We start from the raw sequence: 115,343 nt of genomic DNA on the forward strand, positions 1-115,343 counted from the left end.
TACGGCTCCTACACGGTGGTCGTCTCCGCCGGCGGCTGCGCGGCGGCTCCCTCGGCTGCTCTCGTCGTAAGCTCCAGTGTCAAGCCCCTGGCCGGTACTTCGCTGTCCATCTTCCCCAACCCCACCAGCCAGAACACGGTGACGGTGGAGCTGAGCGGCTACACCAAGGCTACCGAGCTGAGCATCTTCAACAGCCTAGGGCAGCTGGTGTACACCACCACGGCCCAGGGCAGCGCTGGCACCCGCCAGGTAACCCTGGAGTTCAACCATCAGCCGGCCGGCGTGTATACGCTGCGCGCCAAGACGGACGGTGGCCTCGATGTTCGTCGTATCATCAAGGAATAAGCTCCTTGCTTACCATTTAGAAAAGCCCCGCGGCCGTGCCGCGGGGCTTTTTTTATGCGCTGGTCCGGACCGGCCTACTACTGGCTCCGCAACGGCCCCGATGAGCAATTACCGCCCCGACTTGCGTAGCTTTACCGTATGTCCGTCTTCCAGACTTACCTGCAGCTCGGGTTTTTTCATATTTTCAACCTGCAGGCCTACGACCACCTGGTGTTTCTGCTGGCCTTGTGCACCCCCTACGCCGCGGCCGAGTGGCGCCGCGTGGTGGCCCTGGTGACGAGCTTTACCATTGGGCACTCCATTACGCTGGCCCTGGCCACGCTGGGTTTCGTGCAGTATAATCCCAAGCTGATTGAGGTGCTAATTCCCGTCACTATTCTTGTTACCAGCCTGCTCAACCTGCGCCGGGCCAGCCAGAATACCCGCCGTCAGCCCCTGCTCTGGGCCGTGCCCAACCTGCTGGCCGCCGGCTTCGGCCTGATTCACGGCCTGGGCTTTTCCAGCTACCTGCGCCAGCTACTGGGCCAAAGCAGCCGCCCCCTGGCCGAGCTGCTGGCTTTTAATATCGGCGTCGAACTGGGTCAGCTCCTGATTGTGGCTATTATCCTGCTCATAGGCTTCGTGGTGCTGCGGGCGGCGCGGGTAGCCCGGCGCGACTGGATTTTGGTGGTCAGTGGGGCGGCGGGTGGTATTGCGCTGGTCCTGTTGCTGCAAAACCTTACGGGTTAAGAAACTATGCCCGGCTGATGCAGCGTTTGGCTGCCGCGGCTGTCTTTGACTTTCCGAGTGCCGTGCGCTAGCCCGTCCGGTACCATTTTCCTGATTTTTCGCTTCTATATGCTTGTTTCTATGCTCAGAAACGTACTGCTGGCCGCGGGCCTGGCCACGCTGACGGCGGCCCCGCTGCTGGCCCAAAACACCAACTCCGGCACTGATAAGTTTCAGCAGCTCGACCAGCTGCTGCCCACGCCCAACTCCTTCCGTACGGCCTCCGGGGCCCCGGGCGCCGACTACTGGCAGCAGCGCGCCGACTACAACATCCGGGTGACGCTGGATGACAACAAGCAGGCTATTACGGGCGCCGAGGACATTACTTACACCAACCTCTCGCCCGACGTGCTGACCTACCTCTGGGTGCAGCTCGACCAGAACATCCTCGACAAGAACTCCATTACCACCGCCACCCAGGTAGGTGAGGTGAAGGACAAAATGTCGTTTCAGGCCATGGAGTATTTGATGCGCTCCGACTTCGACGGCGGCTTCAAGATTGAGTCGGTGAAGCTCAAGGGCGGCAAAGCCCTGAAGCACACCATCAACCACACCATGATGCGCATCGACCTGCCCACGCCCCTGCGGCCCAAGCAGGCCGTGACCTTCAGCGTGGCCTGGCACTACAACATCAACGACCAGCTCAAAATCAGTGAGCGGAGCGGCTACGAGTTCTTCCCCGAAGACAAGAACTACCTCTACGAAATTGCCCAGTTCTACCCCCGCATGGCCGTCTACAACGACGTGCGCGGCTGGCAGCACAAGCAGTTTCTGGGCAACGGCGAATTCACGTTGCCCTTCGGCGACTACCGCGTGAGCATCACCGCCCCCGCCGACCACGTGGTGGGGGCTACCGGCGTGCTGCAGAATCCCGATCAGGTGCTGACGGCCACCCAGCGCAAGCGCCTGGCCCAGGCCGCCGACTCGAAGAAGCCCGTGCTCATCGTGACGCAGATGGAAGCCGAGCAGGCTGAGCAGAAGCGCGTGAAAGGCACCAAAACCTGGACCTACGCCGCCAAAAACGTGCGTGACTTCGCCTGGGCCTCGTCCCGTAAGTTTATCTGGGACGCCATGGAAATCGAGCAGGCCGGCAAGCCCGTGCTGTGCATGAGCTACTACCCCAAGGAAGGCAACCCGCTGTGGGGCAAGTACTCGACCGAAGTCGTGGCCCACACCATCAAAACCTACTCCAAGCACACCATCGACTACGAATACCCCGTAGCCATTTCGGTGCACGGCCCGGTGGGCGGCATGGAATACCCGATGATCTGCTTTAACGGCGGCCGGCCCGAGAAGGACGGCACCTACTCGGCCGACCGGAAATACGGGATGATTTCGGTGATTATCCACGAAGTAGGCCACAATTTCTTTCCCATGATTATCAACTCCGACGAGCGGCAGTGGACGTGGATGGACGAGGGCCTGAACACCTTCGTGCAGTACCTGACCGAGCAGGAGTGGGAACGAAACTACCCCTCGCGCCGCGGGGAGCCCAAGAACATTGTGGAGTACATGCGCACCGACAAGAGCCTGCAAACCCCGATTATGACCAACTCGGAGTCGGTGCTGCAGTTTGGGCCCAACGCCTACGCCAAGCCTGCCACAGGCCTGAACATCCTGCGCGAAACGGTGATGGGCCGGGAGCTGTTCGACCACGCCTTCAAAACCTACGCCCAGCGCTGGGCCTACAAGCACCCCGAGCCGGCCGACTTCTTCCGCACCATGGAAGACGCTTCGGGCACCGACCTCGACTGGTTCTGGCGCGGCTGGTTCTACACCACCGACCACACCGACCTCAGCATCGAGGGCGTGAAGTGGTACACCGTGGACTCGAAGAACCCTGAAATCGAGAATGCCAAGCGCCGCGAAATGCTCAACAGCGCCCCCCAGACCCTGAGCCAGCAGCGCAACCTGCAGGACATTCAGAAAACCCTGGTCGACGAAAAGCCCGAGCTCAAGGACTTCTACAACAACTTCGACCCCACCGCCACCACCGACGCCGATAAGGCCCGCTACCAGCAGTACGTTCAGTCGCTCAGCGAAGAACAGCGCAGCCGCCTCAACGCCGGCCTGCACTTCTACGAGCTGGACCTGCGCAACATCGGTGGTCTGACGATGCCCGTCATTGTGCAGATGACCTACGAGGACGGTAAAACCGAAGTGGTAAACATTCCGGCCGAAATCTGGCGCAAAAACAACGAGCACATCACCAAAGTCTTCATCACGCCCAAGCCTGTGGTGAGCTTCGCCCTGGACCCCTTCCAGGAAACGGCCGACACCGACTTGAGCAACAACAGCTTCCCGCGCAAGCTGGCGCCCTCGCGCTTCGAGCTGTATCAGCAGCAGCAGCAAGCCGCGCCCAACCCGATGCAGCAGCAAAGCACCTCCCAGCAAAACCGGCCCGCCGGGACTGGTAGCAGCACCGGCGGCACCAACTAAGAGCAAACCATTACCGCAGAAAGGCCGGGCAATTTTGCCCGGCCTTTTTTTGTGCTTGCAACCTATTCTGCCCCCGCCGGCTCTTACTCCGGAACCCTTCCCCAACTTCTCCACTATGCGACACTCTCTACTTGCTGCTACCTTCGCGCTACCGCTGCTCACCCTGTCGGGCTGTGACCTCCGTAAGTGCGCTGACCCCGAACCCGCGCCGGCCTGCTACTCCGGCAAGGTAGTGGGGGCCGCCTGCATGGATGGCCTGCTCATTGAAGTCGACGGCCAGTATGCCATTGGCAAGAACTATGGGCAATTCACCAACGTGGTAGCCGCCGTAAACCTGCTGGAACAGGCTACTCCCGAGCTTAAAATCGATGGCCAGGTAGTGCAGCCCGGGCAAACCATCTACTTCACCTACACGACCAGCCCCGGGGCTCGCGAAGCCTTTTGCCCCCAGAACACGGTGCCCCTGCCCATTCCGCACCTGGTGCTGAGCAACGTGGGTACTGCCGGGTGCGGCGTAGCTACCAAGGGTCAGTAGACCACTGAACGACCACAGCACGTCTTTATAGATTCAGTAAAAAAGCGTCTGCCGCGAGTCAGACGCTTTTTTTGCTACTTTTCCCACATGACTACCTCTCCCATCCCCTTCCAGGTTACCGACTGGGCCCGGATTCCCGCCACTGAGCACCCCGGCGAAACCGGCGTGGCCTATTGGCGCACCTTGCAGCTGGGCAGCCTACGGGTGCGTATGGTGGAGTACTCGGCGGGCTACATGGCCGACCATTGGTGCCAGAAAGGCCATCTGCTGTTCGTCACCGAGGGCGAGCTGCTCACCGAGCTGGCCGACGGCCAAACGTTCCGCATGAGTGCGGGTATGTCGTACGAAGTATCGGATGAGCTCAGCTCCCACCGCTCTTCTACCGAGCACGGGGCCAAGCTTATTATCGTGGATGGCAGCTTTCTGAGCAGCTAGGCCCAGCTCACCGATTCCGAAAAAACCGCTTACTTCCGGCCGGTAACTTTTCTGCCTACTTCTGACCACAACCAAAAACGCTATGGGAATTCTCGACGGCCTGCTGGGCAATGCATCCGAAAACGACGCGCAGGAGCTCCAGCAGGAGCTCACCCGCCTGCTGGCCACCGGCGAGCGGGTGGAAAAAGCCTACGCCATCATCCGCGACCAGATTATTTTCACCAACAAGCGCCTGATTCTGGTGGACAAACAAGGCGTGACGGGCAAAAAGCGTGAAATCCTGAGCGTACCTTACCGCAGCATCGAGCGGTTCTCGATGGAAACCACCGGCCACTTCGACCTCGACGCCGAGCTCAAAATCTGGATCCGCGGCCAGGCCGAGCCCCTCACCAAAAACTTCCGCGACGACCAAAGCATCCACGACATCAGCCGCGCCCTGGCCGAGTACGCCTTGTGAGATGGTGAAATGGTGAGTTTTTTGTTCTGACAGCGCAGTCTGTGTCCTTGCGAGGCGCAAGCCGAAGCCATCCGTCCACTGCTAGCGACTACTAACCTTTTACCAAAAACCCTTTCCTACATGCGTAGGAAAGGGTTTTTCACGTTAGAAAACTCGGCACATTTCCGAAAACGGACTGCTTCGCTTTGCTCGCCAGAAGGCGGAACGTTGAGCATCAACTCACCAGTTCACCATCTCACAAGTTCACCGCTACGCCGCCGGCGTCTGAATAGCGGGCGGGGTGGGATTGTATTGCGGGGTGCCGGTGGCGTGTTCGGCTTTTTTCTTGCCCTGGTCGTCTTTCACGTCGCGGCGGCTGAAAGGGCGGATAATGAGGCGCAGGGCCTGGTCGGAGCTGAAGTAGCTAAAGGCCCAGTCGACGAAGGCCACGACTTTGTTGCGGAAGCCCACGAGGGTCATCAAGTGCACGAAAAGCCAGGTAAACCAGCCTAGGATACCGCTGAAATGCACGTCCTTGGGCAAGTCCACCACGGCCTTGTTGCGGCTCACGATGGCCATTACGCCCTTGTTCTTGTAGACGAACGGCACCGGGGCCTGGCCTTTGATGATGCGTTGCAGGTTGTCGCCCAGCAAATCGGCCTGCTGCTGGGCCACGGGGGCCAGCATGGGCAGGCCCTTGGGCATATCTTCCGTTACCATGTTGGCCACGTCGCCGATGGCAAACACGTTGGTCATGCCCTGCACCTGGTTCCACTGGTTCACGTTGATGCGCTTGTTGCGGGCCACGATTTCCTCCGGAATGCCGGGCACGGCCGCCCCGTTGACACCGGCCGCCCAAATCAGGTTTTCGGTCGGAATAAACTCGGTATCGGAGTAGTAGGCCCGGCAGTTTTCGTAGCCCTTGATGTGGGTATTGAGCACCACTTTCACGCCCAATTCCTCCATGTAGCGCATGGCATCCTGCTGCGACTTCACCGACATCGGCCCGAGCAGCTCGGCCCCGGCTTCCACCAGGATGATCTGCATCTTGCTCAAGTCCAGCTCGGGGTAGTCTTTGGGCAGCACGTGCTTGCGCATCTCGGCCAAGGAGCCGCTGATTTCGACGCCCGTCGGGCCGCCGCCCACCACCACGATGTTCATCAGGGCCTGCTTCTCCTCGGGGTTTTCGGTGAGCAGGGCCTTTTCAAAGTTCTGGAAGATAAAGCTGCGCAGGTTCAAGGCATTCGGGATGCTCTTGATCTGCATGGCGTTTTTCTCCAGGCTTTCAATGCCGAAGAAGTTGGTCAACGAGCCCGTGGCCAGCACCAGGTAGTCGTAGTGGATGTCGCCCACGCTGGTGTGGACCACGTTGGCAGCCGTATCCACGCGCTGCACGTCGGCCATGCGGTAGAAGAAATTCTTCTGGCCGGCGAAAATCTTGCGAATCGGGTAGGCAATGCTGTCGGCTTCCAGCGCGCCGGTGGCCACTTGGTAGAGCAGCGGCTGGAAGTTGTGGTAGTTGTTGCGGTCGACCACCACCACCTGCACCGGCGCGTCGCGCAGGGATTTGGCCAGGCGCAGGCCCCCGAAACCACACCCCACAATCACGACGCGGGGCTGAGATGAAACCGGAAGATTCGTATCCATAGGATTTTGCTGAAAGGAACGAGCCAAGGTAACCGCTTTTATATAGCGGCAATGGCATCCTTGGCCTTTACCCCAAAAGCACCGTTCTGGTTACCGTCCAGCTCCTGTATCGGGGCAGGCTAACCGCTTAAAAACCAGAAAGCCCGCGTTTCGGCGGGCTTTCTGGTTTTGTTGGGGCGCGGCAGATTAATAATCGACGCCTTCTTTCTTTTTGAATTCGCCCTGCTTGATCTGGTTGATGAGCTGCAGCCAGCTGAAGGGGTTCAGCAGCGGGTTGTTGGTTTGGGGCGTGGGCGCGGTACCCATGCGCCGGGCCTGGTCGTACTGCTGGTTTTGCATGGTCTGGCGGTAGTTGCCCATGCTGGTTACCGGCGCGTTGTTGAAAATGCGGCGCAGCACCTGCTCGTTGAGGTTGTCGGCCATGGCCGAGCCCCGCTCCTTGGGCAGCTTCAGAGCCAGGAAAGCCCGCTTAAACTCCTTTTCGGTGGCGTAGGGAAAGATGCGCACCTCGGGCAGAATGGTGGCGTCTTCCTTGAGCTGCACGATTACCGAGTAGCTCTGGCGCTGGTAGTCGGGCGGAATCACCACCGTTTGGTTGCGGTAGCCCAGGGAGCGAATCACGATACTGTCGCCGGTGAGCACCGGCAGCGAAAAGTAGCCGTAGGCATTGGTGGCCGTGCCGCGGCCGGCTTTGGGCACAAATACGGTGGCACCGGGCACGCCCAGCAAACTATCACCGGTGGCAATAATGCCGGTAAACTGCACCACGCGGCGCTGCCCCTGGGCCCGGGCCCGCGTGGGGCTCAGCCCCAGCAGCAGGACCACGATGACCAGCACCGCGACTAGCCAAGAAGAAGAAATTCGAACACTACCAGACATACAAGGCATTACAGACTACAATAATACGGCTCTTTCAGAGGCAGAAGCCCGGGTTGGTGTAAATTTGTTCCCACCCGGGCCCCCGGGCCGGCTTCGCCTTTCAGACAAAAGATGCGCCTAAAACACTTCAGCGTTGCATTTGGTCAACAACTATTCAAAGCTTTTGGTGACGACTCGCGGGTGCGCATCCTGCATTTGCTGTGGCGCAACCAGGAAATGTGCATTTCCGACCTGGAACAGGTCTTGGACTTCACCCAAACCAAGACGTCCCGGCAATTATTGTATCTGAAAAATGCAGGTTTGGTGAATTTTCGGCGACTCGACAACTGGGCCTTCTACTTTATCAAGGACGAAGTAACCGATTTGGTGGTGCAGCTGTTGGCCCTGATGGAAAAGGACGCCCAGCTTCTGCACGACCAGCAGATTTACCAGACGCTGTGGTCGAACCGCGAGCTGGCCGCGTACAAGCTCCAAAACCGCCGCTGGACCGGCATGCCCTAGCCTGGTCGGTCGTCGGATTTGTTTCCCTTCGCAACTTTCTCCATGACGCTGGCTTATCACCTGTTTGTGTGCAACAACCAAAAAGACGAAATCGGCAAGGACGTGGCCCGCGCCCTCAAGATTGAAATCAAGAAGCAGGGCCTCAAAAGCCTGCTGCTGGGCGGCGTGAAGCACAAAACCCGGGTCCAGACCTGCAACTGCCTCGACGTGTGTAAGCACTGCAAAAAGGGTCCGGGCGCGGCCGTCATCATTTACCCCGAAGGCACGCTCTACGGCGACGTGCGGCCCAAGGACGCGGCCGACATCGTGCAGAATCATTTGCTCGACGGCCGGGTTGTAAAAAGACTATTGCTGGATTAACCCCTCTTTCCCGTGCCCATCTTCGCCCCCGCCAAGCAGTACCGCCACCTGTTTTTCGACCTGGACCACACGCTCTGGGACTTCGAGAAGAACGCCGACGAAACCCTGCGTACCCTGTTCGAGCGCCACAACCTGGGCCGCTTCGGCACGTTCACCGTCGACCAGTTCATCGACCGGTACCGCGACGTGAACCACGCGCTGTGGCGGCTCTACCAGAACAACAAAATCACCCAGCAGCAGCTGCGCAGCATCCGGTTTGTGCGCACACTCACCAAGCTCGGCGTAGACGAGGCCGACGTGCCCTTCAACATCAGCCAGCAGTTCACCGATTTGCTGCCCCAGAAGTCGGCCGTGTTTCCCTTCACCCACGAGGTGCTGGATTACCTGCAAGGCAAGTACACGATGCACCTGATTACCAACGGCTTCAAGGACATCCAGCACCTCAAGCTGACGTCCTCGAACCTGACCGATTACTTCCAGGAAGTCATTACCTCCGAGTGCAGCGGCTACCTCAAGCCCGACGCCCGCATGTTTCGGCACGCGCTGGCGCGCACCGGCGCCACGGCCGCCGAAAGCCTGATGATAGGCGACAATCTGGAGTGCGATGTGCTGGGCGCCTACAACGCCGGCATCGACCAGGTGTACTTCAACCCCGAGAAGCGGCGCCACTTTGCCAGCACCACCTACGAAATCAGCTGTTTGAGCGAGCTACGCGACATTTTGTAGTAAACGGCCCCGCCCCGGAACCAGAATTCCGGGGCGGGGCATGGGTTTCTCGGCGTGAATTTCCGATTTACTACAGCAGCGCCCGGTCCCAGCCTATTTCCTGCTCACTGATGGCCGAGAGCAGCACTAGGCCCACGCCCACTAGCCCCCGCCGCAGGTCGTGCTCACGGTGTTGGTAGAAGTCGGTATGAAGCTCGTGGGTGAGCCAGCTGCGCGTTTGGGTAAGCCAGTAGGCGTAGCCTTTGCGGTAAGCCTCGTGGCCGCTGAGCTGGTAGAGCTTGCGGTAGAGGTGGGCCACGCCGGCGGCTCCGGAGCCAAACTCGGCCGTGGTAATAGCCGTGGTGCGGACATCGGCGCGGAGCAGGGTGTTGAGGCCGACCAGTTCCGCTAGCCGCACCAGCTCCTGATCCTGCAGCAACTCGTAGCTCTTGTAAAACAGCAGGGCCTGGCCCAGGTCGCTCGTGCGCCAGCTCAGCTCGTTGCTGAACCGGGTTTCCGCCTCCGGACCACTACCAATTTCATCGGGAAAGATGGCGTATTTCTTTTCCGAAAAATCAACCTCGCGCTTCGCCGCCAGAATGGACAGAATACCCTGCCGTACCTGCTCCATGATGCCCGCGCGGAAGATGCCGCGCTCGGCCAGCTGCACTAGCAGCAGCAGCTCCCCGGCTAGCCCGTCGGCCAGCCCCAGGCGGGTAGCCGGTGCCCCAGCCGGGGCGGGATGCACGAAGCCCAGCACTTTTTCGCTCAGGAGCCGCTCAATCAGGTCCGTAACCTGCTCCCACTGACCGGGAGCCAGCTGCTGGGGCAGGCGCAGGCAGAAGTAGCGCACAATTCGCAGCAGGGCGGCCCGGTTGGCGCTGGCGCTGGCAATCAGGTGAGTTGCTCCCGTGAGCAGGCGCAGGTCCCACTCGGCCAGCGGGTCTGGTTTTCCGGGGTCCAGCACCGCGTACTGCACCAGTTCGGCCTGCAGCCACGCCAGCACGACCATATCGTCCAGCCCCGCCGCCGACCAGCCGCCAACCGGTGGATTCCGGGCCAGCAGCAGCAGCAACTGACTAAGCAGCTCTTTGGCCCGGACGGCATCCTGCTCCTGCCCGAAAGCCCGGTACACGGCGTAGTAGTACACGGCGTAGCCCAGCATTTCGGGCACCGCGTCCCTACCGACCCCGCTCTTGTTGGCGAGAATTGTGTGAATGTCGCGCCAGCCCGTTACCAGGCCGTCTTTGTCCTTGTGCGCCGACGATAAATAAGGCTTCACCATTTTACTATTCATGACGGGAGAGTAAACGTCAAGCCCTACCCTGCTACTTAATTCTCTAAAATTTGACTTCTGACACCGTACCGTATTGATATAGAATAGGCTAAGCAGCGCAAACAATCAATGGTATTGCAGCCGGCCTTTTACCCGGCTAGTGGGGGCTAAGCCAGCCCGGAATGCCGGGTTGACTTAGCCCCACCGCCCGGCCCCTGAGCCGGCGTAAGCGTCATTCTACTGGGTATCAATCAACGACGTCGACGTCCACACCGAGGTCAGGGAAGTGTTGCAAATCATCGTCGACATGGGGCTGTCGTCGCTAAAGCTATACTTGCCCTGAGCGGCCGACTGCTTGCTGAAAACGGTGATGGTCGTTTTCTTGAAATCGAATTTCTGGGTTGCGTCGATGTTTTTCATAGTGCTGGTTGGTTGAAGGGTTAGCTAGTGTAATGTAGTGAGTTCCGTTGTGCGTCTGATCTGAAACAAACGTAGCCGATGGGTTTCATCCCCGATAAAATATTACACCAACCGGGCGTTGCGCTACACCAACCCGGCCAAATTCTGCACTTCTGCGGCCCAACTGACTAGTAGCCGGCTTTAGCTTCTATCTTCACCACCCGGCTTCTCTGTTCTTTCCGCTATTCTATGCCCGTTCAGTCTCCGCTGCTCAAGAAAATCCTGGTCCACTTCCTGATCTGGATCTGCTACATAGCCTATGAAGGCGCCTTTCTCACGGTGGTGAACGGCATGCAGTTCAACTACTGGGAAACGGGACTCAACTTCGCGCTGTTTGCCATCCTGTTCTACGCCAACAGCCTGGTGCTGCTGCCCCGCCTGTTTGCCCACCGGCACTACCTGCTCTACGGCCTGAACCTGATTGGGCTGATTATGGTCTTTTGCGGGCTGCGCTACGTGGTGGCCGTGTTTATTCTGCCCCAGCTCACCCAGCACGTACTCTACCCCTATTCTTCTACCAAGCTCTTCTGGGGCATTGCCCTCTATCGGGGCGTTTATTTCCTGCTGCTGAGCTTCGGCTACTGGTTTTCGCGCAATGCCCTCCGGCTCGAGAAGCAGAAGCGCCTCAACGAGGAGCAGCTGCGCTCGGCCGAACGCAGCCTGATGGAGGCCAATCTGGCGTTTCTCAAAAGCCAGATCAATCCGCACTTCCTGTTTAACGCCCTGAATTTCCTGTATGCCCAGGCGTACCCGCACTCCGAGGATACGGCCAAGGGTATTTTGCTGCTGTCGGACATCATGCGTTACGCCCTCAAGGACGACGACAACAACGGCAAGGTGATGCTGGAAAAGGAAGTGCAGCACCTGCAAAACTACATTGCCATCAACCAGCTCCGCTTCAACAACCGCCTGCAGATTCGCTTTGAGGTGCTCGGCAGCTTGCAGTTTCTGATGATTCTGCCCCTGATTCTAATCACCTTCGTCGAGAACTGCTTTAAGCACGGGGAACTCGGCGACCCGGAAGCGCCGCTGCTGATTCAGATTAAAACTGAAAACAACCGGCTGCACTTTTTGACTTCTAACAAGAAAAGGCATGGTCCCAAGGAGAAAACCACGGGCATCGGGCTTGTAAATACTCAGAAAAGATTAGACCTTGTTTATCCGGACCGCTATGCGCTGGTCGTGACCAACGAGCCGGAGTTCTACACCTGCCAACTCACCATTGACCTCTAAGCCCATGATTTCCTGCCTGATAGTGGATGACGAACAGGGTGCAATTGACATTCTGAAGACCTTTATCGAGAAAACTCCTTTCCTGACGCTGGCGGGCAGTACAACGAATCCAATTGAGGCCCTGAGCATCGTGCAGGACCAGGCCATTGACCTGATTTTTCTGGATATCCACATGCCCCAGATTTCGGGGCTGGACTTTATGCGCCTGCTCAAGGGCAAGAGCAAGGTTATTCTGACAACAGCCTACAGCGAGTTTGCCGTGGAAGGCTTCGAGCTCGAAGCCCTCGACTACCTGCTCAAACCCATTGCCTTCGAGCGGTTTCTGAAGGCGGCCCAGAAAGCCCTGAACACCTCCATGGACAGCACGGCCCGCTGGCAGCCCGCCGAAAAAGAGGACGACTACATCTTCGTGAAGACGGAAAGCAAGGGTAAAATGACCAAAGTCAACTTCGACGAAATTGTATTTGTCGAAGGCATGAAGAATTATATCTCCATTAACACGGCCGACGACCGTATCGTTACGCTGCTGAATATCAAGGACCTGGAAGACCGGCTGCCGCCCAAAAATTTTATGCGGGTGCACAAGTCCTACATTGTGTCCTTAAACAAAATCAAGGCCCTGGATGGCAACCAGATTCTGTTTAAGGACATGAAGGCCTACGTGCCGCTGGGCGAAACCTACCGCACCGCCTTTTTTGAGGCGTTGCAGGAAAAGGTCATGGGCGGCAAGAAGTAAAGCGGGCTAGGCCGGTACCTGGCTGCTTTTCTGCTGGGCCTGCTGCGACTGGTACTGCCGGTGCAGGAAGTCGTAGAGTACCATTTCGTGCAGGCGGGCATCCACCGGAATCAGGCGGTTGAGCAGCATGTGAATGTAACTACTGAGCAGGTTGGGCCGCTCCACTTCCAGCTCACCCTGCCGGCCCAGGGCGTTGATTTGCTGGGCAATGCTCCGCACCCGCTGCTTGTGCGTAGTGCCATCGGATAGGGTTTGCTGCCACAGGGCCTGCTGAATGGTGGGCCGGAAGCTGCGGTACTTGGCGTCGAGCTGCAGCTTCAGGTTTTTGTCCATGCCGAACTCCCGGCCGAAGCTTTCCTTGAGAGAATGCAGCAGGGCCAGCTTTTCGGCTAGCGGGCAGTCGAAGGCGTCGAGGAGCTCGTCAATCTGGTGCAGGCCCCACACCCACAGGTTGGCGCTGTCGTCGCCGGCGGTTTCGGCCAGCATGCTCAGCACGGCGCGGCTGTTCTCAAAAAACAAGGATTCGGACAGTTCCATGCTGCTGGAGCCGTAGCGCTCCAGCTCGCGGCGGTACGTATCAATCTGGGTTTTCCAGATGTAGCCGTTACTCACGTAGGGCTGCACGCAGGCGTTGACGAGGTGCACGATGCTGCCGATGCGCTGCACATCGGACAAGTGCAGGCGCAGACGGATGTGGTTGTCGGGGTCGGCGTAGCGAATGAAAAACCATTTATCAATCAGCCCCTGCCGCAGTAGCTCCTCGGTCAGGGGCCGGACGATGTCAATCAGCACCCGGTCGGCCACTTTTTGCCCGCAGTAAAACTTGTAGTAGAGCCACTCCGAGCCCATCGAAAACTCCCGAACTACCTCAGCCTGCCGGCTGGTCTTGGTGCGGCCCAGAGCCGTGTAACAGGGCACTTTACGCAAGAGCAGGCCCACGAACTGATGCACGTAGGCCCGGCCCTGAGCGTCTTGGACGGGGCTGGCGGCGCCGGCAAACAGAAATTCCTTGAGCTTAACCAGCGGGCGGCTCCGAATAGCGGCCAGCCACACGCCCACGCTGGTGGGGTTGTCGGCATCCACGAGCAACTCATTGTCGCCGTCGGCCAAGGTGAAAAAGCGCGGCAGCTGCCAGCGGCGGCGAAACTCGCGCAGGCGGTCCTGCAGTTCGGCGGCCGAAGCCGCCAGCAGGCTCTGCAGATCGGTGCGGTCGAGCTGCCAGGAGGCGGGCTGCAACACCACCTGCCGGAAAGTGAGGCGGGGCAGAAACTTGGCGTAGAGCGACACTGCACTCCACGAAAAGCCCAGCTGGTGCTGCAGGCCCTGGGTTTGCAGGTCGCACAGAAACTCGTACACGGGCAGGGCCTGATGGGTAAAGTTATGGGCCGTGCTCAGGCGGGGCACAATAATCTGGTTGGTCAGGCGGGAGCGAATTATCAGCTGCTGGCCCTGCATGGCCAGGGTCAGGTCCTGGAGCCGAATCTGGCCTTCGGCCGGGCGCCCAGCCTGGGCCAGGTACGGAATTTCGAAGTCCCGGAAGGCGGGGCGCAGCAGAATATTGCCCACCCGGCTCACCGGCAAATGCGCAATTTCGGCGAAGGCGACGCCCGGGTTCTGGTCCTGTTCGTAGCAGGTTACTTCGTGGATAATCTGCTCAATCCGGCTGTCGGCGTGGGCAAAGCGGCCCAGTAGGTTGACGGCGCTGGACCCCCCCGCGTTTTCGAGCAGAATTTGGCCCTCGTCGAGCAGGCGAAACATCACCGGCAGGGAGGGCGGCAGCGGGTTGGCCACGGCCGTGAAGCCCTGCACCTCGGCCCGGGTAATTTCCACGCTGTACTGGTGGTTACGGTCGGCCTCGCGCAGCTTGTGGTACATGAAGTGCTGCACCTCGTTCTGGCGCAGCGAGCGGGCCTTGCTGCCGGGGCCCGCCAGGGCCAAATCGTGCACCAGGGGCGAGTACGTGCTTTTGCCAAAATCGGAGTAGCGCAGGCCGCTTTCGTTGTCCAGGGCTTCGAGCAGGGGCACGGCCTGGCCTTCGTAGCGCGCCTGAAACCGTTCCTTGAAATCCTCCAGCCGCTCGTTGCGGTGGGGCGTCGCCAGGAAGGTCAGCACGTCGAGGGCCTCGAGCAGCTGCTCCTGCACGGCCGTGCTGAGCGTGGCCTCGGGCTGCAGGCCGCGGATGGAATCGGTCTGGAAGAGCTTGTTCTTCTGAATTGGAATGCCCAGGGGCAGCAGCTCGTCCACGATTTGCTCGTAAGCGGCCGCTGAGTTCACCGGGTTTTGATCCAGCGTGTGGAGCAACTGCGCCACCTCGAGCAGGGTAGTTTGCAGGGTGTCGAGCAAGGCATCCGGGGCGCCGGCCTGCAGGCGGGCCAGCACCGTTTGCAGATGGGTGTAAAACTCGGGGCCGGTAACGGTCGGCTCCAACTCACTGACCAGCACCTGGGCCTGAATCAGCTGGTCGACATACGTCTGGGCCGAGGCCAATTCCTGCTCATCATCGGCCAGCTGCTGGGACAGTTCCCGCCGCGTGCAGCCTGCCCGGCTGGCGTCGATAACCTGCAGCAGGGTGGCGGAGGCCGTGGCCGAGCTGATTTGGTGGACTCGTTCTTCCTCCACGTAGCGGTGCTCGATGTAGCGCACCTCCTGCCCAATTTGATAGATACTGGTGTTGGGGAAATACCGGATTCGCTCTTTCACCGCGGCCAGTTCCGAAAGCTGGTAGGCCAGGGCGCAGAGGTAGTGCATGTCGAGGCGGGTATGGCGGGAGTTGTGCTCCGGGGCCAGCGTGATGCGGCTTGCGGAACCCCAGCGCAGCACCGAACACCCGGCAAACAAGCCAAAGGGCGTACTACGGCTGCTCATGCGGGCGTAGTAGCGCGCCACGGTACTTTGCAGCTTCTCAATCTTTTTGGGGTCGGTCAGCTCCCCGCTCAGCCACTTACGGCACTCCTGGCACAAATCGGGGGAGGCCAGGTACAGAGCTTCCATAAACCCCGCATCCTGGAGCCGGCTTTGCAGCGCAGCCTCGTCAAAGCTGCTGTCGAAGGGTGCGGCGGGCGTGCGTAAAACCAGGTTGGGATGAAAATGGTAAAGGTGTTTCATCGGCAGGTAGCGCAATAAGTGAGGTGGCGAAGTAGGTGGAAAAACGGACTGGCTGCTTAACGGCCGTTGCCTTGGATTTCCACAGCATCAAATTGCACAAAACATTCTCCCCGACAAAACGTAGGGCCCCGACTATATTTTATTATTTTCATCAGTCGACCAGCCTGTTTCCGGCCAAAAGCCCCCAGGGCATTGGAAGCCAGCAAAACCCATCGGACCTTGCGGCTTTTTCACCTCCCTCCTCTTCCATGGTTCAGCTCATTGGCCTTTCCGGCAAGCGCGGCAGCGGCAAAGACACGGTGGCCCGCCTGCTGCAGCAGCTACAGCCCGAGCGCCGCTGGCAGATTCTCTCTTTCGGCGACGCCATCAAGGCCGTGTGCGCCACGCTGGCCGGCGAGGAAACGGCGCCCTATTACCAGCAGCGGGGCAAGGCCGAACTGCTGCCCGACTTTGGCCGCACCCGCGGCGAAATGCTCCAGCAGGTAGGCGGCGCGCTGCGGGCCTGGGACTACGAAATCTGGGTAAAGGCCTTCTTTGCCCGCCTGCCGCCCGGCCAGTGCGTGCTCGTGCCCGACGTGCGCTTCCCCAACGAAGCCCAGCCCATTCTGGACCGCGGGGGCATTATGCTGCGCGTGGAGGGTGACCCGCTGAAGCAACAAGGCGACGGCACCCGCGACGACAACCACCCCAGCGAAACGGTAATGGACACCTACGGGCAGTTTACGGCCGTGCTGCACAACGTGGGCAGCCGCGAACAGCTGCGCCGGCAGGTGGAGCAGCTGGTGCTCCCCCTGCTATAAGCCAGGCGGCAAGCCAACGACTACCCCCAGCGTAGGCCTTGCTAACGAGTGCAGGGCAAGGCGATACGCGTAAGCAGCCAGTGCACTCGTGTGCAAGGCCATCTTTCGCCCGTAAGCAAGCCATGCACTCGTGTGCAAGACCATCTTTCACCCGTAAGCAAGCCATGCACTAGTGTGCAGAGCCATCTTTCGCCCGTAAGCAAGCCATGCACTCGTACGCAGGGCAGGGTTTCGTCCGTCAGGGGGCTTTGCCAACGGTAGCGGCGCGGGCGCGCGGGCGGCGCAGAATAGCATTACCAAATAGGAACGGTACCTTTGCCCTACCACCCCTTCGAAACCTAACTACACCCCCTTCTCCGCTATGGCCAACGGCTTTTTCAACGTCCCGACTCCAGTAAACGAACCCGTCAAAGGCTACGCGCCCGGCTCCAAGGAGCGCGCCGAGCTGCAGCAGGCCCTCAAAGACCTCAAAAAGCAGCAAGTCGATATTCCGATGCACATCGGGGGCCAGGAAATCCGGACCGGTAAGACGCAAAACATTACCCCGCCCCACGACCACCAGCACGTACTGGGCCAGTTCCACGAGGGCGACGCGAGCCACGTGCAGCAGGCCATTGAGGCGGCTTTGGCCGCCCGCACCCAGTGGGCCGAGCTGCCCTGGGAGCACCGCGCTTCTATCTTTTTGAAGGCGGCTGAGCTGCTGGCCGGCCCCTACCGGGCCCGTCTCAACGCGGCCACCATGCTGGGCCAGAGCAAGAATGCCTTCCAGGCGGAAATCGACGCAGCCTGCGAGCTGATCGACTTTTTCCGCTTCAACGTGTTCTTCATGCAGGAAATCTACAAGCAGCAGCCCGAAAGCCAGCCCGGCATGTGGAACCGCTTGGAGCAGCGCCCCTTGGAAGGCTTCGTATTTGCCCTCACGCCGTTTAACTTCACCTCCATTGCCGGCAACCTGCCCACTTCGGTAGCCATGATGGGCAACGTGGTGGTGTGGAAGCCCGCCAACACCCAGATTTACTCGGCCCAGGTGCTGATGGAGCTCTTTAAGGAAGCCGGCGTGCCCGACGGCGTCATCAACCTGGTGTTCGTGGACGGCCCCACCGCCGGCGACGTTATCTTCCACCACCCCGACTTTGCCGGCATTCACTTTACCGGCTCCACGGGCGTGTTCCAGAACATCTGGAAAACCATCGGCCAGAACATTCACAAGTACAAGAGCTACCCCCGCATCGTGGGCGAAACCGGCGGCAAGGACTTTATCCTGGCCCACCACTCGGCGCACCCGCGGCAGGTAGCCACGGCCATTACCCGCGGCGCCTTCGAGTTCCAGGGCCAGAAATGCTCGGCCGCCTCGCGCGCTTACATTCCCAGCAACATCTGGGACGAGGTGAAAGGCTACGTGCAGGAAGACCTGAAGTCCATCAAGATGGGCGACGTGGAAGACTTCTCCAACTTCGTCAACGCCGTGATTAGCGAGGCTTCCTTCGACAAGCTGGCCCGCTACATCGACGCCGCCAAAGCCGACGACTCGGTGGAAATTATTGCCGGCGGTGGCCACGACAAGTCCAAGGGCTACTTCATCGAGCCCACGGTGATTGTGACCCGCAACCCGCAGTACGTGACCATGTGCGAGGAGCTGTTCGGCCCCGTGCTGACCCTGCACGTCTACGATTCGCAGGACTTCGAAAAGACCCTGGAGCTAGTGGACGGCACCTCGCCCTACGCCCTGACCGGCGCCATCTTCGCCCAGGACCGCTACGCCATTGATCTGGCCTCGAAGAAGCTGGTGCACGCGGCCGGCAACTTCTACATCAACGACAAGCCCACCGGCGCCGTGGTGGGGCAGCAGCCCTTCGGCGGCGCCCGGGCCTCCGGCACCAACGACAAGGCCGGCTCCATGCTGAACCTGCTGCGCTGGGTGTCGCCGCGCGCCATCAAGGAAACCTTCGTGACGCCCGTCGACTACCGCTACCCCTTCCTGGGCGTCGACAACGGCGAAAACCTGAACGTAACGGGTCAGGGCGGCTTCTAAGCTGAAGTCTTACGTCACAAAAAGGCCGCTCCGGAAATCCGGAGCGGCCTTTTTATTGATTCGCGGCAAGGCCAGTAATGGGGGCTACTCCAAGCAGCCTTTTGATTCGGCGGCTACTATTGCACCAGCGGCAGCAGCCAGTCGAGCAGCAGCACGCCCGCCAGCCCGACTACGGATACGATGGTTTCCATCATCGTCCAGGAGCGCAGGGTGTCGCGCACGGAAAGGTTGAAGTACTCTTTGAAGAGCCAGAAGCCCGCGTCGTTGAAGTGGGACAAGAGCAGGCTGCCGGCCCCAATGGAAAGCACCATCAGGTTGGGGTTGGCGTGGGACTGGGCCATGGTGGGCAGCATCACGCCGGCGGCCGTCAGGCCGGCAATGGTGGCCGAGCCCAGGCTCACCCGGATGGCGGCGGCAATCAGCCAGCCCAGCAGCAGCGGCGGCACCCCGGTATCGAGCAGGCCCCCGGCAATGGCCGCGCTGATGCCGCTGGCCACCAGCACCTGCTTGAAGGCTCCGGCCCCACCGATGATGAGCAGAATCAGGGCCACGTCTTTTACCGAGGCGGAGTACGTCTCCATTACTGCCGCCAAACTCTTGCCTTGCCGGGTGCCCAGGCTAACGGTGGCAACCCCAACCGAGAGCAGCATGGCTACCACCGGCTCACTCAGAAACGTCAGCACCGGGGCCGCGGCAGTATCGGCGGGTAGCACCGCCTGCAAAGCCAGCACGGGCGCCAGCAGCAGCACGGGCAGCAACGACGACAGAAAGCTGTTCAGGCGGCCGGGCAAGGCGCTTTCCGGGCGGGTATCGGCCACAAACCCGGCCAGCGGTACGGCCTCGATATGGCGTAGCGTGTGAGCATACACGGGCCCGGCCAGGATAATGGCCGGCACGGCAATGAGCAGGCCGTAGCAGAACGTCAGGCCCAGACTGGCGTGGAACTGGGCCACCAGGGCCGTGGGCGCCGGGTGGGGCGGCAGAAACCCGTGCATCACCGACAGCGCGGCCAGCATGGGCAGCCCCACAAATACGGCCGGCAGCTTGTACTTGTAGACTACCGAGAAGATGAGCGGTATCATCAGCACGAAGCCCACGTTGTAGAACAGCGGAATGCCGATGATAAAGCCCACCACCATGAGCGTCCACTGAATGTAGCGGGTACCGAAGGCGGCAATCAGGGCGGCGGCAATCTGCTGGGCGGCCCCGCTTTCGGCCACGATTTTGCCCAGCATGGCGCCCAGCACAATGACAATCAGCACCGAGCCCAGCGTGTCGCCCAGGCCCTGCGACACGGCCCCCAGCAGCTTAGACGCCGGCAAACCCAGGGCCAGCCCTACCCCGAGCGACACCAGCAGAAACGCCAGAAACGGGTGCACTTTCGCCCAGCTGATGAGCCCAATCAACGCCAGGACGGCCAGTAGCAGAATCAGAAAGGGCATATAGGAAGCTTGCTGGGCTGAATGGGTGAAGCCTGGTGCGAGGGTCGCGCTAGGAGCATGCTGGGCCGTTAAACCGGCTACTTAAAATGAGCAACTATCTGGCTTACCAGGTAGTCCGGGGCGGCATCGATGGGCAGGCACAGTGCGTAGGCCGGCCGCTCCAGGGTTGCAAACTGCGAGTTCAGCAGCGCCGGGCTCATGTAGTGGTTCTGGCGCTGCTCCAGCCGCTGGCGCACCAGCTCGGGGGGGCCATCCAGAAGCGTCCAGCTGATGGACTCGGTCGTGGCGGCGCTGAGCTGCTGGCGGTACTTTTCTTTCAGGGCGGAGCAGGCCAGCACGGCGCCCGGGCCCCGGCTCCACTGCTGAATGCTGGCCGCTAGGCGGGTGAGCCAGCTTTGCCGGTCGTCGTCGGTGAGTGGGGTGCCGCCCTGCATTTTGGCTACGTTTTCGGGCGAGTGAAAGTCGTCGGCATCGAAGAAAGGTAGCCCCAGCGTTTGCGCCAGCAGGCGGCCCACCGTGGTTTTGCCACTGCCCGATACGCCCATAATGATAAAGACCCGGCTGGCTGACATGCTTGATGGTATGTTGGTATTGGGGTTTGAACAGAAAGGAAGCAGATCTGGCTTCCACCGTGGAAGCCGTTTCCAAGGTACGTACCGGCTGGCATTGGCCGGGAGCGGGAGCGGCAGACGGAGCGGCCCTTGCAGAGGCAACCCCGTCCGCCACTCCTTCACGCCCCAACTACTCACTGCCGGGCAGTCGGCTCGGCCAGCAACCCCACCCTGTATCATCAACCCTCAATTTCATGCCCACTATAACCAGTTATTCTACCGGCACGGTCACGGCCTGCCCGGAGTAGCTGACGGTTTGGCCCGTGGCTTTGGTAAGGTCGGCGGGCACGGGACGGGCTTTGCTGACGGCTACTATTCGGAACGTGCGCAGGGTCGTCATGCCGGGAAAAGCGCCTTGGCGGGCCCCGATGGTCAGGGTTTTGGCCTTTTCATCGTAGCGCAGCGGGATGGTGGCAAAGGCGCCCTGCTCGTAGTTATAGTTCACGTCCTCATCTTCGTAGAGCGTAAACTGCCCGTCGCGGCCGGTGTAGACGTAGAGCGTGAGCGGGTCGGCGGGCTTTTCGGCGGCGTACTGAATTTCGGGGCCGAAGGGCAGAATCGCGCCTTCGGGCACAAAGAGCGGCATTCGTTCCAGCGGGGCAGCCTCCACAATCTGCCGGCCGCCGGCCTGATGCTGGCCGGTGTAGAAGTTGTACCAACCCGTGCCGGCGGGCAGATACAGCGGCTTTTCCCGGGCCTGGTACTCGGTAATGGGGCTCACCAGTAAGCTGGGGCCGCACATAAACTGGCTGCCAATGCTGCGCACGTTGGGGTCGGCGGCGAAGTCCATCTGCAGGCCCCGCATCAGGGTGTAGTTTTCGTGGTGAACTTTGCCGGCCAGGGAGTAGAAATAAGGCATCAGGCGGTAGCGCAGCTGGTCGTAGTAAAGCATGCTTTGGTAGGCCGGATGGGTTTCCGGCGCGATGTTGAACATTTCGCGAAACGGATACTGCCCGTGCACCCGAAACAGCGGACAGAAGGCCCCAAACTGAAACCAGCGGGCCTGTAGCTCCCGCCATTCTTCCAGGTCAGCGGCGTTGGGCTTTTCGTAGCGGCGCTCCACGGCAAAGCCCCCGATGTCGGTGGTCCAGTACGGAATGCCTGACAACGACAAATTCAAACCGGCCGGAATCTGGTTGCGGAAGTCTTCCCAGCGGGAGCCAATGTCGCCGCTCCAGATGGCCGCCGCGTAGCGCTGGGAACCGGCGTAGCCCGAGCGGGTGAGCAGGAACACGCGCTGGTTGGGCGCCGTCTGCCGCTGCCCCTCGTAGATTCCCTTGGCGTTCTGGAGCGGAAAGCCATTGAAATACTGGGTAGCCGAGCCCAGAAACGTCGGTGTCATGAGCTCCTTGCGGGTGGCTACCGAGGTGTTGGAGTAGATATCGGGCTCGGAGGCGTCCATCCACCAGGCGTCGATGCCCTTGGTAAAAAGCTTGGCGTTCATCAGGTCCCAGAACGCCTGCCGGGCCTGAGGGTTGAAGGCGTCGTAGAACGTGGAGGTGTAGCCGGGCGCAATCCAGTCCTTGGTGCGGTTAGCCACGTTGCGCGGGAAAAGGTAGCCCTTGCTTTGAAAGTCGCGGTAGGCCGGAATGCCCTCGTAGAACTTGGCCCACACCGAAATCATGAAGTGCAGGTTGTGTTCCTGGTGCAGGGTTTTAATCAGACCATCCGGATTCGGGAAGCGGCTGGGGTCAAACTCCTGGCTGCCCCACTCGGCCGGTTTCCAGTACGACCAGTCGAGCACGATATTGTCGATGGGAATCCGGCGGCGGCGAAACTCGGCGGCCACGTCCAGCATTTCCTGCTGGGTTTTGTACCGTTCCCGGCTTTGCCACAGCCCCAGCGCCCAGCGCGGCACCATCGGCGCCTTTCCCGTAAGCTGCCGGTAGCCGCTGACGACTTCATCCAGGTTCTGGCCGTGCACGAAGTAGTAATCCAAGCTGATGCCGGCTTCGGAAGCCAGCCCGTACTCGTGCTGATTTTGGCTGGGCAAAGGGCTTAGCCACTTCAGCCCGATATAAGACTCGTCGCCATCCGGGTTCCACTCGATTTTAACCGGGTATTTCCGCCCGGGTTCCAGATTCAGGGCCACCACCGACGTGCCGGGGTTCCAGGCCTGCCGCCACTTATCCACCTGCAGTTTGCCGTCGAGGTAGAACTTCACGTAGCCGGCATTCTTGAGCAGAAAATGATGCAACCCGGCCGTGCCCGACTCAATCGAGCCTTCCCAGGTAACCAGCGTCTGACCGAGCTTCAGGCCGGCCGGGAAGTTCTTCTGGTCTTCCAAATACTCGTAGTTCAGCACCGACTCGGGCCGCTGCACCAGCACTTCCGCTGGCTTGTCCTTGCGCGCGTAAGTAGCCGTGAGCCAGCCCTGCGTGCCTTCCTTGGAATAGAGCTTGAGCGTGGAAAGCGGCTGGTAGTCGCGCGTGTCCCCGACTTTGGTGATGGAGTAGTTGTCCCAGAGCAGGCCGTAGTTGCGGCTCGACACGAGGAAGGGCACGGCCACGTCGGTGTTGTTCTGGGCCAATTCTACCTGCTGGCCCCGGTAGTTCATCGTGCCGTTCTGGTGCTGACCCAGGCCGTAGAGCCCTTCGTCGGCCGGCGAGTCGAAAACCTGCTCGAGCTGGTAGAGCGGCTGCCCGTCGGCCACTACGGACCGGAAGGTTTTGCCCCCGCCGGGCCGCTCCTGCAAAATGACGTGGCCCTGCAAATCGGTGAAGCTAACCTCGCCGGTGCTCAGCGAAACCGTAGCCCGCAGCGCGCCGGTACTGATGGTACCCAGGCCCTTCTTTTCCTGGTACTGCCACTTCACCGCCGGAGCGGGCTGCGCCACCACCATCAGGCTGGGCACGGTGGCAATGCTTTCCAGCGGACTGGCCTGCACGCGGATAATTTGGTCCGACACCACCTGCAGGCGCACCGTGCGCGGGTCGTGGTCGGTACGCGGAACCAGGTGCACCACAATGCCATCTGCCTGCCGTTGCACCGTGGCTTTTTGGGCCAGGACAACGGCAGGCAGCAGGATAGCACCAGTCAGGATAAAAGCACGGAAATAGGATTCGCCCATAGAAAGTGAGTAGGAGGAATTCCCGACAGCCAGCCGTTTTCTTCCGCCGCCCAGCCGGCGCAGTGCTGCCAAGCGGCGGAAGAAAACCGGCGTCAACAGTCGGATTACAGGGTCACGTTGCCGGTCAGGCGGATGTCGCGGGAAGAGCTGCCCACTAGCACGTCGAACTTGCCGGGCTCCAGCACCCACTGCTTTTTACTCTCGTCGTAGTACTGGAAGGCGTTGGTGTCGAGGTTCACGGTCACGGTTTTCGACTCGCCAGGCTTGAGGAAGACCTTGTCGAAGCCCTTGAGCTCCTTCTCGGGGCGCTTCACGGCGGCCTGGTCGTCGTGCACGTACACCTGCACCACTTCGGCCCCGGCGGTTTTGCCGGTGTTGGTCACCGTGAGTTTTACCGTGGCGCTTTGGTTGCCGGGCGTCACGGTCAGCTTGTCGTACTTGAAGGTGGTGTAGCTCAGGCCGTGGCCGAAGGCAAACTGCGGGGCTACTTTGTAGGTGTCGAAGTAACGGTAGCCCACGAAGATGTCATCCTTGTAGAACTGCTTGAGCGGGTCGCCGGGGGTGCTGGGGTATTCACCCAGCTTGTGGGCCGGGGAGTCTTCCAGCTTCACGGGAAACGTCAGCGGGAGCTTGCCCGAGGGGTTCACGTCGCCGAACAGAATGTGGGCCAACGCGTTGCCGCCTTCCATACCCGGGTACCAGGCTTCCACGATGCCCTTGGCCTGTCCGGCCCAGGCCGACACGTCAATCGGGCCGCCACCCATGAGCACAACTACCGTGTTGGGGTTGGCCTTGAGCACGGCTTTTACCAGCTCGTCCTGGCCGAAGGGCATGTGCATGTCGGGCTTGTCCACGCTTTCGGCGTCGTAGGCGTTTTCATCCCAGACGCTGTAGTCGAAGCCGTGAATCCAGCCGCCCACCACGATGGCCACTTCCGCGGCTTTGGCGGCGGCTACGGCCTCGGCAATGAGCTTGGCGTCGGCCTGCTGGCCGCGGGCCACCTTGTAGCCGGGGGCGTAGGTGATTTTGGCTTTGGTGCCCAGGGCATTTTTCAGGCCTTGCAGGGGTGTAATTTCATACTTGGCTTTCACCTGGGCACTGCCGCCGCCCATGGCGTTTTCGCGGGTAGCGTTGGCCCCAATGACGGCCACCGTTTTCACCGTTTTCTTCAGGGGCAGGATGTTGCCGTCGTTTTTGAGCAGCACAATGCCTTCCTCGGCTACTTTCAGGGCCGTGGCCTGGTGCTCCTTGCTGTTGTAGGCGCCGGCTTTGCGCTTGGCCCCGTCGAGCATGTTGGTGGCGTACATCACCCGCAGAATACGCCGCACTTTATCGTCGACCAGCGGCAGCAGGCTGGGGTCTTTCTTTACGGCTTCCAGGGCCGGGTTGGCCAGGTAAAACCGGTCGTACACGGTTTCGCTGAGCTTGTCCTTGTTGATGCTGCCCGAGGTCTGGGACGTGCCCTGGTAGGCCAGTACCAGGTCGGTGCCCATTTCCAGGTCGGTGCCGTTGCGCAGGGCGTTCATCGTGTTGTGCACCGAGCCCCAGTCACTCATCACCACCCCGTTGAAGCCCCACTCCTTTTTCAGAATGTCGTTCATCAGGTAGGCGTTTTCGGTGGCAAAGGTGCCCCGAAACTTGTTGTAGGAACCCATGAGCGTGTTTACCCCGCCTTCCTGCACGGCGGCCTTGAAGCCCGGCAGGTAGATTTCGCGCAGGGCCCTTTCGCTCATGTCCACATCGATGTCGTTGCGGTGAATTTCCTGGTTGTTGGCCGCGTAGTGCTTCACGCAGGCCGACACGCCCTGGTCCTGCACGCCCTTGATGTAGCCCACCACCATGCGGGAAACCAGAAACGGGTCCTCGCTCAGGTACTCGAAATTGCGGCCGTTCAGCGGGGCCCGGATGATGTTGATGCCGGGGCCCAGAATCACGTCTTTGCCGCGGTAGTTGGCCTCCGAGCCCAGCACTGCGCCATAGGCGTAGCCCAGGGCCGGGTTCCAGGTCGAGGCCAGGGTGTTATTGGTGGGCAGGTAGGTGCCCGCGTCGTCCACGCCTTTCTGGGCCGTCCAGCCCCGGCCATGCTCGAAGCGCACCCCGTGGGGCCCGTCGGAGGTTTCCAGTTCGGGAATGCCCAGGCGTTCCACGCCGCCCGAGTTGAACGACGACACGCCGTGGAGCATCTTGATTTTCTCTTCCAGGGTGAGCTTGCTGAGCAGGGCGTTGATCTTGTCGTCGTTGGCCGTGAGGCGGGCCTGCTGGTTTTCCTTGGGCGCAGGCTTCTCAGTCGTCGGGCCCGACTTGCTTTGGGCAACGTAGATGCTCATCATGGCAGAACAGACGGCGGTGCCCAGCAGGGCCGCAAAACGGGGGGATTTGTAGAGCATAGAAGTAAGAGGTAAAAGGGTACGCGGAGTAAATTTTGCCCGGTCGGCGGGGAAAAGCAGCGCCCGTTGCCAGACGCCACTTTTCCCACCAAACGGGACCTCCGGCCGGGAATTAATAGCCGGGGTTCTGGCTCAGGTTCGGATTTACGTTGCGCTCCGACTGCGGAATGGGCAGCAGGTTGTTGAACTCCTGAATGGTTTTGCCCCGGGCCCGCATCGTCGAGACGAGCTTACCGGTGCGCTTCAAATCGTACCACCGGTCCATTTCGAAGGCCAGTTCGTAGCGCCGCTCCCGCAGCACGGCCGCGTCGAAATCGGTGGTGGCAGCCGTCAGGTCTTTGGCTGAAGACGAGCTGATGGGCAGGCCAAAGGCCCGGCGGCGCACCTTGTTGATGGCCTCCAGCCCTTCGGCCGTCGGGCCCACGGCTTCGGCCAGAATCAGGTACATTTCACTGAGGCGCAGCACCGGCACATTCAGCGGCGAGTCCCAGTTGTTCACGTTCACGGTGCCCACGAAGAACTTGCGGATGTTGAAGCCCAGCGGGTCGCCGACCAGCGTGGCGGGCTGCACCTGCCCGTCGGGGTATTTGTCGCCGGGCACGAATACCGTGGGCCCCTTGCGCAGGTCGCCGGGCTCGAAGCCGTCCACAAATTCCTTTTCCGGGATGTTGAAGCCATAGCCGCCCGACGATACCACGTAGGGACTACCGAAGAAGCGGGCCCCCCAGAACTCGTTCATAACTGAGCCGGGCCCGTCGGTGGAGTAGCTACTCAGGCCGTTTTTGAACTGCACTTCGAACAAGGATTCCTGCCCGTTCTCATTTTCCACCTTGAAGTTGTCGCCGAAGTTGGTCCACAGGCTTTTGCCGGAGCCGGCAATAACGGCCCGGGCCTGAGTGGCAGCTTCGGGCATCTTTTTCTCGGTCAGGTACACCTTGGCCAGCAGGCCCGTGGCCGACCATTTGGTGGCCCGCCCGATGTCGTCGCCGGTGTAAGAGGCGGGCAGTTTGGTAATGGCGTCGAGCAGGTCTTTCTCAATCTGGGCGTAGACCTGGGCCGCGGGTGTGCGGCTTAGGCCGGCCGCTTCGGCCGCCGTTTGGGGCGGGGTCAGCACCAGGGGCACGTCGCCGAAGCCACGCACGAGGTAGAAGTAGTACAGGGCGCGCAGAAAGGCGGCTTCCCCCAGGCAGCGGTTCTTCAGGGCGGCGTCCATTTCAATGGCCGGCACGCGGGCCAGCACCTGGTTGGCCTGGCCCACGCCCAGGTAGGCGCGCTGCCAGTGGCTGGTCACGAGCGGGTTGGTGGCCGGAATGGTGAAGTTGTCGAGCTGCTGAAACTCGATGCCGTCGGCGGCTCCCCCCCCACCGAGGTAGGAGTTGTCCGACATAACGTCGCCGATACCCCAGAGCGAGTAGTTGAACATCCCGTTCTGGCTGAGCTGGGAGTAGGCCGCGTTGGTGGCCTGAATGGCGTCGTTGGAGGTTTTGTAGAAGATTTCGGTCGTAACGGCATTGCGGGGCTGCAGGTCCAGAAAGTCTTTGCCGCAACCGCTGAGCAGGGCCAGCGCGGTGAGGCCCAGCACCAGGGTATTTTTGGGAAGCAGAGTAGTGGGTTTTCGTAACATGGTCATCAGGTTTGAGGGAGGAAAAAGGCAACTCGGCCGGCCAAGAGCTTAAAAGCCGATGTTGATGCCGGCCAAAAAGGTGCGGGCCTGCGGGTACACGCCCCGGTCGACGCCGAAGCTACCGCCCTGATTGCCCAGCTCGGGGTCGAAGCCCTTGTACTTGGTGAAGGTCAGCAGGTTCTGGCTGCTCACGTAGACGCGCACCCGCTGGGTGTAGAGCTTTTTGCCCAGCTCCAGGGGCAGGGTGTAGCCCAGCGTGAGCAGCTTCACCCGCAGGTAAGAGCCATCCTCGAGGTAGTGCGAAGAAATGCGCAGGTTCTGGTTGGGGTCCCCGGCCACAGCTCTTGGAATGTCGTTGCTCGTGCCCGCACCGGTCCAGCGGTCCAGGGTAATGGTGCTGGCGTTGGAAGCGCCATACAGGCCGCCCTCGGTGTAGTAACGGTTCAGGTTGTACACGTCGTTGCCCTGGGAGCCTTGCAAAAACACGTTCAAATCAAAGCCCTTAAAGCCCAGCGTGTTGTTCAGGCCGTAAGTAAAGTCCGGGTTGGGGTCGCCGATGAAGGTGCGGTCCTGGTCGTTGATGACGCCGTCGTTGTTGAGGTCCTTAAAGCGGATGTCGCCGGGGGCCGTGCTCTTGGCCGGGTCGGTGCCGGCCACCTGCACGGCGTGGGTTTTCACGTCTTCGTTGTTCTGAAACAGGCCGTCGGCCACGTAGCCGTAGAAGGAGCCGAAGGGCACGCCCGCCTCATAGCGCACCAGGTTGCCCCCGCCCCGGGTGTTTTGCCCGTCGAAGGGCTTGCCGGCACCGAGCGAGGTAATTTCGTTGCGGTAGGCACTGAAGTTGAGCGTCGTCGTCCAGCTCAGGCCACCGGCTTCCCCCACGAAGTTGTTGGAGGTAAGGGCCAGGTCGATACCCCGGTTGGTGGCCGCCGCGGCGTTGGTATTGATGCTCTCACTGGTCCCCGATACGTAGGTCACGGGCACGGCGGCAATCAGGTTGGGCGAGGTGCGGCGGTAGAGGTCAATGGAGCCCGAAAGGCGGTTTTTCCACAGCCCCGCGTCGATGCCCACGTTGATCTGCTCGTTGTTTTCCCAGCGCAGGTCCGAGTTCTGCAACCGGGTGGGGGCGCCGCCAATGACCTGCGACTGGCTGCCAGAACCAAACACGTAGCCCGTGCCGGGCACCCCGTTGTTCGACTGCGGCGTGGAGTTGACGGTGGTCAGGTAGGCAAACGTGCCCGCGTTAAGCGGATTGCCCACCCGGCCGTAGCCCACGCGCAGCTTCAGGTTGCTGATATAGGAGTTGTCTTTCAGGAAATCCTCCTCCGAAATCCGCCAGCCCACCGAGGCCCCCGGGAAGACGCCAAACTGGTTGCCGGGCGCAAAGGCCGAGGAACCATCGTAGCGCAGAATAGCCTGGAACAGGTATTTACCAGCAAACTCGTAGTTGACCCGGCCGAAGTAGCTGGCCAAGCGGGTCCGGCTGTTGCCGCCGTTGTTGCTGAGTTGGGAATTTACCGGCCCCCGGTCCAGAATCGTCAGGTTGTTGGTGCTGTAGCCAATGCGGGTACCACCCAGGTAGAAGTTGTCGAACTGCTGGGCCGACTGCCCCACTAGTATGCTGAACTGGTGGTTGGTACCGATGAGCTTGTCGTAGGTCAGCGTGTTTTCAATCAGGTAGCTCGGGCTGTAGTTGGTGCTGCTGTTGGCCTGCGCCTGGGAAGTGGGGTACTTTGATGAGCCTTTGATAGAGGGGAAGAACTGGTCCCCCTGCAAAAACTGCAGGTCGGTGCCCACGTTGGTGCGCAGGCGCAGGCCGGTCAGCGGCTCCAGCTCGGCGTAGAACGTGGACGTGACCCGGTTGCGGTTATTCTTGATTTGGGGCCGGCGGGCCGCCGTCACCGGGTTTTCCTCGCCGTAGTTGTCGGCGCTGGTAAACTCGTAGTAGCTGCCGTCCGGGTTGAAGGCCGGGGCCGTGGGCGGGGCCTGCAGAGCCAGCTGAATAACGCCCGAAAACTCGTTGTTTTCGTTGTTCAGCGGCTGCTCTTCCTGGTGCGTCAGCCCCAGCGTATTGCCGATTTTGAGCACCTTGCTGAGCTGCACTTCCCCATTAGCCCGTAGCGTAAAGCGCTGGAAGCTGGAATTGATAATGGTGCCGTCCTGCTGGAAATACCCCGCGCTGGCCGCGTACCGAGCCTTTTCACTGCCCCCGGTGGCCGATAGGGCGTAGTTTTGAATCTTGGCCGGCCGGAAAACCTCGTCCAGCCAGTTGGTGCCCGCGCCCAGGGAGCCAGGGTTGGCGTACTTTGGAATGACGTCGAGGCCCCCGTTGCGGCGGGCTTCGTTGTTGAGCTGGGCAAATTCCTGGGCGTTGAGCAGCGGAATCTGCCGCCACACCTGCTGGGTGCCCACGTAGGCGTCCAGGTTGATGCTCGACACCCCGGCTTTGCCGCGCTTGGTGGTAATAATAACGACGCCGTTGGCCGCCCGTACCCCGTAAATGGCCGTGGCCGAGGCATCCTTCAGCACGTCGATGCTTTCAATGTCGTTGGGGTTGATGCTGTTCAGCTCGTTGCCCGTGGCATTGCCGTTGCCATCCACGGCCGAGGGCAGCGGAAAGCCATCCACCACGTAAAGCGGGGAGTTGTTGCCGGCCGAGGTAATGCCCCGCACCCGCACCGAGGTGCCGCCCCCACCGGGCGCCCCGGAGTTGGATACCACCTGTACGCCCGCCGCCCGGCCCTGAATGGCCTGGGCCGCATCGGCCACGGGCTGGGCCGCCACGTCGCGCCCCGACACCGAAGCCACGGCGCCCGTCACGCTCTGCCGTTCCTGGGTGCCGTAGCCCACCACTACTACTTCTTTCAGTGCCTGGGCGTCTTCGCTCAGCGTCACGTTAAAGCTCGTGGTGGCTTCAGTTACCGGCATTTCCCGGCGCGAATAGCCCACGAAGCTGAAGACCAGCACGCTGCCTTCGGGCACTTCCAGGCTGAAATTGCCGGTGGCATCGGTGCTGGTGCCTATTGAGCTGCCCTTCACCACGACTGTAACGCCGGGTAGCCCGTCGCCGTTGGCCTGGGTGACGCGGCCGGCCACTCGCACGTCGGCTTGGCCCCGAGTTGGAGCCGGCTGCTGGCTCGTGCCGGGCACGGGCCGAAGCGGGGCTGCCGAGGCCACAAACGTTTGCAGGCTACTGGCCGTCAGCAGCACCGCCCCTTGTAAAAGGATTTTCCTGTGTGATTGTGAAAGCATAGAGGTGGGATTTTAAATGGGAGTTAGTGGACAAAAGCAGGCAATAAGGTGTCGGTCAAAAGCGGCGGAGCTTTTGAATTTGGACAGAGCGGAGCAGAAATGGATAATAGTATCGCCGGAAAGTTCAATCTTTCGATAAGCACGGGCACACGGAGCCAGGCCGGAAAATTTCAGCCTTTGCATTCGGGCAAATAGGTGCGGAAAAGGCTTTTTCAAGCCTTCAAAGGAAATTACTCAACTACTGCTCCCTTAGCGAGAGGCGGGCTGAGCAGCTGAAAGATGGCGGCATTGCCAGTCAACAAGGCAGCCTCGGAGCGGAAAAAGTACTAGTCGGGACTGGACTCTCACCAAACCCGGTTAGAGTTCGGAGCGGTGAGGCGGCGCTGGAAAAACCAGCGAAGAGTTCTGCATACGATGGGGGTTAGCAGTGGAAATTTCAGCAGGTCGGAAGTAGAGCATAAGCAGGAAAAACGGGAACTTGCGTACCAAGCTCAGGCAAGCCAACGCAGTTCTTCTGCAGTGTCTACGGGCCGAATATAGAAACATTTGCTTACAATGCGTAAATTCTACGCAATAAACTTTCGCTTATGAATACGCGTCAGGAAGTCCTGGATTTTGTGCACCACGGCGCAGAGCGGTTTTTGCCCCATCTTTCAATCGATTGCGCCATTTTCGGCTACCACGACCACGAGCTCAAAACTCTGCTGATTCGTCACCACGGGCAGCAGAACTGGAGCTTGCCAGGTGGCTACATCGGGCGGCACGAAACCTTGACCGAGGCGGCCCACCGCATCCTGGCCGAGAAGACCCAGCTCACGGGCTTGTTCCTGCAGCAGTTCTACACCTTCGGCGACAGCGCCACCCGGATGAACAACATCAAGACTGAGCAGACCCACAACACGACCTACTCCAAAGTGGGCGTGAGCTTGAGCCCCGGCCATTGGCTCTCGGAGCGCACCTTGTCCATTGGCTATTACGCCCTGGTCGACTACCTGCAGGTGGTCGTGACGCCCGAGTTTCTGGTCGATGAGTACTGCTGGTTGAACGTGGCTGACATCCCCAAGGAGTTGGTGTACGACCACAACGAAATCATTCAGAAGGCTCTGTTAACCTTGCGGGCTCATATTTTTCAGCAGCCCATTGGCTACAACCTGCTGCCCGACAAGTTTACTCTGCCCGAAATTCACTCCCTCTACGAAACCATCCTCTGCAAGCAGATTGACCGGCGCAACTTCCGCAAGAAGCTCCTTACCCTGGGCCTCATCCGGCAGCTCGACGAGCAAAAGAAAATCGGCCCCCACCGCTCCCCTTTCCTCTACGAGTTTGACCTGGAGAACTACAGCCGGGCCCTGGAAGACGGCTCGATTCTGACGTTTTAGTCGGCCGTTGTAGTACTCTAGAACGATAAAGGCCAGAGCAGTTGTTAAACTCCCTTAATGAGTCAGCAAAAAGCCGCTTCGGAATCCCGAAGCGGCTTTTTGCTTAATGATATTTAGATGTGCTGGTAAACGACGGAAACAGGACAGCCCAGCTTCTGCTGAAACCTAGTGATAAACTCCTCCGTCAAGTCGGGCCAGTTCCAGAATTTAAAGCCTAAATCACTGAAGCCCCACTCGGGTGTAAAATGAAGCTGGTGAACATCACTTGCAGCCCCACAAACCGGACAGATTATATCATCCGTCTCGCCTTCGCACCAGTTGCCAATAAAGTCCAAGTCCTCGTCTGACAGATTTTGCTGACAGCCCGGGCATAATATTTCCTCTACTCCATTGCCACCCGTATCGAAGACTTGCCTTTCGGTAATAACCTCAAGTCCATTAACCGCCAACTCAAAGACGAGCTCGTTGCTTGAGCAAAGTATCTGCCTTGCGCCATTTGCTATAGCATAGCCCCCGCCATTTCCTAAAAGACAGGCCGAAAGTGTGGGCCTCACGATATTCTCTGCAATCAGCCACTCTACTATTTCTCTTGCCTTATTTTCCTTGTTGGGATAAGCTGCTAGCGCTGGAACAATTGCAATACTATGGTCACTCATCGGTCCTGGTGGTAATTATTCCCCAAGCGGCTGGGGCTGCATCGGCGTAATGCTGATTTCGTCATATCATCACATCCGGGTAGGTATAGTAGCGGTTTTCCTGCACGGCTAGCTGCACGCCTTCGAGAAATACTTGCCAGCCTTTGCTTCTCACCGCTTGGCGCAAGGCGAAAGCACAGTTTTGCGCAATGAGAGTATGCCGGGGCGTAGCTCCCGACATGGCGAAAACCTCACCCTCGCAATACGCGTGGCGCTGCTCCGAAACTTCTTCCAGCGCTTGGTACTCTTCTACGGTATAGCGCCGGGTGGAGGCTTGCGTTTGCGACATATGGCTAAAACCTAATTTGTCCAAATATACGCCATTCCGAACCCGGGCCCGCAGAACCTTTGTTCCCAACCCACCAAGCGCTACCTTTGCCCCTCAATGCCTGTTTATATGGGCCTTTAACTGCTGAATCGTATGCTTCTCGCTGTAACCACTAATTACCAGCCGGTTGATTTTCTGCCCATTGTGGTGCAATTCGGCCTGGCCATTGCCTTCGTGGCCTTCGCCATGATTGTGTCCCACTTGGTGGGACCCAACCGCAAAAGCAAAGTCAAAAACGAAGCCTTTGAGTGCGGTATCGAGTCGGTGGGCAATGCCCGCACTCCGATTTCCATTAAATACTTCCTCACCGCCATCCTCTTCGTGCTCTTCGACGTGGAAGTAATTTTCATGTATCCCTGGGCCGTGAACTTCCGCTCCCTGGGCTGGGATGGCTTCGTGCAGATGATTGTATTCCTGGCCCTGCTGATGGCCGGCTTTGCCTACGTCATCAAAAAGGGCATTCTGAAGTGGACCGGCACTCACGCCTAAGTCCAATTCAACCAAACTTTTGCCGGCTCGCTGGTGTTCGGATAAAGGGCAAAACGCCCCTCCAAACTGACAAATCTCATGAGCGATATTCGTGTTCCTGAAATAAAGATGGTCGAGGCCCCCGAGGGCGTGGAAGGCGCTGGCTTCTTCGCCACCTCCCTGGAGTCGGTGGTGGGCATGGCCCGCGCCAACTCCCTCTGGCCTTTGCCCTTCGCTACTTCCTGCTGCGGCATCGAGTTTATGGCCACCATGGGCTCCCACTACGACATCTCCCGCTTCGGCTCGGAGCGCCCGTCGTTTTCGCCCCGGCAGGCCGACCTGCTGATGGTGATGGGCACCATTGCTAAGAAAATGGCCCCCATCGTGAAGCAGGTGTACGAGCAAATGGCCGAGCCCCGCTGGGTGCTGGCCATGGGCGCCTGCGCCTGCTCGGGCGGCATCTTCGACTCCTACTCCGTGCTGCAGGGCATCGACCGGATCATTCCCGTCGACGTGTATGTGCCCGGCTGTCCGCCCCGCCCCGAGCAGGTGCTCGACGGCCTGATGCGCGTCCAGGATTTGGCCCGTACCGAATCAATTCGCCGCCGCAACGCGCCCGAGTACCAGGCGCTGCTGGCTTCTTACAACATCAAGTAGTTTGGACGCTGGCCCTTTCGGTACTCTCCCGAAAGGGCCAGTTTCTGCCTCTTAGCTTCTCTTACAGGAATGGCTGAAAATACTCCAGAATCTGCGGCAGCACCCCAGGAAGCGGCGGCCCCGCAAGACCCGCAAGCGGCCAAGAACGCCCAGCTGCTCGCCTTGCTGCACCGCTTGTTCGGCGCCGACGCGTTTACCGACGTCGAGGAGCCCTACGGCCTGCTGACGGTGACAACGACGCGGGAGCGGATTCACGACATCATGGCCGGTTTGCAGCAGGACCAGGAGTTGCAGCTCAACTTCCTGACCACGATGTGCGGCATTCACTACCCCGAAAACGAGGGCAAGGAGCTGGGCATGATTTACCACGTGCACAGCCTGGTCAACAACCTGCGCCTGCGCCTCAAGATTTTCTTCCCCATTGCCGACCCCGTCGTGCCCACGCTGACCGACCTCTACGCCACGGCCAACTGGATGGAGCGCGAGGCCTACGACTTCTACGGCATCATTTTCACGGGCCACCCCAACCTGATCCGCATCCTGAATGTGGAAGACATGGACTACCACCCCATGCGCAAGGAATATGCGCTGGAAGATGGCACCCGCGAAGACAAAACTGACCTTTTCTTCGGACGATAAATCGTTTGTCATGCTGACGAAGGAAGCACCTTATCACCGCTGCTTTTGTCAGGTTTTCTAATCAATAGCAGCGCGGACGTGATAAGGTCCTTCGCAAGCTCAGGATGACAATTTTGCTATGGCAGTAAACGACACGCTGGAAGGTACCCACAAGATCATCCAGGAAGCCAAGGAACAGCAGCAGCACAGCGGCTTGGTTCCCACGCTCAACGACTTCAGCCAGGAGCTGACGACCCTGAACCTGGGTCCGACGCACCCGGCCACGCACGGCATTTTCCAGAACATCCTGCAAATGGATGGGGAGCGGATTATTTCGGGCGTCCCGACCATTGGCTATATCCACCGGGCTTTTGAGAAGATTGCCGAGCGCCGGCCCTTCTACCAGATTACGCCCCTCACCGACCGGATGAACTACTGTTCGTCGCCCATCAACAACATGGGCTGGCACATGACGGTAGAGAAGCTGCTCGGCGTGACGGTGCCCAAGCGTGCCCAGTACATGCGCGTTATTGCCATGGAGCTGGCCCGCATCACCGACCATTTGATCTGCAACTCGATTCTGGGCGTGGACACCGGGGCCTTTACCGGCTTCCTCTACGTGTTCCAGGAGCGCGAGAAGGTCTACGAGATTTACGAGGAAATCTGCGGTGCCCGCCTGACCACCAACATGGGCCGCGTGGGCGGCATGGAGCGCGACTTCTCGGATGTCGCCATCCAGAAGCTGCGCGACTGGCTCAAAACCTTCCCGGCGGTGATGAAGGAGTTTGAGTCCATGTTCAACCGCAACCGCATCTTCATGGACCGCGTGGTAAACGTGGGCCCGATTACGGCCGAGCGGGCTTTGAACTACGGCTTCACCGGCCCCAACCTGCGCGCCGCCGGCGTCGACTACGACGTGCGGGTGATGAACCCTTACTCCAGCTACGAGGACTTCGACTTCGAAATTCCCGTGGGCACCAAGGGCGACACCTACGACCGGTTCATGGTGCGCAACGAGGAAATCTGGCAGAGCCTGCGCATCATCAACCAGGCCCTGGAAAACCTGCCCGAAGGCCCCTTCCACGCCGATGCGCCGCACTACTACCTGCCTCCCAAGCAGGCCGTGTATAAGAACATGGAGGCTCTCATCTACCACTTCAAAATCATCATGGGTGAGATTGAAGCGCCGGTGGGCGAGGTGTACCACTCCGTGGAAGGCGGCAACGGCGAGCTAGGCTTCTACCTGATTTCCGACGGCGGCCGCACGCCCTACCGCCTGCATTTCCGCCGCCCCTGCTTCATTTACTACCAGGCCTACCCCGAAATGGTGGTGGGCAGCAGCCTCTCCGACGCCATCGTGACCCTGTCGTCGATGAACGTTATTGCCGGCGAGCTGGACGCGTAGTTTTTTGCTGAATTTGACTTTATGGAATCGACAACCGCGCCCGTGAAACCCCAGTTTTCGGAAGCTGCCAAGGCTGAAATAGACCGTATCTGCAAGCAATACCCGGAAGAGCGCCGCAAGTCGGCGATGCTGCCGGTGCTGCACATTGCCCAGGCCGAGTTTGGGGGCTGGGTAGCCCCCGAGGTGCAGGATCTGGTGGCCGAGGTATTGGGCGTGAAGCCTATCGAGGTGTACGAGGTTTCGACCTTCTACACCATGTTCAACCTCAAGCCGGTGGGCAAGCACGTGCTGGAAATCTGCCGCACGGGTCCCTGCCAGCTGCGCGGCTCCGACGAGCTGACCCTGGAGCTGGAGCGTATCACCGGCGCTAAAGTCGGCGGCGAGCCTTCGGCCGACGGGCTGTTTACCTTGAAAGAGGTGGAGTGCCTGGCCGCCTGCGGCTTCGCCCCCGTGGTACAGGTGCGCGAGAAATACTACGAGCAGCTCGATACCGAGGAATCGGTGAATGCTATGCTCAGCGAGCTGCGCAACATGGTGCACCGCCCGGCGCTTCCCTGGGAAGAAAAGGGCCTGCCCAACGCCGTAGCCAATAATTAACCGCTTTCAGCTAACCGCTCAGACACTATGGGACGCAAACTGCTGACCGAACATATCAACGTTGAAGGCATCGACACCTTCGAGGTGTACCGCAAGCACGGCGGCTACCGCTCGGTGGAGAAGGCCCTCAAAACCATGACCCCCGACGAGGTGGTGGAAGAGGTGAAGAAGTCGGGCCTGCGCGGCCGCGGCGGCGCCGGTTTCCCCACGGGTATGAAGTGGAGCTTTCTGGCCAAGCCCGAAGGCGTGCCGCGCTACCTGGTCTGCAACGCCGACGAATCGGAGCCGGGCACCTTCAAGGACCGGCAGTTGATGTCGAAACTGCCCCACCTGCTCATCGAGGGCATGATTACGAGCTCCTACGCGCTGGGCGCCAACACCTCGTACATCTACATCCGCGGGGAGCTGCTGTACGTGCTGCGCATCCTGGAAAAGGCCATTGCCGAAGCCTACGCGGCTGGTTTCCTGGGCAAGAACATCCTGGGCTCGGGCTACGACCTGGATTTGTACGTGCACCCCGGTGGCGGCGCCTACATCTGCGGCGAGGAAACGGCGCTGCTGGAATCCTTGGAAGGCAAGCGCGGCAACCCACGTAACAAGCCCCCATTCCCCGCCGTGCAGGGCCTCTACGCCCGCCCCACGGTGGTGAACAACGTGGAGTCCATTGCGGCTGTGCCGGTGATTGTGAATGACGGTGGCGACGAGTACGCCAAGATTGGCGTGGGCCGGAGCACCGGCACCAAGCTGATTTCGGCCTGCGGCCACCTCAACAAGCCCGGTATCTACGAAATCGAGCTGGGCGTGCCGGTCGAGGAATTCATCTACTCCGATGAGTACTGCGGTGGCATCTGGAAAGGCCGCGACCTGAAGGCCGTGGTGGCCGGCGGTTCGTCGGTGCCGATTCTGCCCAAGGAGCTGATTCTGAAAACCGCCGCCGGTGAGCCCCGCCTGATGACCTACGAGTCGTTGTCGGATGGCGGGTTCGTGACGGGCACCATGCTGGGTTCCGGTGGCTTCATTGCCATGGACGAAACCACCTGCATCGTGCGCAACACCTGGAACTTCTCCCGCTTCTACCACCACGAGTCGTGCGGGCAATGCTCGCCCTGCCGCGAGGGTACGGGCTGGCTGGAGAAAATCCTGCACCGCATCGAGCACGGCCACGGCACGGAGCGCGACATCGACGTGCTGGCCAGCGTGGCCAAGCAGATCGAAGGCAACACCATCTGCCCGCTGGGTGAAGCCGCCGCCTGGCCGGTTTCAGCCGCCATCCGCCACTTCCGCGACGAGTTTGAGTGGCACATCCGCAACCCCCAGGAAGCCACCCGCCCCGGCGCGGTGTACCCCGGCAAAGCAGTCCTTGTATAACCTGAACGTCATGCAGAGCGCAGCGAAGCATCTCGCGTGCCATGCTATTTGATTACCATTGCACGCGAGATGCTTCGGCTTTCGCCTCTGCATGACAGACGTACTTAATGTGCGAACATTCTAATGGCTAAAATAACATTTGACGGCATCGAGGTTGACGTTCCGGACGGAACCACCATCCTCAACGCGGCCCGCACCATCGGCGGGGGCATCGTGCCCCCGGCCATGTGCTACTACACGCCGCTGAAAGGCTCGGGCGGCAAGTGCCGGGCCTGCCTCGTGCGCGTGGCGGCCGGCTCGGCCAAAGACCCGCGGCCTATGCCTAAGCTCGTGGCTTCGTGCGTGACGCCGGTGCAGGACGGCATGGTGGTCGAGAATACGACTTCCGAGCAGGTCCTGAACGTGCGCAAGGGCATCGTGGAGATGCTGCTCATCAACCACCCGCTGGACTGCCCCGTGTGCGACCAGGCCGGGGAGTGTGACCTGCAGAACTTTGCCTTCGAGCACGGCGTGAGCACCACCCGCTACGAAGAGGAGCGCCGCACTTTCGAGAAAATCGACATCGGGCCGCTGATTCAGCTGCACATGACCCGCTGCATCCTGTGCTACCGCTGCGTGTACACCGCCGACCAGCTCACCGAAAAGCGCGTGCACGGCGTACTGGGCCGCGGCGACGCCGCCGAAATCGGCACCTATATCGAAAACATCATCGACAACGAGTTCAGCGGCAACGTCATCGACGTGTGCCCGGTGGGTGCCTTGACCGATAAAACCTTCCGCTTCAAGCAGCGGGTGTGGTTTACGAAGCCCGTAAACGCCCACCGCCAGTGCGAAAACCCCAAGTGCTGCGGCAAAGTAGTGCTTTGGTACAAGGGCAAGGACGTGCTGCGCGTCACGGCCCGCAAGGACCAGTACGGCGAGGTAAAGGAGTGGATTTGCAACACTTGCCGCTTCGATAAGAAGGAAACTTCCGACTGGACGCTGGAAGGTCCGGCTCATATCGACCGTTCGTCGGTAATTTCGGCCAACCACTACGAGCTGCCCGTGCTCAACGCCCAGGTTATTGCCGACTTGCCCGAAAGCTCGCTGCGCGACCTGGAACAGAATCCTCCCATGCGCTTAGGTAATTAGTTTTTAGTTGTTGGTTGTCAGTTGTTAGGTCGTTCTAGGGCCTGTTCAACCAGCAACTAACAACTGACAACGAACAACTAACAACTCCAATGATAGAACTACCAACCTTAGGCTGGCAATCCATTGTAATTCTCGTCGTTTTCGGCGTTTCACTGCTGATTGCCACGTATTGCACCTACGCCGAGCGGGTTATTGCGGCCTTCCTGCAGGACCGGGTAGGTCCGGACCGCGCCGGCCCGTTTGGCTTGCTGCAGCCCCTGGCTGACGCCGTGAAGCTCTTCACCAAAGAGGAGTTTTTCCCCGCTGGTGCTAACCGCGCTTTGTTCGTGCTCGGGCCCTGTCTGGCCATGATTACGGCCCTGATGTCGTCGGCGGTAATTCCGTTTGGCAACGTCATTCAGTTTGGCACCAACGTGTTCAACCTGCAGGGTATTGAAGTCAACATCGGCATGCTGTGGGTGTTCGGCATCGTGTCGTTGGGCGTGTATGGGGTGATGATTGGCGGCTGGGCTTCCAACAACAAGTTCTCCCTGCTGGGCGCCATCCGCGCCGGCTCCCAAAACATCAGCTACGAGCTGGCTATGGGCATGGCCCTGATTGCCGTGCTGATGATTTCGGGTACTTTGTCGCTGCGTGAAATCACGCTGCAGCAGTCGGTAGCCGGGGAGTGGCACTTCTGGAACATTGTGAAACAGCCCCTGGGCTTTATCATCTTCCTGGTCTGCGCCTTTGCCGAAACCAACCGCACGCCCTTCGATTTGCCCGAATGCGAAACTGAACTCGTGGGCGGCTACCACACCGAGTATAGCTCCATGAAAATGGGCCTGTACCTGTTTGCCGAGTACGTCAACGTCTTTGTGGCTTCGGCCGTGATGAGCGTGCTCTACTTCGGTGGTTTCAACTTCCCCTTCCAGTATGAGCTGCGCGACTGGTTCGTGAACAGCCAAGGCTGGGAGCTGACCTCGGCGCAGAACCTGATTTCCATTGTAGGCCTGCTGGGCCTGTTCGGGAAGATTTTCGCCTTCATCTTCTTCTTCATGTGGGTCCGCTGGACTCTGCCCCGCTTCCGCTACGACCAGCTGATGCGCCTGGGCTGGACCATCCTGATTCCGCTGGCCATTTTCAACATCCTGCTCACCGGCGGCCTGATTCTGGGCGGTATCATTAAGTAATCGAACTATGCAGTCCTTAAGCAATAGAGCCAAAAAGCTAGAGGCCAAGCCAATGACGCTGGCCGAGCGGGCTTACCTGCCGGCTATTTTTCAGGGCCTGAGCATCACGATGCGGCACTTTTTCCGGGCCGCTACCAAGAAGCAGGTGACGGTGCGCTACCCCGAGGAAAAGCGGCCCTTCTCCCCCATCTTCCGCGGCCTGCACGTGCTCAAGCGCGACGAGGTGGGCCGGGAGCGGTGCACCGCCTGCGGCCTGTGCGCCGTAGCCTGCCCCGCCGAAGCCATTACGATGGTGGCCGGCGAGCGGAAAAAAGGCGAAGAAGGCCTGTACCGCGAGGAGAAATACGCCGTCAGCTACGAGGTGAATATGCTGCGCTGCATCTTCTGCGGCCTCTGCGAGGAAGCCTGCCCGAAAGCCGCCGTGTACCTGCAGCCCGACAAGATGGCCCCGCCCCGCTTCGAGCGCGACGAGTTCATCTACGGCAAAGACCGCCTCGTGGAACCCGTTGACCCAAACGCCCGCAGCATCCGTGGTATTCAGCTCACGCCCGAGCAAGCTCAGGCTTTGAGCCAGAAAATCAGCCAGCAACCGGCGTAATCGACTCACAATTCCCCTCCTTTCTTTAAAGAGGGGTGCCCGCAGGGCGGGGTGGTTAGCTAGAGTTAAAAACTAGAGCTATAAAGTCGTTCAACGATTATCAACCACCCCTAGCCCCTCCTCAGCTGAGGAGGGGAACTAGTTTTCTAGCTTTAGCCGTAGATTTCCGCCAATGGCCTCCTCTCCTTCCCTGTTTTTCTTCTTATCGTTTGTGGCCTTGTTTGCGGCCCTGGGCGTGGTACTGGCCAAGAACCCGGTGCACAGCGTGCTGTTCCTGATCCTGACGTTCTTCTCGCTCTCGGGCCACTACCTGATTCTGAACGCGCAGTTCTTGGCCGCCGTCAACATCATCGTGTACGCCGGGGCCATCATGGTGCTGTTCCTGTTCGTGATTATGTTCCTGAACCTGAACGCCGATACGGAACCCCACAAATCGACCTTGTCGAAGGTAGCCGCAGCCGTGGCGGGGGGCTTGCTGCTGGTCGTAATGGTGGCCGCTCTGCGCGACGTGCAGACTGGTACCACCTTTACCGCTGCCACTTTCAACTCGCAGATTGGGATGGTAAGTCAGCTGGGCATGATTCTCTACACGAAGTACCTGCTGCCGTTTGAGCTGGCCTCGGTACTGTTTCTGGCCGCCATGGTCGGTGCCGTGATGCTGGGCAAGCGCGAAGCCGGGGAGCGGAATTTCTAAGCAACAACTTCTCTAAGAATCGAAAAGCGGCGTCTGATACTTCAGGCGCCGCTTTTTTGCTTAAATATTACATCAGGGCTTCACCAATCACCAGTAAAAATGCTTCGAAAATCTGTTGCCGGCCGCTACTTCACCTTAGAGATATTCGAGTGCGCACGGAAAACCATCCAGTTAGCAGCTAGCCTGGGATTTGAGAACGTAACGGTTGAAAACTTCACGCACTACCGTAATCCTGATTCAATCCGGGCGGTAGTACAACATGGGTCACTGGTCAAACCTCTTGCACTGAAATCATTTCGACTAGACTTTACCACCACAAGGGCGGATTTCCTCGACCTGATTGACCTATGGGACAGTCAGGGATGCTACGCCGTTTTTCATACGTCGGAAACCCTAAAATTTAAGGCTACTGATTTAGCACCTACCGCTCGTTACCGGGCTTTGGATAACTTTGGCTGGAACCTGGAGCTGTACGTTCCCGACAGCGCGTCGGATGGCCGGGCACTGATAGTTTCCCCGACCCAGCTATTATAGGCCTGATAGAAGCTCAACTTGAAAGCGGTTCCTAAGTATTCAGAAGCCGCCTTTAAGTTATGATTTACCCCCTGCGTTCAGAGAGGCTAACCGCTTGGGCACGACAGCAAGCATTAAACGCCCATCTTCACACCCAGGACCACCTTTTTTACCTTATCAATGAAGTGTATCATCTCTCTGGGTTTGGCAGCCCTCCTACTGACCAGCGTGGGCTGCTCCCGTAATGAAGTACCTTCTCAGGAAATGGAAGGGTATAGCTTCATCAGAAACCCCAAGGGGACTTCGGCCCAGGAAGCTATGGCAATGATTCTGGGACAGGTCAACGCAGCACAGGCCCAGGAAGCGGCTGCCGCTGGTGAAGATCAGTACACGGGCTTGGGACAAGTAAACGAGGATGGCACAGTAGAGCTACCCCGCCCTGCCAATACCGACTACCTGGTTGTAGCCGACAGCGCCGCATTCCAACACGTGCTTGAAGCCCAGGACGTAGTATCAGCGCAACCTGCCGGCTCGGCTGCTCCCATCGATTTTAAACACGAGTTTGTCGTGCTGCTTATCCACCCACCCATCGGGGCGGCGGGGGCTACGTTCGAAGATGAACTGGAAGCGGAGGCCGCCGATAATACCGTCCGGTTGGTGCTGTCGTCGACTTCCAAGCCGGCCACAGCGTTGCAGGGAGTTAGCTACGGCGAGCCTAAATATCAGGTTAGCATGTATAAGCTGGCCAAAAAGGGCTTCAAACGGGCACAGGTTATGTTTGCCGAGCAGGAGGCAGAGGCCCCGGCGGTATACGTGCCGCTGTAGGTCCTGCAAGCACCCAGCCAGTTAGCGGCCAGTAGCTGATGCTAACCTGGCTACTGGCCCTGCTGGCCTTGCTCGGCTTTCTGCTGAAACTTTTCAATCGTGTCGAGCACCCGCTCGGGGTGCACGTCCTGGGCCAGCTCGGGGATTTCCGGATCCTGGGCTTCCTGGACATCCATTTTCCGGGCTATTTCCCGGACCAGAATCACCAGCCGGGTTATTTCGTGCTCACTGAGCAGGCTGACCTGCAGGTTGAGGTCGGCGCGCTTGTCGGCCAGGGCGGCCATGCGGTTTTGGCTGATGAGCACGAAGGTGGACAGGAAAATAGCCTCCACGGAAGCTTCCATGGCCAGAATCACCAACGACGGGTCGAAGGGCTTGAGGCCCAGCCAGCCCACGTTCCACAGAATCCAGCCGGTGAACAAGACCAGGTGAATCAGCACGAAGGTCATGCTGCCGGTGAATTTGGTTACGGCGTCGGCGGTGCGGTCCTGCCAGGTCTTTTGCTTTTCCTCGGCCTGCTGCCGCTGCAGCAGCGCCTGGATATTGCGCTCCACTACCTGGGCCATTCCGCCGCGGGCAGCTTGCTCAGAGTTAGGAGAAGAATCAGGGACAACCATGGGGCTCCAGATGATATTGCCCTTGTATACGGGCGGCCCGAAAATGGCAGCTGCGCCGTAGCTGCCATCTTTTTTTACAAGTCTGGTAGCCTTTCAGCCGCTAGGGTGGCAGGGCCTGCTCCCAGCAGTTAGGTTATAAAAAAAGCGGCTCCTGAAGAATCAGGAGCCGCTTCTCATTTTTTACTGAGCCTATCAGGACTTTGCCACTAGCCAGCGGCGCACTGCGTGGCCTTTCCACAGCCACAAGCCCGATAAAATCACAACGGGCATAAAGACGTAGCGCACGGCAAAGGCGGCCCGGGGAATATCGGCAACGGGACCATAAATGAACCCCAGGATGGGAATACTGAGCAGCAGGTGCAGCCAGCGGATAACTTTGCGTTCGGTAGCGGCCTTCATGACGCTGGCAGCAAGAAGCTTTACTCGGCCGCCGCCGTTTGGGGAGTTTCGAAAGCCGAGCGGCGCATCCAGGGCGGGCCGCAGCTGGCGCGCATTTTCTGGCGGAATTTCTCCTGCTCTTCGGGCGTCATGCCGGCCATGCGGCTTTCCATTTTCTGCTTCCAGTCGTTGCGGTGTTGCTGCCACTTGCGGCTGAAGCCGGGCCGACCACCACCGCCTTTAAAGCCGGTGAGCAGGCGGGTGAGCAGCAGCAAACCCAGGGTTTGCCAGAAGCTAATGACCGGGCCGTGGAAAAGCTCGGGTACCAGCCAGTTCCAGAGGCTCATCGTAGCGTAGCCCATAACGGCCACGAACAAAGTACCCAGGACAATGAATTTGAGGACGCGCAGCGCCCAGAATTTACGGTTCATGATGTTAAATGTGCTTATTAACGTCTAATGCGGTAATGTGCTTGTGTTCTACTCCTTGAAGTAGCATTTCTGTGCAGTCAACGGTTAAGTTGTTACAGCACATGAGCCCATTAATCATTCGCCCATTAATCGGTGAACAAGTTGGTGTAAAGCGCCTGCAGGCGCTGGCGCAAATGCTGCACGGCGTAGTGCTTGCGCGAAATCAGGGTTTTGAGCGGGACGCCGGTTTCCTCGACCAGTTCCTTGAAGCTGCGGCCCTCCAGCTCGTGCCAGACGAATACGTCGCGCTGGTTTTTGGGCAATTCCTCCAGGGCTTCAGCCAGAGCCTCCATCAGGGTTTCGCGGAGCAGGCGGTTTTCGGGGGCGTCATCGTCGGCGGGCAACACGTCGGCCAGCAACAGGGAGCCTTCCTCATTGTCGTCGGCGTAGCGGAGCATTTCCTCTTCCAGCGAAGCCGTTTTCTTTTTACGGTAGAGGTCGGTGATGCGGTTGCGGGCCACGCGAAACAGCCAGGAGGCTACTTTCTCGACGGGCTTGAGCATCCGGTAGCTTTCAACCAGCTCCCCGAAGACATCCTGCAGAATATCTTCGGCGTCGTCCGGGTCGGGTACGCGGCGGCGGATGAAAGCCAGCAGCCGGCCGCGCTGCTGCTGCACAGCCTCCTGAATCTGCCGGTCCTGTCCTCTCATCGTGCCTACGGGCAAGGCGTTTAGTGCTAGTGCGTCCATTCTGACTAAGCAGACGCGGAAGGCAGCAAAATACTTTATCGGCACCAGAATATTTTGCGGGATATATAGCGGAGCAGCAAATGAAAAGAACGTCCTGTTTCCCGTTGGCCGACAGGCCGGACGAATTAAATGTTTCTAATTCCTTGCTGATGGCCCTTTCCTGCCGGCCGCAACGGCCAGAACTGTACTTTTCCCTGTGGATTTACCGATTTTCAGGATACCTTTGCCAGCTAATTCACCCCAGCTGAGCTTTGGCTGGGCCTCTTTGCCTTGTCCGCTGACCCCACTGCATGGAACAGACCATCCCGGAAGTCATTCGCACCGTCCCGCTTGAGTATTACATATACTTCGCCACGGCGCTATTTGCCATCGGCGTAACGGGCGTGCTAACCCGGCGCAATGCCATTATCATCTTCATGTGCGTGGAGCTGATGCTCAATGCCGTAAACGTGCTGCTGACGGCCTTTTCCGCCTACCGCTCCGACCCCAACGGGCAAATCTTCGTGTTTTTCATCATGGCCGTGGCCGCCGCCGAAGTATCGGTTGGCCTGGGCATCATTGTGATGATTTACCGCAATTTCCAGAATACCGACGTCAATCTGCTTAACCGTCTTAAGTGGTAATGATAACTCGCCTGTCATCCTAAGCCACGCGAAGGACCTTACCGCGCCAGAACGAGTCGTTCAACAGTGTAAGGTCCTTCGCAAGCTCAGGATGACAGACGGTTTTCTTATAGCATACTCCTTATGCAAGAAACTGTAATACCCGCAGCCGGCGCCCCCTTTTCCACGCTGCTGTACGTGCTGATTCCACTGCTGCCGTTTTTGGGTTTTCTCATCAATGGCCTGCTCAATAAAAAACTCTCGGGCACGGTGGCCGGGGCCATCAGCAGCCTGATGGTGCTGGGCTCCTTCCTGATTGCGGTAACGCTGTTCTGGGAATTTCTGCACCCCACGGCCCAGTGGGTGGCCCCCGGCGCTACGGCCCACCAGGCTTACACGGTGAAACTCTTCGACTGGATTTCGGTCGGCACGATGCAGATTCCCTTCACCTACCAGATTGACCAGCTCAGCCTAGTGATGCTGCTGCTGGTGACGGGCGTGGGCTTCCTGATTCACGTCTACAGCATCGGCTACATGCACCACGACGAGAACGTGGGCAAGTTTTTCGCCTTTCTGAACCTGTTCGTATTCAGCATGCTGGTGCTGGTAATGGGCGCCAACTTCGTGATTCTGTTCATTGGCTGGGAAGGCGTGGGGCTCTGCTCCTACCTGCTCATCGGCTTCTGGAACAAGGAAACGGCCAACAACAACGCCGCCAAGAAGGCCTTTATCATCAACCGCGTCGGGGACCTGGGCTTTTTGCTGGGTATCTTCCTGATCTACCTCACCTTCGACTCGGTGCAGTACGGGGAGGTTTTCCACAAGGCCTCGACCCTGCAAATCGGCACGGGCGTCGTCACGGCCATTACCCTGCTGCTCTTCGTGGGCGCCATGGGTAAGTCGGCCCAGCTGCCGCTCTACACCTGGCTGCCCGACGCCATGGCCGGCCCCACCCCGGTTTCGGCCCTGATTCACGCCGCTACCATGGTAACGGCCGGTATCTACATGGTGCTGCGCGCCAACGTACTCTTCACCCTGGCCCCCGACACGCTCCACGTTGTGGCCTGGATTGGCGGCATCACCGCTTTGTTTGCCGCTACCATCGGCCTGGCCCAGAACGACATTAAGAAAGTGCTGGCCTACTCCACGGTTTCCCAGCTCGGCTACATGTTCCTGGCCCTGGGCGTCATGGGTTACAGCACCTCGCTGTTTCACGTGTTGACCCACGCCTTCTTCAAAGCTCTGATGTTCCTGGGTGCCGGCTCCGTGATTCACGCCATGAGCAACGAGCAGGACATTCGCCGCATGGGCGGCCTGCGCAAAGCGCTGCCGGTTACCTTCCTCACGTTCTTTATTGGCTGCCTGGCTATTTCGGGCATTCCACCTTTCTCGGGCTTCTTTTCCAAAGACGAAATCCTGGAGCACGCCTTCCAGCACAACAAGATTCTGTGGGGCATGGGCTTGCTGACGGCCTTCCTGACGGCTTTTTACATGTTCCGCCTGCTGTTCCTGACCTTCTTCGGCGAGTTCCGGGGCACCGAGGAGCAGAAGCACCACCTGCACGAGTCGCCGGCTAGCATGACCCTGCCGCTGGTTGTGCTGGCAATTCTGGCTGCCGTGGGAGGCTTCATGGGCGCCCCGATGTTCCTGGGCAAGCACTACCTGGCCGATTATCTGGCTCCGCTCTTTACCTACTCGAAAGCTCTCAACCCGGAAGCTTTTGCCTCGGAGCTGGACCACGGCACTGAGCTGATGCTCATTGGTTTGTCGGTAGCGGCCGGCGTGCTGGGCATCCTCTTCGCCTACGTGCAGTACGTGAGCCGCCGGGTGCGCCCCGCTGAGGACGACGCCCAACGCTCGGCTCCCGAAAGCCTGGTGTACCACAAATACTACATCGACGAGCTCTACAACGGCATCTTCGTGCGGCCCATCATGGGCCTGTCGAAAGGCTTGTACCGCTACGTGGAGCAGGGCGTTATTGACCCCATCGTGAATGGCTTCGGCCGCGTGACGCTGGGTGGCGGGCAGCTCTTGCGCTACGTGCAAACCGGTTACGTGGGCCTCTACCTGATTCTGATGGTTGTCGGCATCGTGCTGATTCTAGCCCTGAACCTGGTGCGGCTGTAGCCACTCGAAGTAGTGATGAAGATGCTCCTACTAGCCGATGTTGCTCCTGAGTTTTCCCCGTTTGGGCTACTCGTTCTTTTAGGCTGCTACTTTCTACCCGCTTTTTACGGTCGTAAGCAACCGAATTATTGGACTGTCCTCTTAGTCAATACAATGTTGGGCTGGACATTTATTGGCTGGTTATACGCTCTTAACCTAGCGCTGGAACCAACTCCTGCCGACAGAGAAGCCGTTGTTGCTTTTCGTTCTAAACGTAGCCCGAACAACCTACTTAGCTAATGCTGACTGCCTTTTTACTCTTCTTTCCCGTCGCGGCGGCGCTGCTGCTGCACTTTGCCAAGGGCAATGCGGCGCGGGTAATGGCCCTGGGGGCAGCCCTGGTGGAATTTGCCGTGGCCGTGTTTGCCGCCGTTACGGCCGCTTCGAATATGACGCCCGGCAACAGCGAGGCCGCCTATTCCACGTTTGTCGTCAACATTCCCTGGATAGCCTCGGCTGGTATCAACTTCCACATTGGCATGGACGGGCTGAGTTTGCTGCTGGTGCTGCTGACCACCTTTCTGGTGCCGCTCATCATCCTGGCATCCTTCCGCCACGACTATCCCAACGCCTCGGCCTTCTACGCCCTGATTCTGTTCATGCAGACCGGCCTGATCGGTGTGTTCGTGTCGCTGGATGCCTTCCTGTTCTACTTCTTCTGGGAAGTGGCCCTGATTCCGATTTACTTCCTGGCCGGCGTCTGGGGCTCGGAACGCCGCATTGCCGTCACCTTCAAGTTTTTCCTGTACACCATTATCGGCTCGCTCTTCATGCTGGCCGCCTTCGTGTACCTCTACTTCCAGACCGGCGCCAATGGTGCGGTCCGCTCCTCCGACATTGCCGCTTTCTACAACCTGACGCTGACGGCTTCGCAGCAGGCTTGGGTGTTCTGGCTGATCTTCATTGCCTTCGCCGTGAAGATGCCGATTTTCCCCTTCCACACCTGGCAGCCCGACACCTACACCGAAAGCCCCGTGCCCGCCACCATGCTGCTCTCGGGCATCATGCTCAAAATGGGTATCTACGGCACGCTGCGCTGGCTGCTGCCCATCGTCCCGCTCGGTACCAGCCAGTGGGGTAAGCTGGTGATGATTCTCGCGGTTATCGGCATTATCTACGGCGCTATTATCGCCATTCGCCAGCGCGACATGAAGCGGCTTATTGCTTATTCGTCGCTCTCCCACGTGGGCTTGATGGCCGCCGGCGTATTCTCGCTGACCTTCATGGGCCTGCAGGGTGCCGTGATTCAGATGCTGGCCCACGGTGTGAACGTAGTCGGCATGTTCTTTATCGGCGACATTATCCAGCGCCGCACCGGCACCCGGCAGATTGCGGAGCTAGGCGGCCTGACCAAGCACACGCCGCTCTTGTCGGTATGCTTCCTGGTGCTGCTGCTCGGTACCGTGGCGTTGCCGCTCACCAACGGTTTCGTGGGTGAATTCCTCTTGCTGGCCGGCGTGTACCAGTACAACATGTGGCTGGGCGCCGTGGCGGGTGTTACCATTATTCTGGCGGCCGTGTACCTGCTGCGCATGTTCCAGCGCGTGATGCTGGGCCCCGAAACCTCCTTTACTTCGACTATCCAGGATTTGACCGGCAGCGAGCTGGCCGTGCTGGTGCCCCTGATTGTGCTCGTGTTCTGGATTGGCTTGTTCCCCAATACCTTCCTGCGCATCTCGGAGCCCGCTGTACTGCAGATCTTAACCCTTGTGGGTAAACGCTAAGCCCTGATTCCGACGACATGACCTCCATCATTCTGCTCTCCGTTCTCGGCATCGTTAACCTGTTTCTCGGGTTCCTGAAGTCCAACAAAATCCTGCTGCCGGCGGCCATGGTCATTCTGGCCCTGGTCTTCGGTGCCAACCTGCTCGACTGGAATGCGTCCCAGACGTATTTCAACAACATGCTCACCATCGACCGGTACTCGGTGGCCTTTACCGGCATCGTAGTACTCTCGACGCTGCTGCTGATTCCCTTCTCGGAGAAATACGTGCGCGACGGCCAGGAAAACCTGGCGGAGTACTACTCCCTGCTGCTCTTCTCGCTCGTGGGCGCCATTATGATGGTTAGCTACGATAACCTGCTGATGCTCTTCGTAGGCATCGAAATCCTGAGCGTGTCAATGTACGTGGTGGCCGGTTCCGACAAGCGCAACGTGCGCTCCAACGAAGCGGCCCTGAAGTACTTCCTGATGGGCTCCTTTGCCACCGGCATCCTGCTCTTCGGCATTGCGTTGGTGTATGGCGCTACCGGCACCTTCCAGCTTACCGACATCAACGCGGGCATCGTCAACCCCGCCAATGCCTCGCTGCAGCCCATGCTCTACATCGGCATGCTGCTCATGTTCATCGGTATCAGCTTTAAAGTATCGGCCGCGCCCTTCCACTACTGGACGCCCGACGTGTACGAAGGCACCCCGACCTTCTTCACGGCCTTCATGAGCACGGTGGTGAAAACGGCTGGTTTTGCTGGTTTCTTCAAGCTGCTGATGGCCGCCTTCTTCGCCGCCAAAGGCTTCTGGGTGCCGACGCTGATGGCCATTACCGTCCTGACGCTGCTCATCGGCAACGTGGGCGCCGTGGCCCAGTCCAGCGTGAAGCGGATGCTGGCTTACTCCAGTATTTCGCACGCCGGCTACCTGTTCATTGCCCTGATTGCGGTGAACGGCAAGCTCTCGGCCAACGCCATTTTCTTTTACTCCCTGGCTTACTCCATTGCCACAATAGCGGCCTTCGCCGTGCTCAAGCTGGTATCGGATCAGCGGCAGCGCGAAGACTACGCCGGTTTCAACGGCCTGGCCAAAACCAATCCGCTGCTGGCCTTTGTGATGACCGTGGCCATGCTGTCCTTGGCCGGTATTCCGCTCACCGGCGGCTTCTTCGGCAAGTTCTTCACCTTCGGCGCGGCCATCGACCGGGGCTATGTGGGCCTGGTGGTCTTCGCCGTCGTCATGTCGATGGTCAGCATTTACTACTACCTGCGCCCCATCATTGCCATGTACATGCAGCCTGCCGAAGACGAAACCGCCGAGCCCGTGGCAGTAAGCGGCTTTCAATCGGCGGTGCTGGTGCTGCTGGCCCTGCTAACGGTGGTGCTGGGCGTATTGCCGGGCTTGTTCAGCGAAGTATTCAAGTAAGCTGGCTCCCTGGCTTACCCAACAGAAAGAGCGGCCCTGAGGGCCGCTCTTTCTGTTTTCTGCCGGTTTGAGTCAAGATTATTTCTGGGTTACCCGAATGCTGATGCGGCGATTCAGGGCCCGGCCGACGGGCGTAGCGTTGCTGGCCACGCCGTGCTTGCCCCCATAGCCCTTGGCCTCCAGCCGGCTCAGCGGAATGCCCATGGCCACCAGCTCCGACAGGGCCACGTTGGCTCGGTCCTGGCTAAGCTTGAGGTTGGCCAGTACGCTGCCGGTGCTGTCGGTGTAGCCGCCAATCTTGGCCCGGGCGTTGGGGAAGCTCTTCAGAATGCTGGCCACGTTGCGCAGCTGCTGCCGCGACTCGTCGGTGAGCGAAGCTTTCTTAGCGTCGAAGTTGACCCGGTCGAAGTTGATCCAGCCCTTGGTGCGGTTCACGGGGTCGACCTGCACGGCGGGGTTGGCCAGGAAGGTGTAGAGCCGGTTTTCGGTGGAGTTGACGCCCACGGTCTGGCTGCTACCGTCGACCATGGTTAGCGTTACGGGGCGGCCGGGGTCGTAGACGTAGGTATCGAGGGCCGCGTCGTAGTGGCCGCCGGGAGCTGCCGGAGCTTCGCCGCTACCGAAGCCAGCGGGGGTGGTGCCGGGCGCTGACGCGGCGCTGGTTAGGGCCAGGACGGCCGGATTGGTGGCTACGGCCCCATTGCCGGCCTTGTCACGCATTACGAAGTACTCGGCCCCGGCGCCCAGCACTACCAGTGCCAGCACCCAGGCCCAGCGGGAGGCGGAAGTTGCGGGCGGATTGTCCGTTGCCGGGGCGGCGGGTGAACTGTAGGTGTGCCCGCCACCCACCGGCGCCCAGGTGCCGACGCCTGGCTCGGGCACGGTGCTGGCCGGGACTTCGGGCCGGACCAGGCGCCCGGATGCCGGCTCGGCGCTGAATGGGCCCACCGAGCTGCCGGGCAGCAAGGCTTCGAGCACCTGGGTCCGCTGGCTTTTCAGGAAGCTGAGCAGCTCCTCGGGGTTCAGGTGGTGCAGGGTGGCGTAGCTGGCCAGGCGGTGCAGCACGGCCTGGGCCACAATGGCCAGCAGGGTTTCTACCGACGGCGGCTGAATGGCCGTGGCCGTGGCAATGCGGGCTACGGTGGCGCCGTAGGCCTCGCCCAGCAAGGCCCGCATCAGGTCGGAGCGGCGCTGCAGGGTGTCGGCCGTGAGCAGGTTGGGCAGCGCGCCCGATTCGGCGGCTTCGTGGGTTAGGGTCCAGAGGACTTCCGGGCCACCGGGCCGCTCGGCGCGGCCCATGAAACTACTGAGAATAAGCGGGGTAATCTTGCCTAAAGCCTTCCGAACTCCCTCCTCACTCTCGCCCACCACTACGCTGGTCTGGCTTACGGTATTACCCGTAAAGTACGTTTCAACTTCTTCCAGTAGGTTCTGATGCATACTTGTCGAGGTTAACGTGTCTGATAGATAATAATACTAATTTTTATTTAAATATTACCAAATATATTCTTTTCTGCATTTCTTTTCCCACTCCCACTATCTCCGACCAAAACCCCTTAAAACCAGTTAGGCCCCGGTTTCAAGTTGAAACGGGGCCTGACTGGCAACTGTGGAAACCGGAATTTTACACGCGTTTCATCACGGCGCTGATGCCGTCGGCGTAGATGACGGCCTCGTCGGCGAAGGGCTGCTCGCCACGGAATTTCTGCAACAGCCGGGCCGTGGTAATGATGTCCTTCTGGCAGTAGTGCACGATGCGCGGCAAGTCGTTGTCGGTGTAGTACACCCGGGCTACGTCGGCGCCGGTGATGTCGTCTTTGGGCGTGGGAATGTTGAACAAGCCCGCCAGCAGCGACAGGGAGGTGTAGGATTTCCGGTCGCCGAACTTCCAGAGCTCCATCGTGTCGAGGTGGGCAATTTCCCAGGGCTTCTTGCCGGCAATATCGAGCTGGGGCGGCAGCGGCAGCCCGTTGATGAGCAGGCGGCGGCCCAGGTAGGGAAAGTCGAATTCCTTGCCGTTGTGGGCGCAGAGCAGGTAATTGGGCTTACGGGCCAGCAAGGCCGAAAACTCGCGCAGCATGGTTACCTCGTCGTGGTCGGCGAAGCTCTTGACCCGGAAGCGCCACAGCTCTTCCTGCTTGTCGAAGGTGAAGCAACCCACCGAGATGCATACTACCCGGCCAAACTCGGCGTAGATGCCGGCCTGCTCAAAGAGGGAGGCGGCTTCGAGGTGGGAAGGCATTTCCTCCACGTCGGCGCGGGAGGAGCTCCAGCCTTTTTCGCGGCGCAGGGCGTGGCACTTATGCTCCCAGAGCAGGCGCAACATGTCGTTCAGCTCATCGTGGCAGCCTACGCAGGGCACGGTTTCGATGTCGAGCACGAAGACCTGTTCCAGGGAAATATTGCGTAAAATCTGCATAGCGAAGCGCGCCAACCGGTATTTGAATATCGAAGATAACCGCCCGGCGCAAGAATCGTCTTAAAAATGTGCGGGCCGTTTTCGGCCAGCCGGCTGGTTTACGGCCTTGGCAGGAGCCCAAAACTACGCCGCCCGGCCTCCGGCGGTGTGAAACCGGAAGTCGGGCGGCGGATGTCGGAAGCCAAAGCGCGCGGGGCAATTACCGCCGTTCAGGCCAGGGCGGGGCGGCCCCGGAGCCATAACCCTACTAACACAATCAGCACTTGGCGGCGTGGTTTTGGCATGGCGTCCGACAATTTAGGAAGTAAAAATCCAACGGCTCCGCTTACCCTCTGCATGGCGGATTCGGCGGGGCCATTGGTCATGCTCAAGTTGCAGCATTCCGCGTCCCCAATCAATCACATGATTATGTGAGTAGCCCGGGGCCGCGGCCTAGGTCAGGCCCTGACGCAGGGCTTTAGACACGGCCTCGGTCATGGAGCGCACGTGCAGTTTTTCGTAGATTTTCTTGATGTGGGACCGGACCGTGTCGATGCTGATGCCCCGGTCGGCGGCAATCATCTTGTAGCTGTAGCCCTCCACGAGCAAACCCAGAATTTCCTGCTCCCGGGCGCTGAGGTTGGCCGGCGACTCGTCGGTGGCGGTGGCCATCGGCGGCTTGGAGCGCGGAAACAGGCGCAGCACCTGCCGGGCAATGGCGGGCGTCATGGGGGCCCCACCCAGGCGCACCTCCCCAATGGCGTCGAGCAGCTTCACGGGCGGCGTTTTCTTGAGCAGGTAGCCGTCGGCGCCGGCGCAGATGGCTTCAAATACCCGGTCGTTGTCCTCAAACACGGTCAGCATCACCACGTTGACCTGGGGCGCCGACTTCTTAATGCGCTTGAGGCCCTCGATGCCGTTGATGCCGGGCATGTCGATATCCATCAGGATAACGTCGGGGGTAAGGCGGGCTACGTCGGCCGTGGCTTGGGTGCAGTTGCCCAGCGCGCCCACCAGCTCCAGGCCCGGCGAGCCGGCGAGCAGCTGGCTCAGGCTGGCCCGCAGGTCGGAGTTATCTTCGTAAATCAGGACGCGGGTGGGAGTTTCCATAGGGTTCGGCTAGCGGAGTTTGCGAAGGTAAAGATACGGTGCCCGGGGCCCTGGTTGAGCCTACATGATAATGTGAGCAACTTTTCAGCGGCCGGTTTTCGGCAATTTTAATCCTATAAATCAGCTTTTTAGCGGCACGTTCAGGCGCAGCACCGTGCCCTGACCGGGGGCCGTCTGAATGTCGAGCACGCCCTTCATGGCGGCGGCCCGGCTGTTCATATTGGTCAGGCCATTGCCGCCGCCCTGGGCCGGGGCCTGGGGGTCGAAACCCACGCCGTCGTCCTGCACGGTGAGTACCAGCCGCTGGTGCTCGTAGGCCAGGGTAATGGCCGCCTCGGTGCACTGGGCGTACTTGGCCAGGTTATTTACGGCTTCCTTAAACAAGAGAAAAAACTCCCGCCGGGCCCGCATATTCAGCCGCAGCCCGGCAATGGACGGGTCGGCGCGGAAGGTGAAGTCGATGCCGCGGGCTTCGAGCACGTCGGAGGCGAAGCTGCGCATGCGGGCCACCACATCGTCCATGGAGTCGTGGGCCGGGTTGATGGTCCAGACGATGTCGTCCATGGCGTCGAGCATGCGGCGCGAGGAGTCGCCAATCTGGTCGAGCAGGGCCGTGGCCTGGTCGGTACGCTGGTTGTGCTGGTGAGTGCGGGCAATCTGGCTCAGGATGGAAATGCTGCTGAGCGTGGAACCCATGTCGTCGTGCAGGTCGCGGGCAATGTTGTGGCGCACCCGCTCCAGGGCCAGCAGCTGGCGCACCCGCAGGCGGTAGGCCAGGAACAGCAGCCCAAACAGCACCCAGCTAATCAGAATCCGGAACCACCAGGTGCCGTACCAGTGGGGCTGCACCACGATGGTGAGGGCCGTGCCCCGGGGGTTCCAGATTCCGTCGTTGTTGGTGGCCCGTACCCGAAAAGTATAGGTGCCCGGGTCGAGGTTGGTATAAGTGGCTTCGCGCTTGGTGCCGGCCTGCACCCAGTCGGGGTCGAAGTTTTCGAGCATGTAGGCGTAGCGGTTTTTCTCCGGCAGGCGGAAGTTCAGGGCCGCAAACTCCACGGAAAAGAAATAATCCTGGGGGCCCAGCACGATGCGGCGGCGCACGGTAATGCTGGTATCGAGCTCCACAGGCTGGTTGAACTTGCGGAAGCCGGTGAGCACCACGGGCGGCGGCACGGCGTTGGTACGCACGGCGCCGGGCTGGAAGCTGACCAAGCCCTGCACCCCGCCAAAGTAGAGCCGCCCGCTGGGGCTGGCGTAGTAGCCGCCGGCGTTGAACTCGTCGAAGGGCAGTCCGTCGCGGGTGTCGAAGGTATAGAACTGGTTGTTGGCCGGCGTGAAGCGGGCCAGGCCCTTGTTGGTGGAAAGCCAGAGGTGCTGCTGGGCGTCTTCCAGCACGCCGTATACCACGTCGTTGGGCAGGCCCTGGGGCTCCCGGAAAGTAGTGAAAATGCCCCGGCGCGCGTCGTCGAGGCGGCAGAGGCCCCCGCCCTCGGTGCCCACCCAGAGCTGGCCGGCGTGGTCTTCCAGGATAGAGCGCACGAAGTTGCTGCTCAGGCTGCGCGGGTTTCGGTCGTCGGTGCGGAAGGCCGAAAACTGGCCCGTGACGGGGTTGTAGCAGCACAGCCCGCCCCCGCCGGTGCCCACCCACACCCGGCCGGTGCGGTCCTGGTGCACCACGCGCACGAAGTTGTTGCTCAGGCTGCGCGGGTTGGCCGGGTCGTTGCGGAAGCTAGTAAAGCCGTCTTTGTCCGGCTCGAAGCGGTTCAGCCCGCCTTCGGTACCCACCCACAGCCGCCCGTCGGGTCCTTCGTAAATGGTCCGGATAAAGTCTTCACTGATAGTATTTTTTACGGCCGGGTCGTGGCGGTAGTGCCGGAACCGGGTGGCGCCGGGCTCCAAGCAGTCGAGGCCCTGGCTCTGGGTGCCTACCCACAAGCGGCCTTGCCGGTCGAAGCACAGGGCCCGCACGAAGTCCTCACTCAGGCTACCGGGGTCCTGGGGGTGGTGCCGAAACTCCCGGCGCTGGCCCGTGGCGGGATTGTAGCTCACCAGGCCCAGGCTTTCGGTACCCACCCACACCGTCCCGGCCGCGTCTTCGGCCACGGCCCACACCGGACCGTTGGGCCGGCCGGCCAGGCCCGGATAGGCGGCAAAGGCACTGGGCTGGGCTTCGAAGCTGCTGATGCCGCCCTCAGTGCCGGTCCAGAGCAGGCCCGAGCGGTCCTGAAACACGGACAGCACCACGTTGTCGGGCAGGGAATGCACGACCCCGCTCTGGTGCTGGTACGTGGTGAACGTGTGGGCCACGGGCTGGTAGCGCACCAGCCCCTTGTTGGTACCAATCCAGACGTGCTGCTGCTGGTCGAGAAACAGGGCCCGGATAGCCTCCCCCGGTCCGGCCGCCACCCGCTGCCCAATACCCTGGCGCGGACCGGTGGCCGGCACATACCAGAGCCCGTCGGTTTCGGTGCCCACCCACAGCCCACCCTGCTTATCGGGCTGCAGGGCCGTAATGGCGCTGGTAGGGGCCCAGCGCGGATCGGCTTCGAGGTAGCCGGTGGCCGGGTTCAGGCGGCTGATTCGACCTTCGCCGGTGCCCACCCAGAGCGTACCCGTGGCCGACTGCGTAATGGCCCGGACGGAGTTGCGGCGCAGGTTTTCGGGCAGGCTGGCCGCGTGCACGAAGCGCTGAAAATGGTTTTTGCGGGGCTCAAAGCGGTGCAAGCCGCCTTCGGTGCCGGCCCACACCCGCCCCTGCCGGTCGCAGTACACGACGCGCACAAAGTTGTCGGCCAGCCCGTTCTCATCGGTGGGCTCGTACTCAAAGGAGCGGAAACGGCCCGTTACGTGGTTGTAGCGGCACAGCCCCCCCCCGCCGGTGCCCACCCAGAGCTGGCCCTGCTGGTCTTCGGTCAACGACAAGATGAAGTTGCTGCTCAGGCTGCCCGAGCGTTGGGGGTCGTTGCGAAACACCCGAAACTCTACTCCGTCGTAGCGGCTCAACCCATCCTGGGTGCCAAACCACAGAAAGCCCCGCCGGTCCTGCACAATGCTGTAGACGCTGTTTTCCGACAGGCCCTGGGCCGCCGTCAGCGTATGAAAGGTCAGGGCGGAAGAGGTTTGGGCGCGGGCCACGACGGCCAGACTCACCAGCAGCCCCAGCAGCCCCAGTCGCCGCCACGCGGCCAACAGGTTGGTCATAGGAAAGACAATGAATAGTCGGAACCAGCCGGGCCAGGCGGGTCCGCGCGGCTGTTTCCAACTGCAACCTAGGGATTTCCCGGCGTCCGCCCAATTCCGGGTGGGCGGTTAAAAAGTCGTTGACCCGCTCCCAAACCCGATTCTTCAATCCCCGCGTTTCGGTACCTTGACCGGATCAGCTATTGTTATCTTGCCAAGTCCCTTCACGAAGTCTGACCAGTCGATATGCGCGAATCCCTCCTCCAGATTAGCTCCGCCGAAACCGGCCGCCTCGGCGTGCGCCACCTCAAGCGGTTCTGGGCTCTGGCGCGGGTCCGGCGCCAGGGCCAGCCGGTGGAAGTAACCGAGCACGACTGGCGCTTCGACAACCTGTTGCTCCACGGGCTGGGGTTGGCTCTGGAAGAAACCACCCAGTACCTGCTGCAACATGCCCCGGAATTTGAGGAGTTTGAGCAGTGGATATTGGCCCGAAACGAGGGCCGGCTGGCTCCCGAGCAGGTGGAGCGCCTGAACAGCGTCTTTTCCGGCCAGCCCTACGGCCCGGCCCTGCTGGCGCATCTGCACGAAATCGAAGCGTATCCCGACGTGCTCAGCGCCGAGGATCTGCGCTTCTGGGACGAAAATGGCTACGTGGTGGTGCACGGCGCCGTGCCGCGGGAGCAGGCCCAGGCCACGGAGGCCGCGGTGTGGCAGGCCCTGGGCATGCGGCCCGCCGAGCCGGCGTCGTGGTACGAAAAGACCATCGGCAAGGGTATTATGATGGAGTTTTACCACCACCCCACCCTGGCGGCCAACCGGCGGACACTGCGAATTCAGAAAGCCTTTGCCCAGCTCTGGCAAACGCCCGACCTGTGGACCACCACCGACCGAACCAGCTTCAACCCGCCCGAAACGGTTAATCTGCCTTTCCAGGGGCCGCGCCTGCACTGGGACGTGAGTTTGCAGCCGCCCTTCCACTTCGGCACCCAGGGCCTGCTTTACCTCTGCGACACCCCCGCCGAGCAGGGCGCTTTCTGCTGCGTGCCCGGCTTCCACCGCCAGCTCGAAACCTGGCTGGCCCACTTGCCGGCCGGCTCCGACCCGCGGCAGGTGAATCTGGAGGCGCAGGCCGTGCCCATTGCCGCCCAGGCCGGCGACTTTGTCATCTGGCACCACTTTCTACCCCACGGCAGCAGCCCTAACCGCGGCACCTACCCCCGCATTGTGCAGTACCTGAACATGTACCCGGTGGAGTTTCGGGAAACGATGCAGTGGCGCTAAGCCGGCTGGTGTCGACTTGCACCGGGGCTTGGGTGCTCAACCCGCACAGCCGGCCTGGGCGGCCCGCGGGTAAGGCCACCCGCCAGCTACTGCGCCGGTCTTCGCCGGGGCCGGATTCGTAGAGTGGCAATAGTATATATTACCGGTTTAGCATATACCTTTAAGCGCTTACCAAGTATCAGTTTCTCAACTTATTACTCTTTCGCTTATGCAGCTTACTTTACTTACCGCGTGGCGGCCCAGGTGGCGCCACGTGCTGCCGTTTGTGCTGAGCCTGCTCACCACTGCGGCCAGCTGGGCCCAGGTGCAAACATTTCCGCTCCGGGCGTATTCCTTTGCCGCTTCCCAGGGCACCTACACGCCGGTGCCTTTCGTGTATGAAACCGTCCAGGTAAAGGACATTACCCAGGACGACAATGAGTCGCGACCCTTCGACATCGGCTTCCCATTCGTGTTTGAGGGGGCAACCTATACGCGGTTCGTCATGGATTCCAACGGCTGGCTCAGCCTGACGGTGGGCTCGGCCACGTCGAGCAACAATGGGTTCGATTTGCAGGGCACCCGGGCCTACGCCCCGCTGTTTGCTCCGCTCTGGGACGACTTGCACGGCCGGGTAGGCCAAGCCTTTTTTCTAACGGAAGGCACCGCGCCCAACCGGGTGCTCACGGCCGAATGGCGCAACTGGAGCTGGCCCCGCTCGGCCGGCGATGCGCAATACCCCTACTCGACCATCTCCTTTCAGGTCAAGCTCTACGAAACCACCGGGGTGATTCAGTACTGCTACCGGCAGGAAGCGGGTATTCCGCAGACCAGTGAGCTGTCGGCCACCATCGGCATCCGGGGCAACTACCTTAGCTTTCTTTCCCTGAGTGATGCCTCGGCGGCGCCCACGGTGAGCAGCACCGTCTCGACCAACACCATCAATCAGCGCCCGGCCACGGGGCAGGTCTACACCTTCACCCCGCCCACGGCCTGCCCTAACCCCACCAGTGTCACGGCCACGGCTACTTCCCAGACCACGGCCACGGTAAGCTTCGTGCCGGGCGCCAACAGCCCGGTGAGTTACAAGGTGCAGTATTTTGCCACCTCCGGCAACCAGAGCGGCACCGTGACGGGCACTACCTCGCCGGTGGAGCTGACCGGCCTGCTGCCCGCCACCACGTATCAAATAATGGTGTTCAGCACGTGCAGCAACGGGGCCTCGTCGCCGGGTACTCAGCCTGCCGTGTATGTCACGACCCTGGCCCCGCCCAACACCAACTCTTCCTGGACCGGGGCCGTGAGCCGGGCCTGGGACGAGCCTGGCAACTGGAGCGCCAACCTAGTACCCGCGGCCACGACCAACGTGCTCATCAACGCCACCGCCAATCAGCCCATCGTGACGGGCCGGCAGGTGAGCGGGGTGGTGCGGCTGCGGCCCGACGCCACGCTCACGCTCACGGCCAACAGCCAGCTTAGTGCCAGCGGCTACGTGTCGCTGCCGCCCGGCAGCAGTCTAGTCCAGGCAGCGGGCAGCACCCTGGCCATTGGTGGCTACTGGAACAACAACGGCGCTACCCTCACCCTGGACCCCACCAGCACCGTGAGCTTCTGGGGCAGCACGCCCCACGACGTGGGCGGCGGGGAGCCGACCACCTTCCAGAACCTAGTGGTGGGCGACGCCACGCCCCAGGACGAGCTGAACCTGACCAACGCCATCAGCGTGCAGCATCTGCTCAAAACGGTGCAGAACTCCATCGTGCAGGTGCAAACCGACGGGTCGCTGCGCCTGCTCGACGGGGCCCAGGTGGTGCGCGACGCCGACAGCTTCGTGGCGGGCAGCGTCACGGCCGAAAAGCTGCTGCCGGCCGCCGGCCGTCACTTCTACGCGGCCCCGGTGCGCACCGCTACCCTGGCCGGCTTGGCCGCGCCGGGCTACGCGCCGGTGGTAAATGCCGCGTATAATACCAGTGCCAACCCCGCCGCCGTGGTGCCCTACCCCACCGTGTTTGGCTTCGACCAGAGCCGCATCAGCACCGCCGTCGAGCCGCGGGCCGATTTTGAAACCGGCTTCTTTTCCCCAACGGCCCTGACTGAAGTTATTACTCCCGGTCTGGGCTACCGCCTCGACACTAGTACGGGCGCCCTGCTGGCCGTCACGGGGCCGCTCAACTCCAGCAATATTACCCGTAGCGGCCTCACCCGAGGCACGTTGCCGCAGTCGGGCTACCACTTGCTGGGCAACCCCTACCCCGGCGTACTCGACTGGGACGCGGTGGCCGGCGCCAGCACCACGACCGGCCTGGACGCGGCCATTTACACCTCCCAGCCCAACGGCACCTACCGGCCCTACGTCAACGGTATCGGGGCGGGGCGCTACGTGTTGCCGGGGCAGGCTTTCTGGGTACGCGTGAGTGCCGCCAGCACGCCAGCCAGCGTTACCTTTACCCAAGCTGCCCGCTACCCCGACTTTTTCAACGCCGCCGCGCCGCCCACGACTACCGAAATCCGGCCCCTGCTCCAACTCAGCCTGGCCGGCGCCACCGGCCCCGCCGATGAAGCTACGGTTTACTTCCAGCCCGGGGCCACGGCCGGGTTTGATGCCCGCTTCGACGCCACCCGCCTACCGACCAGCGGTCTACCTTACCTGGCCTGGGCCGACGCCCAGCCCCTGGCCATCAGTGGCCGCCCCCTGCTGACCGATGACGACCTGACGCTGCCGCTCACTGTGGGCAGCCCGGCCGCGGGTACGTACTCCCTTACGGCCTCCCGCCTGCTTAACCTGCCCCCCGGCACTTTCGCCTACTTGCGCGACGCCCAGACCGGGACCAACGTTAATTTGGCCCAGCAGCCCACTTACTCGTTTACGCTGGGCACCACGCCCACCAGCACCCGGTTTTCCGTGCTCCTGACCCGCGACACGAAGCTGGCAGTGGCTCCCGCGGCTCTGAGCAAGCAGGTGGCCGTGTACCCCGTGCCGGCCCGCAACCTTGCCTGGCTGGAGCTGCCGGCCGCGCTGCAGAGTAAGCCGCTGCAGGTGGCGCTGTACAACACCCTGGGTCAGACGGTGCGCACCTGGAACCTGCCCGCTGCCGCCCAGCCCCACTCCCTGAACCTGCTGGGCCTGGCCCCCGGAGCTTACCACCTGCGGCTAGCTACCAGCCAGGGCACGGTGAGTAAGGCAGTGCTGGTGGAGTAGATTAGAGTATCTTATTCAATGCAAAAGCGGCCCCTGAAGAATCAGGGGCCGCTTTTGGTTCAGTTGTGTTTGTATCTGTTCAGCAACCTTTCTATTTCAGCAGTCGAACCGTTGAGTCCTGCAATAGCAATTGTGTCAAGCTGCTGCCGGGTTTGGCGATGGATTACAACCAAAAAATACATTGTCCCTGCCTTTCCCCCCGATGCTGACTTAATCATTACTTGAACAGATTTCCACGGCAGGAAGCTGGTTGTCGGAGTCCAGAGACCAGCTGGTGCGAGCTTTAACTCAACGCGGGGATACGCCAGCGACTTAACACTGAAGAAGAGAAAAGTGCTGCCCAGGCATAGGAAGAAGATTACGGCCGTAAAATTCGGTGGTTGATTTATCGATTCCCAGCCTGCCACGACTAGTAAGCTAAAGCCGATAAATAAGCCGAAGTACCCACCTTGGACTGACGTATGAAAGACGTGCGGGTACTGCTGAGGCTCCATCTACTTACTTCTTCTCCACCGCCGTGGCAATGCTCAATTCCTTGAGCTGGGCGCCGGAAATGGGCGAGGGCGAGTCAATCATGACGTCGCGGCCGGAATTGTTCTTGGGGAAGGCAATGAAGTCCCGAATCGAGTCGGCGCCGCCGAAGAGGCTGCAGAGCCGGTCGAAGCCGAAGGCAATGCCGCCGTGGGGCGGGGCGCCGTACTCGAAGGCGTCGAGCAGGAAGCCGAACTGGGCCTTGGCCTCTTCGTCACTGAAGCCGAGCAGGCTGAACATGCGCGCCTGCACGGCCCGGTCATGGATGCGGATGGAGCCGCCGCCCACTTCCACGCCGTTGATAACCATATCGTAGGCATTGGCCCGCACCTCGCCGATGGTGTCGGGGTTGTCGAGCAGGGCCACGTCCTCGGGCTTGGGCGAAGTGAAGGGATGGTGCATGGCGAAGTAGCGGCCTTCCTCCTCGATGTACTCGAGCAGCGGGAAATCCACGACCCACAGCGGCGAAAACACGTCCTTGTCGCGCAAACCCATGCGCTGCCCCATTTCCAGCCGTAGCTCGCTCAGGGCCTTGCGGGTTTTATTCGGCTCCCCGGCCAAGATCAGCAGCAGGTCGCCGGGCTGGGCGTTGAAAGCGGCTTTCCACTTCTGCAGCTCGTCCTGGGAATAGAACTTATCCACCGACGACTTCACGTTGCCGTCGGCTTCCACGCGGGCGTACACCAGGCCGGTGGCGCCCACCTGGGGCTTCTTCACAAACTCGGTCAGCTCATCGAGCTGCTTGCGGGTGTACATGGCCGAGTTGTGGGCGTTGATACCTACGACGAGGCCGGCCGCGTCGAATACAGGAAAGCCCTGGCCTTTGACCACGTCGTTGAGCTCCACGAACTTCATTTCGAAGCGCGTGTCGGGCTTGTCGTTGCCGTAGTAGCGCATGGCGTCGGCGTAGGTCATGCGGGGCAGCTCCCCGATTTCCAGGCCCTTCACTTCCTTGAACAGATACTGCACCAGGCCTTCGAAGGTATTCAGGATGTCTTCCTGAGTCACAAACGACATTTCGCAGTCAATCTGAGTGAACTCCGGCTGCCGGTCGGCCCGCAGGTCCTCGTCGCGGAAGCACTTCACAATCTGGAAGTACCGGTCGAAGCCCGACACCATCAGCAGCTGCTTGAAGGTCTGGGGCGACTGGGGCAGGGCGTAGAATTCGCCGGGGTTCATGCGCGAGGGCACCACAAAGTCGCGGGCACCTTCGGGCGTGCTCTTGATCAGCACTGGCGTCTCGACTTCGATAAACTGCTGGCCGTCGAGGAAGCGGCGGGTGGCCTGGGCCACGCGGTGGCGCAGCATCAGGTTGTTGCGCACCGTGTTGCGGCGCAGGTCGAGGTAGCGGTACTTCATCCGCAGGTCGTCGCCGCCGTCGGTTTCGTCCTCAATCAGGAAGGGCGGCAGCTTGGCCGGGTTGAGCACGTCGAGCTTCTCGACCCGGATTTCGATGCCGCCGGTGGGCATCTTGTCATTTTTGGAGTGGCGCTCGGCTACTTTGCCCGTCACACTGAGCACGTATTCGCGGCCCAGCTCCCGGGCCTGGGCCCGCACCTCTTCGGTTTCGACGCCTTCTTCCAGGGCCAGCTGCGTCAGGCCGTACCGGTCGCGCAGGTCAATCCAGAGGATGCCGCCCTTGTCGCGGGTGCGCTGCACCCAGCCGGTCAGGGTTACGGTTTGGCCAATATGGTCGGGGCGAAGTTCGCCGCAAGTGTGCGTACGGAGCATAGTCGAAGGGTATTCTAAATGAAAGAAGCGGGCCGCTCGGCGCAAAGATAGGACTCGGGGCCGCCTGCGCCACACGCCGCCTCGAATCTGTCGGGGCCCGGACCGGTGCCACGCCGGGGGCAACCGCCAAGTGTGCTACCTTCGTAGCAAAATTCGGGCGCCGACCGGCGCTGGTAATTTTGGCCCGGATTCTGCAATGCGCCTTCCCAACACCGCTAACCCGCTTTCTTCCCTCCTTCTCCATATGAAACGTACCGTTCTTCTCGCGGCGGCCGCCCTGCTGACTTTCGCCTCCGCTCAGGCTCAGACGAAAGTTAAAACCAAGTCGAAATCGGAAACCGGCGCCTCGGTGAAAACCAAGACTGAAGCCGACACCGAGCCCGTAACCCTGAACGGGCCCATCAAGCGGGTAGAAACCCTTTCGGGCATCGACGTCTTCCCCGCCTCGGGCGGCCAAACCATCATGCTCAGCTTCACCCAGCAGTTTACCAAGCCCGGTACGCTGGTCATGACCGACTACAAGAACAAGCCCATCTACACCACCGAGCTGGACCCGACCAATAACACCGGGGCGCCGGTAGACCTGGGCCGCATCCCGGCCGGCACCTACCTGATAGAAGCCAAAACCGGCAACTACGTGTACTGGAAGAAAGTAAAAATCAAGTACCCATCGGCGCCGGTATCGAGCAAAAAGCGCCGTTAAGCCGCCCCGCCACCCATTTTTCGCCTTCGAAATCGTTCTGGTTTCGGAGGCGTTTTATTTCGGCCCGACGGCCGGAACGAGCCGGCGCCGGTTGCGCGTTTTAGTCTCAAGTTTCCTGCCCCTGGCCCGATGTGCGGCCGGTGGGCTACCTTGCCGCACTCTTATGAAAACATCCGCTTTTTTGGGGCGCCTGGCCGCCCTGTTACTGGTCGTGGGGCTGCTTGCGGCCTTTGCCGGCCCCAAGCTCACCAAAACCCCGGTGGGCAAGAACATTACCATCGGCGTACCGGCTGGCTTCACGCCCCTGCCCGACGACGGTATTGCGGCTAAATATCCCGCCGCCCGCCGTCCGTTGGCCGTTTTTTCCAACCCCAGTGGCCGCGTCGACCTGAGCGTGGCCCAGAAGCCCACCACCTTCACCGACCGGGACTACGGCCTGCTGCTGAAAATCTACAAGTCCAGCATCCAGAACATGTACTCCAAGGTCGAATTCCTGTCCGAGGACATTCGCACCGTTAATAAGCGCGACTTTATTGCCTTCGAGTTCGTCTCGTCGGTGGCCGACAACAAGCGCGGCAGCAACCTGGCCCCCATCCGCCGCTACCAGTTCGTGCAGTACGCCATTCAGGGCGACCAGCTGCTGGTTTTCACCTTCAACTGCCCCGCCGAGGAACAGCCCCAGTGGCGCCCCACCGCCCAGGCCCTGATGCAGACGATTACGGTGAAATAGTGAGATGGTGAACTGGTGAGTTGACGTACTAACGGCGCGAGAGGCGCATTTTCCGTGTAATTGCGCGCATCAGGCGGCGTCAATCCGTCCGCTGAAATGTGCTGAGTATTCTAAAGTAAAAAGCCCTTTCTCGTTGCTAACGGGAAAGGGCTTTCTGGTAAAAGAACGTGCCTACCTTCGCAGAGGACGGCTTGCTTCGCGCTGCTCGCAAAACACGGTAAGCATTAGCACATCAGCACATTCAACCACATTCTCCACCTTAAAAATATGTTTTCCGACGAGCACTACATGCGCGAGGCGCTGAAGCAGGCGCGCTACGCGCTGCAGGAGGAAGAAATTCCGATTGGGGCGGTGGTTGTCATGGACAAGCAGATTATTGCCCGGGCCTACAACCAGACCGAGAAGCTGCGCGACGTAACGGCCCACGCCGAAATGCTGGCCCTGACGGCGGCGGCCAACTACGTGGGCAACAAGTACCTGGCCGACTGCACCCTCTACGTCACGGTGGAGCCCTGCGTGATGTGCGCCGGGGCCTCGTTCTGGGCCCAGGTGAAGCGCGTGGTGTACGGGGCGCCGGAGGAAAAACGCGGCTTCCGGCGGCACGGCAACCTTTTGCACCCCCGCACCGAGTTGGTAGCGGGCATCCTGGCGGAGGAGGCGGCGGCACTGATGCGGGAGTTTTTCGCGCAACGCCGTAAATAATCTACTTTTGGCCGCGCCCGGCAGCCGGGTCACAACCATATCGGGGGCAATGGAGTTATTCTCCTAGCCTCTTCCACCATCCATCCATTCCACATAACACCCTAGCTTATGGCTTTCGAACTGCCCCAACTGCCTTACGCCTACGACGCGCTAGAGCCCCACATCGACGCGCAGACGATGGAAATTCACCACAGCAAGCACCATCAGGCCTACGTTACCAACCTCAACAACGCCATTGCCGGCACCGAGCTGGAGGGCAAGAGCCTGGAAGAACTGATGCACAGCATTGCCTCGGCCCCGGCCGCAGTGCGCAACAACGGTGGTGGCCACTGGAACCACTCCCTGTTCTGGACCATTCTGGGCCCCAACGGCGGCGGGGAGCCTACCGGCGCCATCGGCGAAGCCATTACCTCGGCTTTCGGCTCCTACGATAAGTTCAAGGAAGAATTCACCAAAGCCGCTACCACGCGCTTCGGCTCGGGCTGGGCGTGGCTCTGCAAGCAGGCCGACGGCTCGGTGCAGATCTGCTCGACGCCTAACCAGGACAACCCGCTCATGCCCGACACCGGCTGCAAAGGCACGCCCGTCCTGGGCCTCGACGTGTGGGAGCACGCCTACTACCTCAAGTACCAGAACCGCCGCCCCGACTACATTGCGGCTTTCTACAACGCCATCAACTGGGACGAAGTAAACCGCCGCTTCGCCGAGGCCGGCTAAGCATTTCGGTTATTCGACCCACAAAAAAGCCCACCCCAGCGTCTGGAGTGGGCTTTTTTGGCCTTAGCCGGAAATTCTACGCCGAGTCCGGGGGCTTGAGGTAGCGCTGCAGGGCCTGCACATAGGCCTCGAAGGCCGCCACGCCCTGGGGCGTAATGGCGCAGCGCGTGAGCGGGTAGCTGCCGCTGAATTCCTTGGTCATGGTTAGGTAGCCCGCGTCCTTGAGCTTGCCAATCTGCACGCTCAGGTTGCCGGCAGTAGCCCCGGTCTTCTCCTTCAGAAAAGTGAATTCGGCCTCCCGCACGCTCAGCAAGAGCGACATGACAGCCAGCCGAAGCTGGGAGTGCAGCAGCGGGTCGAGGTCTTCAAACGGCGCGGCCACGACGGAAACGAGCTTTGAGCAGATGCCCGGGAATAATATAGCTAACCACGACGGACGCGGCCAGCAGCAGCAGCTGCATTTGGAACGAGACCGAAAAAGCGGCCGTAGCCAGGAGCCAGCAGGCGGCCCCACCGTATACCAACGGCCGGAAGCGCAGCGCCCCGCCCGTCACGAAGGTGCCCAGGCCATACAGCGCAATGAGCAGCGGATAAGCTTTCTGCCAGCCCTGCACGGCTCCCATTCCCACGAGCATGAGCAGCAACACCCCCATCCCGGCCCAGAAAAAGCCCAGGAAGTCGCCAACGGGCGTGTGCACCTTGCGGCGCTTTTCCTGGCGGTAGTGGTAAACTCCGACCACGATGCTGCCTAGCGGCATCGTCACCCAGGGCAGCCAGGGCTTGTCGTAACCGGCCAGCAGCAGCACGTAGTTGCCCAGGGCGGCGGCCAATACCAGCCAGCCCCAGAAGAGAAAGTCAAACGAATTGTCGCTCAAATCCTCTTTGGCGGCCTGAATCATTTGCTGAATCAACTGCAGGCTTTCCGGGCCGGTCAGCGGTTTGTCAGGGGTTTCCATACGGGGCAAAAGAAAAACGAGAAGAGAAAGTTACCGGGGAGACGACGAGCAAAGCTCGAAAAACGGGTTGCAGCGAATTTCCTGGGGCTGGTAGCTAGCTTGGTGGGCCGGTGCCATTGGCGCTACCACCGGCGGCGCAGGTTTTGCCGCCCGGCTTTCCCTTCGTCCCAGTTCCCAGCCAATAAGTAGGCCCAGCGGAAAAATCAGCAGGCCCAGTAGCAGGGCAGCGGTGCGGGCGGCTGGTTGTGGCCAGTTCAGCGCGCCCAGGCCCAGTACAAGTAGTACCAGCACCACCATAACCAGGGCGGGCCCGCGGCGGCCGGGGGCCGAACGGGTTTCCTTGCGCCAGTCAACAAAAGAAGCAGCGAGTAGCATCGGTTGGGGTGTCGGAAACTGATGGTAGAAAAGGTAAAGAGCAGGGCGCGGCAGCAGCAGGTCGGCGGGCACCGGGGTCAGGTGTTGGCCGGGGTTGGAAATATCCGCTTGGGTGATGCAAACATAAACTAGTTTACAATATAAACTACATTACACCGCAAACTTTTATTTTCGCTTTAGCTGCCGGCAGTTGTCAACTAGTCGCCCGCCTGGGGCCCGCCACCTCGCAGCCCCGCCCCACCCGGCCGGGCCTGAGCCCACGCGGCAACTGCCGCCGCGCGGTCAATTGAGTTTTGGAATGGGCAAGCGGCGCACTTTCCGCTGGTTTGGCCTAAGCCGCGGCCGGAATTTCCTGGGGCGGAAATCTTGTATATTTAGGAGCAAAAATTCCTTCCCTCCCTTTTTCATTGTATTGCATGAGTACGAAGTTGCGTCTCACTATCCTGAGCTTCCTACAGTTTTTTATCTGGGGCTCGTGGCTGATTACCATTGGCGCGTACTGGTTTCAGACCAAGCAGTGGTCGGGCGCCCAGTTCGGCGCTATTTTTTCCACCATGGGCATTGCGTCCATCTTCATGCCCTCCCTGATGGGCATCATAGCCGATAAATGGGTGAATGCCGAGAAGCTCTACGGCATTCTGCACATTCTGGGCGGCGTGGTGCTCTGCACCGTCCCCCTGGTCACGGACCCCGGCACCATGTTCTGGGTGATGCTGCTGAACATGATTTTCTACATGCCCACGCTGGCTTTGTCCATTGCCGTGTCGTACTCGGTGCTCAAGCGCCAGGGCCTCGACGTGGTGAAAGATTACCCGCCCATCCGGGTGTGGGGCACCATCGGCTTCATCGTGGCCATGTGGACGGTCAGTTTGCTGGGCATCGAGAAATCGGCCAGTCAGTTCTACGTAGCCGCCGGCGCGGCTCTTCTGCTGGGCATCTACTCCTTTACGCTGCCCGCCTGCCCGCCGCCCTCCAAGGACACGCCGAGCCGCTCCCTGGTGGATGCTATGGGCCTGAAGTCGTTTGCCCTGCTGCGCGACAGTAAGATGCTCATCTTCTTCCTGTTTGCCCTGCTGCTGGGCGCGGCCCTGCAGCTCACCAATGCCTACGGCGACACTTTTCTGCACGACTTCGATAAGAACCCAGCCTACCAGGACACGTTTGCGGTGAAGTATCCGGCCATTATCATGTCCATTTCGCAGGTTTCCGAGACGCTGTTCATCCTGGCCATTCCCTTCTTTTTGCGCCGCTTCGGTATCAAACAGGTGATGCTCTTTAGCATGATAGCCTGGGTGCTGCGCTTTGGCCTGCTGGCCTACGGCACCCCCGACAACCCCGGCATCTGGCTCATTATCCTCTCGTGCATCGTTTACGGCATGGCCTTCGACTTCTTCAATATCTCGGGCTCCCTGTTCGTCGAAACCCAGACTACGTCCTCTATTCGCGCCAGTGCCCAGGGCTTGTTTATGATGATGACCAACGGCTTTGGCGCCGTGCTGGGCAGCTTGGTGAGCGGGGTGGTTATTGAGCGTTACTTCACCTACGCCGACCAAAGCAAGAACTGGCACGGCATCTGGCTGTCGTTTTCGGCCTACGCCCTGGTTATTGCCGTGCTGTTTGTAGTGCTCTTCAAGCACAAACACAACCCCCAGGAAGCTCTGGACGACGCCCACACCGAACCGGTGCTGTCGGTCGAACAGGCCTAGCCTGCTTACGCCAATACGCTAAAAAGCTCCTGGGCTCAGTGCTCCGGAGCTTTTTCGTTTTAGAGCCCGCCTTTAGCAACCAAGCTAACCGCTGCTTACAGCTGAGAAGACGGCGTTGCGCTAAATTTGCTTACGCTCTGTCAATCAGATATCTACACCTAATTATTCAATTCCTGACTGGGGTATTGGTTTTAAAATAGTACACCTTTGGTATAAAAAAAGCATATCAATAGCACACGAAAAAGCCCGCTCTACACGCAGTAGAGCGGGCTTTTTCGCTAAATCAGCTGGTAAGCAGCCTAGAACTGCTCGTCGGCCGAGAAGTAGAAGTCGCCTTCGATCTGGGCGTTTTCGTCGGAGTCGGAGCCGTGCACGGCGTTGGCTTCGATGCTCTTGGCGTATTTCTTCCGGATAGTGCCTTCCGCGGCCTGGGCTGGGTTGGTAGCCCCAATCAGGGTGCGGAAATCGGCTACGGCGTTGTCCTTCTCCAGGATGGCCGCTACGATAGGACCCGACGACATGTACTTCACCAGGTCGCCGTAGAAGGGACGCTCCTTGTGCACGGCGTAGAATTCGCCGGCGCGCTCGGCCGTCAGCTGGACTTTTTTCAGGGAAACGATGCGGAAGCCACCCTCTTCGATCATCTGCAGGATGCCACCAATGTGGTTGTCTTGCACCGCGTCGGGCTTAATCATCGTGAACGTGCGGTTAGTTGCCATTCGGGAGAATTTTATAAAGTTGAAAGTTTCAAAATCAGGGGTTCATCCGCCGAAGCAGATTGTGGCCGCAAAAGTAGCCGAATCTGGGCAGTTCAGTACAATACTCCGCAAATAACGGCCGGCGAGACGCCGGCCCGCGACTTTTCTTGGGGCTGGCACCGACCCATAATTAGCGGTTTAGACCGCCGATTCGGCCTTTCTCAGCCTGCGCGGGCCGGGCACCCTACGGAATAGCGGACCGTAGGTTACCTTTGTGCGAACCCAAAGCCCGGCAAGCATTGTTAGGTCCTCGGCGATTATCTGCGGATTATTTCCGACTTTTGCCGCCTTGCTTCCGGCCTAAACCACCGAATTTCAGCCACCTATCAGTAGGCAATGTCCACTATCAGCGAACTGAAGGAGCTGCTCGCGCAGCCCCGGCAGATTTTCATCACCACGCACCACAAGCCCGACGCCGACGCTCTCGGCTCGTCGCTGGGTTTGGCGGGCTACCTCCGCAAAAAAGGCCACCACGTCACCGTTGTCACGCCTTCCGATTACCCCAACTTCCTGTCGTGGATGCCCGGCAACGACGAGGTAATCGTGTATGAGCCGCGGCAGAACGACGCGCAAGTCCGCGAGATTATCGGCACGGCCGAGGTCATTTTCTGCCTCGACTTCAGCTGCCTGGGCCGCATCAACGAGATGGGCGACTACATCCGGACCGCGCCCGGCACCAAGGTCCTCATCGACCACCACCTGGAGCCCGAGCAGTTTGCCGACCTCGACTTTTCGAACCCCAAAGCGGCGGCCACGGCCGAGCTGGTGTTCGAAGTAATTCGGGATTTGGGCGACCAGGACATGATTGACGTGGGTATTGGCGAGAGCCTTTATGCCGGCATCATGACCGACACGGGCTCGTTTCGCCACCCCAGCACCTCGCGCAACGTGCATTTGATTATTGCCGAGCTGCTGAACGCCGGCATCGACCTCTCGTCGGTGCACCGCCGCATCTACGACTCGCACTCCGAAATGCGTCTGCGCTTTCTGGGCTTCGTGCTCAAGGACAAGCTCACGGTGCTGCGCGAGTACAATACGGCCTACATTGCCATTACCCAGGACGAGCTGCGCCAGTACCAGTCCAAAACCGGCGACACCGAGGGCCTCGTGAACTTCGCGCTCAGCATTGAGGGCGTCGTATTTGCCGCCGTGCTCATCGACCGGGGGCAGGCCGTGAAGATTTCCTTCCGCTCGGTGGGTGACTTCTCCGTCAACGAGTTTGCCCGCAAAAACTTCAACGGCGGCGGCCACCACAATGCGGCCGGCGGCATCAGCCACGAGCCCCTGGAGCCCACCGTACAGCGCTTCCTGGAGCTGCTGCCCGACTACCAGACCCAGCTCGTGACGGCGCCTTTGGCGGTTGCGCCCCCTTCGGTGTAACTTGCCCCAAATTCAAATTTTCCAACCCTTCCCTTTTCATGTCTTTTCAACGCAATTTTCTGAGCCTGGCCCTCGCTGCCGGCGTTCTGGGCCTGGCCTCCTGCAACAAGGGCGGCGGTGACTTCACCAAGACCAAGTCTGGCATCGAGTATAAAATCTTCAAAAACGAAGGTGGCAAGTACAGCGACAAATCGGTTGCGGCCGAGGGCGACGCCACGTACAAGGACCGGCTGGGCAAGATTCTGGCGCTGAACGTGGAATACCGCACGGCCAAGGACTCGGTATTGTTCAACTCGCGCAAGCAGCAGGGCATTCCCATGCGCATCAAGCTGCAGGAAGTAACCACCAAGGGTGGCATTGAAGAGGCCCTGGCCCTGCTGCAGCCCGGCGACTCGGCCGTGTTCAAGTTTAACGTGGACACCATCTTCGCCAAGTCGTTTAAGCAGCCCGTGCCGCCGTTCATGAAGAAGGCCGGCAACACGATGACCATGTTCGTGAAGGCCGACAAGCTGCAGAGCGAAGAGGAGGCCATGGCCGACCAGAAGAAGCAGATGGAAGAGCAGCAGAAGAAAATGATGGCCTACGCCGAGCAGCAGCTCAAGAAGGACGACGTGATTCTGCAGGACTACATCAAGAAAAACAACCTGACCGCGCAGAAAGACCCCTCGGGCGTGTACTACGTGGTAACCAAGCCCGGCACCGGCGCCAAGCCTACCCCTGGCCAGACGGTTTCGGTCCTCTACAAAGGCTCCCTGCTCGACGGCAAAGTGTTTGACTCGTCGGAGAAAATGGGCAACAAGCCAATTGAATTTCCGCTGGGTGTAGGCCAGGTAATTCCGGGCTGGGACAAGGGCATTGCCCTGCTCAACAAAGGCTCCAAGGCTACGCTGCTGATTCCCTCGTCGTTGGCCTACGGGCAGCGCGGGGCCGGCGCCGACATTCCGGCCGACTCGCCCCTGCGTTTCGACGTGGAGCTGGTGGATGTTAAATAAGTAACGTTCCTACGTACCCGAGCCGCCGTGCTTGTGCCCTGGGGCCGGGCACGGCGGCTTTTTTGTTCTTGCGCAGATGCTAACCCGTTTCTTTTCCCGCTCCCTGTTTGTGCTCGTGAGCACGCTGAGCCTGCTCTCGGCCTGCCAAAAAGACGACAAAGACTACTCCCAGGTTGATGAGGGCATCATCAAGCAGTACGTGGCCGACAACAAGCTCACCGGCGCCCAGCGCCAAAACTCGGGCCTGTATTTTGCGCCCACAAATACCACGACCGGCGTGCAACCCAAAGCCGGGCAAACAGTCTCCGTGTTGTACACGGGTCTGCTGCTGGATGGTACCGTTTTCGACGCCTCTTCCAAGCACGGCGGTACGCCCATCAGCTTTACGCTGGGGGCGGGACAAGTAATCAAGGGCTGGGACGAAGGCATTTCCCTGATGACCAAAGGCAGCAAAGCCATGCTGCTGATTCCGTCCCAACTGGCTTACGGCTCCCGCGGCGCCGGCACCATTCCTCCCAACACCGTGCTGCGCTTCGACGTGGAGCTGGTGGATGTAAAGTAACCCCGGCGCCGGGTTTACCCGGCTGCCCACCAGAGTTTTTTAGTACCAGAGAACAAGGAAAACAGTGATGAAAAAACTATTCGCCCGCTCACTCGTTACGCGCCTGGCCGTGTGGCTGCTGATGGCTGCCCCCCTGCTGGCCGGTTGCAACACGGATTCTGATGCCGTGAAGAAAGCCAAAGCCCACGAAGAGGAATACCGCAAAGTGGACGATGATTTGATTCAGGCTTATTTTACCCGCCACAAAATCACCAGCGGCCAGTACCAGCGCACCGAGTCGGGACTGTACCTGGTGTCGCTCAAGGATGGCAGCGGCGACCTGATCAAGGCCGGTAATAAGGTGCAGGTTAAGTACATCGGCAGTTATATCCGGGAGGCGTACGAAAACCAGATTTTCGACAAGTCGTACGGCAACCGCACGCTGTGCGAGTGCACCGAAGTGGTGGTAGGCCAGGGTCAGGTTATCCGGGGCTGGGAAGAAGCCCTAAAGCTGATGAAGCCCGGCGACCAGAAGCAGGTGTTTATTCCCTCCTACCTGGCTTACGGCCAGTACGGCAATACCACAATTCCCGGGGATGAGCCGCTGCAGTTCTACATGGAAATCAAGCAGGTGCAGTAAGCCAACCGGCCCATGCGCAGTAGCTGGCTTATTGTTGCGAGTATCGGAGTGCTGCTAAGCCTAAGCAGCACGGCGCGGGCGCAGACTACGGCAGCCCGGCCCGCCGTGCTGGCCCCCGACACTGCCCTGAGCCAGCGTACGGCCAGCGGGGTGCGCTACACCGTGCGGCAGCGCGGCACGGGCCCCACGGCCCAGGTCGGCGACCGGATGCTGGTGCACTACACCGGCTTTCTGCCCGACGGCCACATCTTCGACTCGTCGGTAAGTCAGGGCCGGCCACTGCGGCTGCGCGTGGGCAAGGGCGAGGTTATTCCGGGTTGGGACGAAATCCTGTTGCTGCTACCTGCCGGCAGCCGCGCCCGGGTCTGGATTCCGGCCGCCCTGGCCTACGGCCCAACCGGCGTATTGAACCCCGACGACGACTCGAAGTACAACGTACCGCCCAATACTGACCTGGTTTTTGAATTGGAAGTGGTGAAAGTCCACTAACGCTCAAAGCCTTAAAAAAGGCCTGCCATTTCCTGGTAGGCCTTTTTTATTGCAGCCGCTCCACGGCCCGTTACTCGGCCAGCACTTCCGACAGAATATCCAGGGAGCGGATGTCGCCCAGCTTTTCGATGTGGAGCTGGTAGTAGCGAATCACCACGTCGAGCAGCTCGCGCCGGACGCGGCCGTTGGGAATGGTCGACTGCTCGGGCGTGTGCAGCAGCTCGTTGAAGTACTGGTCGAATTCGCGGAAGCGCAGGGCCGCCGGGCTCGAGCCCGAGGATGTGGCGGGGGCGGCCGAAGCAAAGGCCACCTGGCTGGTAATTTCCTCCCCCGACTCGGCCCCGAACCCGAGGTAGCCGGCCAGCTCCAGCAAAAAAATCAGGGCAAAGTTTTCGAAGCCTTCCCGCTGCTGGTCGAAGCGCAGAATAGAATCGTGCAGAAAGTGAAACAGGGGCTCGTTTTCCTCTTCCTCGAGCAGGGTGCGGCTCACGACTTCCGACAGAAAGAGTACCACGCTGCTTTTGTGCACGTCGTAGGGCAGGGTGCTGAAGGGCAGGGCGCAGCGGTACTCCGAGAGGCGGGTAATGCCGCCCTGCCGCGAGGTGTAGGCCACCAGATCCAGCAGCGTAAAAGGCTGAAACAGGGCAATGCGGCCCGGGGGCTTGGCCTTGCGGACCCCGTTGATGATGTACGTCTGCAAGCCCAGCCGCTCGGTGTAGATGCGGGCAATGATGGACGTTTCGCGGTATTTGATGTAGTTCAGGACGATGCCCCGGGTCTTGATCAGCATGAACAGAATGGCTGGTGAAGCGCACCGGACCCTCAGGGCCCAACTGCCGCAGTACCTAAACACGACCGGGCCGCGGATAACTCCCACGAAAGGCCGAAGCGGCCGGTATTTATTTCTGCACTACGGCAATTTTGCTGATGCAGCCGTTTTTGCCGTCGGCGTCGGAGGAAAGCAGCAGGTACACGCCCGACTGCACTTTGCGGCCGTTGTAGTCGGCCAGGTCCCACACCACGGTACCACCGTTGGCCTTGGTCTGGTACACGAGCTTACCGGTCACGTCCGTAATCTTAACCAGGCCGTTATTGGCCAAGCCGCTGATGCCCACCTGCCCCGTGAAGTCGGTGCGCACGGGGTTCGGCGACACCCTGGCGCAGTCGGGCTTGCCTTCCGTCACGGTGGCCGAGCCGCGGTACGAGACCAGGCCGGCGTCGGTGATGACGAATACTTCCCCAGTTTTGTCGTTCACCTCCACGTCCACGATGTTATTGGAAGGCAGGGGGCTGTTTTCGGTCGTGAAGTGCAGCAGACCTTCGTCGGCATCTTCACTGAAGAGCCACAGGCCCCGCTCGGTACCAAACCACTTGCGGTTGGCCCCGTCGACGGCCACTGTTTTGACGACTTCGTCGCGCAGGGCCCGGTAGCCGGTAGTAGTGCCCCGCCGGATGATGGGCTGCTGGAAGTTACCGGCGTTGGTAGCCAAAAATACCGTGCTGGGGTCGTTAAAAACGGCTATTCCCTTGGCTGTAGCCACCCAGATATTGCCTTTGCGGTCCTTGGCCAGGTCGTAGATTTCGTTGGCCGGCAGCTCGCTGTTGTTGCTGTTGAAGTAGCGGCTGCTTTGCTCCTCCGGGTCGTAGGCCACCAGCCCAATACCTTCCTTGCGCGACTGGGAAGCCCAGACGTAGTCGTTATCATCCACCACGATACGGTCCAGGTTATCGAAGCCGTTGAAGTAGGGCATGGTCTTCCAGGTGTTCGAGGCGGGCAGGTACTGGTGCAGGCCCGAGAGGCTGCGCAGCTCCGGGTGGCGGTTTACTACCCACACGTTGTCCTTGGAATCCTTGGCCAGGTCGGTGATGCGGACGTAATCGAGGCTGCCGGGAATGGCGCTTTTCAGCGGGGAGCCGGGCGTGCCTTCCGTAAACTGCTCGTACTCCCAGGCCCCGGTCCACTTCAGCAGCCCGTTGCCGTAGGTGGCGAGGTAGAGGGTGCCGTCTTTGGTGCGCAGACCGCGGGTAATATCCTTGAACTTGGGAAAAGCCGGGGTGGGTTTAAACCCTTCGCTGGTGAAGTTGGTCCACTTTCCGTCCTTATACTCGAAAAAGCCCCCCTGCCACTCCTGCTGCACGTAGCGGTCGGTGTAGCCGCCGCTAAAAATATCCACCGTGTTGGAGCGGGCGTCGGCCAGCACGCTGAAAGCCCGGGCTGAGGCCGGGGCGTTGGTCGTAAACTTCTCGACCTGCTTGTTTGCCGAGAGCTTGACTAGGCCGTGCTGGTAGTCGGCTACGTAAAAGTCGCCCGTCTGACTTTGCAACACAGCCTGCGGGGCCGGACTTTGCTCGGTTGTGAGCAGGCGCTCGGTGTTGCCAACCGATTTAATAAGCGTCACCTTGCCGTCGCCGACGGCCAGCAGGCCGGCCGCCGAGGCCGTTAGCTGCTGGTAGCGGCCGCCCACGTAGATGCTGTAATCGGGTTGCCAGGGCGTGGGGCCGCAGTTGTAGCAGAGCAGGTTGCCGGCATCCACGCCGGCGTACACGTATTTGCCGAACGTGGCCAGGGAATGATACCGGGCCGTGGCCGCACTGGCCGAGGGCAAATCGATGATCCAGCGTCGATAGTCGAGCAGGTTATCCGTCAGCTGCCCGCGCATCAGGCCGGCGGAGGTGGCCGCAAACAGCGTATTGTCGAGCACGGTGGTGGCGTACACCGCCACGGGCGCCCCGCTGGGCCCAATGTTGCCGTAGGTATCCCGGATTTCGCGCTTAGCCATATCAACTACCACCAGGCCAAAACCGGCGCTGAGGTAGGCCCGACCCTTGTTGAAACTGATGTGGCCAACGGTTTTATCCCCGGCAATGGTCTTGCGCTGAATGTCGCTGACGTTAAGAATGCGGCCGTCAGCGGTAATAAAGTCCAGGTTGCCGTTGCGGTACACTACCAGTACCTGTTTGGTCACCGGGTCGTAGCCCAGCGTGCTGACGCCTACATCGTGCAGTCCGTCGCGGCTGGAGAGCAGTTGAGTAGTATTTAGCTCTTTGTCGTAGAAGAACAGGGCATCTTCGGTAGCCACGTAAACCCGGTTGCCGGCCTCGGCCAGGGCCTTGGCCCGGTTATTTGGCAAATACAGCTGCCAGTCACCGTAGCCAGCCGTGCTTTGCGCTACGGCCCCGCTGATGGCGAGCAAGAGCAGGAAGAAAGTACCGGACCACCGGCGGGTGCGTAGCAGATAATTCATTGGCAAAAACAGAAAGCCTACAAGGATAGAATCAGGTAGCTAACGCTGAGTTGGGCAGATTAGTGCTTGGCGGCGGCGGTGCTGGGCTCGGTGGTTTTTTCCTTCATGCCCTCCAGAAAACAGGCCCGGCAGCGGGCCTCGTAGGAGTCGGTTTCGCCGAGCAGAATCTTGTCGTCGGAGGCGGCAATGCGGAAGGAGTAGGTGGCCAGCTCGCCGCAGCACACGCACACGGCGTGCACCTTGGTTACAAACTCGGCAATGGCCATCAGCGTGGGCATGGGGCCGAAGGGTTTGCCCATAAAGTCCATGTCGAGGCCGGCCACGATGACGCGGGTGCCACGGTTGGCCAGCTGGGTGCACACTTCCACCAGGGATTCGTCGAAGAACTGGGCCTCATCCACGCCCACCACGTCGCAGGAGCCGGCCAGCAGCAGCATTTCCTGGGCAATGGGCACGGGCGTAGAGCGGATGCTGTTCGAGTTGTGCGACACCACGTCGTGCTCGTGGTAGCGGGTATCGAGGGCGGGCTTGAAGATTTCGACACGCTGCCGGGCAATTTTGGCCCGGTTCAGCCGGCGGATAAGCTCCTCGGTTTTGCCCGAAAACATGGAGCCGCACACAACTTCAATCCAGCCCCGGCGGGGCGTATCGCGGCTCGTGCCGACGCGGGGTTCTATAAACACGGTGCTATCTGTTGGCGGTGGTCGAAACCGGGCCGCCGGGGCCCGGTTGGAACCTCTAAAGTACGAGTTTCACGGCGGAGCCTCAAATGCCTGTTGGCGCCGCAGCGGTCAGCCGCTAGAGGATCAGCCACTTAATTCCTGCCTACTGTTTTGGGCCGCGGCACCTGGTTTTAACCGGGAAGGTAGCGCAGATGCGGTAGCTTGGTAGCTTCGGGCACCCGGCCACTCACCTCGCCTTCGGGCAGGCGGGTTTGGCAGGTCAGGCGCTCGTGGGGCAGCAAGCGGCCGGCGGCGCGGTAGCGCAATTCGGCATCGGTGGGCGGACTCAGTAATTCCAGGCCCTGCATCACCTCGAGGCGGCAGGTAGTGCAGCGGCCTTTGGCCCCGCAGGCGTGCATCCAGTCGTGGCCGGCGGCTTGCAGAGCGGCGAGAAGCGTAGTACCGGCGGGCACCGAAACTACGGCACCAGGCAGGTTTTGCACGGTCAGAGTGGGCATCTTTACGTAAATTGCCCGTTGAACCAGGCTTTCGATGAACGACAAATATAGCTCCGCAAAACGCGAACAATACGGTCAGCGGCTGGCCGCTCAGCTTTGTGACCAGCACTTTGGCCCCGCTCCCACTGCCACCCTCGACGGGCCAGCCGTGCTGCGGTTTACCCCCATCCGGCAGGTAAACCTGTTTGTGGTGCAGCAGCTGCTGGCCCAATGGACCGGGGAAATGGCCCGCCTGCGCAGTCCCTACTTCGACTTCGAGGCGCCCGACGTGCGCCAGGCCCTGACCCAGTTTATGAACACCTTGTCGCGCCGCATCAAGCTGGGCCGGGCCGCCTTTGAGCCCCTGCTGGCCCGGGCCATCGGCGACACGCTGGGCGTGGCTACCAACCCGCAGCAGGCTTTCGAGCAGAAGCTACTGGGTACGCAACCCACCACGACGGCCGAGCAGCTGCGCGACGCGCTGCGCTACTTGGACCTGGATAAAGCCTTGTTTCAGGGCTTTATTGATACCCTCACGCCGGGCACTGCGCTGGAGCGGGACTTTGTACTGAACCGGTTCCGCCTCTACCAGGAAGCCAACTACAAGGCCCACACGCCCCTGGAAAAGGTCGTGGAAGAGTTTAGCCAGCTGCTGCCACTTTCGGTAGGTGATTTGCAGGACCAGGCTCCGGCTGCCGAAGCTACCAAAGCGGCTGAAGCCGCGCCGGCAGTGCCTGTTGCCGTAGCGGCCCCGCCAGCCGCCCCGGAAGCAGTGGCTCCCCCGGTTGCCAGTGCGCCGGAACCCACCCCGCTCCCCACTTTTGTGGCTCCTGCGGCTCCGGCACCGGCCCCCGTGGCAGCACCGCCGGCCGAGCCGGAACCCATTCGCCGGCCGCTGGCCGAAGCGGCGGCTCCGGCCGGGGTGCCCTTGTACGAAAAGCTCAAGGCAGAGCAGCCGGCCTCGGCCCCGCTCAGCGAAACGCTGCGGGGCGAGCGGCCCAGTACTACGCTGGCCGAGAAGTCGGCGCCCAAGGTGGAGTCGCTGCGGGAGGCTATTTCCATCAACCAGCGCTTCAGCTTTATCAACGAGCTGTTCAACGGGGAGAATATGGAGTACCACACCGCCATTCAGCACCTCGACACGCTGCCTAATGCCGACGTGGCCAAGCGCTACGTAACGGAGGATCTGGCCCAGAAATACGGCTGGGTGCGCAAGGAAGAGCACGTCAACAAGCTGCTCAAGCTCCTGGACCGCAAGTTTGCCTAACCCCCGAGGCGGCGTGCTTTCCCCGGCGGCCACTGGGCTGACTTCGATTGGGCTGCGCTGGCGGCAACTGCTGCTGGTGTACGTGCTGGCCGTGGGTGTGCTGGCCGGCAGCGCTTACACTATGTACGTGCACTATGACTTCTCCCACTCCCTCGACACGCGCAGCTACCTGAGCATGGCCCGGGGCGAGTTTCGGGGCGTCAGCATCACGCGGCGCTACCGGGTGCCGGTGCCGGCCGTGGCCGCCGCCGTGGCCTGGCCCGTGGAGCAGGTCTACGCCCGGATCTGGCCCCAGCGCGCCACCACCGACTGGCCCTTGCGGCTGGCGTTTTACCTGGTCAATACCCTGGTGCTGGCCGGGGCCGGCCTGCTGATTTTCCGCAGCTGCCTACTCTCCGGAGCTTCGCCGCCCGCCGCCCTGCTGGCCCTGGTAGCGGTGCTGACCAGCCGCTGGGCCGTGTACACGGCCGGCTTGCCACTGGTAGATAGTCTGTACCTGCTGGTTTTTGCCCTGGCGTTTTACGCGGCCCGCAGCGGCTCGGCGGCGGCGCTGGTGGCCTGCATCCTGCTGGGCCCACACGCCAAGGAGTCCTTTATTTTCCTAATGCCCTGGCTGCTGTGGTTTGCCCGCCCGGCCCTGTCGTGGCCCCGGCAGTTGGCCTGGCTGGCAGCTTCGGGGGCCGTGGCCTACGCCGTGCGGCACTGGATAGACGCGCAGGTGGGTGCCCCGCCCCAGGAAAGCCTGCACAACGCCCTGGACCACGTGCACAACCTTGCGTACTCCCTGCGCCGGCTGCTGTCGGTGAAAGGAGCCGGGGAAATCTTCAGCATCTTCGGCTTCTTCTGGCTGGTGCTGCTGGCCGGGCTGCGCTTCAGCGGTAAGCTGTGGCTCCGGCCGCTGGACTTGAGTGGGGCAGTCCTGCTACTCGTGGTGCTGGTACACATGCTGCTTTCCGGCGACCTGGGCCGCATGGGCTACCTGGCTAGCCCCGTGTTTGCGGTGGTATTTTCGTTGGTGCTAACCCGGCACCCCGCTTTCCAATGGCTGTGGGCCGCTCCCGCGAAACCCTGAGGGCGGGCGACCAGGCAAAGCCAAGTAAACAGCTTCTCTCTTTTTGCTATGGTCGTCTACCAGCGTTGGTAGACGACCTCACTCTTTTTGGCAAGGTCGTCTACCAACGCTGGTAGACGACCTCACTCTTTTTGCTGGGGTTGTCTACTTGCCGGCTCAGGCAGTACTCTATCATCTTATGGCTATGCCAAACAAGCCAGGCAGCCCCGTAGTCACTACCGCTGTTTGAGGGGCTGCCCGGCCGCGTCAGCCCTTCTCAGCGGATTTCGGTGAGGTAATACGGTCCGAAAGCCGTGGGAAACGAGTCGGCTTTTACCGTGCGGAAGCCGCGCAGCAGCTCGGCATTCTGGTTGCCGTACACCAGCTGGGCCCGGTCCAGCAGCTGCGGCCCGTCGAGGCCGGTGGTGAAAACCCGGTGGCCATTGCGCAGTTGGGTGCGCAGCCACTCCCGGAACCGGGCCGGCGACTGGCCCGGGCGCTGCACCAGCAGCGTGGGCGCGGGCAGCACGTTGGCGGGCCCCTCAGCCCGGCCGGTATGGTAGTGCAGCTGGTTGAGCGTCAGGTTGTGGTTGTCGAGCAGAAACCAGCTGGTAGGCTCGGAGAGAATTTGCCCCAGCAATGGGCTGTTTGGCGCAATACCGGTATTGGCAAAGCGCAGATAATGGCTGGGTACGAGCCCGAAAGCCAGATTCCAGCCCAGCAGCGCCAAACCCAGCGCAGCCACGGCGCGGGGCGGCAGCCAGGGCAAGCCGGCCGCCACCACCACGGTCAGCAGCGCGGGCGCCATCACCATAAACTCGGCATTGCCCTCGGAGTACACCGCAAACAGCAACTGCAGGCCCAGAACGACAAGGTGACTAAGTACCACGGGCAGCACTGCTGCAGAGGCTACGGTGCCGGACTCAACCACCTGATTCCGCCGTCGAAACCCAAGCCCCAGCAGCCAACCCGCGTAGGCCAGCAAACCCAGAAAAGCTAGTCCGACCAGCCCCAGCGCCGGATACTGCCGCAGCAAGGCCAGCATGGAGCCGTGCACCTGCACAAACGTGCGCCCCAGATTCACCACCGAGAGCAGCAGGCCGTGGCCCGATACGCTGCCGGTGGCCGTGCCGGCGTAGTAATCGTGGAACACGAAGCGCCACAGGGCGGCCACGGTCAGGGGCTGCTGCCAGTAGGGCAAGGTCGCCACGTAAGCCACTGGTACCAGCAAAGCCGGCAGGGCGTACACGAGCAGAGCGCGCAGTTTAGCCCCGGGAGCGTAATACGCCGTGCCCAGCAACAGACCCAGCCACCAGCAGAAGTGAATCTGGTGAAACAAACAGGCCAGGGCCGCCCAGAACCCGGCCGCGGCCAGATGCCTCAATTTCCACCCGCCCAGCTGGTAGCGCGCCCAGGCCAGGCTGCCCAGCAACGACAGCAGCACGGGCAGGATGTAGGCCTCGTTTTCGGTGGCAAACCGCAGCACGCCGAAACTGGCCCCAACGAGCAGCAGCCAGGGCCACACGGTTGTCCCGGCCGGCCGCAACCGGCGCAGCAGCTGCCGCAGCACCAGCAGACTCCCCCCGGCGGCCAGAGCGTTCAGCACCTTCAGGGCCGCCAGCGTATCCACGTCCCCGCCTACCGCGCGCAAGGCCGTGACCCACAGCCAGCCGACCGGATTATAGAGCAGATGGTGGGCCAGCAGCAACTCATGGCCGTGCCGCACGCAGGCCGCGTAGTACCACGCGTCCAGGGTAGAATTTTGCGTCGGCAGCAGCAGATAAACCAGCGTCAGCAGGCCGATAATGATGAATTCTGGATTCTGAATACTGAATTGGCGCAGCCGCCCCGGACTCGAACGAAATTCAGAATTCATCATTCAACGTTCAGAATTACCTGACTAAGTCCTGCTTGCGGTAGGCGTCGATGGCCAGCAGGATGAAAAGCAGGGTAGTGAAGCTCCACAGCGAGGAGCCGCCGTAGCTGAACAGCGGCAGCGGGATGCCCACCACCGGCGCCAGCCCGATGGTCATGCCGATGTTGATGGCGAAGTGGAAAAAGATGACGCTGGCCACGCAGTAGCCGTAGGTGCGCCCAAACACGGATTTCTGACGCTCCGCCACGTAGAGCACCCGGGCCAGCAAAGCCATAAAGAGCACAATGACGACCATCGTACCGGCCCAGCCCCACTCCTCGCCCACGGTGCAGAAAATAAAGTCGGTGCTTTGCGCGGGCACGAAGTCGAACTTGGTCTGGGTACCCTGCAGAAAGCCCTTGCCCACCAGCCCACCCGAGCCAATGGCAATCTTGGACTGGGTCACGTTCCAGCCCACGCCCAGCGGGTCGGCCGAGGGGTTAATCAGCACCTCAATCCGCTTGCGCTGGTGGTCCTGGAGCACGTTGTTGAAGAAGAAATCCACGCCGAAGACCATGCCGATAACCACCGCCCACACCGACAAGGCCAGCGGCAGATGATGGCGCAAAACCTTGGTGTTTACGGCAAAAACCAGGGCCAAAATAGCCGTAAACACTCCTACCAGCCAGAGTTTGGGCACCAGCAAAGCCAGAATCAGAATGGCCCCGGCGGCAGCCAGGATAATGAGAATCAGCGGTGACATGCCCTCCCGGAAGTAAGCCAGCAAGAAGGCGCCGAACACCAGGGCCTGCCCGGTTTCGTTGGCAGCCACAATCAGCAGCGGGGGCAGCAGCGTGAGGCCGGCCAACACCATTTGGTCCCGGAAGTTCTGCTGGCGCAGATTGATGCCGGCCATGTAGCGCGACACGGCCAGGGCCGTTATAAATTTGGCAAACTCGGCCGGCTGCAGCCGCACGGGGCCCAGCTCCAGCCAGGAACGGGAACCGGCAATGGGCCGGGCAATGAAGGGCGTGACGATAAGCAGCACAATCATGATGCCGTAGAGCCCGAAGGCAAACGTGTCGTAGGCCTTGTAGTTGATGACGAGCAGAATCACGATGAGCACCACGGCGGTGCCAATCCAGAGGATCTGCTTAAACCAGTTGAAGGCCATCAGCTCCTGGAAGCTCAGCCCGCTGAACAGGCCGCCGGCCGGGGCCTCGGGCGAGTAACTGGCCGCGTACACGTTGAGCCAGCCCAAACCCACCATCAGGGTGTAGAGGCCGACGGTAACCCAATCGATACTGCGACTATAGCGCGCGGGTAAGGCCATACTTAGCGGCGTTTTACGAATTTATCGGCGCTGCCTTGCAGCCAGGTTTCCCAGTTTTTGCGCACCACTTTGCCCCGCAGGTACTTCTCAATCATGAGCGAGGCCAGAGGGGCCGCCGAGGTGCCGCCGAAGCCGGCGTTTTCAATGAACACGGCAATGGCAATCTTAGGGTCTTCGGCCGGGGCAAAGGCGGCGAAGGTGGCGTGGTCGTCGCCGTGGCGGTTTTGCACGGTCCCGGTTTTGCCCGCCACCGAAATACCAAACTGAGCCAGGCTGGCAAAGTTACCGGTGCCCCCGCGCCCATCCACCACGGCCTGCATCCCCGGAATCACCGACTCAAAATACTTCGGGTCGACGCTGGTGACGTGGCGCTGGGTGTACTGGGGTAACGGGCCGCCCTGGCCGATGCCGCGCACGAAGTGAGGCGTGTAGTAGTAGCCGCGGTTGGCAATGGTGGCCATGATGTTGGCCATCTGCAAACCCGTAATACCGATTTCACCCTGGCCGATGCTGAGCGAGTACACCGTTTTGTAGCCCCAGCGGTGGTAGCCGTAGGCTTTGTCGTAGAACTCGGGCGAGGGAATCAGGCCCTTTTTCTCACTGGCCATGTCCACGCCCAGCTTTTCACCCAGCCCGAACGACATCACCTGCCGCCGCCACTCGGCCAACCCCAGGCGGGCGTCCTCGAAGCGGTTGGTGGAGCGGCCGCGCAGCACGCTGGCCCGCATTACCTGGTAGAAATACGGGTTGCAGCTGTTCTTGATGGCAATAGTCAGGTTGCGGGGTGGCTCGTGGCGGTGGGTGCAGCGCACCAGCTTCCAGTTGCAGTCGAAGGGCGTTTCGGGCGTCACGACGCCCATTTGCAGGGCCACCAGCTCGTTGACCATCTTGAATACCGAGCCGGGCGGATAGGTCGCCATCAGGGGCCGGTTGAACAGCGGCCGCTCGGGGTTATTGAGCAGGTCCATGTAGCGGTTGCCCATGCCCTTGCCCGTCAGAATGGAGGGCTCGTACATCGGGGCCGACACCAAGGCCAGAATTTCGCCCGTTTTGGGGTCGAGGGCCACGATGGAGCCCCGCTTGCCCTGCATCAGCAGCTCGCCGTACTTCTGCAGCTCAATGTCGATGCTGGTGTGCAAATCCTGGCCGGCCACGGAAAGCGTGTCAAATTCGCCGCCGCGGAAGGCGCCTTTCTCAATGCCGCGCACGTTGACCATGCGGTACTGCACCCCGCGCCGGCCCATCAGCACCGACTCGTAGAACGACTCCAAGCCGGTGATACCCAGGTTGTCGCCGGGCAGGTATTTGGCGTACTTGGGCTTTTCCAGGAAAGCCGGGGTGATGGCGCCCACGTAGCCTAGCGCGTGGGCCATGTTTTCGGTTTTGTAGGAGCGCGCCATCCGGGCCTTGATGCTAAAGCCGGGAAAGTCGATGAGGTTGTCTTGAATAGCGGCCTGCTCGGGCGTGCTCAGGTTCTGAACCAGCGGCGAGGCCTTCACCCGGGAATATTTGCGGGCCATTTTCAGCCCCTCCCGAATTTCCTCCAGCGGCATCTGCAACAGTTGGCAAAAGCGGGCCGTGTCGAGCTGCTTTACCTCGCGGGGCACTACCATCAGGTCGTACACCGGCGTGTTTTGCACCAGCAGCTGCCCGTTACGGTCATAGATTAGGCCGCGGTAAGGCACCTGCACGATGCGCTGCAGCGTGTTGCGGTCGGCGGCCAGCTTGTAGCTGCCGTCGAGCACCTGGATGTAGAAGAGTCGGGCCCCAAATACCAGCGCCACGACCAGGAATAAGGCCTGAACGACGTATTTGCGGCCTTCGAGGTATTGCAAAGCGAAAGAAACTGAGAGTAAACACCTTCCGACTCACCCGCCGGATTTACAAAGATACAGCAGTGAGATGGTGAAATGGTGAAATAGTGAGCGGATGTTCAGTCTGCGCAGTTGCGCGCCAGCGGAATGACAAACTCACTATTTCACCATCTCACCATTTCACCTATCGGCTCCGGCGGCGGGTGGGGAAGAATACGAGCTGGCTGATGAGCAGCGTGAGGCTGGTGTAGAGCGTGCTGAGCAGGATTTTGGCCAGCGTGAGGCCGAAGAAATGGAAGCTGCCCAGCTCCAGCAAAAAGAATACGGTGTGGTGAATGAGTACCAGCAAGCCTAAATACACCACAAACCACTGCCAGCCCATCTGGTGAATACTGGCCGAGTCGGCCGAGTCGTAGCCGTCGCGCGGGGTGAGCAGGCGCAGCACCCAGGGCCGCACGTAGGCCAGCAGCACGGCCGCCGCCGCGTGCAGGCCGCCGGTGTCGAAGAACAAGTCCACGACGAAGCCCACGACGAAGCCCAGCGCGAGCTGCACTACAATAGGCGTGCTGATGGGCAGAAACAGCAGAAACCCGATGTAGAGAATGCACCAGCCCAGGTCGAAGAGCACAAAGTCGGTGCCGCTGATCAGGAACACGTACAGGCCCACGTAGAGCACGAAGCGCAGCAACTGCATGATGATGTCGCCTACTCCCCTCACGGCTTGTCCTCCTCTTCCGGCTTAATGCCCGCGCGTACTTCCACGGTGTCGCGCTCGGCCTTGGGACGGGCACTGACCACGTAGACGTAGGTAAGCTTGGTAAAATCGACGGCCAGGCGCACCCGCACCGTCCAGAAGTTCTTGTCGGGCTCTTTCACAAACGACTCGACCCGCCCAATCATGACGCCCTCGGGGAAAATGGCGTTGTAGCCCGAAGTCACGACCGTGTCGCCGCGGACCAGCTTGTTTTGGCGCGGAATGTAGTCGAGCAGCGCCTGGGTGGGGTCGTCGCCGAGCCACTTGATGGTGCCGAAGGTTCCGTCGCGCTGCAGCTTGGCCGAAATAGACGTTTTGGAGTGCAGCACCGAGGTTACCGTGGCGTAATGCTCACTGGTCACTTTTACCCGGCCCACCACGCCGGCGGCGGCCAGTACCCCCATGCCTGGCTTCACCCCATCCACGGTGCCGACGTTCAACGTAAGGTAGTTATCCACTTTTCTGAGCGAATTGTTGATAACTCGGGCCGGAATCAGTGGATAATCCGGGTCCCGGGTCGGAATCTGGCGCAAACCGAGCAGCAGGGAGTCGGGCCGGGCCAGCTTACTAAGGCGGGCCTGACTCAGGCTGTCCTGGGCTACGGGCAGGGTTTCGGCTTCGCGGCCGGCCAAATCGGGGCGGTAAAGCTGCTGGCGGAGCATGGCATTTTCGGCCACCAGGTTGCGGTTTACTTCAAAGAGCCGGAAATAGTCATACACCCGGGTCCGCACGGCCAGCACTTCGCCGGTATAGGCGTTGGCCGAGTTGAAAAACGCCGCTTTCTGGTACGAGCTGTTGCGCACGTACAAATACAGGCTCAGCACCTCCAATAGTCCGAACACCAGGATGCCCCGGTAGCGGAAAAGGAAGTTGAGCAGATTGTTCATGCGGAAATGGTGATTGTTGATTGTTGATTGCTGAATAACCCGACGCAGGCTTATCGACGAACAGCGTAGGCCTAGTCCGCTTTATCAACAATCAACAATCAGCATTCAACCTTACGTTAGCAGTACGCCTTTAAAGGCCTGGATATCCTTGATGGCCTTGCCGGTGCCGCGCACCACGGCGCGCAACGGGTCTTCGGCAATATGAATCGGCAGCTTGGTTTTCACGGCCAGGCGCTTATCGAGGCCGCGCAGCAGGGCGCCGCCGCCGGTCAGATGGATGCCGTTTTCGTAGATATCGGCCGACAATTCGGGCGGCGAAATCTCCAGGGCCTTGAGTACGGCTTCCTCAATTTTGGCCACCGACTTATCCAGGGCAATGGCAATTTCGGACGAGGTAACCTTGATAACCTTCGGAATACCGGTCATCAGGTCGCGGCCGCGCACTTCGAAATCGGGCGGCGTCACGTCGAGCTCGGTCAGGGCCGCGCCCACTTCGATTTTGATTCGCTCGGCGCTCCGCTCACCGATCAGCAGGTTGTGCTGCCGGCGCATGTAGTCCAGAATGTCCTGGTTGAAGACGTCCCCGGCCGTTTTGATGGACTGGTCGCAGACGATACCCGACAAGGCGATAACCGCAATTTCGGTGGTACCGCCCCCGATGTCGATAATCATCGAGCCGATGGGCTGCTCCACGTCGATGCCGATACCGATGGCGGCGGCCATGGGCTCCTGAATCATCCACACCTCCTTGGCCCCGGCGTGCTCGGCGGAGTCCCGCACGGCGCGTTTCTCTACTTCAGTAATGCCCGAGGGAATGCAGATAACCATGCGGTGCGAGGGCTGAAACAGACGCCGACGGGTGTCGATCATCTTAATCATGCCCTTAATCATTTCCTCGGCGGCGTGGAAGTCGGCAATTACGCCGTCTTTCAGGGGCCGGATGGTTTTGATGTTGTCGTGGGTCTTTTCGTGCATTTGCTGCGCTTGCCGGCCCACGGCAATTACTTTATTGGTTGTACGGTCTTTGGCGATGATGCTCGGCTCATCCACGACGATAATGTCGTTGTGAATGATGAGCGTATTGGCCGTCCCCAGGTCAATGGCGATGTCGCTGGTAAGGAAGTTGAAGAAACCCATTGAGTAGCGGCAATTAAAAGAGAATGCACAGTTTAGCTCCGTGCAAAGTGGGCGCAAAAGTACACAAGTTTCAGCGAAGCACCACCGGTATAATCATGGCATGGCCGGCCGTTGCCCTGGCCGGCCCCCTGGCACCGCGGAGCTTGAAACGCACCAAACGACCGGATAGCCAAAACATTGCGGCCGAGCTTCTTTTTCCTCTGTCCTTGCGAGGAAGAATGACGAAGCCATCCGTCCTCTGCTGGTGACAAATGTCCTTTTACCAGAAAGCCCTAACGCCGGAGTAGACGTTAGGGCTTTTCACTTTAGAATGCTCGGCACACTTCAGCGGACGGGTTGCTTCGGCTTACGCCTCGCAAGGACAGATTTTGCCCCTCTCCACATTCTTCACATTAAGCCGTAGCACATTATCCACATTCCCCCACATTCGCACATTAAAACCCTAGTGCTTGAAGTGGCGCACGCCGGTCATGACCATGGCCATGCCGAGCTGGTCGCAGGCGGCAATGCTGTCGGCGTCCTTGATGGAGCCGCCGGGCTGCACCACGGCGCGGATACCGGCGGCCCCGGCAATTTCGACGCAGTCGGGGAAGGGGAAGAAAGCGTCGGAGGCCATAACGGCGCCCTGTAGGTCGAAGCCGAAGGACTTGGCTTTCTCAATGGCTTGGCGCAGGGCATCCACGCGGGAGGTTTGGCCCACGCCGGAGGCCAGCAGCTGCCCGGCCCGGGCCAGCACGATGGTATTGCTCTTGGTGTGCTTGCAAACCTTGGCGGCGAAGACCAGGGCTTCGGTTTCCTCGGCCGTGGGCGCCGACTGCGTTACCACTTTGAAGTCCGCGGCGGTTTCGGTCTGCCGGTCGAAATCCTGCTCGATGACGCCGTTGAGCAGCGTTTTGACCTGCTTGGCGGGGAACTGCACTGGCTTTTGGCGCAGCAGGATGCGGTTTTTCTTGCTCTGCAGAATCGGCAGGGCTTCGGCCGCAAACTCGGGGGCAATGAGTACTTCGAAGAACAGCTTGTTGAGCTCCTCGGCCGTAGCGGCATCCACGGGCTTATTCACAATAATAACCCCGCCGAAGGCCGACACCGGGTCACAGGCCAGAGCATTGGTATAAGCGGCGTGCAGGGTTTCGGCCTGAGCCACGCCGCAGGCATTGGTGTGCTTCAGGATGGCGCAGGCGGGCTGCCCGTCCTGGAATTCCTGCATCAGGAGCACCGCCGCGTCCACGTCGACAAGGTTGTTGTAGCTGAGTTGCTTGCCGTGGAGCTGGTCGAAGAGGGCCGTCAGGTCGCCGTAGAAGGTGCCGGCCTGGTGGGGGTTTTCGCCGTAGCGCAGGCTGGTGGCGGGCTTCTGGCTTACTTTCAGCACGGTACCGTCGATGGCCGTGCCCTGGCTGAGGTAGTTAAAAATATGGGTGTCGTAGTGGGAAGTGGCCTCGAAGGCGGCGGCGGCGTAGTGGCGGCGGTCCTCCAGGTCGGTGGCGCCGTTCTTTTCGCGCAGCAGCTCAGTCACGGCCTCGTACTGGTTGCGGCTGCTGACGACGAGCACGTCGCGGTAGTTTTTGGCCGCGGCCCGCAGCAGGGAAATACCGCCGATGTCGATTTTCTCGATGACGTCGGCTTCGTCGGCGCCCGAGGCCACGGTTTCCTCGAAGGGGTACAGATCCACAATCACCAGGTCGATGGGCGGAATGCCGTGCTGCTCGGCCTGGGCCAGGTCAGAGGCCTCGTGGCGGCGGTGCAGAATACCACCGAATACCGTGGGGTGCAAGGTTTTGACCCGGCCGCCGAATACTTCCGGAAACCCGGTCAGGCTTTCCACGGCCGTTACCTCGGCGCCCAGCTCCTGGATGAATTTCAGGGTGCCGCCCGTGGAGTACAGCTGCACGCCGTGCTCTTTCAAAAGCGCCACCAGCGGCTCCAGACGGTCTTTGTAATAGACGGAAACGAGGGCGGAGCGAATGGGCTGCGACATAGCAAGAAGGGGTTTGGTCTGAACGATTGACGGCGCGAAGGTAACCTGCCCGCCCACGCCGAGCCAACCAGCGGTGTTACTGAATTGTTACGCCGACACATCCGCGGCAGCTCAGCCGTACGTACGACTGTTGAGGTCATGCGCTGGGCCGGTGCCCTGCCCCTGCCCGCCTCGCCTGCACCGTTCCCTACTAATATACGTGTTCTATGCCTGCCCCCGACGCACCCTTTATTACGCTGCCCATTGCCCGGGCCCTGACCGAAGCCCCCGAAGCAGCGGCGGCCCGCCTGGCGCCGCGCCTGGCCGCCCAAGCCCCCGCTACCGACGAGGAAGGCGGCTTTCCCACCACGGAGTTTCAGTGGCTGCGGGCGGCGGGGCTGCTGGCCGCGCCCTTGGCCCAAGTGCAGGGCGGGGCCGATTTGATGCAGCCCGCTCACACGCTGGCTTTGCTGCGGACGCTCAAGCACATCGGGCGGGGCAATCTGGCCGTGGGGCGGGTCTACGAGGGCCATGCCAACGCCCTGCTGCTACTGCAGCTCCACGGGCAGCCGGCGCAAATTGACCGGTGGGCGGCCGACGCGCGAGCCGGGCACTTGTTTGGCGTCTGGAATACCGAGGCCCAGGACGGGGTGCAGCTCGAACCGCTGCCCAATGGGCGCTACCGGCTGCGGGGCAGCAAAACCTTCGGCTCGGGCGCCGGCCACCTCACCCGCCCGCTCATTACGGGGAAGCTACCCGATGGCGGCTGGCAAATGTTCATCCTGCCCACCGACGAGCAGCCAACCACGCTGGATACCAGCTTCTGGCGGCCGTTGGGCATGCGGGCCACGGCTAGTTTTAGGGTAGACCTGACGGGAGCCGAAATCGGGCCCGATGACCTGCTGGGGCTGCCCGGCGCGTATTACCAGCAGCCGGGCTTCAGCGGCGGGGCCATCCGGTTTGCCGCCGTGCAGCTGGGTGCCGCCGAAGCCGTGTTCGACGAAACCCGCCGCTTCCTGCGCGACTCGGGCCGCACCGACGACCCCTACCAGCGCATGCGCCTCGGTGAATTGGCCGTGCTCGTCGAAAGCGGCAACCTGTGGCTACGTGGGGCTGCCGACCACGCCGCCCGCTCCGCCGCCGCTACTGATGCCGAAGCTACCGTGGCCTACGCCAACCTGACCCGTACCGCCATTGAGGATATTTGCCTGAAGGTGCTGCAGCTGGCCGAGCGGTGCGTGGGAGCCCGCGGCCTGCTGCGCCCCGAGCCCTTCGAGCGCCTGCACCGCGACCTGACCCATTACCTACGCCAGCCCGCCCCCGATGCCTCCGTGGCCGATGCGGGCCGGTTTGTGCTCAGCCAGCCCGCCCCGGCGTCTTCCCTCTGGCAGCATGACTGATTCTGTCTTCTCGTTTACTGAGCTGCCCATCCGCCCCGCCGCGGGGTCAGCCGACTTGGACAAAACCGTCGTTATCATTCCCCACCCCGATGATGAGTCGCTGGGGTGCGGGGGGTTGCTGGCGCTGCTGCGCCGGGCCAGGGTGCCGGTGCGGGCCGTGCTGGTGAGTGACGGAACCATGTCGCATCCAAACTCCCGGAAGTTTCCGGCGGCAGCCCGGCAGGCGTTGCGGGAGGCCGAACTGCGCGAGGCCCTGACTATTCTGGGAGTCGAAACCGAGCCCACTTTGTATCTGCGCTTACCCGACGGCGCCGTGCCCGGCCCCGGCGCCGCGGGCTTTACGGCGGCCGAGCAGCAGTTGCGCGCTTATTTGGCGCAGGAGCAGCCCGCTACCATCCTCGTCCCGTGGCGGCGCGACCCGCACCCCGACCACCGCGCCACCAGCCAGCTGGTGCAGGCCGCCCTGACCGGGTTGCCTTTCGCGCCCCGGCTTCTGGAATATGTGGTCTGGGCCTGGGAACGGGCGGCCCCTGCCGACTTGCCCCAGCCCGGCGAGGTGAGCGGCTGGCGGCTCGATATCGGCCTGGTGCTGGCGCAAAAACAGCAGGCTATTGCGGCCCACCGCTCCCAGCTCACCGGCCTGATTGACGACGACCCCCACGGGTTTCAATTGTCGGAAGCTATGCTGGCTCACTTTGCCCGACCCTTCGAGGTGTACCTGGAAGCCAACTGAATTTCGCCGGCCCTATCCCCCATCCTACCGTTTCGGCTCTATGAATCCTAACCAGCCCCATACCCTGCCGCCCACGTATTTTGAGGCCGTTTATCAGGCCAACGAAGACCCTTGGCACTTCGAAACCAGCCCCTACGAGCGGGAAAAGTACGCGGCTACGGTGGCGGCCCTGCCCCGGCCGCAGTACGCCCGGGCCTTCGAAATCGGCTGCTCCCTGGGCGTGCTCACCGAGCAGCTGGCCCCGCGCTGCGGCCATTTGCTGGCCGTGGACGTAGCCGCGGCCCCGCTGGAAAAAGCCCGGCAGCGCTGCGCCGCCCTGTCCCAGGTAGAATTCCGGCAAATGAGCCTACCCGACGAATTTCCGGTCGAAACCAGCTTTGACCTAATCGTATTATCGGAAGTGGGCTATTACTGGTCAGGACCGGATTTGTCGCAAGTGACAAATTTACTGCTGGCGGCCCTGGTGCCGGGTGGGCAGCTGCTGCTGGTTCACTGGACGCCGCCGGTGCACGACTACCCGCTGACCGGCGACGAAGTGCATGACTTTTTCCTGCAGCAAACCGCCTCCAACGGGCCTCTACGCCACCTGCACGGCTTTCGGCACAACACCTACCGGCTCGATGTGCTGGAGAAGATTTAGGCAAGCGGCGGAGCCGTAACCCGCAGTTCGTGGCGCAGCTCACGCAGGGCCTGGGTAAGCGGAACCAGCGGCCAGCGGCGCGCCCAGACGACTTTGGTCAAGACCTGCTGCTCGACCCACTCCCACAGGGCCCCGAAGGACGTGACTTGCCGCAGGTGCAGCGCCAGAGAAACCGTGGAAGTTTGCAGTAGTACCGCCATTTTCTCTACTAGCAACCCTGGGGGTACCAGTTCGTCGTCGGGCCACCCCGTCGTATGGGCCTCGTGCCAGAGCTGGCGCAGCTGGCGCCGCAGTAGCAAGGTGGCTACTACGCTAGGCGCGCCGGCCACTAACGGCTCCTGCTGCCGGGCCCCCAGCAGGGCCCACTCGCGCAGCTGCCACGACAAGCCCACGGCCACCCGCCCTTGGTGGCGGCCGGAGGTGAACACGCGCACAGCGGGGCTGTGGCGCACCGGCAAATCGTGGCGCTGCAGGGCCTGGAACAGGGCTTCATCCTCCAGATAGGGCACGGCGGGCAGGCCGCCCACCGCCCGGTAGGCGGCCGCCGTGATGGCGAAGCTGGCGCCAAAATGCTGGTGATGACGGGGCCAGGGGTCGTGGTCGTTCGGGTCCAGCTCTGCTTCCAGGCGCGCCCGCAGCAGGCGGTAGGCCGCATCGCGCAGGTGGTAGCGCCGCACCACGCCAGAAGGCTCGGCGGGCAGGGTCAGGATGCGGCCACACACGGCGGCGGCTCCGTGAGTGGTCAGCTCGGTGGCGGTGGCGGCCAGCCAGGTGGGCGCTACGCTCGTGTCGCCATCGGTGCTGGCAATGTAGCCCGTGGGGTTGCCCACCAGCTCCAGGCGGCGGCAGGCTTCATCCATCAGCAGGCGGCGGGCGCAGCCAATGTGAGCCAGGCCCGGCGGCAGCGTAAGCTCAGCCACGTGCAGGACCAGAGCCGGATGCGCCTGGGCAAACCGGCGCACCACGGCCGCGCTGTGGTCCCGGCAGTTGTTGGCCAGCACAATAATTTCGAAGGAATGTGGCGGCAGAAGCCGGCCGGCTTCGTCGATTTGGGCCGCCAGCGCCGCCAGGGTGTGCGGCAGGTTGTCGGCCTCGTCTTTCACCGGGATTATCACGACGGCTCGCAGTGTGGGCGCCGGCGGAGTGGCAATAAGCAAGACGGGGGCGGGCAGAGCAGCGGTAGCATCCTGGGCCGAGTGAAAGCGGGAAGGCGCAGTTGGAGTCATCCAAAGGATGTACGCGTAAGCTCCACCGTTGGGATTGATTAGCGTCGAGGTTATTTTCTGCCTCACCCCAACCGTGCCTTGGGCTGGGCATTCTCCATTTCCCGAGAAAGCCCCGACTTACTCCACGTTATCAGCGAGAATAGCCTTATCAAGCCGCGACGGTGCAGCAGGGGACACTCACTGTTAAATCGACGGCGAGTCCAGCCTTCCAGCCGGTTTGGCATCTCACCGATGCTACCGGGCTTCACTTTCTGCGCCCGGGTCCAGGTATTTACCGTCTCACCGCGGTTTGTTGCCTTGCATTTCCCGTTGGCGCATGGGCATGGCGTCGATCGTCGTGAAAAGCGAGGCCGGTGTTACCGGCTCTGTTTCGCGGCGCTTGGAGCCGCCATCTTTCCCCAGCAGCACCATCGTGAACCTGGTGGGTGAAACGTGGAGCGTTTCGGTGAGGTAGTTGCGGTCGGCCGCCGACAAGGTGGCGAACAGCACTTCGCGTACCAGCAGCTCGCGCGCCTGCAGGCCGGGACGGTCGGTGGCCAATAGTTGCCGCTGGCGTAGCAACGCGGCGTTATCGGAGGTAGGCGCACAGAGCAGCAGCACCCGCTTCTGCCAGCGGCTGGCTTTCAGCGAGGCCGCCAGGGAGCCAACCGCCTGTGCGCTTACGAGGGTAGACCAGAGGATGAAGCTACTCAGCACGAGCAGCCCGCGCAAGACAGAAAGGCCCATAGTTGATTGCAATAACAAACGAGCCTGTAACGTGGTACGCGCCCGGTAAGATGTACCCAAGCGTTTGTCATACGCGCTACGGCCTCCACGACGGAAATGAGGAAAGTCGGCAGCAAGCCTGCCTACGGCGGGGCACGAGCAGATGAGCAGTAAAAGCGCAGGAGCGGTTCCCACCGATTCCTATTTGACGGGCGCTACGCCAGGGAGGGTTTGCACGATGGGTTGGATAGTGCCGTCCGGGTTATAGCGCAGGTAATCCACGCAGATGGAGCGCCGGTAGCTGCCGCCGGTGGGCAGGGCGCCGTTGTGGTAGAAGAAGTAGCTCTGGCCCTTGTAGTCGATGATGCCGGGGTGGGTCGTGAAGCTGTTGGGCACGTTTTCCTGGATGATGCCCCGGTACGTCCACGGCCCGGCGGCGCTGGGAGCGGTGCAATACTCTATCATTTCGGGTTTGGTGCCGGCGCTGGCGTACACGAGGTAGTACAGCTTCTTGCGCTTGTAGAGCCAGGGCCCCTCGATGTAGTTTTTGGGCGTGAAGGTGGAGATGGGGCCAGCCAGCTCGGTCATGGTATCCTTGAGCTTCACCCACTTGCAGCTGCCGTTGCCCCAGTACATATACACCTGCTTGTCGTCATCCACGAAGACGGTCGGGTCAATATCGTCCCAGGCGTGAGGCAGGTCCTTGGTCATTTCATTGACAATAAGCGCCTTGCCAATGGCATCCTTGAACGGGCCGGTGGGCCGGTCCGACACGGCTACCCCGATGGCTGCGCCGCCCTGGCTGTTGTCGTCCTTCTTGTGGAAGGTGGAGACAAACCAATAGAACTTGCCCTTGTGGTAAACGCACTGCGCCGCGTAGGCATCGCCGGTGGCCCAGGCGAAGGTCTTGGGCGAGAGGCGGGTACCGTAATCCTTCCAGTGCACCATGTCGGTGGTGGAATAGATGCGCCAGTCGGGCATTTTGTAGTTGGTTTCCTGCACCGAAGCCGTGTCGTGGCCGGTGTAGAGAAACAGCGTGTCGCGGTACACCAGCGGGGCGGGGTCGGCCGTAAATACGCCTTTGATAATCGGGTTTTGCGCCTGCGAAGGGAGGTAGGCCCCGAGGGCCAGCAGGGCAAGGAGCCAAGTCTTTTTCATAGAGCGAGGGAATGATTGGGGGAATTGAATAGAAACCAGGACTTGCTAGTGGGCCTGGAGCGAATAGGTTTTGCCGGCTTTGGTGGGAAAATCATACACAAACGATGGTACCACTGAAGGCTGGCGTGGCGTGGTTTTGTCGGAGACCAAGGGAGGCTTAACGGGAAGGGTTTGGTAGAACGGATTGGGGTTGCTGCCCTGGGCTTCCTGCAGCTTTAGGCCTCCTGTGGCCGCTACAGGGTGGTGCAACCGCACGCGGCAGTTGCCGCCGAGGCGTGAGGTGATGCGCGCGCGGGTAATTTTGCCCTTGTCCCAGGCCAGATCTACCACAAAGCCTCCACGAGCCACTAGGCCCGCTACCTCGCCCGTAGGCCAGGCATCAGGCAGGGCGGGCAGCAAATCCAGAACGCCATCGTAGCTCTGCACCAACAGCTCGGCCAGGCCGGCAGTGCAGCCAAAGTTGCCATCAATCTGAAAGGGAGGGTGCGCGTCGAGTAGGTTGGGGTAAGTACCGCCGCCCTCGCCCGAGTTGCTGCCCGCGCCCGCGCGCAGGTGCAGCTGCTCGGTAAGCAGCTTATAAGCGTGGTTGCCATCGAGCATTCGCGCCCAAAAGTTCACTTTCCAGCCCATCGACCAACCCGTGGACACGTCGCCGCGCTGCGTAAGGGTGGTGCGGGCGGCCTCAAAGAGCTCGGGCGTGCGGTAGGGCGAAATCTGCCCGCTCGGATATAGCCCGTACAAGTGGGAAATGTGGCGGTGTTGGTCTTTGGGGTCGTCTACATCCTGTAGCCACTCCTGCAACTGCCCGTATTGCCCGATTTGCATCGGGGCTAGCTGCTCGCACAGGGTGCGCAGGGTGTCGGCAAAGGCGCGGTCGGTGTTCAGCAGGTCGGCGGCCTGAATGGTTTTCGAGAACAGGTCGAATACCAGCTGGTTATCCATGGTGGTACCGGCCACAATAGCAATGCGTTTTCCCTGGAGCTCATAGGTATTTTCGGGTGACACCGACGGGGCCATGACCCGCCATTGATGGGTGGGTTCGGGCTGCAACGCATCAACACAGAAAGCGGCGGCGCCCTTCAGCACGGGGTAATACTCGCGCAGAAACTGCTGGTCGCCGGTGAACTCATAATGGTCCCAGAGGTGCTGGCTGAGCCAGGCCCCGCCCATCGGCCACAGACCATACCGCGGCGGGTCGACCTGCCCCGTAATGCGCCAGATGTCGGTGTTATGGTGTAGCATCCAGCCTCTGGCCCCGTACATACTGCGGGCACTTTGCTGGCCGGTCACGCTCAGGTCTTTGAGCATGGCAAACAAAGGCTGGTGCAGCTCCGTGAGGTTGGTAACCTCGGCCGGCCAGTAGTTCATTTCCGTGTTGATGTTCACCGTGTACTTGCTATCCCACGGGCCTTTGAGCTGGTCGTTCCAGATACCTTGCAGGTTGGCCGGCTGCCCACCCGGCTGCGACGAGCTGATCAGCAAATAGCGGCCGTACTGAAAGTAGAGCGCCGCCAACGCCGGATCCTGCCCTTGGGCAAAATTTTCGAGCCGCTTAGTAGTAGGTAGGGCCGCCGCGGAGGTCACGCCAAGGTTCAGCGTCACGCGGTTGAAGTAGCGTTGATAGGCTGCTACGTGGTCGGCTAGGGCCTGCTTGTAGGGCTTGCCCACGGCCTTGGCCAGGTAGGCCGTGGCCCGCTCGGCGGCGTTGCCGCTCACATCATGGTAGTTGTTGAAGTTCGTGCCAATGGAAATATAGAGCGTGGCGCTGTTGGCGCGCTCTAGGCGAATACCGGCGGCGGTGGTTTGCACGGTACCACCCTCAGCTATGGCGCGCACCCGCGTTTGGAAGCGAATCTGTCCCTCCTGCCCTTCATGCGCACTGCCGCGGCCATCCAGCACCAATTGGTCGTTTTCGGTGCGGGAGGTATGTTGCATTGGGCTTTCGGTGCTGAGCTGGCAGCTGATGCTGCCCGGCCGGCTGGCCGTGAGGCGCACAATGATTACTTGGTCGGGCAGGGAGCTAAACACCTCGCGACGGTAGGCCACGTTCCCCAATTGGTAGCTCACCGAGGCCACGGCCCGGCTAATGTCTAGGTCGCGCTGGTAGGCGGTGGCTTGGTCGTGGCCGGGAAAATCCAGGTACACGTTGGCGGCCATCTGGTAGGGCATACCGCTATTGCCGGCGGGCTGCATCTGGCTCTGGGCTACCGCCTGCGCCTCCTGCAGCCGCCCAGCCAGCACCTGCGCCCGCAGCTGCTGAATCACGGGCAGGGCATCGGACTTCACGTTGTTGTTTGGCCCGCCCGCCCAGATGGTTTCCTCATTTAGCTGCAGTCGCTCCCGCGCGGGTCCACCAAATACCATGGTGCCCAGGCGGCCGTTGCCGAGAGGCAGGGCCTCGTTCCAATTGGCGGCGGGCTTATCGTACCATAGCCGCAGGGGGGTAGGCTTCGGTTTAGCTTCCGCAGCTCCCGGGTTGGTGCCCCAACAAAGCAGTAGCCAAGAAGTAATAATCGGCCAATGAAGTTTCCTCATACGTGGGTGAAATGGGCGCCGGGTTGAGCGTTGAAGTGTGCTTAGGAGCTCTTAGAACATTCTGCTTGTTTTATTGCATAGCTAACGCCACTCAAAACAGCCCTTGGGCAAACCGGTACAAGTCGTGGCGCCACACGGGCCAGGTGTGGCCGCCGGGGTACTCGCTGTAGACGTACTTGATGCCCAGCTCATCCATTTTGGCCCGCATCACCTTGTTGTTGGCGTAGGCAATGTCGACGGGCCCGCCCATCGACAGCCACAGCTGCTTCAGGTTGGCGTTGATGGTGCTGGCATTGGCTTGCATAAAGGCGTACTGCGGGTCGGACAGCTGGGGGTTGTTGGCAAAAAAGCCCGAGCTGAACACGCCCAGATGCTGGAACATGTCCGTGTTGCGCAGCCCGGCATACAGGGTTTGCAGGCCACCCATTGACAAGCCCGCCAGGGCCCGGTTGTTGGCCCCGGCCGCTACCCGATAGTTGCTTTCCACCACCGGCAGCACGGTTTGCTTTAGCTCGTCCTCGAAGCGTTTCAGTGTACCCTCGTTGAAGCCCGCCAGGCCACCGGGCCCGCCCAGGTTGCCGTCTAGCATCACCACGAGCATGGGTTTGGCCTTTTTCTCAGCCAGCAAGTTGTCTAGAATCAAATCGGCTTTGCCTTGCCGGGCCCAACCGGTTTCATCTTCGCCCCCGCCGTGCAGCAGGTAGAGCACCGGGTACTTGGTGGAGACGTTGTCGTCGTAGCCGGGCGGCGTATATACGTACATCTGCCGCCACGAATTGGTGACTTTCGAATAGTACCGTTTCATGCGCACCTCGCCGTGGGGCACGTCCTGCAGGGCGTAAAAGCTGGTGCCGCGGCCCGGAACCTCGATGCCACTGGCCATGAGGCCCATGCCGTAGAACGTGTCGCTGGCGGGGTCGGCTATGGGCAGGCCGTCGAGCACCAGGGAGTAGTAGTGTAGGCCCCGGCTCAGCGTGTCGGTCGTCACGGTCCAGGTGCCGCTGCTGTCCTTCACCATGTCGTACTTGCGGCCCAGGTCCAGCTGCGCCTGCTGCACACCGGGGGCTTTCAGGCGAAATACGGCGCGGTTATCGGGCAGAATCTGGGGGTATTTGGCGTTGCGCACGTTGGTAGCCGCCGGTGCGCCCAGCACGGTGTAGGTGGGCAGCGCGGCCACATCCACGGGCTTAAACAGGAACTGCGAAAACATGTAGAGCCCGTTTTTCCAGACCTTAAAGTCGTGCCCGCCCGCCTCCAGGTAGTACACGTGCGGCACCTTGTGCTCGTAGAGGTAGTCGTGAGTGCGCTGGCTGATGGGCAGCAGGCCGTCCTGGTCGCCGCACGAAATCCAGAGGAGCTTGAGCTGCTTGGTGGCTTGGGCGGGGTCGGGCACCAGCTGCTCGGGCAGTTTGGTGTTGGGGGCCGACGAAAAGCCGCCGACCCAGGCAAATTTATCCAGGTTGCCCAGCCCAAAATTCAGCGACTGTCCCCCGCCCATCGACAGGCCGGCAACGGCCCGGTTCTCGCGGTTCTTGAGTGCTGGATACGTCTTTTCGATGGTGGGAATCAAGTCGGTGAGCAGGTCCTTTTCGAAGTTGGCAAACGCGGCTACCTTGTCCGGCCCGTAGATATTGCCAATGGGCCGGTCATCCGTCATGGCGCGGCCGTTGGGCATCACCACCAGCATGGGCTTGAGCTTGCCCGCCGCGTACAGATTATCCAGAATCACCTGCGGCCGGCCGCCCTTGAGCCACTCTTTTTCGTCGCCCCCGATGCCGTGCAGCAGGTAGAGCACCGGGTACTTCTTGCGTTTGGAATACCCCGGCGGCGTGTACACCAGGGCCTTACGCACCGTACCCACGGTTTTGGAGGTATAGCTGATGCTGTCTATTTGGCCAGCGGCAATGCCGGCCGTGGGCTGGTCGAAGCCCTTGGGAGCTTCCATGGCCGTCTTTTGGGCAAACGCGCTGCTCACGCTCAGCACCACAACACTCAGGATGACGGGAATTACGTTTCTCATACCTTGGATAGTGGCCTGGCGGGCCAGATAATAGGTGGGAATATCAGACGGTTTGCAGGCGAGCTACTTCTTTACTGCTTAGTCAAACTTGACCCAGTCAATGGCCACGGGCGTGCTGGTTGTGGAGGAAACGAACAGAGTATGCGTGCCGGGCTGGAAGGCTGCTACCGGGGCTTTCACCTCCTGCCACTGGCTGCCCTTGGGCACGGTTACCTGGGCTAGCAGCGGGCCGGTGGCCCCGTCGGTGCGCAGCTGCACCGTGGCGCCGGCGGCGGCCTGCACGCGCAGGGTCACCGTTTTAAGGGTCTGTTTACCGAAGGCGACGCCGTTGTACTGCACCCAGCCCTGGTTATCGGCCAACACGGTTTTCCAGCCGTGGAAAGTGTTGGCTGGGTCCAGAAAGGCAATGGAAGCGCCGCGGCTGCTCAGGCGGCTGTAGCGGTCCAGCTGGATTTTCTGGCGCGCGTCCGTCAGGCCCACGCCGCGCAGCGTCGGCACCACTTTACGGATGGTCCCGTTGGGCTCGAAAAACAGGCTATCCAGCCGAACCGAACGGCTCTTGTCGAAGGCCGGCGACAAGTCGTTGTGGTGGTAGAATAGGTACCACTGGTTGTTAAACGGCAGAATGGAGTGGTGATTGGTCCAGCAGCCGGTCGGCGACTCGTCCATGATGACGCCCTTCACCGTGAACGGGCCCAGCGGGCTGGTGCTGGTGGCGTATTCGAGGCGCTCGGTCTTGTTCTCCACGTGCGGATACGTGAGGTAGTAGATGCCCTGGCGCTCAAACACAAACGGTCCTTCTTTCAGTCCCTTGGTGGGTAGCTCACCCAGCGTAACAGGCTCCGAGGCCAGTTCCAGCATGTTGGGCTTGAGCTTGGCGGCGTAAATCTCGCCCTGCGACCAGTAGAGGTAGGCCTGTCCATCCTTGTCAATCAGCACGTTAGGATCAATACCGCGGACCCCCTTGATGGGCTGCGGCTCCGGCACGAAAGGGCCGGTGGGCTTATCGGCCACGGCTACCCCCACCGTAAAGCCCTTGATGCTAGTGGTATCCTGGGGGGTAGTCGGGAAGTAGAAGTAGTACTTGCCGTTGCGGGCAATGCAGTCGGGCGCCCACATGCTGTAGCTGTCGGGCTTCACCCACGGCACCTTGTTCTGGGTCACGATGACGCCGTGGTCGGTCCAGTCGGTGAGGTTAGCGGACGAAAACACGTGGTAGTCCTCCATGCAAAACCACCCGACGCGCCCCCGCTCCGGAGTAGCCAGAATATCGTGCGAAGGATACACGTACACCCGGCCATTGAACACCCGCGCCGTGGGGTCGGCCGTAAACTGATTGGTAATAAATGGGTTCTGGGCCTGCACAGTGCCTGCCAGCAGGAAGGCCAGCCCGCTCAACACATACGGCAGTTTACGATATAGCATGGGGCTAGGGGGTTACTTGGTTCCGGTAGTGGTATCCGCAATGCGGAAGTAGTCAAAGTCGGCGTAGCCGCCGGCCGTCTTGGTGGCGTAGTTGAACAGCCCAAACCGGTAGCCCATGAAATGCGGCAGCGTGTAGGCCATCTTGAGCGGCGCCCCAATGGCGTTCCAGGTTTTCCCGTCGAGGCTATAGTAGAAAGTGGCCACGTCCTTGCGCTCCGTGAAGTCACACTCCGCCTTGAAATAGACGGTATTCTGCGGCAGCGGCAGGCGTTGCAGCTCCACGGGTTTCTCCGTTTCGGCGCTAATCATGACGATGGATTTCGCGCCGTTGCGGTAGTCGACTCCCACCAGGCCGTACCGTTTTTGCAGCAGGGCCAGGCCGGCAAAATCCCCTTCCTTGAGGCGCGACACGTCCAAGGCTGTTGTGCCCGCGCAGGTTGGCCCGATGGTGCGCTGGGTCAGGGTGTTGCGGGCCAGCAGAAACGTGGTGTCCACGCGGCCGGTTTTCAGGCGCAGATAGCCTGCCCGGTCAGTTACCGACCAGAGGGAGTTTTCCGGATTGTGGTTCCACTGCCACACCAGCGGCAGGGCGGGCTCACCCTTGCGCCGGCTAAACTCATCCGAGGCCACCAGGCCTGGTATCAGGCCCTTGCTGGGTGGTAAGGGCAGCGTTTGGGGAACCTTGCCGGCCGTGCCCAGCACGGGCCAGCTATCCGTCCACGTTACGGGAACCAGGTACGGAATGCGGCCTACGGCTCCAAAATCCCGGAACAGGTAGGAAAACCACCGGCCATCGGGCGTGTCGATGAGGCCGCCCTGGGCCACGCCCAGGTCTTGCAGCGCCACCCGGCCTTCGTAGGGTCCCGTGAGTTTATCGGCCCGGTGTACCACCACGGTGCGCATACCGCCCTTGGGCCAAGTGATATTGAAGAGATAGTAGTTGCCCTTGATTTTGAATAGCTGCGAGCCTTCCGCAGGCAGGCCTAGGTTGGGACCGGCCGGGGCGCTGGCGTTTTCAATCAGTACCTGCTCCGTAGCGCCGGGCTTCACGCCGGAGGCATCGGCTGTGAGCTCAATCAGGCGCAGCTTGCCGGCGCCATACACCAGGTACACGCGGCCGTCATCGTCAAAAAACAAGGAATGGTCGTGGTAGCTCGGCGTAAACGACGCGACTTTCCAGGGACCCTTTTCGATGTCCCTGGTGGAATACACGTAGGTTTTGCCGGTCGTCTGGGCGAAGGTCGAGACGTAGTACGTGCCCTGGTGAAACCGCAGGCTGCTGGCCCACGAGCCCCGGCCGTAGGTGCTCTTGCCGTTGCGGAGCGTCAGCGCATCCAGGCTAGCCAGCGTGTCGGAGGCGTAGCTGACCAGCTGCCAGTTTACCAAGTCCGTAGACTTCATGATGGGCACGCCCGGACTCATGTGCATGGTCGTGCTGCTCATGTAGTAGGTCTTGCCCACCCGAATCATGGCCATATCCGGCACATCGGCGAAGATGACTGGGTTTTGCGCCTGCTGCACCTGCGCAGCGAGCGGCGAAATAGCAGCTGCGGCAAGGACTAAGCCGAGGACTACAGCACTGCGCTTTAAAGAGTAAGGCATGGCAGGAAATACCGGGGCAAGTGGTTTAGTGGTGGGGCGCAGGCTTGATAGCCTGGTAGTTACCGCTGAGGTGCAGCAAGCTGAATAAGTACAGCAGGCCGTCGTAATACGGGTCGAAGTAGCTGTCTTCGTAGGGCGCCAGCTTGGCGTTCCAGAGTGCATGCACGAAGTCCAGCTTTTGCTTGTCCTGACTGGCCAGGGAGGCCGCGGCTGAGGTGGCTACCAGGCCCAGCGAATGCCGCAGCTTCTTGACTTCGCCGGCCTGCAGAATGAAATCGGGCCGTGAGCCATCCACGTTGAACTGGTCTTCGAAGGTGTTGAGGCCCTTGCTGCGCAGAAACCCTTGGAAACGCTGGGCATACTGCTCCTGCCACGCTTTATCCTTGCCAAACCACACGTAGTCCATGGCAATGTTCATGGGCACCCGCCAGGAGTCGTAGCGGAAGGCCGGCGGCGCCCATTTGGTCGCGTGGGGCTTGCCGCTGAACTCGGTGTAGTCGTAGTTGAGGCCGGTTACGGGGTTGCAGGCGCGGTGCAGAAACGCCCGCGACGTATCGGCGCAGGCCCGGTAAAACGGCTCGTGTCCATCCTTGGCGTACTCGGCCCACACTTCCAGAAAAGCCGGTACATGGTACGAGGGGTCGGTCCAGGTATACATATCCCCGACCGGCACAAAGGATATTTGCTTGTGCTGGGTGTTAATCAGGTTATACACGTCGCCGGTGCCATCCTTTTTCCACATGGCATCCAGAATGTTGCGCGCCTCCTGGTAGTAGTTGATGCCGGTCGTATTGCCCCAGCGGTTGGAGGCAAACAACAGACTGGTCACGAAGTACAGCTCGCCATCGGAGGCCGGTCCTTCGGAGTTGCGCTTCATGGTGACCGGGTTGATGCTCCAGGCGAAATAGCCCTGCAAGGGACCTTCCTGGTGCTGCAGGTACTTCTTCGACCAGCGCCAGATGCGGTCAAACACCTCCTTCTTGTTCAGCTGCACCGCCACCATCAAGCCGTACGAAACCCCTTCGGTCCGCACGTCGTGGTTCTTCAAATCCGACACGTAGGCCATCGAGTCGCCCACCTCGAAGTACACCCGATTGGGCCCCTCGAACACGTCGTGGTAGGCCTGCTTCACCTTCTGGTCGATATCGGCCTGGCTGTAACCCGCTGCTCGGAGCAGGTTGGGGTACTGCCCCGTGTAAAACGCTCCTTTCCGGGTTGCCTTCGCCGGTTTGGGCAGGCGCTGCGCCGTGCTATTGCCTAGGCTTATGCACAGCACACCCAGCAGCAGACAGATGCTTTTGCCAAGTTGAAGAAATTTGAGATATAGATTCATCGACTAATCCTCTTGCTGTAAGTACCTAATTCTGTGAGTGACTGGCGGCGCAGGTTCAGAAAACAAGCCGCCGGTATTCTAAGGCTGTACTACAAAGCCGCCCCGCGCCGGCAGCGTCACGCTGATAGTGGAGCCGGCCACGGCCTGGGTGCTGAAGCTGCGGTTGGTAGCACCATCGGTGATGAGGGTGCCCTTTTGCAGGCCGAGCTGGCTGAGGTCGAGCTGGATGGTTTTGGGGGCGTCGGTGCCGTTGATGCCGGCCACGTACCACGCCCCGTCGGGTGCCTGGCGGGCCAGTACCGCATACTGACCGGGGTAGCCCGCCAGAAACTTGACATCGGCCCAGCGCGGCGGCAGCTTTTGCACAAACTCCCGCACGTAGGCCGGCTGGGCGGCCATGCCCTCGGGCACCTCCGCGTAGTGCTGAATACCCGACTGAAACAGCACCGACAAAGCCAGCTCAAAGGCATTGGAGGTGCGGCGCTGCTTGCCCCTGATTTCGGAAAACGCCATGGGCGTGAAGTCCATGGGCCCCACCGCGTTGCGGGTGAAGGGCAGCACGGCGCAGTGCGTGGCCTCCTGGTCGGTGTTGGCCTGGTCGAAGGTCAGGAACTCGAAGCCGCGCACGGCTTCCATCGTCATCAGGTTGGGGTAGGTGCGGTTCCAGCCCCGTGGGATGGTGGCGCCGTGGAAGTTCACCAGCAGTCCGGCCTGGGCGGCATCGGTGAGCAAGTCTTGGTAGTAGTTCATAAACGACTGCCCATCCCCACCGAAAAAGTCGATTTTTACCCCCGCTACCCCCATTTGCTTGATGCGGGCAAATTCCTGGCGGCGGCTTTCGGCCCCAAACAGCACCTTGGTGGGAGTTTGCGGAGCCTCGTTCCAACGGCCATTGGAGTTGTACCACACCAACAGGCCCACGTTTTTGCTGCGGGCATACTGGGTCAGCTCCTGCATTTTGTCGTAGCCGATTTGCTTGTCCCAGAGCGCATCGACCAGGCAATAGCCCCAGCCCATGCTCGCCGAATAATCGATGAAGCGGCGCTGCACGTCGTAGGTGGTCTTATCGTCGCCGAGCAACACCCACGACCACGACGACTTACCCGGTGCCGCCGGCAAAGCAGCCGATTGGGCAGGCGCACTCACGTCGGTGGTCAGCGTCGACTCCACGATGGGCCGCAGCGAGTTGCCCACCACCAGCACGCGCCAGGGCGTGCGCCACGGCAGCCGGCTTTCGGGCAGCAGCGCGGCCTCGGGCGTAGTGCGCTCCGGGGCCTGCGGAAAGGCGATGCTGTATTCGGCATCGGGTGCGGCGTGGCCCAGGTGGGTGCCGCTGTAGGTACGCCCCATGCCGGCCTCCGTGAGCAGTATCCAGTGTCCGCTCACCTCAAACAGCGCCGGAAACGACCACCCCTGCCCTAGTGTAGAGGGCGTGCCGGCCGCAATACTCCGCTGGTAATACTCTTCATACGAGGGCTGGGTATTGGCAAAACCGGTCTGGGCTTTGGCGTGCGGGTGCAGCCAGCCTTTCGCACTAGTCGGCAAGTGGAAAGTGGTGGCTTCGGCTGTAATGCGCTGCACTTCCTGGCTGTTGCCTTCTACTAAATACTGAAATGCTACCCCATCGTCGGATACCTGAAACACCACGCTCAGCTGCGGCTCGCTGGCCTGACCCTGGAAATGCACTACGCGGCGGTTGGCCCGGTAGCGGCAGTTGGCGCGCTTATCGGTGGCGAGCTGGTAGTCGTCGGTTACGGCAGTTTGCTCGTCGGCCTTCGTCAGCTTGAGGCCCCGCGTCAGGTCGGCGCTGGCGAGTTGCAGCCCCAGTCGCGAGGGGCGCAGCAGCTCGGCCTGCCGGTAGCGCACGGCGTAGGTTGGCTGGCCCTGCGGGGTTACGTCTACGGTCACCTGCACCGCCCCATCGGGACTGGTAATGCGGATGGGCTGGGCGGCCTGAGCCGCGGCGAGTGGTAGCACGAGCAGGCAAATGAGTGGGTAGTAGCGCATAGATGCAGGATGGAAGCGTAGCTAGCGGGCCGCGGATTACTTCTTGTACATGGGGTCGTAGCCCTCGTACTTCAGCCACTTGAAGGAGGCCGTGTTGGTGGTCGGCTGTCCGGCCGAGGTACCGTATAGGCCGTACAGGCAGCCGATAAAGCCCCCCGCTACCTGCGTGCTTAGAAAGCGCGCGTCCACCTTGTCTTTCAGCACCGTATAGTTCTTGCCATCCTCCGAAAAGCGGAAGCTATAGGTGTCGCCGTCGGCATTGATGCGCAGCTGCACCTTGCCGGCCGCCGCCTTTAGGGGCGCTTTGGCCAGCAGCTCTGGGTTCTTCGCATCGGCGGTGCTTTTGAATAGCTGCACCACGGGCTTACCATTCTCTACCGATTTGCAGAGGTAGTAGAAGTGCTTCTCGTCTTGAAAAGCCACTAGGCCTGCCGTTTCATTCGCCGCTTTAGCCGCAAAGGTCAGCTCGGTTTCGGCGCTGCCAACCATGTGCTGCTGCCGCTTGCCGATGAAGGCCGGGTTGCCGAACTCCGCGCACGTTTCGGGCTTGAGCTTCAGCGTGAGGCCTTTCGCCTTACTCAGGGAGAAATTGGTGCTATCTACCGTCCGCAGGAATAGCAGCGCCGGATCCAGCTGCTTCTCGAAGGTGAGCGTGTAGCTAAAGTTGCCGCTCTGGGGCCGGGCGCCGGGCTGCTTTACCTCCGGAAAGTTGACTTTATAGCGGTATTGCACGCCGTTCGGCCCCGGGTCCATGACCGGCCACTCGTCTTTCCACACCACGGGCACAATGAAGGTCTCGCGCCCGGTATTGTAGAAATTCCCCTCGTAGGGCCGCACGGCCAGGAAAATGGCGTAGGTCTTGCCATCGGGTCCTTCCACAAACTGGGCGTGCCCGGCCGAGGTGATAGGGTCTTTGCGGTCTTGGGGCAGTTCGCGCTGCGAGAGAATGGGGTTTTTCTCATAGGGCACAAACGGCCCCAGGGCTGCCTTGCTGCGGAACACCACTTCCGTGTGGTTTACCGACGTGCCGCCTTCGGCCGCGTAGAGGTAGTACCAGTCGCCCCGCTTCATCAGGTGCGGCCCCTCAATCCAGACCGGCTTTTTGCTCAGGTCAACGCCCCCGTTTACCACAATTTTGGCCTCGCCCACGGTTTGCAGCGTTTGCGGGTTCAGCTCGATTATCTTAATGGAGCGGTGCCCGTCGTAGAGCGGCTTGTTGTCGGGCGGGTCGCTGTTGTAAATTACGTAGGCCTTGTCACCCTCAAAATACAGCGAGGGGTCGATGCCTTTCACTTCGGGTAGAAAAACAGGATTGCTCCAGGGCCCGGCGGGATTTTTGGCTGTCACCACAAAGTTGCCCTTGTGGTCAATCAGGGTGCAGGTGACGTAGAACGTGCCGTTGTGGTAGTCAATGGCCGGGGCAAACAGCCCCCGGGTCATCCGGTCGCCCAGGAAGTTCATCTGCGAAGGCCGGCTGATGACGTTGCCCACCTGCTTCCAGTTCTTGAGGTCCCGGCTGTGCATCACGGGGATGCCGGGGAAGTAGGAGAAGGTAGAATTTACCAGGTAGTAGTCCGGTCCCACCTTCACAATGCTGGGGTCCGGATAAAAGCCGGTTAGAATAGGATTAACCAAGTCAATCGATTGTGCAAACAGGCCAACGGTTTGCAGCAGTAAGAGGGCCCAGACGGCCAAAAGTTTTTTCATACTCTTGATTTTCACGCGTACACTTGCCGGACGAAGGTACAGTTTGAGAATTGCAGCGAAAAGCTACTATATTCTAGGCTTATTTCTCTTGTCAGTATCTAGGTCAATGTCGCCGCAGTTGCTGGCGAAACTCGAGTATAGTACTCGAAGGGGGAAGGCGCCTGCTTTGGATTGCTCACTTACAACAACACCGGCTCGCTACTTTAAAGAAAGCAGCGAGCCGGTGTTACCGAAGCACTTATGATCTAGTAGCCAGGATTTTGCGCCAGCTTCCAGGTTTGGGCATCATTGAGGGAAATAGGCAGTAGAGGCGTAGGGTTTACGGACGGCTCAGTGGCAACGTGCGACAGGGCGCGCGCCCGGACCTCAGCCGGCAGAATACCCATGTAGCGGCCCGTCCGAATCAAATCCCACAGCCGCAGCGACTCTTCCCCGAATTCCACCCGGCGCTCGTGCCAGATGGCGTTCAGCAGGGCTTGGCCCGATAAGCCAGCGGCCAGGTCGGGGAGCGTACCGGCCGGGGTATTGGCCGGTTCGTAGGCCAACGAGCCCAGCGTAGTGCCCGGCGGCCGGGTCGAGTTGCGGGCCCGCTGCCGCACCTGGTTTACCAGCGCTACGGCTTCGGCGGGTTTGCTAAGCTGGGCGGCGGCTTCGGCTTTCATCAGCAGGATGTCGGCGTAGCGCAGCTTGCGGATGTTTTGCGGGCCCGACTCCGGAGCGTTGGGCGCAATGATGGCCGCCTTGCGGTTGAAATAGCCCGTAGCGTTCTGGGTCAGGTCAACGGGGTTGAGAATGCCCAGCACGATGTCGTTGTTCTTGATAATCGTGACTTCGCGGCGTGGGTCGTTGGGCTCAAACTCATCGACCAGGTTCTGCGTGGGGTTATTAAAGCCGTAGCCAAACGTCTTGCGGTTGTTCTGAAAAATATTGCTGGTCGTGCCCACCGAAATGGGTCCGTAGCCGTCGTTGGAGGTGGCAAACTGAATTTCGAACAGCGACTCGCTGCTGTTCTCGCCAATGTCCTGGTGAATGGCCGCGTAGTTGGGCAGCAGGCTATACTGGCCGGAGCTGATGACGGTACTCGTCAGGTCGTACACTTCCTGCCAGGTGTGGTTGTTACCATTCACGGTGCCCAGCTGGTACAGAATGACGCGGGCCAGGTAGCCGGTGGCCGCGCCCTTGGTGGCCCGGCCGTTGTCGGCGGCGGCGTAGGCGCTTTTCTCGGGCAGCAGGGCCGCGGCGGCTTTCAAATCTTTTTCGATGAAGGCGTAGGTCTGGGCAATGGTGGCGCGGGTTGCATTGGGCGCCTCGGCGGGCGTCACGGTTTTTTCAAACAGCGGCACCCCTCCGAAACCTTTCACCAGGTTGAAGTAGAAATACGCCCGCAGAAACAGCGCTTCACCCTTCAGGCGTGCTTTCAGGGCCGCGTCGATAGTCCCCGCGTCGATGTTGTTAATCACCGTATTGGCCCGGGCAATACCCGTGAAGCTGTGTACCCACAGCGTGGTCACGGGCGGGTTGGACGGCGGAATGTTCCAGGTTTTGAGCTCAATCAAAGACAGGAAGTCGCTGGGCGAGCTGCCCCCTTTTTCGGCATCATCGGTCATCAGGTCCCCGAACATCCATTCGTAGGTCTGGGCCACGTACTGGCCGGTGGGGTCGCCCCACTTGGGGCCCTGGTCCCAGGCGGCCACGTCGTACACGGCGTTGATGGCCTGCACGGCATTGGTCGGGTCCCGGAAAAGGTTATCCTGGGTCGTGGTGCCCAGGGGCTCCTTGTCCAGGAAGTCCTGGCAGCCCGGAGCTATTGCAGTGGTTATGAGCAGGCCGAGCAAGACGGCGGCGCGGGTGGGTTTCATAGAAGGGAGGTAGGACATAGTTGATTAGAACTGCAGGTTGAAGCCCAGGCGGTAAGTGCGCGCCTGCGGGTAGTTGCCGTAGTCCACGCCGTAGGCCAAGGGGTTGTTGTAGAATGCCGCAGTCGATATCTCGGGGTCGTAGCCCGTGTACTTGGTGAGGGTAAACACGTTATCAACCGAGACGAACACCCGGGCTCCGGTCACTTGCACCTTGCCCAATAAAGACTGGGGCAGCGTGTAGCCCAGCTCCATGTTGCGGGCGCGCAGGTAGCTGGCATCCTCCACGTAGCGGCTGCTCATGCGGTCATTGCCATTGGTGTCGGTCGAGGTTACGCGGGGCTGATTGCTGTTGGGGTTGCTGGGCGTCCAGCGGTCCATGCGGCTGGCGTAGAAGTTGCTCCACACGCCCACAAAGTCGGCCGACTTGTTTAGGTTGAAGGCCGCGCCGTTCAGGGCTTCGGCACCCTGTACCCCGTAGAGCAACACCTTAAAATCGAAGCCCGAGTAGTTCAGGCCCAGCGAGCCGCCGTAGGTAAAGTCGGGGGTCGCGCTGCCCAGGTATGTGTAGTCGGCGGCCGTAATCACGCCGTCCCCGTTAACATCCTGGTACCGTACGTCGCCGGGTAGGGCCCCGGGCTGTACCAGCGCCCCGTCTTTGTTTTTATACGCGTCAATCTCGCCCTGATTGTGAAACACGCCCTCGGCCTGCAAGCCGTAGAAGAAGGCTATTTCGCGGCCCACATCGGTGAGGGTGGTGTTGTTGATTTGGGTAAGCACGTTGCCGCTGGCAATGGGGTTGGCACCGCCCAGGCTGGTTACCACGTTGTTGATTTTTGTGAAGTTAACCCCCACGTTGTACTGAAGCTTGCCGACCTCATTACGGTAGTTCAGGGCCAGTTCCAGGCCGCGGTTGCGCAGGGCGCCCACGTTGGCAGGCGCAGGGGCCTGGCCCACGAAGTCAGGCAACGGCAGCAGGGCAATCATGTCCTTGGTGCGGCGCTCAAAGTAGTCGGCCGTAAGCGTCAAGCGGCTGTCGAACAGCTCGGCATCTAAGCCTACGTCGGTGGTAATGGCCGTTTCCCACTTCAGGTCTGGGTTGTTAATCTGGCTGATGGCCAGGCCGGGGGCGGCCACTCCGTTGAAGGAGTAGGTCTGGTTGTTGCTGGCCACCGAGGCATAGCCGTAGTTGGGGGCCGCGTTCTGGTTGCCCACCTGGCCGTAGCTGGCCCGCAGTTTCAGCACCGACAGATACGTGAGGCCCTTGAGAAACTCCTCATTGGAGATGTTCCAGGCGGCGCCCACCGACGGAAAATACCCCTTGCGCACGGGCCCCAGGAACTTCGAGGTCTGGTCCAGGCGCAGCGTACCGGTCACGAGGTACCGGTCCCGGAAATTGTAGTTGGCACGGCCAAAGTACGAGGACAAGCTCCCGTCGTACTGCGAGCTGCGCACCACGTTGCCGGTGCTGCGTGAGGCCGACGCGTACTGCAGTGAGGCATCGGCCGGCACGTTGAAGGCCGTGATGGAAATGCCGGTACCATAGCCACGTTGTGCCTCCTGGCCCAGCGTAGCCGAGAAGGAGCTGTTGTCGCCGAAGGTCTTCGTGTAGTTAGCGTAGTTCGACCACACCCACGAGACGTTCTCGTTGCGCGTCTCAATCAGCGCGCTCTGGGCCCGCTGGTCTACCGGGCCAATGTAGTACTGCGGCTGGTATACTTTGGGGTGGTTGTTGAAGTAATTGATGCCGAACGTAGAGCGGAACGACAGGCCTTTGAACAGCTCCACATCGAGGTAGCTGCTGCTGAACAGGTTGTTGTTCTGCAGCTTGTTGTACTGCTGCTCGTCGAGGTAGCGCGGCACGTTCAACGCATTGCGCGTGATGACGTCCTCGTTGTAGGTCCCATTGGCGCCGAACGGGTTGAGGACGGGGTTGGTTTGCAGCGCGTACTGCAGCACCAGATAAGGCTGCGAGCCCCCCTGGCCGTCGCCGCTGCCTATCTGCTTGTTGTTGGTAAACGTGGCCGCTACGCCCGCCTTGATGCGCTTGGTGAGTACGATGTCGTCATTAACCCGAATCACGAACTTCTTGAAGCCCGAATTTCTGATGATGCCGTCTTGCTGAAAGTAGCTGCCGCTCACCAGGTAGCGGTTTTGCTCGGTACCGCCCGAGGCCGACAGGCTGTAGTTGGTAATCAGGCCCTTCTGCGTTACCAGGTCTTGGTAATCAGTACCCTCGGCGTTGGTGGCAATGGCATTCTGCAGCTGCGGGGCATAGTCGGGCAGCGACTTCCCGGCGTTGGTGAAGGCTTCCAGCACGAGCGTCGCGTACTGGGCGGCAGTGGTAAGGGGTAGCGTGCGCCGAATCTGCTGAAAGCCGGTGTAGCCCGACAGGTTGAACTGCGTGGCGCCGGCCTTGCCGTGTTTGGTGGTGATGAGTACTACGCCGTTGGCCCCGCGCGAGCCGTAGATAGCCGTGGCCGACGCATCCTTCAGGATTTCAGTCGACTCGATGTCGGCGGGCAACAAAAAGCCGATGTCGCTGGTCTGGATGCCGTCTACCACGTACAGCGGGTCACTATTGTTGATGGTGCCCACGCCCCGCACCCGAATGCGGGTACCCGAGCCGGGCTGCCCGCTGTTGGAAGTCACTTCCACCCCGGCGGCGCGGCCCTGCAAGGATTGTACGGGGTCGGAGGTGGCTACCTGCGTCAGTTGGGCCCCGCTCACAGAGGCCACCGCGCCGGTCAGGTCACTTTTGCGCGCCGTACCGTAACCAATGACGACCACTTCGCTCAGGGCCTGCGCGTCTTCGGCAAGTGTTACGCGCAGGGTGGTGGTGGCCCCGGTCACGGGCAC

Annotated in this window: 97 protein-coding genes (1 of these 97 running past the window's edge); 48 read left to right on the forward strand and 49 right to left on the reverse strand. The window is 60.8% G+C overall.

Translation table 11 applies throughout. The features are described from left to right. The 6 genes from CLV45_RS24090 to CLV45_RS24115 all read left to right on the forward strand — a co-directional run. Positions 1-345 (forward strand): T9SS type A sorting domain-containing protein (locus CLV45_RS24090; protein ID WP_157807767.1); only part of this gene is annotated, 345 nt, incomplete at its 5' end. A 138-nt stretch (positions 346-483) separates the two neighbouring features. Beyond that, a complete protein-coding gene (locus CLV45_RS24095; protein ID WP_100339069.1) occupies positions 484-1,074 on the forward strand; it encodes a HupE/UreJ family protein in 591 nt (196 codons plus the stop codon). A 120-nt stretch (positions 1,075-1,194) separates the two neighbouring features. Continuing rightward, positions 1,195-3,552: a M1 family metallopeptidase gene (locus CLV45_RS24100; RefSeq protein WP_100339070.1), complete on the forward strand. Its 2,358-nt coding sequence runs from the start codon at positions 1,195-1,197 to the stop codon at positions 3,550-3,552. A gap of 115 nt (positions 3,553-3,667) precedes the next feature. Beyond that, entirely contained in the window at positions 3,668-4,087 is a 420-nt protein-coding gene (locus CLV45_RS24105) for a hypothetical protein (RefSeq protein ID WP_157807768.1), read from the forward strand. Between the two features lie 87 nt (positions 4,088-4,174). Then, on the forward strand, positions 4,175-4,522 hold the full coding sequence (locus CLV45_RS24110) for a DHCW motif cupin fold protein (protein ID WP_100339072.1): 348 nt from the start codon (positions 4,175-4,177) through the stop codon (positions 4,520-4,522). 82 nt (positions 4,523-4,604) lie between these two features. Continuing rightward, the gene (locus tag CLV45_RS24115) at positions 4,605-4,979 is read left to right on the forward strand and encodes a PH domain-containing protein (RefSeq protein WP_100339073.1); all 375 of its coding nucleotides are present in this window, start codon (positions 4,605-4,607) and stop codon (positions 4,977-4,979) included. Between the two features lie 249 nt (positions 4,980-5,228). Here CLV45_RS24115 and CLV45_RS24120 read toward each other — a convergent pair whose 3' ends face one another. Both CLV45_RS24120 and CLV45_RS24125 read right to left on the reverse strand, forming a co-directional pair. Beyond that, complete coding sequence (locus tag CLV45_RS24120) at positions 5,229-6,605, reverse strand: NAD(P)/FAD-dependent oxidoreductase (protein ID WP_100339074.1); 1,377 nt, start codon at positions 6,603-6,605, stop codon at positions 5,229-5,231. A 186-nt stretch (positions 6,606-6,791) separates the two neighbouring features. After that, on the reverse strand, positions 6,792-7,484 hold the full coding sequence (locus tag CLV45_RS24125; RefSeq protein ID WP_157807769.1) for a carboxypeptidase-like regulatory domain-containing protein: 693 nt from the start codon (positions 7,482-7,484) through the stop codon (positions 6,792-6,794). A gap of 111 nt (positions 7,485-7,595) precedes the next feature. On the opposite strand from CLV45_RS24125, the gene CLV45_RS24130 reads away from it, so the two are divergent. Genes CLV45_RS24130 through CLV45_RS24140 form a run of 3 tightly spaced genes read left to right on the forward strand, consistent with a single transcriptional unit; the run spans position 7,596 to position 9,071 of the window. After that, entirely contained in the window at positions 7,596-7,985 is a 390-nt protein-coding gene (locus CLV45_RS24130; protein ID WP_100339076.1) for an ArsR/SmtB family transcription factor, read from the forward strand. 42 nt (positions 7,986-8,027) lie between these two features. Beyond that, positions 8,028-8,345, forward strand: a complete 318-nt coding sequence (locus CLV45_RS24135) for a (2Fe-2S) ferredoxin domain-containing protein (protein ID WP_100339077.1) — start codon at positions 8,028-8,030, stop codon at positions 8,343-8,345. Positions 8,346-8,357: 12 nt separating this feature from the next. Continuing rightward, complete coding sequence (locus CLV45_RS24140) at positions 8,358-9,071, forward strand: YjjG family noncanonical pyrimidine nucleotidase (protein WP_245882983.1); 714 nt, start codon at positions 8,358-8,360, stop codon at positions 9,069-9,071. Between the two features lie 70 nt (positions 9,072-9,141). Here CLV45_RS24140 and CLV45_RS24145 read toward each other — a convergent pair whose 3' ends face one another. Further along, entirely contained in the window at positions 9,142-10,347 is a 1,206-nt protein-coding gene (locus CLV45_RS24145; protein ID WP_157807770.1) for a lanthionine synthetase LanC family protein, read from the reverse strand. Between the two features lie 216 nt (positions 10,348-10,563). Continuing rightward, positions 10,564-10,746, reverse strand: a complete 183-nt coding sequence (locus tag CLV45_RS24150; protein WP_100339079.1) for a hypothetical protein — start codon at positions 10,744-10,746, stop codon at positions 10,564-10,566. Between the two features lie 228 nt (positions 10,747-10,974). On the opposite strand from CLV45_RS24150, the gene CLV45_RS24155 reads away from it, so the two are divergent. Both CLV45_RS24155 and CLV45_RS24160 read left to right on the forward strand, forming a co-directional pair. Further along, positions 10,975-12,018 carry a sensor histidine kinase gene (locus CLV45_RS24155; protein ID WP_100339080.1) on the forward strand — a complete coding sequence of 348 codons (1,044 nt, stop codon included), beginning with the start codon at positions 10,975-10,977 and terminating at the stop codon, positions 12,016-12,018. Positions 12,019-12,022: 4 nt separating this feature from the next. Then, the gene (locus CLV45_RS24160) at positions 12,023-12,754 is read left to right on the forward strand and encodes a LytR/AlgR family response regulator transcription factor (protein ID WP_100339081.1); all 732 of its coding nucleotides are present in this window, start codon (positions 12,023-12,025) and stop codon (positions 12,752-12,754) included. 6 nt (positions 12,755-12,760) lie between these two features. Here CLV45_RS24160 and CLV45_RS24165 read toward each other — a convergent pair whose 3' ends face one another. Further along, positions 12,761-15,859, reverse strand: a complete 3,099-nt coding sequence (locus CLV45_RS24165; protein WP_157807771.1) for a lantibiotic dehydratase — start codon at positions 15,857-15,859, stop codon at positions 12,761-12,763. A 248-nt stretch (positions 15,860-16,107) separates the two neighbouring features. Between CLV45_RS24165 and CLV45_RS24170 the strand changes: the two genes are divergently transcribed. Further along, entirely contained in the window at positions 16,108-16,659 is a 552-nt protein-coding gene (locus tag CLV45_RS24170; RefSeq protein WP_100339083.1) for a hypothetical protein, read from the forward strand. A 361-nt stretch (positions 16,660-17,020) separates the two neighbouring features. Continuing rightward, on the forward strand, positions 17,021-18,691 hold the full coding sequence (pruA, locus tag CLV45_RS24175) for an L-glutamate gamma-semialdehyde dehydrogenase (protein WP_100339084.1): 1,671 nt from the start codon (positions 17,021-17,023) through the stop codon (positions 18,689-18,691). Positions 18,692-18,807: 116 nt separating this feature from the next. Here pruA and CLV45_RS24180 read toward each other — a convergent pair whose 3' ends face one another. The 6 genes from CLV45_RS24180 to CLV45_RS24205 form a co-directional block, all read right to left on the reverse strand. Further along, positions 18,808-20,133 (reverse strand): gluconate:H+ symporter, encoded by a 1,326-nt coding sequence (locus CLV45_RS24180; RefSeq protein ID WP_100339085.1) that lies wholly within the window; start codon positions 20,131-20,133, stop codon positions 18,808-18,810. Between the two features lie 77 nt (positions 20,134-20,210). Beyond that, entirely contained in the window at positions 20,211-20,705 is a 495-nt protein-coding gene (locus CLV45_RS24185; RefSeq protein WP_100339086.1) for a gluconokinase, read from the reverse strand. Positions 20,706-20,955: 250 nt separating this feature from the next. Further along, positions 20,956-23,814: a TIM-barrel domain-containing protein gene (locus CLV45_RS24190; RefSeq protein WP_100339087.1), complete on the reverse strand. Its 2,859-nt coding sequence runs from the start codon at positions 23,812-23,814 to the stop codon at positions 20,956-20,958. A 104-nt stretch (positions 23,815-23,918) separates the two neighbouring features. Then, positions 23,919-26,201 (reverse strand): glycoside hydrolase family 3 C-terminal domain-containing protein, encoded by a 2,283-nt coding sequence (locus CLV45_RS24195; RefSeq protein WP_211289996.1) that lies wholly within the window; start codon positions 26,199-26,201, stop codon positions 23,919-23,921. A 112-nt stretch (positions 26,202-26,313) separates the two neighbouring features. Then, positions 26,314-27,825 carry a RagB/SusD family nutrient uptake outer membrane protein gene (locus CLV45_RS24200; RefSeq protein ID WP_170061926.1) on the reverse strand — a complete coding sequence of 504 codons (1,512 nt, stop codon included), beginning with the start codon at positions 27,823-27,825 and terminating at the stop codon, positions 26,314-26,316. A 48-nt stretch (positions 27,826-27,873) separates the two neighbouring features. After that, the gene (locus CLV45_RS24205) at positions 27,874-31,077 is read right to left on the reverse strand and encodes a SusC/RagA family TonB-linked outer membrane protein (RefSeq protein WP_100339089.1); all 3,204 of its coding nucleotides are present in this window, start codon (positions 31,075-31,077) and stop codon (positions 27,874-27,876) included. Between the two features lie 587 nt (positions 31,078-31,664). On the opposite strand from CLV45_RS24205, the gene CLV45_RS24210 reads away from it, so the two are divergent. After that, positions 31,665-32,456 carry an NUDIX hydrolase gene (locus tag CLV45_RS24210; RefSeq protein WP_100339090.1) on the forward strand — a complete coding sequence of 264 codons (792 nt, stop codon included), beginning with the start codon at positions 31,665-31,667 and terminating at the stop codon, positions 32,454-32,456. Between the two features lie 113 nt (positions 32,457-32,569). Here CLV45_RS24210 and CLV45_RS24215 read toward each other — a convergent pair whose 3' ends face one another. Continuing rightward, complete coding sequence (locus tag CLV45_RS24215; protein ID WP_100339091.1) at positions 32,570-33,112, reverse strand: hypothetical protein; 543 nt, start codon at positions 33,110-33,112, stop codon at positions 32,570-32,572. Between the two features lie 61 nt (positions 33,113-33,173). Further along, positions 33,174-33,440 (reverse strand): Uma2 family endonuclease, encoded by a 267-nt coding sequence (locus CLV45_RS24220; RefSeq protein WP_100339092.1) that lies wholly within the window; start codon positions 33,438-33,440, stop codon positions 33,174-33,176. Positions 33,441-33,572: 132 nt separating this feature from the next. Here CLV45_RS24220 and CLV45_RS24225 point away from each other — a divergent pair, with 132 nt between their 5' ends. The 12 genes from CLV45_RS24225 to CLV45_RS24280 all read left to right on the forward strand — a co-directional run bounded on the left by CLV45_RS24225 (position 33,573) and on the right by CLV45_RS24280 (position 43,525). Next, a complete protein-coding gene (locus tag CLV45_RS24225) occupies positions 33,573-33,968 on the forward strand; it encodes an NADH-quinone oxidoreductase subunit A (RefSeq protein WP_100339093.1) in 396 nt (131 codons plus the stop codon). 78 nt (positions 33,969-34,046) lie between these two features. Next, the gene (locus tag CLV45_RS24230) at positions 34,047-34,604 is read left to right on the forward strand and encodes an NADH-quinone oxidoreductase subunit B (RefSeq protein ID WP_100339094.1); all 558 of its coding nucleotides are present in this window, start codon (positions 34,047-34,049) and stop codon (positions 34,602-34,604) included. Between the two features lie 69 nt (positions 34,605-34,673). Continuing rightward, a complete protein-coding gene (locus CLV45_RS24235) occupies positions 34,674-35,243 on the forward strand; it encodes an NADH-quinone oxidoreductase subunit C (RefSeq protein WP_100339095.1) in 570 nt (189 codons plus the stop codon). Positions 35,244-35,361: 118 nt separating this feature from the next. Continuing rightward, positions 35,362-36,627: an NADH dehydrogenase (quinone) subunit D gene (gene nuoD, locus CLV45_RS24240; RefSeq protein WP_100339096.1), complete on the forward strand. Its 1,266-nt coding sequence runs from the start codon at positions 35,362-35,364 to the stop codon at positions 36,625-36,627. 21 nt (positions 36,628-36,648) lie between these two features. Continuing rightward, positions 36,649-37,224 carry an NADH-quinone oxidoreductase subunit NuoE family protein gene (locus tag CLV45_RS24245; RefSeq protein ID WP_100339097.1) on the forward strand — a complete coding sequence of 192 codons (576 nt, stop codon included), beginning with the start codon at positions 36,649-36,651 and terminating at the stop codon, positions 37,222-37,224. A 27-nt stretch (positions 37,225-37,251) separates the two neighbouring features. Continuing rightward, entirely contained in the window at positions 37,252-38,592 is a 1,341-nt protein-coding gene (gene nuoF, locus CLV45_RS24250) for an NADH-quinone oxidoreductase subunit NuoF (RefSeq protein ID WP_100339098.1), read from the forward strand. A gap of 123 nt (positions 38,593-38,715) precedes the next feature. Beyond that, on the forward strand, positions 38,716-39,723 hold the full coding sequence (locus CLV45_RS24255) for a 2Fe-2S iron-sulfur cluster-binding protein (protein WP_100339099.1): 1,008 nt from the start codon (positions 38,716-38,718) through the stop codon (positions 39,721-39,723). Positions 39,724-39,812: 89 nt separating this feature from the next. Further along, positions 39,813-40,895: an NADH-quinone oxidoreductase subunit NuoH gene (gene nuoH, locus CLV45_RS24260; protein WP_100339100.1), complete on the forward strand. Its 1,083-nt coding sequence runs from the start codon at positions 39,813-39,815 to the stop codon at positions 40,893-40,895. 7 nt (positions 40,896-40,902) lie between these two features. Continuing rightward, complete coding sequence (locus tag CLV45_RS24265; protein ID WP_100339101.1) at positions 40,903-41,493, forward strand: NuoI/complex I 23 kDa subunit family protein; 591 nt, start codon at positions 40,903-40,905, stop codon at positions 41,491-41,493. 172 nt (positions 41,494-41,665) lie between these two features. Next, positions 41,666-42,187, forward strand: coding sequence for an NADH-quinone oxidoreductase subunit J family protein (locus CLV45_RS24270; RefSeq protein ID WP_100339102.1), 522 nt, complete (start codon positions 41,666-41,668; stop codon positions 42,185-42,187). A 99-nt stretch (positions 42,188-42,286) separates the two neighbouring features. Further along, complete coding sequence (locus CLV45_RS24275; protein WP_100339103.1) at positions 42,287-42,721, forward strand: hypothetical protein; 435 nt, start codon at positions 42,287-42,289, stop codon at positions 42,719-42,721. 183 nt (positions 42,722-42,904) lie between these two features. Continuing rightward, entirely contained in the window at positions 42,905-43,525 is a 621-nt protein-coding gene (locus CLV45_RS24280) for a hypothetical protein (protein WP_157807772.1), read from the forward strand. Between the two features lie 50 nt (positions 43,526-43,575). Here CLV45_RS24280 and CLV45_RS24285 read toward each other — a convergent pair whose 3' ends face one another. From CLV45_RS24285 to CLV45_RS24300, 4 genes are all read right to left on the reverse strand, one after another. Continuing rightward, on the reverse strand, positions 43,576-44,142 hold the full coding sequence (locus CLV45_RS24285; RefSeq protein WP_100339105.1) for a DUF1003 domain-containing protein: 567 nt from the start codon (positions 44,140-44,142) through the stop codon (positions 43,576-43,578). 192 nt (positions 44,143-44,334) lie between these two features. After that, positions 44,335-44,541 carry a hypothetical protein gene (locus CLV45_RS24290; RefSeq protein ID WP_100339106.1) on the reverse strand — a complete coding sequence of 69 codons (207 nt, stop codon included), beginning with the start codon at positions 44,539-44,541 and terminating at the stop codon, positions 44,335-44,337. Positions 44,542-44,561: 20 nt separating this feature from the next. Then, positions 44,562-44,951 carry a hypothetical protein gene (locus CLV45_RS24295; protein WP_211289997.1) on the reverse strand — a complete coding sequence of 130 codons (390 nt, stop codon included), beginning with the start codon at positions 44,949-44,951 and terminating at the stop codon, positions 44,562-44,564. A gap of 125 nt (positions 44,952-45,076) precedes the next feature. Then, positions 45,077-45,679, reverse strand: coding sequence for an RNA polymerase sigma factor (locus CLV45_RS24300; protein ID WP_245882984.1), 603 nt, complete (start codon positions 45,677-45,679; stop codon positions 45,077-45,079). A 290-nt stretch (positions 45,680-45,969) separates the two neighbouring features. On the opposite strand from CLV45_RS24300, the gene nuoK reads away from it, so the two are divergent. The 5 genes from nuoK (at position 45,970) to CLV45_RS24325 (ending at position 51,583) form a co-directional block, all read left to right on the forward strand. Then, on the forward strand, positions 45,970-46,302 hold the full coding sequence (gene nuoK, locus CLV45_RS24305) for an NADH-quinone oxidoreductase subunit NuoK (RefSeq protein ID WP_100339108.1): 333 nt from the start codon (positions 45,970-45,972) through the stop codon (positions 46,300-46,302). Between the two features lie 123 nt (positions 46,303-46,425). Beyond that, the gene (gene nuoL, locus CLV45_RS24310; RefSeq protein WP_100339109.1) at positions 46,426-48,408 is read left to right on the forward strand and encodes an NADH-quinone oxidoreductase subunit L; all 1,983 of its coding nucleotides are present in this window, start codon (positions 46,426-46,428) and stop codon (positions 48,406-48,408) included. A gap of 21 nt (positions 48,409-48,429) precedes the next feature. Next, complete coding sequence (locus CLV45_RS25635; RefSeq protein ID WP_394338494.1) at positions 48,430-48,687, forward strand: superinfection immunity protein; 258 nt, start codon at positions 48,430-48,432, stop codon at positions 48,685-48,687. Further along, positions 48,687-50,171, forward strand: coding sequence for a complex I subunit 4 family protein (locus tag CLV45_RS24320; RefSeq protein WP_100339111.1), 1,485 nt, complete (start codon positions 48,687-48,689; stop codon positions 50,169-50,171). Before CLV45_RS25635 ends, CLV45_RS24320 begins: the two co-directional genes overlap by 1 nt. A 17-nt stretch (positions 50,172-50,188) precedes the next feature. Further along, entirely contained in the window at positions 50,189-51,583 is a 1,395-nt protein-coding gene (locus CLV45_RS24325; RefSeq protein ID WP_100339112.1) for an NADH-quinone oxidoreductase subunit N, read from the forward strand. 78 nt (positions 51,584-51,661) lie between these two features. On the opposite strand, the gene CLV45_RS24330 is transcribed toward CLV45_RS24325, so the two are convergent. From CLV45_RS24330 to CLV45_RS24345, 4 genes are all read right to left on the reverse strand, one after another. Beyond that, entirely contained in the window at positions 51,662-53,023 is a 1,362-nt protein-coding gene (locus tag CLV45_RS24330; protein ID WP_100339113.1) for an OmpA family protein, read from the reverse strand. 184 nt (positions 53,024-53,207) lie between these two features. Then, positions 53,208-54,002: a 3'-5' exonuclease gene (locus CLV45_RS24335; protein ID WP_245882985.1), complete on the reverse strand. Its 795-nt coding sequence runs from the start codon at positions 54,000-54,002 to the stop codon at positions 53,208-53,210. Positions 54,003-54,434: 432 nt separating this feature from the next. Then, positions 54,435-55,091 carry a response regulator gene (locus CLV45_RS24340; RefSeq protein WP_100339114.1) on the reverse strand — a complete coding sequence of 219 codons (657 nt, stop codon included), beginning with the start codon at positions 55,089-55,091 and terminating at the stop codon, positions 54,435-54,437. 120 nt (positions 55,092-55,211) lie between these two features. Next, positions 55,212-58,292, reverse strand: coding sequence for a sensor histidine kinase (locus CLV45_RS24345; protein ID WP_100339115.1), 3,081 nt, complete (start codon positions 58,290-58,292; stop codon positions 55,212-55,214). Between the two features lie 225 nt (positions 58,293-58,517). Between CLV45_RS24345 and CLV45_RS24350 the strand changes: the two genes are divergently transcribed. Next, the gene (locus CLV45_RS24350) at positions 58,518-59,552 is read left to right on the forward strand and encodes a phytanoyl-CoA dioxygenase family protein (protein WP_100339116.1); all 1,035 of its coding nucleotides are present in this window, start codon (positions 58,518-58,520) and stop codon (positions 59,550-59,552) included. Between the two features lie 208 nt (positions 59,553-59,760). Next, positions 59,761-62,730, forward strand: a complete 2,970-nt coding sequence (locus CLV45_RS24355) for a fibronectin type III domain-containing protein (protein WP_100339117.1) — start codon at positions 59,761-59,763, stop codon at positions 62,728-62,730. A gap of 498 nt (positions 62,731-63,228) precedes the next feature. On the opposite strand, the gene aspS is transcribed toward CLV45_RS24355, so the two are convergent. Further along, a complete protein-coding gene (gene aspS, locus CLV45_RS24365; protein ID WP_100339119.1) occupies positions 63,229-64,992 on the reverse strand; it encodes an aspartate--tRNA ligase in 1,764 nt (587 codons plus the stop codon). A 244-nt stretch (positions 64,993-65,236) separates the two neighbouring features. Here aspS and CLV45_RS24370 point away from each other — a divergent pair, with 244 nt between their 5' ends. The 4 genes from CLV45_RS24370 to CLV45_RS24385 all read left to right on the forward strand — a co-directional run bounded on the left by CLV45_RS24370 (position 65,237) and on the right by CLV45_RS24385 (position 67,844). Continuing rightward, positions 65,237-65,695 carry a hypothetical protein gene (locus tag CLV45_RS24370; protein WP_100339120.1) on the forward strand — a complete coding sequence of 153 codons (459 nt, stop codon included), beginning with the start codon at positions 65,237-65,239 and terminating at the stop codon, positions 65,693-65,695. A gap of 163 nt (positions 65,696-65,858) precedes the next feature. Continuing rightward, a complete protein-coding gene (locus tag CLV45_RS24375) occupies positions 65,859-66,425 on the forward strand; it encodes a hypothetical protein (RefSeq protein ID WP_100339121.1) in 567 nt (188 codons plus the stop codon). A 267-nt stretch (positions 66,426-66,692) separates the two neighbouring features. Beyond that, on the forward strand, positions 66,693-67,127 hold the full coding sequence (locus CLV45_RS24380; protein ID WP_100339122.1) for a nucleoside deaminase: 435 nt from the start codon (positions 66,693-66,695) through the stop codon (positions 67,125-67,127). A 108-nt stretch (positions 67,128-67,235) separates the two neighbouring features. Beyond that, positions 67,236-67,844 carry a superoxide dismutase gene (locus CLV45_RS24385; RefSeq protein ID WP_100339123.1) on the forward strand — a complete coding sequence of 203 codons (609 nt, stop codon included), beginning with the start codon at positions 67,236-67,238 and terminating at the stop codon, positions 67,842-67,844. Positions 67,845-67,920: 76 nt separating this feature from the next. On the opposite strand, the gene CLV45_RS24390 is transcribed toward CLV45_RS24385, so the two are convergent. The 3 genes from CLV45_RS24390 to CLV45_RS24400 are packed head-to-tail and all read right to left on the reverse strand — an operon-like array spanning position 67,921 to position 69,175. Beyond that, positions 67,921-68,226, reverse strand: coding sequence for a winged helix-turn-helix domain-containing protein (locus CLV45_RS24390; protein ID WP_245882986.1), 306 nt, complete (start codon positions 68,224-68,226; stop codon positions 67,921-67,923). Continuing rightward, entirely contained in the window at positions 68,210-68,800 is a 591-nt protein-coding gene (locus CLV45_RS24395) for a hypothetical protein (RefSeq protein WP_100339124.1), read from the reverse strand. Before CLV45_RS24395 ends, CLV45_RS24390 begins: the two co-directional genes overlap by 17 nt. A gap of 30 nt (positions 68,801-68,830) precedes the next feature. Then, positions 68,831-69,175, reverse strand: a complete 345-nt coding sequence (locus CLV45_RS24400) for a hypothetical protein (RefSeq protein ID WP_100339125.1) — start codon at positions 69,173-69,175, stop codon at positions 68,831-68,833. A 416-nt stretch (positions 69,176-69,591) separates the two neighbouring features. On the opposite strand from CLV45_RS24400, the gene CLV45_RS24405 reads away from it, so the two are divergent. Then, positions 69,592-70,881, forward strand: a complete 1,290-nt coding sequence (locus CLV45_RS24405; RefSeq protein WP_100339126.1) for a nucleoside permease — start codon at positions 69,592-69,594, stop codon at positions 70,879-70,881. 299 nt (positions 70,882-71,180) lie between these two features. On the opposite strand, the gene CLV45_RS24410 is transcribed toward CLV45_RS24405, so the two are convergent. Next, positions 71,181-71,600 carry a nucleoside-diphosphate kinase gene (locus CLV45_RS24410; RefSeq protein ID WP_100339127.1) on the reverse strand — a complete coding sequence of 140 codons (420 nt, stop codon included), beginning with the start codon at positions 71,598-71,600 and terminating at the stop codon, positions 71,181-71,183. A 375-nt stretch (positions 71,601-71,975) separates the two neighbouring features. On the opposite strand from CLV45_RS24410, the gene CLV45_RS24415 reads away from it, so the two are divergent. From CLV45_RS24415 to CLV45_RS24435, 5 genes are all read left to right on the forward strand, one after another. After that, positions 71,976-73,019: a DHH family phosphoesterase gene (locus CLV45_RS24415; RefSeq protein WP_100339128.1), complete on the forward strand. Its 1,044-nt coding sequence runs from the start codon at positions 71,976-71,978 to the stop codon at positions 73,017-73,019. Between the two features lie 38 nt (positions 73,020-73,057). Next, positions 73,058-74,011 carry an FKBP-type peptidyl-prolyl cis-trans isomerase gene (locus CLV45_RS24420; RefSeq protein WP_100339129.1) on the forward strand — a complete coding sequence of 318 codons (954 nt, stop codon included), beginning with the start codon at positions 73,058-73,060 and terminating at the stop codon, positions 74,009-74,011. A gap of 76 nt (positions 74,012-74,087) precedes the next feature. After that, on the forward strand, positions 74,088-74,573 hold the full coding sequence (locus CLV45_RS24425; protein WP_100339130.1) for an FKBP-type peptidyl-prolyl cis-trans isomerase: 486 nt from the start codon (positions 74,088-74,090) through the stop codon (positions 74,571-74,573). A gap of 67 nt (positions 74,574-74,640) precedes the next feature. Next, on the forward strand, positions 74,641-75,192 hold the full coding sequence (locus tag CLV45_RS24430) for an FKBP-type peptidyl-prolyl cis-trans isomerase (protein WP_100339131.1): 552 nt from the start codon (positions 74,641-74,643) through the stop codon (positions 75,190-75,192). Between the two features lie 48 nt (positions 75,193-75,240). Then, positions 75,241-75,681: an FKBP-type peptidyl-prolyl cis-trans isomerase gene (locus CLV45_RS24435; protein WP_157807773.1), complete on the forward strand. Its 441-nt coding sequence runs from the start codon at positions 75,241-75,243 to the stop codon at positions 75,679-75,681. A gap of 70 nt (positions 75,682-75,751) precedes the next feature. Here the strand turns inward: CLV45_RS24435 and recO are convergent, their stop codons facing one another. From recO to CLV45_RS24455, 4 genes are all read right to left on the reverse strand, one after another. Continuing rightward, positions 75,752-76,471, reverse strand: coding sequence for a DNA repair protein RecO (recO, locus tag CLV45_RS24440; RefSeq protein WP_100339133.1), 720 nt, complete (start codon positions 76,469-76,471; stop codon positions 75,752-75,754). A gap of 109 nt (positions 76,472-76,580) precedes the next feature. Further along, positions 76,581-78,926: a type IX secretion system anionic LPS delivery protein PorZ gene (porZ, locus tag CLV45_RS24445; RefSeq protein WP_100339134.1), complete on the reverse strand. Its 2,346-nt coding sequence runs from the start codon at positions 78,924-78,926 to the stop codon at positions 76,581-76,583. 59 nt (positions 78,927-78,985) lie between these two features. After that, positions 78,986-79,609, reverse strand: a complete 624-nt coding sequence (locus CLV45_RS24450; RefSeq protein WP_100339135.1) for a thymidine kinase — start codon at positions 79,607-79,609, stop codon at positions 78,986-78,988. Positions 79,610-79,779: 170 nt separating this feature from the next. Then, positions 79,780-80,106, reverse strand: coding sequence for a 2Fe-2S iron-sulfur cluster-binding protein (locus CLV45_RS24455; protein ID WP_100339136.1), 327 nt, complete (start codon positions 80,104-80,106; stop codon positions 79,780-79,782). 34 nt (positions 80,107-80,140) lie between these two features. On the opposite strand from CLV45_RS24455, the gene CLV45_RS24460 reads away from it, so the two are divergent. Then, positions 80,141-81,352 (forward strand): hypothetical protein, encoded by a 1,212-nt coding sequence (locus CLV45_RS24460; protein WP_100339137.1) that lies wholly within the window; start codon positions 80,141-80,143, stop codon positions 81,350-81,352. Next, a complete protein-coding gene (locus CLV45_RS24465; protein WP_157807774.1) occupies positions 81,345-82,424 on the forward strand; it encodes a hypothetical protein in 1,080 nt (359 codons plus the stop codon). The genes CLV45_RS24460 and CLV45_RS24465 overlap by 8 nt, the downstream gene beginning before the upstream one ends. 256 nt (positions 82,425-82,680) lie before the next feature. On the opposite strand, the gene CLV45_RS24470 is transcribed toward CLV45_RS24465, so the two are convergent. The 7 genes from CLV45_RS24470 to purH form a co-directional block, all read right to left on the reverse strand. Next, positions 82,681-84,282, reverse strand: coding sequence for a hypothetical protein (locus CLV45_RS24470; protein ID WP_100339139.1), 1,602 nt, complete (start codon positions 84,280-84,282; stop codon positions 82,681-82,683). Positions 84,283-84,295: 13 nt separating this feature from the next. After that, entirely contained in the window at positions 84,296-85,591 is a 1,296-nt protein-coding gene (rodA, locus tag CLV45_RS24475; RefSeq protein WP_100339140.1) for a rod shape-determining protein RodA, read from the reverse strand. A gap of 2 nt (positions 85,592-85,593) precedes the next feature. Then, positions 85,594-87,426 carry a penicillin-binding protein 2 gene (gene mrdA / locus CLV45_RS24480; protein WP_100339141.1) on the reverse strand — a complete coding sequence of 611 codons (1,833 nt, stop codon included), beginning with the start codon at positions 87,424-87,426 and terminating at the stop codon, positions 85,594-85,596. 163 nt (positions 87,427-87,589) lie between these two features. Next, positions 87,590-88,099, reverse strand: coding sequence for a hypothetical protein (locus tag CLV45_RS24485; protein WP_100339142.1), 510 nt, complete (start codon positions 88,097-88,099; stop codon positions 87,590-87,592). Between the two features lie 20 nt (positions 88,100-88,119). Then, positions 88,120-89,046: a rod shape-determining protein MreC gene (mreC, locus tag CLV45_RS24490; RefSeq protein ID WP_100339143.1), complete on the reverse strand. Its 927-nt coding sequence runs from the start codon at positions 89,044-89,046 to the stop codon at positions 88,120-88,122. A gap of 111 nt (positions 89,047-89,157) precedes the next feature. Then, complete coding sequence (locus tag CLV45_RS24495) at positions 89,158-90,183, reverse strand: rod shape-determining protein (RefSeq protein WP_100339144.1); 1,026 nt, start codon at positions 90,181-90,183, stop codon at positions 89,158-89,160. Positions 90,184-90,625: 442 nt separating this feature from the next. Beyond that, entirely contained in the window at positions 90,626-92,158 is a 1,533-nt protein-coding gene (gene purH, locus CLV45_RS24500) for a bifunctional phosphoribosylaminoimidazolecarboxamide formyltransferase/IMP cyclohydrolase (RefSeq protein ID WP_100339145.1), read from the reverse strand. A gap of 206 nt (positions 92,159-92,364) precedes the next feature. Between purH and CLV45_RS24505 the strand changes: the two genes are divergently transcribed. The 3 genes from CLV45_RS24505 to CLV45_RS24515 are packed head-to-tail and all read left to right on the forward strand — an operon-like array spanning position 92,365 to position 94,910. Beyond that, entirely contained in the window at positions 92,365-93,537 is a 1,173-nt protein-coding gene (locus CLV45_RS24505; protein ID WP_100339146.1) for an acyl-CoA dehydrogenase, read from the forward strand. Further along, positions 93,530-94,270 carry a PIG-L deacetylase family protein gene (locus tag CLV45_RS24510; protein WP_100339147.1) on the forward strand — a complete coding sequence of 247 codons (741 nt, stop codon included), beginning with the start codon at positions 93,530-93,532 and terminating at the stop codon, positions 94,268-94,270. Before CLV45_RS24505 ends, CLV45_RS24510 begins: the two co-directional genes overlap by 8 nt. A 40-nt stretch (positions 94,271-94,310) precedes the next feature. Next, complete coding sequence (locus CLV45_RS24515) at positions 94,311-94,910, forward strand: class I SAM-dependent DNA methyltransferase (protein ID WP_100339148.1); 600 nt, start codon at positions 94,311-94,313, stop codon at positions 94,908-94,910. Here CLV45_RS24515 and CLV45_RS24520 read toward each other — a convergent pair. From CLV45_RS24520 to CLV45_RS24575, 12 genes are all read right to left on the reverse strand, one after another. Further along, a complete protein-coding gene (locus CLV45_RS24520) occupies positions 94,907-96,136 on the reverse strand; it encodes a glycosyltransferase (RefSeq protein WP_100339149.1) in 1,230 nt (409 codons plus the stop codon). The two genes, CLV45_RS24515 and CLV45_RS24520, sit on opposite strands and share 4 nt — an antisense overlap. Positions 96,137-96,415: 279 nt before the next feature. Continuing rightward, complete coding sequence (locus tag CLV45_RS24525; protein ID WP_100339150.1) at positions 96,416-96,862, reverse strand: DUF4174 domain-containing protein; 447 nt, start codon at positions 96,860-96,862, stop codon at positions 96,416-96,418. Between the two features lie 180 nt (positions 96,863-97,042). Continuing rightward, positions 97,043-97,999 (reverse strand): glycoside hydrolase family 43 protein, encoded by a 957-nt coding sequence (locus tag CLV45_RS24530; protein ID WP_100339151.1) that lies wholly within the window; start codon positions 97,997-97,999, stop codon positions 97,043-97,045. Positions 98,000-98,044: 45 nt separating this feature from the next. Then, a complete protein-coding gene (locus CLV45_RS24535; RefSeq protein WP_100339152.1) occupies positions 98,045-100,534 on the reverse strand; it encodes a glycoside hydrolase family 95 protein in 2,490 nt (829 codons plus the stop codon). Positions 100,535-100,625: 91 nt separating this feature from the next. After that, complete coding sequence (locus tag CLV45_RS24540) at positions 100,626-102,554, reverse strand: alpha/beta hydrolase-fold protein (protein ID WP_100339153.1); 1,929 nt, start codon at positions 102,552-102,554, stop codon at positions 100,626-100,628. Positions 102,555-102,632: 78 nt separating this feature from the next. Then, entirely contained in the window at positions 102,633-103,979 is a 1,347-nt protein-coding gene (locus tag CLV45_RS24545) for a family 43 glycosylhydrolase (protein WP_100339154.1), read from the reverse strand. A 12-nt stretch (positions 103,980-103,991) separates the two neighbouring features. Beyond that, positions 103,992-105,581, reverse strand: coding sequence for a glycoside hydrolase family 43 protein (locus CLV45_RS24550; protein WP_100339155.1), 1,590 nt, complete (start codon positions 105,579-105,581; stop codon positions 103,992-103,994). A gap of 25 nt (positions 105,582-105,606) precedes the next feature. Continuing rightward, positions 105,607-106,914 carry a glycosyl hydrolase family 8 gene (locus CLV45_RS24555; RefSeq protein ID WP_100339156.1) on the reverse strand — a complete coding sequence of 436 codons (1,308 nt, stop codon included), beginning with the start codon at positions 106,912-106,914 and terminating at the stop codon, positions 105,607-105,609. Positions 106,915-106,992: 78 nt separating this feature from the next. Further along, positions 106,993-108,921 (reverse strand): glycoside hydrolase family 97 protein, encoded by a 1,929-nt coding sequence (locus CLV45_RS24560; protein WP_100339157.1) that lies wholly within the window; start codon positions 108,919-108,921, stop codon positions 106,993-106,995. 36 nt (positions 108,922-108,957) lie between these two features. Then, on the reverse strand, positions 108,958-110,628 hold the full coding sequence (locus CLV45_RS24565) for a glycoside hydrolase family 43 protein (protein WP_100339193.1): 1,671 nt from the start codon (positions 110,626-110,628) through the stop codon (positions 108,958-108,960). 245 nt (positions 110,629-110,873) lie between these two features. Then, entirely contained in the window at positions 110,874-112,487 is a 1,614-nt protein-coding gene (locus CLV45_RS24570) for a RagB/SusD family nutrient uptake outer membrane protein (RefSeq protein ID WP_170061927.1), read from the reverse strand. 24 nt (positions 112,488-112,511) lie between these two features. Further along, positions 112,512-115,343, reverse strand: partial view of a TonB-dependent receptor gene (locus CLV45_RS24575; RefSeq protein WP_157807775.1) — the 3' portion only. 450 nt of this gene lie beyond the right edge of the window; the window shows 2,832 of its 3,282 coding nt (coding positions 451-3,282); the start codon falls outside the window, past its right edge — the gene reads right to left on this strand; its stop codon occupies positions 112,512-112,514.

This window comes from Hymenobacter chitinivorans DSM 11115 (assembly GCF_002797555.1).
In the GTDB taxonomy this organism is placed as follows: Bacteria; Bacteroidota; Bacteroidia; order Cytophagales; family Hymenobacteraceae; genus Hymenobacter; species Hymenobacter chitinivorans.

Bases quoted from the DNA above. Each gene is read 5' to 3' on its own strand.
- CLV45_RS24300 (WP_245882984.1), bottom strand. From the start codon at position 45,679: ATGGACGCACTAGCACTAAACGCCTTGCCCGTAGGCACGATGAGAGGA.
- CLV45_RS24405 (WP_100339126.1), top strand. From the start codon at position 69,592: ATGAGTACGAAGTTGCGTCTCACTATCCTGAGCTTCCTACAGTTTTTT.
- CLV45_RS24130 (WP_100339076.1), top strand. From the start codon at position 7,596: ATGCGCCTAAAACACTTCAGCGTTGCATTTGGTCAACAACTATTCAAA.
- CLV45_RS24540 (WP_100339153.1), bottom strand. From the start codon at position 102,554: ATGAGAAACGTAATTCCCGTCATCCTGAGTGTTGTGGTGCTGAGCGTG.
- CLV45_RS24460 (WP_100339137.1), top strand. From the start codon at position 80,141: ATGAACGACAAATATAGCTCCGCAAAACGCGAACAATACGGTCAGCGG.
- CLV45_RS24340 (WP_100339114.1), bottom strand. From the start codon at position 55,091: ATGGAAACTCCCACCCGCGTCCTGATTTACGAAGATAACTCCGACCTG.
- rodA (WP_100339140.1), bottom strand. From the start codon at position 85,591: ATGGCCTTACCCGCGCGCTATAGTCGCAGTATCGATTGGGTTACCGTC.
- CLV45_RS24290 (WP_100339106.1), bottom strand. From the start codon at position 44,541: ATGAAGGCCGCTACCGAACGCAAAGTTATCCGCTGGCTGCACCTGCTG.
- nuoL (WP_100339109.1), top strand. From the start codon at position 46,426: ATGCAAGAAACTGTAATACCCGCAGCCGGCGCCCCCTTTTCCACGCTG.
- CLV45_RS24170 (WP_100339083.1), top strand. From the start codon at position 16,108: ATGGTTCAGCTCATTGGCCTTTCCGGCAAGCGCGGCAGCGGCAAAGAC.
- CLV45_RS24190 (WP_100339087.1), bottom strand. From the start codon at position 23,814: ATGGGCGAATCCTATTTCCGTGCTTTTATCCTGACTGGTGCTATCCTG.
- CLV45_RS24285 (WP_100339105.1), bottom strand. From the start codon at position 44,142: ATGGTTGTCCCTGATTCTTCTCCTAACTCTGAGCAAGCTGCCCGCGGC.
- CLV45_RS24270 (WP_100339102.1), top strand. From the start codon at position 41,666: ATGGCCTCCTCTCCTTCCCTGTTTTTCTTCTTATCGTTTGTGGCCTTG.
- CLV45_RS24220 (WP_100339092.1), bottom strand. From the start codon at position 33,440: ATGTCGCAAACGCAAGCCTCCACCCGGCGCTATACCGTAGAAGAGTAC.
- CLV45_RS24255 (WP_100339099.1), top strand. From the start codon at position 38,716: ATGGCTAAAATAACATTTGACGGCATCGAGGTTGACGTTCCGGACGGA.
- CLV45_RS24425 (WP_100339130.1), top strand. From the start codon at position 74,088: ATGCTAACCCGTTTCTTTTCCCGCTCCCTGTTTGTGCTCGTGAGCACG.
- CLV45_RS24370 (WP_100339120.1), top strand. From the start codon at position 65,237: ATGAAACGTACCGTTCTTCTCGCGGCGGCCGCCCTGCTGACTTTCGCC.
- CLV45_RS24510 (WP_100339147.1), top strand. From the start codon at position 93,530: ATGACTGATTCTGTCTTCTCGTTTACTGAGCTGCCCATCCGCCCCGCC.
- CLV45_RS24535 (WP_100339152.1), bottom strand. From the start codon at position 100,534: ATGAGGAAACTTCATTGGCCGATTATTACTTCTTGGCTACTGCTTTGT.
- CLV45_RS24570 (WP_170061927.1), bottom strand. From the start codon at position 112,487: ATGAAACCCACCCGCGCCGCCGTCTTGCTCGGCCTGCTCATAACCACT.
- CLV45_RS24485 (WP_100339142.1), bottom strand. From the start codon at position 88,099: ATGCAGTTGCTGCGCTTCGTGCTCTACGTGGGCCTGTACGTGTTCCTG.
- CLV45_RS24165 (WP_157807771.1), bottom strand. From the start codon at position 15,859: ATGAAACACCTTTACCATTTTCATCCCAACCTGGTTTTACGCACGCCC.
- CLV45_RS24295 (WP_211289997.1), bottom strand. From the start codon at position 44,951: ATGAACCGTAAATTCTGGGCGCTGCGCGTCCTCAAATTCATTGTCCTG.
- CLV45_RS24120 (WP_100339074.1), bottom strand. From the start codon at position 6,605: ATGGATACGAATCTTCCGGTTTCATCTCAGCCCCGCGTCGTGATTGTG.
- CLV45_RS24230 (WP_100339094.1), top strand. From the start codon at position 34,047: ATGAGCGATATTCGTGTTCCTGAAATAAAGATGGTCGAGGCCCCCGAG.
- nuoH (WP_100339100.1), top strand. From the start codon at position 39,813: ATGATAGAACTACCAACCTTAGGCTGGCAATCCATTGTAATTCTCGTC.
- CLV45_RS24105 (WP_157807768.1), top strand. From the start codon at position 3,668: ATGCGACACTCTCTACTTGCTGCTACCTTCGCGCTACCGCTGCTCACC.
- CLV45_RS24100 (WP_100339070.1), top strand. From the start codon at position 1,195: ATGCTCAGAAACGTACTGCTGGCCGCGGGCCTGGCCACGCTGACGGCG.
- CLV45_RS24525 (WP_100339150.1), bottom strand. From the start codon at position 96,862: ATGGGCCTTTCTGTCTTGCGCGGGCTGCTCGTGCTGAGTAGCTTCATC.
- CLV45_RS24235 (WP_100339095.1), top strand. From the start codon at position 34,674: ATGGCTGAAAATACTCCAGAATCTGCGGCAGCACCCCAGGAAGCGGCG.
- nuoK (WP_100339108.1), top strand. From the start codon at position 45,970: ATGGAACAGACCATCCCGGAAGTCATTCGCACCGTCCCGCTTGAGTAT.
- CLV45_RS24150 (WP_100339079.1), bottom strand. From the start codon at position 10,746: ATGAAAAACATCGACGCAACCCAGAAATTCGATTTCAAGAAAACGACC.
- CLV45_RS24125 (WP_157807769.1), bottom strand. From the start codon at position 7,484: ATGTCTGGTAGTGTTCGAATTTCTTCTTCTTGGCTAGTCGCGGTGCTG.
- CLV45_RS24210 (WP_100339090.1), top strand. From the start codon at position 31,665: ATGAATACGCGTCAGGAAGTCCTGGATTTTGTGCACCACGGCGCAGAG.
- CLV45_RS24185 (WP_100339086.1), bottom strand. From the start codon at position 20,705: ATGTCAGCCAGCCGGGTCTTTATCATTATGGGCGTATCGGGCAGTGGC.
- CLV45_RS24385 (WP_100339123.1), top strand. From the start codon at position 67,236: ATGGCTTTCGAACTGCCCCAACTGCCTTACGCCTACGACGCGCTAGAG.
- CLV45_RS24215 (WP_100339091.1), bottom strand. From the start codon at position 33,112: ATGAGTGACCATAGTATTGCAATTGTTCCAGCGCTAGCAGCTTATCCC.
- nuoD (WP_100339096.1), top strand. From the start codon at position 35,362: ATGGCAGTAAACGACACGCTGGAAGGTACCCACAAGATCATCCAGGAA.
- CLV45_RS24560 (WP_100339157.1), bottom strand. From the start codon at position 108,921: ATGCGCTACTACCCACTCATTTGCCTGCTCGTGCTACCACTCGCCGCG.
- CLV45_RS24505 (WP_100339146.1), top strand. From the start codon at position 92,365: ATGCCTGCCCCCGACGCACCCTTTATTACGCTGCCCATTGCCCGGGCC.
- CLV45_RS24375 (WP_100339121.1), top strand. From the start codon at position 65,859: ATGAAAACATCCGCTTTTTTGGGGCGCCTGGCCGCCCTGTTACTGGTC.
- purH (WP_100339145.1), bottom strand. From the start codon at position 92,158: ATGTCGCAGCCCATTCGCTCCGCCCTCGTTTCCGTCTATTACAAAGAC.
- CLV45_RS24245 (WP_100339097.1), top strand. From the start codon at position 36,649: ATGGAATCGACAACCGCGCCCGTGAAACCCCAGTTTTCGGAAGCTGCC.
- CLV45_RS24320 (WP_100339111.1), top strand. From the start codon at position 48,687: ATGCTGACTGCCTTTTTACTCTTCTTTCCCGTCGCGGCGGCGCTGCTG.
- CLV45_RS24555 (WP_100339156.1), bottom strand. From the start codon at position 106,914: ATGAATCTATATCTCAAATTTCTTCAACTTGGCAAAAGCATCTGTCTG.
- CLV45_RS24325 (WP_100339112.1), top strand. From the start codon at position 50,189: ATGACCTCCATCATTCTGCTCTCCGTTCTCGGCATCGTTAACCTGTTT.
- nuoF (WP_100339098.1), top strand. From the start codon at position 37,252: ATGGGACGCAAACTGCTGACCGAACATATCAACGTTGAAGGCATCGAC.
- CLV45_RS24110 (WP_100339072.1), top strand. From the start codon at position 4,175: ATGACTACCTCTCCCATCCCCTTCCAGGTTACCGACTGGGCCCGGATT.
- CLV45_RS24515 (WP_100339148.1), top strand. From the start codon at position 94,311: ATGAATCCTAACCAGCCCCATACCCTGCCGCCCACGTATTTTGAGGCC.
- CLV45_RS24550 (WP_100339155.1), bottom strand. From the start codon at position 105,581: ATGCCTTACTCTTTAAAGCGCAGTGCTGTAGTCCTCGGCTTAGTCCTT.
- mreC (WP_100339143.1), bottom strand. From the start codon at position 89,046: ATGAACAATCTGCTCAACTTCCTTTTCCGCTACCGGGGCATCCTGGTG.
- CLV45_RS24275 (WP_100339103.1), top strand. From the start codon at position 42,287: ATGCTTCGAAAATCTGTTGCCGGCCGCTACTTCACCTTAGAGATATTC.
- CLV45_RS24160 (WP_100339081.1), top strand. From the start codon at position 12,023: ATGATTTCCTGCCTGATAGTGGATGACGAACAGGGTGCAATTGACATT.
- CLV45_RS24470 (WP_100339139.1), bottom strand. From the start codon at position 84,282: ATGATGAATTCTGAATTTCGTTCGAGTCCGGGGCGGCTGCGCCAATTC.
- CLV45_RS24180 (WP_100339085.1), bottom strand. From the start codon at position 20,133: ATGCCCTTTCTGATTCTGCTACTGGCCGTCCTGGCGTTGATTGGGCTC.
- CLV45_RS24195 (WP_211289996.1), bottom strand. From the start codon at position 26,201: ATGCTCTACAAATCCCCCCGTTTTGCGGCCCTGCTGGGCACCGCCGTC.
- aspS (WP_100339119.1), bottom strand. From the start codon at position 64,992: ATGCTCCGTACGCACACTTGCGGCGAACTTCGCCCCGACCATATTGGC.
- CLV45_RS24415 (WP_100339128.1), top strand. From the start codon at position 71,976: ATGTCCACTATCAGCGAACTGAAGGAGCTGCTCGCGCAGCCCCGGCAG.
- CLV45_RS24200 (WP_170061926.1), bottom strand. From the start codon at position 27,825: ATGTTACGAAAACCCACTACTCTGCTTCCCAAAAATACCCTGGTGCTG.
- pruA (WP_100339084.1), top strand. From the start codon at position 17,021: ATGGCCAACGGCTTTTTCAACGTCCCGACTCCAGTAAACGAACCCGTC.
- CLV45_RS24330 (WP_100339113.1), bottom strand. From the start codon at position 53,023: ATGCATCAGAACCTACTGGAAGAAGTTGAAACGTACTTTACGGGTAAT.
- CLV45_RS24395 (WP_100339124.1), bottom strand. From the start codon at position 68,800: ATGGAAACCCCTGACAAACCGCTGACCGGCCCGGAAAGCCTGCAGTTG.
- CLV45_RS24225 (WP_100339093.1), top strand. From the start codon at position 33,573: ATGCTTCTCGCTGTAACCACTAATTACCAGCCGGTTGATTTTCTGCCC.
- CLV45_RS24115 (WP_100339073.1), top strand. From the start codon at position 4,605: ATGGGAATTCTCGACGGCCTGCTGGGCAATGCATCCGAAAACGACGCG.
- CLV45_RS24400 (WP_100339125.1), bottom strand. From the start codon at position 69,175: ATGCTACTCGCTGCTTCTTTTGTTGACTGGCGCAAGGAAACCCGTTCG.
- CLV45_RS24155 (WP_100339080.1), top strand. From the start codon at position 10,975: ATGCCCGTTCAGTCTCCGCTGCTCAAGAAAATCCTGGTCCACTTCCTG.
- CLV45_RS25635 (WP_394338494.1), top strand. From the start codon at position 48,430: ATGCTCCTACTAGCCGATGTTGCTCCTGAGTTTTCCCCGTTTGGGCTA.
- CLV45_RS24545 (WP_100339154.1), bottom strand. From the start codon at position 103,979: ATGCTATATCGTAAACTGCCGTATGTGTTGAGCGGGCTGGCCTTCCTG.
- CLV45_RS24380 (WP_100339122.1), top strand. From the start codon at position 66,693: ATGTTTTCCGACGAGCACTACATGCGCGAGGCGCTGAAGCAGGCGCGC.
- CLV45_RS24205 (WP_100339089.1), bottom strand. From the start codon at position 31,077: ATGCTTTCACAATCACACAGGAAAATCCTTTTACAAGGGGCGGTGCTG.
- CLV45_RS24335 (WP_245882985.1), bottom strand. From the start codon at position 54,002: ATGCAGATTTTACGCAATATTTCCCTGGAACAGGTCTTCGTGCTCGAC.
- CLV45_RS24455 (WP_100339136.1), bottom strand. From the start codon at position 80,106: ATGCCCACTCTGACCGTGCAAAACCTGCCTGGTGCCGTAGTTTCGGTG.
- CLV45_RS24135 (WP_100339077.1), top strand. From the start codon at position 8,028: ATGACGCTGGCTTATCACCTGTTTGTGTGCAACAACCAAAAAGACGAA.
- CLV45_RS24430 (WP_100339131.1), top strand. From the start codon at position 74,641: ATGAAAAAACTATTCGCCCGCTCACTCGTTACGCGCCTGGCCGTGTGG.
- CLV45_RS24420 (WP_100339129.1), top strand. From the start codon at position 73,058: ATGTCTTTTCAACGCAATTTTCTGAGCCTGGCCCTCGCTGCCGGCGTT.
- CLV45_RS24095 (WP_100339069.1), top strand. From the start codon at position 484: ATGTCCGTCTTCCAGACTTACCTGCAGCTCGGGTTTTTTCATATTTTC.
- CLV45_RS24355 (WP_100339117.1), top strand. From the start codon at position 59,761: ATGCAGCTTACTTTACTTACCGCGTGGCGGCCCAGGTGGCGCCACGTG.
- CLV45_RS24345 (WP_100339115.1), bottom strand. From the start codon at position 58,292: ATGACCAACCTGTTGGCCGCGTGGCGGCGACTGGGGCTGCTGGGGCTG.
- CLV45_RS24145 (WP_157807770.1), bottom strand. From the start codon at position 10,347: ATGAATAGTAAAATGGTGAAGCCTTATTTATCGTCGGCGCACAAGGAC.
- CLV45_RS24350 (WP_100339116.1), top strand. From the start codon at position 58,518: ATGCGCGAATCCCTCCTCCAGATTAGCTCCGCCGAAACCGGCCGCCTC.
- CLV45_RS24410 (WP_100339127.1), bottom strand. From the start codon at position 71,600: ATGGCAACTAACCGCACGTTCACGATGATTAAGCCCGACGCGGTGCAA.
- recO (WP_100339133.1), bottom strand. From the start codon at position 76,471: ATGCTGATCAAGACCCGGGGCATCGTCCTGAACTACATCAAATACCGC.
- CLV45_RS24495 (WP_100339144.1), bottom strand. From the start codon at position 90,183: ATGGGTTTCTTCAACTTCCTTACCAGCGACATCGCCATTGACCTGGGG.
- CLV45_RS24565 (WP_100339193.1), bottom strand. From the start codon at position 110,628: ATGAAAAAACTTTTGGCCGTCTGGGCCCTCTTACTGCTGCAAACCGTT.
- CLV45_RS24530 (WP_100339151.1), bottom strand. From the start codon at position 97,999: ATGAAAAAGACTTGGCTCCTTGCCCTGCTGGCCCTCGGGGCCTACCTC.
- porZ (WP_100339134.1), bottom strand. From the start codon at position 78,926: ATGAATTATCTGCTACGCACCCGCCGGTGGTCCGGTACTTTCTTCCTG.
- CLV45_RS24520 (WP_100339149.1), bottom strand. From the start codon at position 96,136: ATGACTCCAACTGCGCCTTCCCGCTTTCACTCGGCCCAGGATGCTACC.
- CLV45_RS24265 (WP_100339101.1), top strand. From the start codon at position 40,903: ATGCAGTCCTTAAGCAATAGAGCCAAAAAGCTAGAGGCCAAGCCAATG.